Origin of the sequence: Pseudomonas sp. BF-R-24 (assembly GCF_019947335.1) — a bacterium.
Classification (GTDB): domain Bacteria; phylum Pseudomonadota; class Gammaproteobacteria; order Pseudomonadales; family Pseudomonadaceae; genus Aquipseudomonas; species Aquipseudomonas jessenii.
This window is the reverse complement of the sequence record NZ_JAGYGG010000010.1, coordinates 1-115343: the sequence shown is the minus strand read 5'-3', so window position 1 is coordinate 115343 and position 115343 is coordinate 1. Positions and strand designations below refer to the sequence as shown.

The following is a 115343-nucleotide window of genomic DNA, read 5'->3' as shown; positions in this document are numbered from 1 at the left end:
AAATATTTCGCGGGTGAGAATGCCTGCGTTCTCTCCGAAAGTTTCTCTCTCTGGGCGGTCAGCTCTACCTTCTGCACGCAATCTTGTAAGTTTCCATACGCACGAGCTTGGCACTTCTTGGACTACCACAGGAGAATGAGTCGCGATAATTGCAACTCCGTTTCGATCTTGCAGTAAATCAGAGACGGATCTTGTAAAAGCAGATAGCAGCGGAGGATGCAAATGACTTTCTGGCTCGTCCATTAGTACAAGGGTTTTTTCCTCTACGGTATCAACTAGCTTGGTAAGTGTAAGCAGCACAATGGAGTGGCCTGAACTCATCCTACTGAAAAGTAGGCGCGCTTTTACAATTGCTTCCTCGGGAGAAATTTCAATTAGACGTCCTAGGTCCATATCTTCAAAGTTTTTATCTGACTCCAGCCGTTTAATTGCAACCAGCCATCTCTGCCGCTTAGTTGGTTGGCTGAGGCAAGAGTCTAGACTGCTGATAAAGTCTGAAGTTAATTCTTCGGTTGTTTTTGGTGGTCGCTTGCCAGAACCTCCTGCTGAGGATTGCATTCCCACATAAAAGTAGGCTACTCCTTTACTTCGGTCAGGTTGATCCGCAGGAAAAAGGAAAGGGTCGAAAGCGCTAAAGGAAACTGAAACAACGCTGCTAAAATAATCCGACGGCATGGGTGCAACCCAAAACGGATGCGTTGTTAAAAACTGACCGCGGTGATCCCTGCCGGTAGTATTACTCAGGATGGTCTCGACCATATCATTGAGTATGGTTGTTTTGCCTACACCATTTCTACCAATGAGTACATGTATATTGGTGGAGGGAAGGGACTGGGGTGTCACTTTAAAAGACAGAGTTACTCCAGCTCTTTTTTCATCTCCATCAGATTTATAGGTAAAATCAAAGCTTGTTAGCTCGGGCATTCCGGCCAAAACGCGTTTGAACTGATCTCGTATGACAGACCAGCTTACATTTCGCATTAGTGAGTCTCGGAATACTTGCTCATCTTCCACTTCGCTTAGCAGTTTTGGGTTGGCGATCACATCCTTGAGCGCGTGCAATACAGTAGAGGCTGAATCTTTGGATAATTCGCTTTGTACCTTTTTATAAAACTCTACGTCTTGCCCTAATGAAAAAAAACCTTCCTCTAAGCTAGGAAGCATTTCAGATAACTTTTCTGACGTCCAACCGTGCTGCTGATTCTTATAGCCAATTTTGATGGTGCCAAGATCAGTTTTCTTCCCATCCGGATCAAAATACATAGCTGTAAAGCTGGTTTTGAAAGAATAGTCATCCCAGTTGCTTTCAGTCAGTATCACTGTATTTCGATACTCGGAAGGCGCTGAACCTGGCTTCTTCACCACTTGAATTGAGAATTCCAAATTTCCTCCTTGACGTATTATCTCTTTGGTCTGGAAAGGTAACGTCCGGCGAGTCTTGCTGCAATCCCGATGATGGCAATTCGCCTCCTTGGCATTCCCTTCAAAACATTTTTACTGAATCGTGCCTAAGTTTGTAGATGATCCTCAGGGGCAACTTTTCGCCCCTAGCTGCCTCGGTGTGAGAGGCTGCTTCTGGCCGATTCTGTTGAAAAAGTCGACCATGGCTTCCGCAGCAGAAAAGTATGCGTCCGAGATTGAAATCTTTACTTTCGGCAGAGGCTTCCGGACTCAGATTTCACGTAGCAGTGTGCAAAAAAGGCGTTTTAACCAGTCAATGACCAGGCTGTTTGGGCGAACCGACTTTTTCAACAGAATCGGCCGTTCTCTGCCCGTCAAAACGTACTCAACGCGATTAGAGGGGGAAGGCACATTCTTGATGCTTTCGACATCAAGAGCAAATCAACGCCCCCTGCCCAAGGTGGCCCTTCGATCCGCCCAAGCGCCCGATAGGCGCGCCTTGGTGCCGGACAACTAAACAGCCACCACCACTCCAGGCCGAGTCGTATGTAGTCCAGCATTAGGCCACGTTTTACCCGCAATGGGGTGGGGTCTTGGGAGTACCTTTTGCATTTCCCCAAGGCCTGCCCGGTGCCAGTCGACTGCGCTAACAGCTCCCCTCACTTTGCGCACAGTTGTGGCGGCAGCTTCGGCCCGAACACTTTATGAACAAATCGGGTAGTAGGTGCCTGGCTTGATGCGATAGCGGCCAGGGTGATTACGATGTTCTGGGTCATGGTCTTGGGTCCATTGGCGTCTGGTTATACTGCTGACGTAGCTCGGCACCCGTTACACAGTAACGACCTGTCGGTGCATAGCAGACGCGGCAGGCGAACAGGTGACGGTGGTATTGGTCACGGGCCTCACACCATTCAGGCGATACCGTGGCGGCGCTGTGGTAGATGTGCTTCGGCTCCCCGGCGTCGTGCTGCTCGATTATTGGGTCAGCCATTGGCGCTGGTGGTGACCATGCCGGATGACTGCGGATCAGGCGGGCGGCAAAGCGTGGGTGTGTGCTGCACTGCTCGCTCACGTCATCAACAGTCAGAAAACCCCGCCCCAGCAGATATGCTGGCGAGCATTCCAGCAGGCAAGCAACATGAACAAGCCATCGACTTGCCTCTACTTTGGATGGCCCCTGCGCTGGGTGGTCGTTCGCGCCGAGTTGCGCTGGCTTCTCGACTTTGTGTTTTTCTGGGGGGGGCGAGGGAACCGGGGGAACCTCCAGTACTGGCGCGGGTTGTAGCCGTTCCCTTTGAAATTTCAGTGAGAGAACCGGGGGAACTGCTGCCCCGGCCAAGCGGTTGGCTAAATCCAAGAGCCGACCCATGTCACACCTCCAGTGGTGCGAGGTGATACAGCGATGGATTGCGCCCATCTACCTTTACCCGTTTGGCACGCTTGCCGGCGTTGTGTTCGGTGATCCACCCGGCAGCGTCCACGGCGTCCAGGATGCGCGTCACGTCGAAGCCAGGCACCGCTCGGCGCAGCCCTTCGGGGGTAAATAGCCAGACGCGGCGCTCCCCCTCATTTTTCCACCAGCCGGCGCGATCTCTGACTATGGCGTCCCCGCCCAGCTCGGAGAACAGCGCATCGCCGTGGCGAGAGATGAAGTCGCACAGGCTGGCTCGGATAGTCGCGTCCTCGCCCTGCCCTTGCCCCCGGCTGCTTCGCCAAGCATCAAACAGCATCAGCATGGCGTCGCGGGCAGCGCCAGCCGGGACCGGCAGCAAACCCCACTCAATGGCCAGCTCTCCCGCCATAGCGACAATGGCAAACCGCTCAGCCGCGCGGCTTTCCTGACCACTGCCGCTGGGGTATGACTCGCACAACTTGGCGAGCACTGCGGGCAGGTCGTCGGCCTCGCCGCACTCCAGCAGTTTGTGGATAAAGGCCGGGCCGATGTGCCCGTAATGGGTCACGCTGGCGCGCTGAATGGCGTCGGAAAACTCCCGGCCACCCGGCAGCCCGTGCAACTCATCCCAGGCACCAAAAGTGCGGCGAGCCGGTATGTCCAGCAGGCGGATTTCCTGTCCGGCCCGACTGCGCTTTCCGCCCTCGGCCATGTGCGCGGACAGTCCCAACTCGCCGGACGACAACAGCATTACCTTCCAACGCCGGGTCGCCCGTGCGGCTCCGGTACGCCCGGCTCTGGCCTTGCCGGTGCCGTTGGCCAGGGAGTAAACCACGGCGCCAATTTCACGCGGGTCGGCCTCGCCTATCTCGTCCAGGGCCAGCAATGTGTCATTGCGCTGGGCAGCAATCCCCTCCAGGCCGTTGCCGGTGGCGCGCCAGGTACGCTTGAACTGTTCGCCATGACCCCAGACCGAGGCGGCGGCCTGAATGGCGCTGCTCTTGCCGGTGGAGCTATCCCCGACGATATGGAAGCCGCCACCCTGGCGCTGCAAGTGATACAGCAACGTCCCGGCCAAGGCCACGCAGACAGCCAACATCAGCAGCGGATTACCGGCGCAGCGTGTGCCGATCTCGGTTTGCCAGCCCCCTAGGGTGCCGGCCTGGCGGAAGTCGTCGAAGTTCGCCGCCTCGCTCTGATAGATGGCCTCGCCCTTGCCGATGTTCTGCCGGGGCATTATGAACAGGGCAGGCGAATGCCAGCCGGTGGCGGTGGCTGCAATGACATGGCGTTTGGGGTGCTGGCCCTGAATGTAATGGTTCAGCAGCTTGAAAGCGTCGGGGCCGATTTCCACCCCCATGTTCAGCAACTCGCCGCGCATATCCTCGCCACTGCCCTTGAGCAATTGCATGGGCATGGCCCATTCGCGCCAGTCGCCCAGGGTGTTGCGAAAACGCAGCAGGCGCCCGAAGTCGCCCCCGTCGCTGGAGGTGACCGCCTCGACATGCAGCGGCGAACAGACGCGCTTGTCATAGTTTACCGGCTTGCCCTTTTCCTCCTTGACGCCATGCCACCACACGCCTGCCGAGTAGGTGCCGCCCAGGGTCTTGGCTGGACGGTCATAGACGCGAAAGGTGGGGCGCTCGATCTCCGGGTGCTTGGCCTCGGGCACCAGTGCGGTTCCCTTGGCTCCCTCTGCCTTTTCGTTGAGGGAACCGCTGGAAGCCCCGTCATTTCTGGCGGTTCCTTCGGTTCCCCCGGCTCCCTCGGAAAAATCGAAAGCCAGATCACTTTCATCCGTCAGGGTCATTGGTCGGCCTCCTGCCATTGGCGCAGGTCGTTGAAGTCAGAAAGGGTCAGCGGCTCACTGCCGCACCAGGGCGGAAAGATCAATCCGCAGCCCAAGGTAGTGGCCGCCTTGTTGGCAGCAGTGCGCCCGGGGTTGCCTTCGGTCATGCGGTCGTCGTCGCCGGCTAAGATCAACACGGCGTCTGGGTGCTGGTGCTGGAGGTGCTGGCCGACTTCCAGCAGGTTGCCGGCATTCATGGCGCAGGCCACGGTGGCGCCGGTTTCGGCGTGGAGCGTGGCGCCAGTTGCCCAGCCTTCGCAGATGTAGAGCGGCTGGCCAGGCTGAATCGTGCCGATAAGTGAGCAGCAACCCTTGACCATGCCTCCACGCAAGAAGCGCTTGGCGCCGTTCGGGTAGATGCGTTGCAGGTTCACCAGCCGGTCGTCACGATTCAGCGGCACCAGCAACACGTCACCGGCCTGACGCAGGGCATAAGAACGCACCCCTTTTGCCACTAGATAGGGGTGCTCGGGATCGGCGCTGCGGGCGTTGCGCCACAGTCGGTTGGCATATTCGGCGGCAACCTGCTGGCGCTGGTGCTGATCAGCTTCCCGCTGACGTCGGGCCTGCTCGATGCGCTGGGCGACTAACTGAGCCTCCAAATGATCGGCTGGCTTGCGGCTACTCCAGGTCTGCGAGCCTCCCGCTTTCCAACTCCCGAACACGCCGCAGGCGATGTCATCCAGAAACAGCACATACCAGCCGTTCCGGGTACCTGGATTGTCGCCTGGCACGTGAAAACGGTGGATGGCGCCGTCTGGTATCGGTAGCCAATCAAGTGGCCCATAGACGGTTTGCAAGGCGTCACGAAACAGGATCACGCTGTCCATAGCAGTACCCCCAAGGCGATCTGTAGCACAAACTCCGCTCCAATCGGCGCAATGTTGAACAGGTAGTGGTAGGCCATTTTCGGGCAAGCCTTCGGCGTCCCCGCGGCTTTGCAGGGTTGGCAGTTCTTCATGGCTTATGCCTCCGCTTGAGTCAGGAAGACATCGACGGCTTCGGCATCCCAGCGAACCAAGCGGCCAAAACGCATGGGCGCAGGAAAGCCCGGTTCCTTCGACCAGCGCCAGAAGGTGGTACGGCTGATTTGGTATTTGGTGCAGAATTGCGCAGCAGTGCCACGCGCACCAGGGATAGGCAGGTTCGGTGTGTAGGTGTTGCGGTTGGCGATTTGAGTCATGTGATGGTTCTCCAACTGAAGTTGAAAAACCGAGGGGACACCATCAAGCCTAAAATACCGGCGAACGAGTCGCTGATCAGTTTATGCAAATCTGCAATTGACGCAGATTGAAGCTGGCTTAATACTGTGTTCCGTCAATAACGTTTGTTATTGACATTGAAGCCCGTCTAAACGCTTCATCCCCCTCGGGGTTGTGTACTGGCTTGACTGTATGCAGAGGTGTTAACGCACCTTCCCGATTGAAACCCCAGTGTTGGCGCACTGGGGTTTTCAATATAGGCACCCTGCCTACTTCAGGCTGAGTCGTTGCACCGCAGTGTGACTGAACCCCACCAAGGTGCTTACAGCAGCCATGTAAGCCTAGCCAGTGGCACCCATTGTTAAAGGGCGTTGCACTAACGCGCAAGTGCGTTTTTCAGCATTCAGGGGGTCTTTTGAAAAGGTACTGGATAAAATCGCCTCCGTTCCAATGCCGAAATTTCGGGCCAACCCTTTCCACTATGTTCCATTGAATACCAACAGGTTTTAGACATTACCCCCGACCAAGAAACATTCACTTACAATTTTCGTTTCACCAGCAACACGATATTTTCGGTTTCAGCTCCCTCTCCATTCTTCAGCTTGTCCAGATAGCGCCCCCAATGTTCTAAGGCTGTTCGTTTTTCCGGCAAATAGGAATAACGGTCATAGTGTTTGTCCTGAACACCACTGCGCCCATGCGACAGCAGCCATGCCCTAATCTCCTTGGTGATCCCTGTCGCCGCCAGCAGGGTTTCAGTAGTCACTCGAACATGCTTCCAGGAAAACGCCTGGCTTGCTTTGCCGTCAGCGGCTAACGTCCGGCCAGCTGTAGAAAACCAATCTGACAAGGTGTCAGGATGCACCAGTTTGCCGTCAGTCAGGGCAAACGGCCCTGGTCCGATACGATCCGCCAGCAGCGGCGCAATGATCTCCTTGATGCGCGGAGTGATCGGTAGCAGGTGGGCCCATGCCTTGGACTTCTGCCCCTTAGCATCCAGCAGGCCAATAGTTTCGTCGGTAACACAATCCCAAGGGACGGCGCACAGTTGGCGCAGTCGCTGTCCACCGAAGTAAATAAGCGCATTAGCGATGGCGGCGTTTCGCTCTGGCAAGGTATCCAGATAGCGCAATAGCTCGCCGAGCGTAGCGGGACTCAGAGACTCAGTATCTCCGCCTCCGGCGCCCTCGATAACAGGAATATCTCGAACAGGGTTGGCGCGGATAGAGAAGTCTTTCCCGTCGTTCGCCAGACGCTCCGCTGATAAATGGGCCTTGGCCGCGTGACTGAATGCCGCACGCAGGTATCGACGTAGCTTGTCGGCAGTAGTACGCATTCCATTGGATGCACTGGCAGCGGCCTTGTTTCCTCTACCCCGCCCCTTGGGCTTGCGATTCAACACACAGGCCAAAACAAACTGCATATCCTCCGGCTCAATCTCAGCAGCTATTCGGGTGGACAACTCGGGGTGTGAGCCTTTGACATGCAACTGAAAAGCCTGCTTTACCTCCTTCGCGCTCACCTTAGCCGCGCGCTCCAGACTTTCGACATAGGCATCCATAAGCTCCCCGAACGTACCACGCCTGGCCTCGACTTCGGCCTGCAGCTTACGAGCGATCCTTTCAGCCTCAGCGATCGCGCCCCTCTCCGCCAGCAACTCTTGGTATTTAACCAGTCCACCAGCAGCACCGACTTGAGTAGAAGCCCGCAAAGCTTCAGCGCGAATATCATTTAGGGTGCGCTCATCCGTACCTGGGTTAGGTTTCCTGGCAAGGATGCCAAGGGGCAGGCGCTTATCGCTATCCAACGTGCGCTCTCGATAAAAAGCCAGGATGGCGCCGGACGCTTTTCTCTCCAGCAACAAAGTGCCTTTTCCACGCGATCCAACCGGCTCAGATAGCCGGGTTTTTACTGCGTAGGCTTCCATCTCAGTCAGACGTGCGCGCTTAGCCATCCCTCCTCCTTTCCCCGTTCATTCCCCGTATTTCATGCAAAGTCAGCATATTTGATGAAACGTAGAAAAACAAACAAGCCGCACAAACAGCTCTAAAATGGTTAATACAGAGATAAATTAGAAAATCCACGGAACACCGAGAAACACAAAACCTAGTTACTCATAATCCTTTGGTCCACGGTTCAAGTCCGTGTGGGCCCACCAAACAAGAAAGCCGCGCAATGCGCGGCTTTTTCGTGTCTGGTCGGCGGGAGCGACTGAAACCCTTCAGTTGGAATAACTTCAGCCCCATTTCAAGCCCTTCGACCCACTTCATACGCAGCTGGCGCGCCTTCAATGAAAAAACCGGCCAGCTCGCAATGTTTACAGCCTCACATCAATCCAAGTCACATCATCGTCTACATCGGTGATTTCAATGGCAGGAGCTGCAAGCGCGTCATGCTGTCGAGCATCGGTCAGCTCCGCCCAAAAGCCATCCGTAGCGAACACAAAGCGCTCGCCCGCAGCCACTGAACGGAAAACAAAATCTGGATCCGGGGAACGGTTGGCCCTATAGCAACGGGTGATCAGATTGCGGGCCGGATCAAGCGCAAGCTCCCGATGTGATCGGTCACGCCTCCAGTTCGCCTTGCAATGCGGTGGTGTGAACCACTCGATTCCACCTTCCGTGCCAGCAAAGCCACATGAGCAGTCACCTTCATATGCAAGGGTGAGCTGCCCATGAGAAGCAACACCGACCAAGTAGCTTGTAGTACCGGTCTGCTTAGCAAAAAGGGGGGAATGCACGTCTGTAAGCACAGACCTTAGCAACTGCTCGACGACACCATGAGTAGAATCTTCAACACCTTGATTGATAAGGGCCTGGTAGGCATCCATCACTGCTTGCACAAATCCATGGGCCAACTGGCCACTACCTGGCTGCGAAGTGCCATCCACGACAACAAACAGCCCCCTGACGCCATCGAATACCGCGCCAGCGCAATCATGGTTGGCTTCTCGGGCTCGCCCTTTTACCGATCTGATTTCGTATCTCATGCGAGCAGGCTCAGATCCTTCATACGCTGATGAATGAGCATGCCACGAGAGGGGTTTGCCCGAACCGAGCCTGAGCTTTGAATTGCATAGTCGATACCGCTGAGCCGAATAAGCTGACCAACGCCCTTGGCGATGAATTGCAGCAATTCAGTTTCCGCCCCTCGAACCTCCTCCAACAGTTCCGGTCGCCCATCAATCAGAATAACGATGTCCTCGACATCCTTGTGATAAGGATCGCCTTCTCCGCGCCCGCTGAAGGCTTCCAACTTCGTAGCAAGAAAGTAAGTCGACTTGAAGATCTGTATCTCTAGACCACTGGGTAGCGCGAACCTCACAGCTTGAGCGAGCCCTTCCACGAACCAACGGTTCGCATAACCAAGAACAGCCGGATCCGAAGGCATCACATCTACGATGACATCGTTGAAACGAAATCGACAGTTAACCTCGTCTTCCCCTGTGATTTTGAATTTTTTGGCCGCCAAGCGTTCTGTTAGTCGTTGCCAGGCACTAACACCAGCCAACTCGATTACCAAGTCGACGTCATCAGTAAACCGGATGTCATCCATCACAGCGGTGTCGGTCACCAGCATTGCCGTCGTGCATCCACCAACAAAGGCAACTTCAGTCAATAATTCCTTGCCCAGACCTTCAGCCACGTACTCGATCAGCTCGTAATTGTGGTCAGCATTTGATGACATCTTATTTCAGCCCCATCCCTGCCTTGAGTATGCTGACCGCTACTGCGCACTCTCTCGGTCCGCCAACGCGGATCGCATCAACGAGCGCCAAGTAGTGATAAAGCATTCTGTCCTTCTTCACCGCGTCTGGAACGGTTTTGTAGAGCGGCTCAATCGCCTGACCGCGCTCACTCCCGAACGCATCAGGCCAAACTGGTATGAGCCCACCCGCACTTTTGAGGTTCTTGGACAGCGCTGGCGCTGCAAAGCCGGTGGGGATGCCGCGAACAATTGCACCTAGCTTTACCGGGTAAAAGTATTTGAGGGCATGCTCCGTGATTTTCACGAGCTCTCGGCGGTTCACCTTCGGGAGAGAGGTGTCGTAGTCGTTGGCGAGCAATCCCGCCTCACGACACCGTGCCATTGAATTCGAAACCTCACTTTTACTCAGGCCAAGAGATGCCGAGAGTGCGCGCAAGGAGTAACTTTCATTCCAGCTTGACACTGGGAGGGACGGAACCGCGTCCGACCACCCCTCCCACCTGTCTGCATCACCCATGGGGGTATCAAGCTCTTGCACGCGATAAACCGTGTCTTCAGGATCAGGATTGTGAGCAGCCAATGCGCGCCCCACCGGATCGCCAGTCACCATTGACGGGCTTACACCGGGCTCCAGTAGCGTTTCAAATAAATCCGCCATTGACTCCGATTCCATTCTTCCAAATAGCTTCTCCTCCTGCGCGTGGAGGCTAGCCATTTTAAAAAGAAGCAAAATATCTTGACTCTTCATGAACTCAAAAAGCCCCACTGTCCACATTCCATAAAACGTGGACACTTGTCGCACAAGAAAAGTTTTACAGTCAAGCCATTTTACGAACGCCCTGATTATCGTGCTGGTTCTGAAGGGAGGGCGTGCGACCGACCTAGGCACGTCAAACTAAAACGCCGCGTTCATATGCAGCTTTTTTCCCTGAGTGTTTAGTTTTGTTTACTTAAGGTTTCGCTTTATCGGATGACGCCCTAGGACCTTGTAGGCAAACTCCGAATCTTGCTTTTTGGCACTTTGCCGCCTTGTTGCGCTTTTCTTTGACGGGATAGTCTCCGGACGTCGCTGACCATTCAGCGATCGGGCTTGGAAACCCGTCGGATCAAAACGCAACAGCACCCCTACAACGATTCCAGTCGTTTTTTACGACTGCGAAAAAGAGTTATGGCAGCTGTGCGTGGGACGCTCTCGGGCGTGCCGGTTTCCTTGATCCCCGGTTTTCCAACCTGCGTACAGCTGCCACCCATTCGCTTGGAAACGAACGTGGCAGCTCCTTGGATTAAGGAGTTACATCATGACAAAACCAATCTCGTCTGATCCTTCAGAACTCAAAACCGCCGGCTTCACACCCTTCCTGTATCTCTCGAATCAACCCCTGTTCCATGTCTGCCGCGACGTCCCCATCGCAGTCGCCCTGGCCCAAGCCTCCGACCTGCTGTTCCTCGCCAAGTCCCTGACCGTAGATGCCGCCTACACCCAAGACTCCGACCGCCACGCCTGGGCCGCGCACTACCTGACAACGATGAGCAAAGCGGTGATTGATGATGTGGTGAAGGTGCTGACGCGGCGGCCTGTTCAAACGAGAGCGGAAGCAGATCAATAGAACAACGAATAATCACAGAGTCTGAAAACTCCCAAAAAGGGACCGAGCGTTCCCTTTTGGGGACTGACAGAGCCAGCCTCTTTGACCCTTCGTTATTTTCAGTGCTGAACTGCATCACTGCTGCTGTCAGTCCAGCCACTTAACAAAGGGATGGCCTGCACTGCCCGCAACCGTTCCAGTACCTGCCCCGTCATCACAACCTCATAGGTATCCGCCGGCCTGCCCCACTGCTCCACGATGACCATGTTGTCCACCAGCCCCCCAGCCAGTTCGGCAATCGTCTCGGCCTGATCCTCTATGATTTTTTGAGTCCGGCCCCACAGCCGATCAGTCATCGCTTTAAGCTGCGCCGCTATGCGCTCACCCGACGCTGGATCGGTATCGGGGTAGGCGAGGTTGCGCAGCAGATGCTGTAGCTCCCTGATTTTTGCGTAATCCTGTTCCGCGCCCTGCTCGCCTTTGAGGATGCCTGTGGCTTTGGGTTTATCTACGCGTTTCCCGATTGAGTGTTTTGAAGGAAGTGTCTGCGCCATTGCGCCAGCCATTAGCACCATCATCCGGGCTTCCAGGTATTCCTTCATGGTTTCCATCGACGAAATTGACCGCGCCAAGTTGATGGATGCCCCTCCTTGATGCCTCAAGTCCATGGTCACTGTCAGGGTTACCCCGCCCGTGGCAAAGCCCAAGGCTCGGGCCACTACGTAGTGCCCCATTTCGTGATGTGCAATCTGCCATGCATGATCCCGTACAGCGGGCGGCATTCTGTTCGTCATCTCCATCACCTCGCGACGCTTCTGCTGTACTTTTCTTGCGAAAACTCGTTCATCTCAAAAATAAAGGAGCATCAAATGAGCAGCATGGAAAAGGATTTTCTGAAGAGCTATCTCGAAGAGACTTTCAAGGTTCTTGAATACTTAAGTCAATGCGAACCTAGAAAGGCAGCATCTCGGCGTACAAAAATAGAAATGCAGGCGGCACGCTTCGCCAATCGAGCGCTATTGGTTGGTGCAATCGGGCTCGGGCTTGCCGCGTTGCTAGCCTACTGGCACACGTCCCAATCACCCTTACCCAATATGATGAAAAACGTCGCGCTCGTTCTGATAGCGATATCCACTGTATTTACATTCGCGTCCCTGCTGGCTCCAATCTTTGCGTCGGCACGGACTCTAGCCCGATGGAAGACCATCAGCTTGAGAAACATGCTGGCCGACATCGCGCATGAAAACGCCTTTGTCGAAACACTAAAAACCCACCATGAAAATGCCTTGGCAAATGCAAGATACTGGCTCGAACTCAAAGTGAATCGCGCAGAAGCCCGAGTCTCCTATTTCTTTGGAGAAAAAGCCGCAGGGCTGGCTCTACTAGGTACAGCCTACGTTTGCTACAAGGAATTTGGTGGCTTTCCATGGTTAAGTCAGACCTTGATGGCTGGGCCTGTGACTGAAAACCTAGGCGACTCCATTTTGCTAATGGTGATAGCACTTGTCCTCGGAATCTCAATCGGTGCCGTGCTTCTCAAACATGTGAATGCACGGTATCGCTTTCAGATCGAACTCATCGACAACGCTTTGCGGAAGTAACAATTCACAGGCAAGAAAAAGCCGCGCAATGGCGCGGCTTTTCTTACCTGAACATCACGCCTTATTTGGGCAAAGCATAGGCAATCACATAATCCCCACGATCGGTCGACTGCCGCGCACCACCCACCGTCAGCAGGATGTACTGCTTGCCGGTTTTCGGCGATACGTAAGTCATCGGCCCGGACTGGCTGCCCACTGGCAATCGCGATTTCCAGATTTCGTTGCCGTTGCCGGTGTCGAAGGCGCGCAAGTAGAAGTCCTGAGTGCCAGCGAAGAACAGCAGGCCCGACTGGGTGGCCAGCGATGCGCCGAGGGTCGGCATGCCGATCGGGATCGGCAGGTGCATGCGGATGCCCAGCGGGCCGGTGTCTTGCACGGTGCCGACCGGGACTTGCCACACCAGCTTGTGGGTCTTGAGGTCGATGGCCGACATGGTGCCGAACGGTGGTTTCTGGCACGGAATGCCGACCGCCGAGAGGAAGCGCTCGCGCATGGCGCCGAACGGCGTGCCCTCCTGCGGTACCACGCCCATTTCGATACCGCTGGCCCCGGCTTTGATCTTGTCGCGCGGGATCATGTAGTTGGCCAGGCCCAGGCGCATGTCGTTGACGAACATGTAGTGGGTGTTCGGATCAACCGAGACACTGCCCCAGTTCATGCCGCCCAGCGAGCCGGGGAATTGCAGGGCGCGGTCCATGCCCGGCGGGGTGTAGACGCCTTCGTGACGCATGCCTTTGAACTGGATGCGGCACATCAACTGGTCGAACGGCGTGGCGCCCCACATGTCGGATTCGGTCAGGGTCTTGTTGCCTATTGATGGCATGTCCACCGAGAACGGCTGGGTTGGCGAGTAGCGTTCGCCGGGAACCTTGCCTTGCGGCACCGGGCGCTCTTCGACGCGGGCGATAGGCACGCCGGTTTCGCGGTTTATCAGGAAGATTTCGCCCTGCTTGGTGACTTGCGCCAGGGCTGGCTGGGTGCCGCCCTTGTCGTCCGGCACGTCGTACAGCAGTGGCTGTGCCGGCAGGTCGAAGTCCCACAGGTCGTGGTGAGTGGTCTGGAAGTGCCAGCGTACCTGGCCGGTCTTCACATCGATAGCGACGATGGACGAGCTCCACTTGTCGTCGAACTCGGTACGTTGGCCGCCGAAGAAGTCTGGCGTCGCGTTGCCAGTCGGCAGGTACACCAGACCGAGCTTGGCGTCGTAGGACATGGCCGACCACACGTTCGGCGTGCCACGGGTGTAAGTCTCGCCGGCCGGTGGGCGTTTGGTGGTGTTCGGGTTGCCCGGGTCCCATGCCCATACCAGTTCACCACTGCGTACGTCGTAGGCGCGGACTACACCCGGTGGTTCGCCGGTGGAGTAGTTATCGGCCACGCGACCGCCGACGATCACTACGTCCCCAGCGACCAATGGGGTCGAGGTTTGCTGGTAGTAACCGGGCTTTACTTCGCCCATGTCAGTGGTCAGGTCAACGGTGCCTTTGTTGCCGAACTCTTCGCAGGGCTTGCCGGTGTCGGCGTTAATGGCGATCAGACGCGCGTCGCCGGTCGGCAGAAACAGACGTTTCGTACAGGCGGTTGGCTGATTGTCCGAAGACACCGGGGTTTCGGAGTAGCCCAGGCCACGGCAACGCTGCCAGTTGGGCGCGGTGCCTTGCGGGTCGAACTTCCAGCGCTGGGCGCCGGTGTCGGCATCCAGAGCGAAGACTTTGCCGTAGGCGGTGCAGGTGTAGACGGTGTCACCGATTTGCAGTGGAGTGTTCTGGTCTTCGGCGCCGGCACCGGTGCTTTGCGGAATATCGCCGGTGCGGAAGGTCCAGGCGACCTGCAATTTGTCGATGTTGCCCTTGTTGATCTGGTCCAGGGCGGCAAAGCGATTACCGGCGGTAGTGTTGCCCCAGTGCGCCCAGTCTTTCTGTTCGGTGCCCGGAGTGACCGGCGTTACCGCAGGTTCGGTGGTGGCCTTGACCACGTGGGTCGGCACGAACATGTAGGCCATCGTCGCAACGACTGCGACACCCAAAATGCCAGCTAGACCGTAGGCGCTACGCCCGCCGGTCGCGCCCGAAGCACGGACCAGGGTCGGATAGATCAGCGCCACAACCAGACCGATCACGGCAAAGGTCAGTATCCGTGAGACCAGCGGCCAGTATTCGAGGCCCGCATCCCAAACGGCCCAAATCGCAGTGATGACCAACGCCACACCATACAGCCAGGCGCCGAGCGGCTTGCGCCGGGCAATCATCAACCCGGACGCCAGCATCGCCAGCCCCATCAGCAGGAAATACCAACTGCCACCCAGCGCGATCAGATAGCCACCGCCACCGGCCAGGCCGAGCCCGATCAGTGCAATCAGTACACCCAGCCCCGCCAGCAACCATTTACTGCCGGCGGCAGCCCCAGAATTGTTCATGTCGGAATTTTTCCCCAGTTGTGACAAGGGCGGAATAATGTACTACCTAGTTACTTATGGCAATTTGTCGCAGGCAAAAATGTCATGAACGGTATTGAGGCTAGATCACATCTCCATCGCGAGCGTCCTGCAGAAACTGCCTGTAACATGCTTACGCACTGATCCATGCCGCTGGAGACAACCCTTTGTCTGACACTCGCACGCCTGTTCTCGATGAAATCGACCGCCAATTGATTGCCGCCCTGCAGATCAACGCCCGCGAAAGCGTGGCCATGCTCGCCCGGCAATTGGGCATTGCCCGCACCACAGTGACTTCGCGCCTGGCGCGGCTGGAAAAGGCCAAGGTGATCACCGGTTACGGTGTTCGCCTCGGGCAGCGGGTGGTGGATGGCGGGTTGCAGGCGTATGTGGGGATCACCGTGCAACCACGCTCCGGCAAGGAGGTGCTGCGACGCCTGAGCGCAATGGCGCAGGTGCAGCAGTTGTGTGCGGTGAGTGGCGAATTTGATTATGTGGCGTGGTTGCGCACCGATTCGCCGGAGCAGCTGGATCAGTTGCTGGACCAGATTGGCAGTGTGGATGGGGTGGAGAAGACCACGACTTCGATCATCTTGAGCAGCAAGATTGATCGGGGGCAGCCGGTTTGAGTTTCTGCCTGTAGTTTTTTGGGTGCCAGAGCTGGCCTCTTCGCGGGCAAGCCCACTCCCACAGTGGTCAGTGTGTATTGATAGATCGTCATACTGATCAAACAAATAGCAAAATGACGACACTTTGCGTCTTATTAACGTGTTCCGTGCTCTCTAGAATGGCTGGCATCTTTTCCTATACTCAGATGCGCATTGCGCGTCGGGTCGCCAGCAAGGTCAGCCATGAACAAGAACAATCGCCATCCTGCAGACGGTAAGAAACCAGTCACCATTTTCGGCCCGGACTTTCCTTTCGCTTTCGACGACTGGATCGAACACCCGGCCGGGCTGGGCAGTATTCCCGAGCACAATCACGGTGCCGAAGTGGCGATTGTCGGCGGCGGGATCGCCGGCCTGGTGGCGGCGTATGAGTTGATGAAGCTGGGCCTGAAACCGGTCGTCTACGAAGCTTCGAAAATGGGTGGCCGTCTGCGCTCCCAGGCATTCAATGGCGCCGAAGGCATCGTTGCCGAACTGGGCGGGATGCGCTTCCCGGTGTCGTCAACCGCGTTCTATCACTACGTCGACAAACTGGGCCTGGAAACCAAACCTTTCCCCAACCCGCTAACGCCCGCGTCGGGCAGCACGGTGATCGACCTCGAAGGTCAGACCCATTACGCACAGAAGCTGTCGGACCTTCCTGCACTGTTCCAGGAAGTGGCTGACGCCTGGGCCGATGCCCTGGAAGCCGGCTCGCAGTTCTCCGATATCCAGCAAGCCATTCGCGACCGCGACGTACCGCGCCTCAAGGAACTGTGGAACACCCTGGTGCCGCTGTGGGACGACCGCACCTTCTACGACTTCGTCGCCACGTCCAAGGCGTTCGCCAAGCTCTCGTTCCATCACCGTGAAGTGTTCGGCCAAGTCGGTTTCGGCACCGGCGGCTGGGATTCGGATTTCCCGAACTCGATGCTGGAAATCTTCCGCGTGGTGATGACCAACTGCGACGATCACCAGCACCTGGTGGTCGGCGGCGTGGAACAGGTGCCACAAGGCATCTGGCGCCATGTGCCGGAGCGTTGCGCGCATTGGCCAGTGGGCACCAGCCTCAGCTCGCTGCACAACGGCGCACCGCGTACCGGCGTGAAGAAGATTGCCCACGCGCCGGGTGGCCGTTTCGCCGTCACCGACAACTGGGGTGACACCCGCGAATACGCGGCCGTGCTGACCACCTGCCAGAGCTGGCTGCTGACCACCCAGATCGAATGCGACGAAACCCTGTTCTCGCAAAAAATGTGGATGGCTTTGGACCGCACCCGCTACATGCAGTCGTCGAAGACTTTCGTGATGGTCGACCGCCCGTTCTGGAAGGACAAGGATCCGGAAACCGGCCGCGACCTGATGAGCATGACCCTCACCGACCGTTTGACCCGTGGCACTTATCTGTTCGACAACGGCGACGACAAGCCGGGGGTGATCTGCCTGTCGTACTCGTGGATGAGCGACGCGCTGAAAATGCTGCCCCAACCGGTGGAAAAACGCGTGAAACTGGCGCTGGATGCACTGAAAAAGATCTACCCGAAAGTCGACATCGCCGCGCGGATCATCGGCGACCCGATCACCGTTTCGTGGGAAGCCGACCCGCATTTCCTCGGCGCGTTCAAAGGCGCCCTGCCCGGCCACTACCGCTACAACCAGCGCATGTACGCCCACTTCATGCAGGACGACATGCCAGCCGAACAGCGCGGCATCTTCATCGCCGGCGACGACGTTTCGTGGACCCCGGCCTGGGTTGAGGGCGCGGTACAGACCTCGCTCAACGCGGTGTGGGGCATCATGAAACACTTCGGCGGTGCAACTCACGCCGAGAATCCAGGTCCAGGAGATGTGTTCAACGAGATCGGACCGATCGCCCTGCCCGAGTAAGAGGAATCCGAAATGCGCGTAGCCCTTTACCAATGTCCGCCGCTGCCCCTGGATGTCGCCGGCAACCTGCAACGCTTGCAGCAGCTTGCGCTGGAGGCAAAAGGCGCCGATCTGCTGGTGCTGCCGGAGATGTTCCTGACTGGCTATAACATCGGCGTCGATGCCGTCAGCGTGCTGGCGGAGGTGTACAACGGTGAGTCGGCGCAGCAGGTTGCGCGCATTGCCAAGGCTGCCGGGATCGCCATTTTGTATGGCTATCCCGAGCGCACCGAGGACGGGCAGATCTACAACGCCGTGCAGTTGATCGACTCTGATGGCGAGCGCGTCTGCAACTACCGCAAAACCCATCTGTTCGGCGATCTGGATCACTCGATGTTCAGCGCAGGTTCCGACGAGTTTCCCATCGTTGAACTCAACGGCTGGAAACTCGGTTTCCTGATCTGCTACGACCTGGAGTTTCCGGAGAACGCCCGACGCCTGGCCCTGGCCGGTGCCGAGCTGATCCTGGTGCCGACTGCGAACATGATTCCGTTCGATTTCGTCGCCGATGTCACCGTGCGCGCCCGCGCCTTCGAAAACCAGTGCTACGTGGCTTATGCCAATTACTGTGGGCACGAAGGCGACATCCACTACTGCGGCCAGAGCAGCATCGCTGCGCCGGATGGCAGCCGCATCGCTCAGGCGGGACTGGATGAATCGCTGATTGTCGGTGAGCTGGATCGACAGTTGATGCTCGATTCCCGTGCCGCCAATCGCTACCTCCTCGATCGCCGCCCCGAGCTTTACGGCGAGCTGAACAAGTCCTAATCCGCTAGCATTGGCACTTCACTGTTCTGGAAGTGCCCATGCCCGCGCTGAATCACCCTCGCCCCCACACTGAAACCTTGGCCAATGGCCTGCAGGTGACGCTGCGTCATGCCCCGGATTTGAAGCGTTGCGCAGCAGCGTTGCGGGTCGCCGCAGGCAGCCATGATGTGCCGCTGGCGTGGCCCGGTCTGGCGCATTTTCTTGAGCATCTGCTGTTTCTGGGGACTGAGCGTTTTCCTGTCGGGCAAGGGTTGATGGCCTACGTCCAGAGTCATGGCGGCCAGGTAAACGCGCGGACCGGCGAACGCACCACGGACTACTTTTTCGAACTGCCACCCCAGGCGTTTGCCGGTGGGCTGGAGCGTCTGTCAGACATGCTCGCCCATCCGCGTATGAACCCGGACGACCAGCAGCGGGAACGGGAAGTGCTGCAGGCAGAGTTTGTCGCCTGGTCGCAGGATGCCAAGGCGCAGCAGCAATTTGCACTGTTCAATGGCTTGGCCGAGGCTCATCCACTACGGGGTTTTCATGCCGGCAATCGCGACAGTCTGCCGCTGCAACAACCCGAGTTTCAGCAGGCGCTGCAGGATTTTTATCAGCGGTTTTACCAGACCGGGCAAATGACCTTGAGCCTGGCCGGGCCACAGAGCCTCGTTGAGTTGAAGGCAATGGCCGAAGCCTTTGGCAGTGTCATTGCCAAAGGCCAGACAGCCACTCAACTGCCCCCAGTACCGCTGATGGACGCCTCAACCAACAGTTATCAACAGACTGGCGAGCGACGCCTGGATCTGCTGTTTGCCCTTGAAGTGCTACCCGATTTCTCTGCCGATGCGTTGGCGTTCCTGTGCCACTGGCTGAACCTGGCAAAACCCGGTGGCTTAATGGCGGACCTGCGCGAGCGCGGGCTGGCCGATCACCTCAAAGCCCAGCCGCTGTACCAGTTCGCCGGGCAAGCCTTGCTGCATATCGAATTCACCCTGCCCACCGCAGACCCGGCTTCAGGCATCCGCGAACGCTTGATGGACTGGCTCGGTTTCTTTGCCGCGCAAGACTGGAACCAATTGCGCGAAGAGTACGCCACCCTGCTCCAGCGCCAGCAGCAAGTCAGCGGCGCCTTGCAACTGGCCCGACTGGACAGCAAACAACGCGAAGTCGGGTTATCCGAGCCGGGTGTTACCGCCCTCAAGCAAATCCTTCAACAAATCGGCGCTGTGGATAACTTCAGCGGCCCATGGCAATTGCCGGCACCCAACCCGTTCTTGTGCTCCGAAGCACCGGCAGCCAACGCCGGATTGATTCGCGGCCAGACCAGCGCCCACCGAGGCCTGCGCACTTTTGCCCAGGACCGTTCGCGCAGCCGTCGTGAACGTTCGCCGATGCAATTCAGCCAGGCATGGCCGGACAACGGTGCTGAAGGCGCGATTTATCTGCGCTGGCGTCTGGACTCGGCTCCCGGTAGCCACCTTCAATCACGGCTGGAAAACTACCTGCAACCGTTGCGCGAAGACGCGCACCAGGCCGGTGTGGAATTTTCCTTCAGTGCATCGGGCAACGAATGGCTGCTCAAACTGAACGGGCTGCAGGAACCGATGCCCAGCGTCCTGGAGCATGTGCTGAAAGAACTGACAAAACCTGACGCCGCTGTCTCACAAGCCGAATCGACGAGCGTTGCGCCAATACCGATTCGACAACTGCTCAAGGCCTTACCCGAACACTGCCTCGGGCAGTCCGCGAACTCGGATGACGTGCAGCCACTCTGGTCGAGTGCGCGATGGGATGGGCTGGCCATCGGGTTATCGGCTCAGACACAAGCGGCCATGGGCCTGGCCTTGAGCCGCATACCCGGCACGCCGGACAATCAACTGACGCCGCCCTCTTCGATCCTTGCACGGCATCTGTGGAGCACTGTCGATACCGCCTCCAGCGAGCACGCGTTGCTGCTGTTCTGTCCTGCAGCCACCCAGGAAATGGCCGACGAAGCCGCGTGGCGTTTGCTCGCGCATGTCTGCCAGACACCGTTCTACCAACGCCTGCGGGTGGAGTTGCAACTCGGCTATGCGGTGTTCAGCGCCCTGCGGCAGATTCACGGGCAAACCGGGGTGCTGTTCGGCGTGCAATCGCCAAGCGTTGCGCCTGTGGAGCTGCTGCAACACATCGAGCAATTCCTGAATCGATTGCCGGACCTGATCAACGCACTCGACGACACCACCTTCAACGCTCAACGCCAGGCCCTGGCGGATCAGTTTTGCAGCGCTGTGCTCACCACGGCTCAAGCGGCCGAACTGCTCTGGCAAGGCAAACTGGCCGGCCGCTCGTCGGATTATCTGACGCACTTGCCCGAGGCCATTGTGCGCATTGACCGGAGCGTTCTACTGGCTGCGGCCCAACGCCTGAATCAGGCCGAAGGCGGCTGGCTGTGCCTTGCCAACAGCGTTACCCCGGGTGCGCCATGGCAAGCGGCAAAATGATCATTACCGGGGCTGCAAGGAGCTTTCTCAAAGTTTCACGGGCAATTTCTTTGAAATTTTGAGTAACATAGCAACCTAACTATCTGGAACCTCTCTGATTTGAGGTGGACTATACCTATAGATAGCGCTGTCCTACCCTACCTGAAGGAGTTCAATTTATGGCCTGGACCAAACCGGCTTACACCGACCTGCGTATTGGCTTTGAAGTCACCATGTACTTCGCAAGCCGCTAATCTCAGCTTTGGCAGAGATGCAGCACAACGCCTCGGTTATCCGAGGCGTTTTATTTTCAGCGTTGAAATGATGGAGCGTCCATGTTTGTCCAGATTCTAGGTTCCGCTGCCGGCGGCGGCTTCCCCCAGTGGAACTGCAACTGCGTGAACTGCGCGGGCTTTCGCGACGGCAGCCTGCGGGCCAAGGCGCGGACGCAATCGTCCATCGCGATTTCCGATGACGGCGTGAACTGGGTGCTGTGCAACACCTCCCCGGACATCCGCGCCCAACTCCAGGGCTTCGCCCCGATGCAGCCGGGCCGCGCCCTGCGCGATACCGGGATCGGCGCAATCATCCTGATGGACAGCCAGATCGACCACACCACCGGCCTGCTCATGTTGCGCGAAGGGTGCCCGCATCAGGTCTGGTGCACCGACATGGTCCATGAAGACCTGAGCACCGGATTTCCGCTGTTCACCATGCTCAACCACTGGAATGGCGGGCTGACCTGGAATCGCATCGAACTCGACCAGAGCTTCAGCGTACCGGCATGCCCGAACCTGCGCTTCACCCCGCTGCCGTTGCGCAGTGCCGCGCCGCCGTACTCACCACACCGCTTCGACCCCCATCCGGGCGACAACATCGGCCTGATCGTCGAAGACCTCAACACCGGCGGCAAACTGTTCTACGCACCGGGCCTGGGCAAGGTGGATGCAGGGCTTCTGGAAATCATGGCCGGCAGCGATTGCCTGCTGGTCGATGGAACGTTGTGGGATGACGATGAAATGCAGCGTCGCGGCGTCGGCACCCGCACCGGTCGCGAGATGGGACACCTGGCGCAGAGCGGCCCCGGTGGCATGCTCGAAGTGCTTGAGCAATTGCCCAACCAGCGCAAAGTACTTATCCACATCAACAACACCAACCCGATTCTCGATGAAGACTCGCCAGAACGCGCGGAACTGGATCGGCGCCAGGTTGAAGTGGCGTATGACGGCATGAGTATTGTGCTGTAGCGGATGACCCTATCGCGAGCAAGCTCGCTCCCACAGTTGACCGCATTCCCCTGTGGGAGCGAGCTTGCTCGCGATGAGGCCGGCAGCAGCAACACATATCCTGGTTGTTCCCCGGAGAACCGCAATGACTGACACCCCGATGTCCCACGCCGAATTCGAAGCGGCCCTGCGCGCCAAGGGCGCCTACTACCACATCCATCACCCCTATCACGTGGCGATGTACGAAGGCCGGGCCACCCGCGAACAGATACAGGGCTGGGTCGCCAACCGTTTCTACTATCAGGTGAACATCCCCCTGAAGGACGCGGCCATTCTGGCTAACTGCCCGGACCGCGAGATCCGCCGCGAGTGGATTCAACGCCTGCTGGACCACGACGGTGCGCCCGGTGAAGACGGCGGCATCGAAGCCTGGCTGCGCCTGGGCCAGGCCGTGGGCCTCGACCCGGACCAACTGCGTTCCCAGGAGCTGGTACTGCCCGGCGTGCGCTTCGCCGTGGACGCCTATGTCAATTTCGCCCGCCGTGCCAGTTGGCAGGAAGCCGCGAGCAGTTCGCTGACCGAACTGTTCGCCCCGCAGATCCACCAATCGCGCCTGGACAGTTGGCCCCAGCACTACCCATGGATCGACCCGGCCGGCTACGAGTATTTCCGCACGCGCCTGGGCCAGGCACGGCGTGATGTCGAGCATGGTCTGGCGATCACGTTGCAGCACTACACCACCCGTGAAGGCCAGGAGCGCATGCTGGAAATTCTCCAGTTCAAACTGGACATTCTTTGGAGCATGCTTGATGCCATGAGCATGGCCTACGAACTGAAACGCCCGCCGTATCACAGCGTGACCGGGGAGCGGGTCTGGCACAAAGGAATCACCTTATGAGTTTCGATCGCAGCAAGACCCCGACCTGGCGCCCCGGCTACCGCTTCCAGTACGAACCGGCGCAAAAAGGCCACGTGCTGCTGTACCCGGAAGGCATGATCAAGCTCAACGAAAGTGCCGCGCTGATCGGCGGTTTGATTGATGGTGAACGGGATGTCGCGGCCATCATCAATGAGCTCGACCAACAGTTTCCCGGCGTGCCCGAACTCGGAGACGACATCGAGCAATTCATGGAGGTTGCCCGTGCGCAGCACTGGATCGAACTTGCCTGATTCATCAAGGCAAGTACCGACCAAACCCGAGGTCGGCTTGCCGCTGTGGCTGCTCGCCGAGCTGACCTATCGCTGCCCGCTGCAATGCCCGTACTGCTCCAATCCGCTGGATTTCGCCGAGCAAGGCAAAGAGCTGAGCACCGAGCAGTGGATCAAGGTGTTTCGTGAAGCGCGGGAAATGGGCGCCGCGCAGCTTGGCTTTTCCGGTGGCGAACCGCTGGTGCGTCAGGACCTCGCCGAGCTGATCGTTGAAGCGCGCAAGCTGGGTTTCTATACCAACCTGATCACCTCCGGCATCGGCCTGACCGAACAGAAAATCAGCGACTTCAAGAAGGCCGGTCTCGATCACATCCAGATCAGCTTCCAGGCCAGTGACGAGCAGGTGAACAATCTGCTGGCCGGCTCGAAAAAGGCCTTCGCGCAGAAACTGGAAATGGCCCGGGCGGTGAAGGCCCACGGTTATCCGATGGTGCTGAACTTCGTCACCCATCGGCACAATATCGACCAGATCGACCGCATCATCGAGTTGTGCATCGCACTGGAAGCGGACTTCGTCGAGCTCGCCACCTGCCAGTTCTACGGCTGGGCGCAACTCAATCGCGTTGGGCTTTTGCCGACCAGGGAGCAACTGGTGCGCGCCGAACGCATCACCAACGAATACCGCGCAAAACTGGAAGCCGAAGGGCATCCGTGCAAGCTGATTTTCGTCACGCCGGACTATTACGAAGAACGCCCGAAAGCCTGCATGAACGGCTGGGGCAGTATTTTCCTGACGGTCACGCCAGACGGAACCGCCCTGCCCTGTCACGGTGCCCGACAGATGCCGGTGCAGTTTCCCAACGTGCGCGACCACAGCATGCAGCACATCTGGTACGACTCGTTCGGTTTCAACCGCTTTCGCGGGTACGACTGGATGCCCGAGCCGTGCCGCTCCTGTGACGAGAAAGAAAAAGACTTCGGCGGCTGCCGCTGCCAGGCGTTCATGCTCACCGGCGATGCAAGCAATGCCGACCCGGTATGCAGCAAGTCGCCACAACACGGCGTGATCCTCAAGGCTCGCGAAGAAGCCGGGCACGCGACCCAGACCATCGACCAACTGGCCTTTCGCAATGAACGAAACTCACGCCTCATCGCCAAAAGCTGAACCTTTCAGCGCTGCCAAAGCCGTGGCCGCCGGTATCGATTTTGCCGAACTGCAGGTCGGTCGACAGGGCCTGTTCTGGAACGAATACCGCCCCGAAGACGCTGCGTGCCGGATCTGGCATTGGCGTGACGGCGCAGCGAAATGCCTGACGCCACCAGGGTTCAGCGTGCGCAGTCGGGTGTACGAATATGGCGGTGGAGCGTTTTGTCTGACGGACGATGGAATCGTTTTCGTCAATGAGGCCGACCAGCAGTTGTATCGGCAATCACTGCAAGACGAAGCGCCCGAAAGGCTGACGTCCGGAGCGTGCCGTTATGGCGATCTGCAGTTCGCCAACGGGCAAGTGCTGGCGGTCGAGGAGCACCGCGATCAACACCGATTGGTGGCGATCGATCTGTTGGATGGCGCACGTCACTTGCTGGCCGAGGGTGCTGATTTCTACGCGGCACCGACACTGAGCCCGGATGCCCGGCGCCTGGCCTGGATCGAGTGGAGTCGCCCGGATCAGCCATGGACAGCGACCCGCTTGATGGTTGCCGAGCGCCTCGCCAACGGCGGCTTTACCGAGGCTCGTTGTGTGGCGGGCGACGGCACTCAAGAGTCTGTGCAGCAACCGCGGTTTGATGCCGGCGGTCGCCTGTATTGCCTGACGGATCGCGCGGGTTACTGGCAGCCATGGAAAGAATCTGAAAAAGGCCTGAGCCCATTGCCAAGTGCCAGCGCCGACCATGGCCCCGCGCCCTGGCAACTCGGCGGCAGCACCTGGTTGCCGCTTAGCGACAACAGTTATCTGGCCAGTTGGACCGAGGGCGGGTTTGGCCGACTGGGCATAGGCGGCGACTCCAGCGCCGACTTTACCGGCGACTACAGCCGCTTCCGCCATCTCGCCGTGGATGAGCAGTTCATCTATTGCATCGCGGCGTCGCCCGTCAGTTCAAACGCCGTCATCGCCATAGACCGTCAGAGCCGGCAAGTGCAAGTGCTGGCCGGCGGCATCGCACCGCTTGCTCCCGAACAGATCAGCCGCCCGCAAACCTTGCGCTACCCAAGTGGCTCAGGCGAAGCACACGGCTTCTTCTACCCGGCGATGGCCGGCGAGGCGAAACCGCCATTGGTAGTGTTCGTCCATGGCGGACCGACTTCGGCGTGTTACCCGATGCTCGATCCGCGTATCCAGTACTGGGCACAGCGGGGCTTCGCCGTGGCCGATCTCAACTATCGCGGCAGCAGCGGTTATGGCCGGGCCTATCGCCAGGCACTGCACCTGAGCTGGGGTGATGTTGATGTGCAAGACGCCTGCGCCGTGGTCAGTTTCCTCAAGCAGCGAGGCTTGATCGACGGCGACCAGGCGTTCATTCGCGGCGGTAGCGCCGGCGGCTACACCAGCCTTTGCGCCTTGGCCTTTCACAACGTATTCCGCGCCGGCGCCAGCCTGTATGGGGTCAGCGACCCGGTGGCGCTGGGGCGCGCGACCCACAAATTCGAAAGCGACTATCTGGATTGGCTGATCGGCGATCCGCAACTGGATGCCGAACGCTACGCCGCCCGCACGCCGCTGCTGCATGCCGGCAACATCCGCGTGCCGATGATCTTCTTTCAAGGAGAACTGGACGCCGTGGTCGTCCCGCAACAGACCCGTGACATGGTCACGGCACTGCAGGACAACGGCATCCTGGTCGAAGCGCATTACTACGCCGATGAACGCCATGGCTTTCGCAAGGCCGGTAACCAGGCCCATGCGCTGGAGCAGGAGTGGTTGTTTTATCGGCGGGTGATGGATTCAGTGGACTGAAGCCTGCGTTCATTGCCGAAACGGTGGCGTCCCCTTCGCGGGCAAGCCCGCTCCCACAGGTTCTGCTGCGTGCACAAATCCTGTGGGAGCGGGCTTGCCCGCGAAAGCGATCGATCTAACGCCGCAAAAATTCAGCGCTTGGCGATGATGTACACCGCATGCACGATCCCCGGAATGTAACCGCACAACGTCAGCAGAATATTCAGCCAGAACGCCCCGCCGAATCCTACTTGCAGAAACACACCCAGTGGCGGCAACAGGATGGCGATGATGATGCGAATAAAGTCCATGGGACAGCTCCTGATTGGGGGTGGACTCGTTCGAGCCCTACAGCTAATCGACCTGTGCCGTTTGTCAGGGTTCAGTCACTCTACTCCCAAGTTCCGCCCCTTCGTTGAATTTCGCAGACAAAAAAACGCCCCACGCCAAAAGTATCGGGCGTGGGGCGTGCGTATTACCGCGAGACGGTTCTGGAATGTGTACAGGGCGCGCCTGATCAGACGGCAATCCCTTTGCGGCACTGCAATTGCGCGGTTCGCACTCGGGAGAAGGCGCGCGCCAGGCGCAGGAGCATTTCATCGATGTTGGCGTTGCTGACATTTAGCGCAGGGGTAAAGCGCAGGCAGTCGGGTTGCGGGGAATTGAGCAGCAAGCCTTCGTACAGCGCGGCCTTGACCACCGCGTCAGCGGAGTCGTCCGACAGCGTCAGCCCCCACAGCAGCCCTTGTCCGCGCAACTCGCCGTGACCGTAACGATGGGCCAAACGCCCTAACCCTTCACGCAGGTGTTGACCGGCCTCTGCGACGTGCTTGAGGAAAGCCTTGTCCTGCACGGTATCGAGCACCGAAAGCCCCGCCGCGGTCATCAACGCATTACCGTGATGAGTACCCGCCAACTCGCCAATGTCGAAACAGCAAGCCTTGCCCCGCGCCAGCAGCGCGGCCAATGGCACGCCGCCTCCCAAGCCTTTGCCGAGCACGACGATATCCGCCGTGATGCCGCAGGACTGTTCCGCGAGCAAGGTGCCACAACGGCCGATGCCGGTTTGCACTTCGTCGAAGATCAGCAAAATGCCGAGTTCACGGCACAGGCGTTCAACGCCCTTGAGATAGTGCGCGGTGGCCGGGACCACGCCGGCTTCGCTCTGGATCGGCTCGAGCATGATCGCTACGGTCCGTTCATCCACGGCCGCATGCAACGCTGGCAGGTCATTGAACGGAACACGACTGAAGCCTGGCAATTGCGGCTCGAACCGGTTGGCCAATGTCGAACTGTCCGACGCCGAAATCGTCGCCAGGCTCCGGCCGTGGCAACCGTTGTTGGCCACAATGATTCGCGACGCACCGCCGCGATGCCGTTGACCCCATTTACGCGCCAGTTTGATCGCCGCCTCGCAGGCTTCGCTGCCGGTATTGAGCAGGTAGGCCTGATCACTGCCGGTGCTGGCACACAAATGTTCGGCGAGGCTGAGCATGCCGCGGTTATGCAGTCCAAAACCCGGGTTGATCAGCGACTGAGCCTGGGCTGTGATTGCATTGACCAGTACCGAAGGGCTATGACCGAGGCTGTTGGCCCCGCCGCCCTGGGAAAAATCCAGATACGCGCGGTCATCGCTGTCCCACAACCATGAGCCCTGGCCACGCACAAACACCTGTTTTGGCCGCTCGACACTGGGCATCAAATACTCACTGGAAAGGTTAACGCCTTGGGATGGCGGGGAGGCGTCCATGACCAGATCATCAAGACTGGGAGGACTGCGGCGCAGACTGAACAGGTTCATCTGAAAAAAACCCTTTTGAGGTTTTTTGCCTTACCTATGTAAATACCATCGAAGCAAAGGGTATTCATCGCGCTCTGTGGCCCTGTAAGCCCTGTGAATGCGGTTAGACTAGGCTCAGGCGAGGCGTTCAGCCATTTCGATTTCCCAGCATTTTCGATAAGTAATACTTATGGATTTCAAGCAACTGCGTTATTTCGTCGCGGTCTATGAAGAAGGCCACGTGGGCCGGGCCGCCGAGCGCCTGTCCATCTCTCAGCCGGCGCTGTCCCAGCAAATCCGCCACCTCGAGCAAAACCTCGATGTGAGCCTGTTCGAGCGCAGCAGCAAACGCCTGTTGCCGACCCTCGCAGCCCATACGCTGTACAACCACGCCCTGCCTTTGCTCGATGGCCTGCAACGGGCACGGGAAGCGCTCGGCAACTTCAAGGGTCAGGCACTGCGCACCCTGGCCATTGGTGTATTGCAGACCGTGCACACCAGCCTCGTTCCGCAGATGCTCGAGCGGGTGCGCAAGGCGCAGCCGCATCTGGTGGTGCAGATCTACGAACTGACCGGCCTGGAAATCGAGCGGCGACTGCTCAACGGTTCTCTGGATATCGGCATCAGCTACCTGCCACCCCGCCAGCCTGGCTTGCATGGCGTGATGCTGTACGAAGACGAACTGACCCTGGTCATCCCGGCAGAGCATCCGCTGCGTGAATTCAAGAAAGTGTCCATGAGTCAGGCAGCCGAACTGCCGATGTTGCTGCTGGGCGAAGAGTTTCAGATCAGGCAGATCTGGCAGGCACAGCTGACAAGCCTCGGACGTCGCCCACAGGTGCAAGCCGAACTGAACAACATGGCCGGCATCCTCGACAGCCTGCCTCACACACGCCTGGCGACGGTGTTGCCTGGACGCTCGCAAAAGACCCATGGCAACCACGAATTGCTGTGGAAACCCCTGAGCGAACCGCGAGTGCCTTTGAAAGTCGGCTTGGTGTGTCGGGATGTGCAACGGCAGCAGGCCTCGCTGGCATTGCTGCAGACATTGCTGGAAGAAGTGATAAATGGCCCGGACGGGCGCTTGAACAGCGCGCAGGCTCTGGATGGGTCAAGCTGAAAACTTTTCTTCAGGCAAAAGAAAACCCCGCCGAAGCGGGGCTTTGCAGACTGTTTCCCTGACATCCATTTCACTCCGCCGTCCTGGCAGAATCCTACGTGTCCCTGTTGTTGCTTTGCGCTTCCTGCGCTACGTCCATGAGAAGTAGATTAGCCGTGGATCCAATTTGCATCTATGGGAGAACAGCAGCACGTTATGTAAGAGAATGCTTACATAACGTTACTTCATCAGAATTGTCCCGCATCCAGCAGGAACAACGATTCGCTACCGGCCTTCACCGACGCGCTCAACGAGTGAATGCGCGGCAGCAGGCGGGCAAAGTAGAAGCGCGCCGTGCCCAGTTTGCTGGCGTAGAAATCGTCTTGCGCTTCCTTGCCGAAAGCCGCCTTGGCCATCAGCGCCCACATGTAGGCGTAGGCCACGTAGCCGAACACCTGCAGATACTCGACCGACGCCGCGCCGATTTCGTTCGGATTGGTTTTGACCCGGTCCAGCAACCACGCGGTCAGTTCATCGAGGGTGGTCACGGCGTCGTTCAGCGGCTTGGTGAACTCGGCGAGGTCCGCGCTGGCAGTCGCCGTGAAGTGACGAATCTCGTCGGCGAACAGGTTGTAGAACGCCCCGCCGCTGCCGACGATCTTGCGCCCGACCAGGTCCAGCGCCTGAATACCGTTGGTGCCTTCGTAGATCTGGGTGATGCGCACGTCACGCACCAGTTGCTCCTGGCCCCACTCACGGATATAGCCGTGGCCGCCGAAGATCTGCTGGCCGTGTACGGTGGTTTCCAGGCCGAGGTCGGTCAGGAACGCTTTGGCCACCGGGGTCAGCAACGCCACCAGGTCTTCCGCACGCTTGCGGGTGGCGGCGTCTTCGCTGAACTTGGCGGTGTCCAGTTGCATCGCCACGTAGGTGGAGAACGCACGCCCCCCTTCGTTCGAGGCTTTCATGGTCAGCAGCATGCGCCGCACGTCCGGGTGGACGATGATCGGGTCAGCCACTTTGTCCTTGTTCTGCGCGCCGGTCGGCGAACGGCTTTGCAGACGGTCGCGGGCGTATTCCACGGCGTTCTGGTACGAGCGCTCGCCCGTGGCCAGGCCCTGGATACCAACGCCCAGGCGTTCGTAGTTCATCATGGTGAACATCGCCGCCAGGCCTTTGTTCGGCTCGCCGACCAGGTAACCCACGGCTTCATCGAAGTTCATCACGCAGGTGGCGGACGCCTGGATGCCCATCTTGTGTTCGATCGAACCGCAGTTGGCCGGGTTGCGCACGCCCAGGCTGCCATCGGCATTGACCATGAACTTCGGCACCAGGAACAGCGAAATGCCTTTCGGCCCCGCTGGTGCATCCGGCAGCTTGGCCAGCACCAGGTGGATGATGTTTTCGGTCAGGTCGTGTTCGCCACCGGTGATGAAGATCTTGGTGCCGCTGACCTTGTAGGAACCGTCGGCCTGAGGCTCGGCCTTGGTGCGGATGATCCCCAGGTCGGTACCGGCGTGCGGCTCGGTCAGGCACATGGAACCGGCCCAGATGCCGGCGTACATGTTCGGCAGGTACGCGGCTTTCAGTTCTTCGCTGGCGTGGGCGTTGATCGACAGGCAAGCACCGGCGGTCAGCATCGGGTACAGGCCGAACGACAGGCTGGCGGAGTTGACCATTTCCTCGACCTGGGCCGAAACGGCTTTGGGCATGCCCATGCCGCCATAGGACGGATCACCACCGACACCGACCCAGCCGCCTTCAGCGTAGGTCTGATAGGCCTGTGGGAAACCTGCCGGCGTGGTGACGGCACCGTCCGCCCAATGGCAACCTTCTTCGTCAGCGGCACGGCTCAGCGGTGCGATGCTTTTGCTGGTGACTTTGCCGGCTTCTTCCAGGATGGCTTCGACGGTTTCTGCATCGACGGTTTCGGCCAGTGCAGGCAGTTCGGCCCAGAGTTTGGCGACCTCGAACACTTCATTGAGGACGAAGCGCATATCGCGCAGGGGCGCTTTGTAGTCAGCCATGGCAAACCTCGCAAGATCTATACAGGTGATTCACAGGAAGAGTGTTTTCGTTGGGTCGGAGTGTACCTCAACAACTTTTGCGACACATAGGGTCAACTCATGACCGTTTTGTTATTTTTAGTCATTGCCGTAGGCGGGAGTGAACGGATGAAACTGTAGGAGCGAGCTCGCTCGCGAAAAACCCCAAGGCGCCACTGGGCATCTGGTTTTACGCGTTATCGTTCACGACCATCGCGAGCAAGCTCGCTCCTACAGGGTAGGTGTCAGAGCGCAAATAGCTCCGCCGGCAGTTGCATCAGGCAATCGCTACCTGCTTCGACGGCTGCCCGATGAGCAGCAGTGCGTGGCAACAGACGCTTGAAGTAAAACTCGTTGGTCGCCAGTTTGCCCCGGCAGAAGTCACTATCACCGCTGCCCGCATCGAGCTGCGCCTGAGCCACCAGCGCCATGCGCAACCACAGGTAGCCGAGGATGATGTAACCGCTGTACATCAGGTAATCCACCGACGCAGCACCGACTTCGTCCGGGTTTTTCATCGCCGCCATACCGACCCTGGTGGTCAATTCACCCCACTGCTGGTTCAGTTGATTGAGCTGCGCCACATACCCGGCCAGTTGTGGATGCTCGGCGTTCGCCGCGCAGAACTTGTGGACGATTTTGGTGAAGCCACGCAGCAGTTTGCCCTGGCTGCCGAGTACCTTGCGCCCGAGCAGGTCCAGCGCCTGAATGCCGTTGGTGCCCTCATAGATCGGCGCGATCCGGCAGTCGCGTACCAGTTGCTCCATTCCCCACTCACGAATGAACCCGTGACCGCCAAACACCTGCATGCCATGGTTGGTCACCTCCAGCCCGGTGTCGGTCATGAAGGCTTTGCAGATTGGCGTGAGGAACGCCAGCAAGTCTTCGGCATCCCGGCGCGCCGTTTCGTCCGGGCTCAGGTGTGCAACGTCGAGCAACTGTGCGGTGAAGTAGGTCAGCGCGCGGTTGCCCTCGTTGAAGGCTTTCATGGTCAGCAACATCCGCCGCACATCAGGGTGCACGATGATCGGGTCGGCGGCCTTTTCCGGCGCTTTCGGGCCGGTCAGCGAGCGCATCTGCAAACGGTCGTTGGCGTATTTGATCGCGCCCTGAAAGCTCGCCTCCCCCAGACACAGCCCTTGCATGCCGGTGCCCAGTCGCGCGTGGTTCATCATGGTGAACATGCAGTTGAGGCCCTTGTTCGGCTCGCCGATCAGGAAGCCCTTGGCCTCGTCGAAGTTCAGCACGCAGGTGGCCGAGGCCTTGATGCCCATTTTGTGTTCGATCGAGCCGCAGGACACGCCGTTGCGCTCGCCTGCTTCCCCCGTCGCATCGGGCAGGTACTTGGGCACGATGAACAGTGAAATGCCCTTGGTTCCGGCCGGTGCGTCCGGCAATTTGGCCAGCACCAGGTGAATGATGTTGGCGCTCATGTCGTGCTCGCCGGCGGAGATGAAGATCTTGCTACCGGAGATCGCGTAACTGCCATCGGCCTGAGGCACGGCGCGGGTCTTGATGATGCCCAGGTCGGTGCCGCAATGGGCTTCGGTCAGGCACATGGTGCCGGTCCATTGGCCAGCGGTGAGTTTCTTCAAATAGGTCTGCTTTTGCGCCTCGGTACCATGGGCGTGGATCGCCGACATCGCACCGTGGGTCAGACCGGGGTACATGCCCCATGAGGTGTTGCTGGAAGCCACCATTTCGCTGATCACCAGGCCCAGAGAGATCGGCAACCCTTGACCGCCGTAAACCGGATCCGCCGCCAGGCCATGCCAGCCGCCCTCGACATATTGGGCGAATGCCTGCTTGAAGCCTGCGGGCGTCGTGACCACGCCATTGTCGAAATGGCAGCCTTCTTCATCGCCACTGCGGTTCAGCGGCGACAGTACGTTTTCGCAGAACTTCGCCCCTTCTTCGAGGATCGCATTGACCATGTCCGGGCTGGCATCGGTGGCCCCCAGCGCGGCGTAGTTGCTGTGAAAGTCGAAGACGTGGTCGATCAGAAAGCGCATGTCGCGCAAGGGAGCTTTGTACTCGGGCATGGTCATTCTCCGTCGGCAGATTTCTCCAACCTACTGCTGCCGACCACGCCTCACAATCACTTTGCGCTCGCTGAATGCGCCATCATCACTCAACCGTAGCGGCGTCCATGCGCACGGCGCCACGGCGGTTCTGCCCGAACGCCATCACGCAGTTGCGCCCGGCGCCCTTGGCGCTGTAGAGCGCCTGGTCAGCGGACTTGAGCACCTCTTCGGGGGTGCGTTGTTCGATCCGTTCGGCAACGCCGATACTGACCGTCACCGACACACTCGACGCACCGGAACCGGCACGCCGCTGGCGCCCCTGACTATCGTCCTGCGGGCGGTTTTCCTGATTGCGCAGCTGAATGTTGTAAGTGGCGATGGACTCGCGGATGACTTCCAGGTGCGGCATGCACTCTTCGAGGGTCTTGCCTGCAAACACCAGGGCAAATTCCTCGCCGCCATAGCGATACGCCTTACCGCCACCGCCGATTTTCGACAGCTTGCTGGCCACCAGTCGCAGCACCTGGTCGCCGACGTCGTGGCCGTGGGTGTCGTTGAATTTCTTGAAGTGGTCGACGTCGCTCATGGCCAACACGTAGTTGCGCCCCAAGCGTTGCATGCGCTCATTCAACGCGCGACGACCCGGCAGCCCGGTCAGTTCGTCGCGGAACGCCATTTGATAGGCCTCATGAGCAACGGCAGCGGCAATCATCAGCATCACCTGGCTGCACATGATGTTCAGCGTGAACGGCAGGATGAAGGTTTTCGGTAACATCCAGAACAACCCGAGCAGCCCCACCCATTGCGCGGCATGCAGCGGTCGCGGGTTGCGCCAGTATTGCCAGGCCAGCAGCAGGAACGCCGCAATGAACACCGGATAGGACAACTGGATCAGGCTCATCCAGGCGCCATGCAAGGCGGGCCAGCGAATCTCCGACAACCAGATCAGCAGCGCGTGCGGATAGCTTTGCTCAAGCCCCAGCGCCACGCTGCCGACCGCCAGCAATACGGCGAAACGCGCCACCATGTCCTGAAACAGATGGGTGCGCTCCTGCCATGCCGCGAAGATGCCAAACAGCAGCGGCAGCAGCAGGCAACACAAATGAAAGACCACGGCGGCGTCGTCGCGCACCTTGCCGTTGTCGCGGTAATAGTCAGTCTGGGTGTCGAGCAGGAAGTAGGCGATGTACACCGTGACCATCAGAAACAGTTCACGCTGGCGTCGGTATACCGCGCAATAGGCGCCACCGAGCAACAACACCAGGGTGGGCAGCACGTTGAACAGCGACGTGAAGAAGACGTTCAGATCCTTGATGTATGCAGCCGCTAGCCCCGCCAGTAACAGCAGCAATGACGGTAGGAAGTGACTGAAACGCACAACGGAAGAACGCGGCAAGGGTAAAGCTCCGACCGGTCAAATCAATTGATGGCAATGTGCCAACCACTGTAACGGCAGAAAGCCTGAGTTGCTGAGTGAATTACTGAGGTATTTTTTAAAGGGCTTCCACGGGCAACCTTTAAAGCCAAAAAAGCCGCTGCTCCCGAAGGAACAGCGGCTTTTTCAAGTGCTTCGCTAAGGCTTAGTAGCCCAGATCGAAGTTCTCTTCTTTCATGTCCATCAGGTTGTTGGCGCCCGACAGCATGGTTACGACGTGAGTGCGGGTACGCGGCAGGATGCGCTGGAAGTAGAAGCGCGCAGTCTGCAGCTTGGCGGTGTAGAACGCCTCTTCGGAAGTACCGGCAGCCAGTTTCTCGGCAGCCAGGCGCGCCATGTCAGCCCAGAAGTAGGCCAGGCAGGCGTAACCGGAGTACATCAGGTAATCCACGGAGGCCGCGCCGACTTCTTCGCGATCTTTCATGGCGGCCATACCGACCTTCATGGTCAGCTCGCCCCATTCCTTGTTCAGTGCAGCCAGCGGAGCGACGAACTCTTGAACCGCTTCGTTGCCTTCGTTGGTCTGGCAGAACTTGTGGACGATCTTGGTGAAGCCTTTCAGAGCCTCGCCTTGGGTCATCAGCACTTTACGGCCCAGCAGGTCGAGTGCCTGGATACCGGTGGTGCCTTCGTACAGCATCGAGATGCGGCTGTCGCGGACGTTCTGCTCCATGCCCCACTCGGCGATGAAGCCGTGGCCGCCGTAGATCTGCACGCCGTGGTTGGCCGATTCGAAACCGACTTCGGTCATGAAGGCTTTGGCGATTGGAGTCATGAACGCCAACAGTGCGTCGGCTTTCTTCTTCTCTTCTTCGTCCACGCCGTACTTGACGATGTCGACCTGCTTGGCGGTGAAGTAAACCATCGCGCGGTTGCCTTCGGCGAATGCCTTCATGGTCAACAGCATGCGGCGTACGTCAGGGTGCACGATGATCGGGTCAGCGGCTTTGTCCGGTGCTTTCGGACCCGTCAGCGAGCGCATCTGCAGACGGTCGCGAGCGTATTTCAGGCCACCCTGGAAACCGACTTCAGCGTGGGCCAGGCCTTGCAGCGCGGTACCCAGACGTGCGGTGTTCATGAAGGTGAACATGCAGTTCAGGCCTTTGTTCGCCGGGCCGATCAGGAAGCCGGTAGCGCCGTCGAAGTTCATCACGCAAGTAGCGTTGCCGTGGATGCCCATCTTGTGTTCCAGGGAACCGCAGGACACAGCGTTACGCGCGCCAACCGAACCATCGGCGTTGGGCATGAACTTCGGCACGATGAACAGGGAGATGCCTTTGGTGCCGGCCGGGGCATCCGGCAGGCGGGCCAGTACGATGTGGACGATGTTGTCGGCCATGTCGTGTTCACCGGCCGAGATGAAGATCTTGGTGCCGGAAACCTTGTAGGAACCGTCGGCCTGAGGCTCGGCCTTGGTGCGCAGCATGCCAAGGTCGGTGCCGCAGTGCGGCTCGGTCAGGCACATGGTGCCGGTCCACTCACCGGAAACCAGCTTGGTCAGGTAAGCCTCTTGCTGCTCAGGGGTGCCGTGCTCGGAGATGGTGTTCATCGCACCGTGCGACAGACCCGGGTACATGCCCCACGACCAGTTGGACTCGCCAACCATTTCGCTGATGGCCAGACCCAGGGACTCCGGCAGGCCTTGGCCGCCGTGCTCTACGTCGTGAGCCAGGCTTGGCCAGCCACCTTCGACGAATTGCTTGTAGGCTTCCTTGAAGCCAGTCGGGGTCTTAACGCCGGACTCGCTCCAGGTGCAGCCTTCGAGATCGCCCACGCGGTTCAGCGGAGCCAGTACCTGCTCACAAAACTTGGCGCCTTCCTCAAGAATGGCGTCAACCATGTCCGGAGTTGCGTCGGCACAAGCCGGAAGGCTCTGATAGTGCGCTTCGTAGCCGAGCAGCTCGTCACGAACGAAGCGAATATCACGCAAGGGGGCCTTGTAGTCAGGCATAGCGATAAACCTCTGCTGATGTAACCGGGAATGAACGACCGCATTGATTTGTTGTTGCGATCAAACAGTTGTTTGAAACATACGTTTACGCCCAAATCTTGTCAAGCGCCGATCTTTTTCCGTTCGTCACCGCCGATCAGGCACATCTGCGCGCAACCGCACGACGGACATTGACCGAGCGAGCCACCATGCAGAAAAGATTAGTTGAGTGAGAAGGACTTACGCAGAAAAACGCCGCGAACAGGCGCGGCGTTGGAGAGACGGATTCAATGAGGATCAGGCGAAAGTATCGATCAGCGTTCCGAGCACTTCGTCGGATGCCTTGGCGACTTTGGCGCCCAGTTCGACCTGAAATTTGCCTTGGGCCATTTCGACCACATTGCTGGCCAGGTCCGATTGCCGACTGCGATCAACCGATCGCAGACGATCGACCTGCGCCTCGGAGGACTGGCTGGTGACCGAGCGCTCGATCGTCGTGTTGGCGATCTGCCCGGCGGCTTGATCGACACGGTTCTGCCCTGTCTGAAGAGTGCTCAGACCGGCATAAAAAGCGGTGTTTCCTGAGATTTCCAAGGGAGAACTCGTCCTTTCAAAGGATCAACAGTGACCATTGAAGCAGAGTGGCCGGCAAAACACTCGACAAAAACACTAATGGCACAGTGCCTTCCCATAGGCAAAGCCCGAAGCCACTCGCCTCAGTCCAACAGGTCCAGTTGCAAGTGCTCGGCCACCGCCTCGGCCGTAACGGCCTTGAGTTTCGGCACACGCCCCAGGCACGGTGCCGGGAGGCGCTCGGCCAGGGTAGCCAGGTTTTCTTCCAGCCGCGAGGTCTTCGGGTCGATGATGTTGGCCACCCATCCCGCCAGTTGCAAACCGTCCCGGGCAATCGCTTCGGCGGTCAACAAGGCATGGCTGATACACCCCAGGCGTACACCGACCACCAGGATCACCGGCAGCTTCAATGCGATGGCCAGGTCCGACAGGTTGTCCTGATCCGCCAGGGGTACGCGCCAGCCGCCGGCGCCTTCGATCAGGGTGAAGTCCGCCTGCATGCCCAGAATCTGCCGCATCGGCGCCAGCAACGACTGCACCGTCAGCGCCACGCCCGCCTCTCGCGCCGCCAGATGCGGGGCAATGGCCGGTTCGAAGGCCATCGGATTGACCTGTGCATAGGTCAGCGGCAGCGAACACTGCGCCAGCAAGGCCAGCGCATCGGCGTTGCGCAGGCCTTTAGGTGTCACATCGCAACCGGAAGCGACCGGCTTGCCCGCCGCCGTGCTCAAACCCGCCGAACGCGCCGCATGCAGCAACCCCGCAGCGATCGTGGTTTTACCGACATCGGTATCCGTGCCGGCGATGAAATAGGCTGCGCTCATAAGGGTTTCTCCAAAACGGCGTACACCACTTGATAAGTCGCCGGCAGACCCTGGGCCTGACGAAACTGTTCGTAAGCCTCGATCAAACCCAAAATCCGCACCCGGCCGGTCAAGCCACCCGGCCGCCCGGGATTGAGATTGTGCGCACCCAACGCCTTGAGTTCATGGGTCAGGCTGCGCACATCCGGGTAATACAGCACGTGCGCAAGGTTTTGCAGACTGACCGCCCTCAAGCCGCTGGCCGCACACAGTTGTTGATAAACACCAAACTCGCGGAAGCGGTTGACGTGCACCATGCCGTCGACTTCGCGCCAGCTGTCGCGCAATTCAAACAACGTCCCTACACACAGACTAGCAAACGCGAAAATGCCGCCCGGTTTCAGTACTCGAAAGGCTTCACTGAGCACCGAGTCGAAGTCCGCGCACCACTGCACCGCCAGGCTGGAGAAGATCAGGTCGCAAGACGAATCCTGCAGTGGCAGTCGCTCGGCATCGCCGGCCACGAAGTGTGTGGCACCGCCCAATGGCCGGGCGTGGTTGAGCATGCCCTCGGCAATGTCCAGCGCCACCCCGTGGCTGCCCGGAAATCGCTCACCCAGGGCACGACTGAAATGCCCGGTGCCACAGCCCAGGTCCAGCCAGCGCTGCGGTACGAAGTCCTGCGGCAAGCGCCCGAGCAATTGGCTGCCCACATCACGCTGCAGCTCGGCCACGCTGTCGTAGCTTGCTGCCGCGCGGGAGAATGAGGCTGCTACCTGGCGCTTGTCGGGCAAGGCGCCGGGCAGATTGGGAAGGGATAAATCAGTCATCGCCGGACTCATGCAAAAAGGCCTGGATCGCCCCCGCCACACCGTGGGGATCCTCCAGGAGAAACACGTGGCTGGCCTGTTCAATCAGACCGATTTCGACATCCGGCAGCAATGCCAACAACTCGCCCGCCGCTTCCACCGGCACCAGCCCGTCGAGGCCGGCGAACAGATGCAGTTGCGGACCACGGAACGATTGCAGCGCCTGTCGTGTATCCAGTTGCGCGAGCACTTGCAGACCACTCAGCAACACCGGCGCAGCGGTGTTCGGGGCGCCGCCGAGCAACAATCGCGACAATCCGCGTGGGTCTTCGGCGCCTTGGGCGCAAAGCAGTGAAAAGCGTTTCAAGGTCGCGCGCGGATCGGCTTCACATCCCGCCAGAAACGCATCGAAGGTTTCCCCGGACATGGCGCTTGTCCATTGATCATGAGCGACAAAAGAAACGTTGCTGGCCAGGGTGAAAACACCACAGCAGCGATCGCCACGCCGGGCCGCCAATTCGCAGGCGAGCATGCCACCCAATGACCAACCGCCCAGCCACACGTCTTGCGGCAAGGTCGAATCAAGCTCATCGAGCCACTCTTCAAGATCGCTCGACTCCAGCTCCGGCAACGGCTCGATCTCGACGCGCAGGTGCTCATCCAAACCGCGCAGGGCCGCCGCCAGAGGCTCCAGCGGTGAAACGCCAAGGCCCCAGCCGGGCAGCAGGATCAGACGATCACGCATGGCTTGGCTCCAGCTTCAGTTGTTGAAAACAATCGGCCAGTCCGTTTAACAATAGCTGTACCTGAGCCTCACTGTGGGCAGCCGTCAACGTGACCCGCAGCCGGGCACTGCCGGCGGGTACGGTCGGCGGGCGAATCGCGGTCACCATCAACCCGCGTTCACGCAGCATTTGCGAAAGTCGCACCGCTCGCCCCGCGTCACCGATCATGATCGGCTGGATCGGCGTGAAGCTGTCCATGAGTTCCAGGCCAATCTGCTCGGCACCTTTGCGGAACTGGCGGATCAGCGTCTGCAAATGCTCGCGGCGCCAGTGTTCGCTGCGCAGCAGTTCCAGGCTTTTCAACGTGGCGCAGGCCAGCGCGGGGGGCTGGCTGGTGGTGTAGATGTAAGGGCGGGCGAACTGGATCAGGCTTTCGATCAACTCTTCGCTGCCAGCCACAAAGGCGCCCGCCGTTCCGAACGCCTTGCCAAGGGTGCCGACCAGCACCGGAACGTCATCCTGGCTCAAGCCAAAGTGTTCGACGATGCCGCCACCGTTGGCACCCAGCGGTCCAAAACCATGGGCATCGTCGACCATCAACCAGGCGCCTTTGGCCTTGGCTTCTCGGGCCAGCGCCGGCAAGTCGGCAATATCACCGTCCATGCTGAACACGCCGTCGGTGACCACCAGCGTATTGCCGGTGGCTTTTTCCAGGCGCTTGGCCAGGCTCGCCGGGTCGTTGTGCAAGTAGCGATTGAACCGCGCGCCGGACAACAGCCCCGCGTCGAGCAGCGACGCATGATTGAGCCGGTCTTCGAGCACCGTATCACCCTGCCCCACCAACGCCGTGACCGCGCCGAGGTTGGCCATGTAGCCGGTGGTGAACAGCAACGCCCGCGGGCGACCGGTCAGGTCGGCCAACGCTTCTTCCAGGGCATGGTGCGGGGAACTATGGCCGATGACCAGATGCGATGCCCCTCCGCCCACACCCCACTTCGAAGCGCCGGCACGCCAGGCTTCGATCACTTGCGGATGATTGGCCAGGCCCAGGTAGTCGTTGTTACAGAACGCCAGCAACGGCTGGCCATCGACCACCACTTGCGGCCCCTGCGGGCTTTCTAGCAGCGGGCGCTGTCGGTAGAGGTTTTCGGCACGACGGGCAGCAAGGCGTGCGGCGAGATCGAAAGACATGCAGGCCTCGACTATCAAATGACATAGAGCTTTTTGTGGGAGCGGGCTTGCTCGCGAATACGGCCTGACATTCAACAAAGATGTTGACTGATACACCGCCTTCGCGAGCAAGCCCGCTCCCACAGGGTTTTGCATTCATTCAGTGGAAGCAGTGATTGCTCAAACAGCCGCGTTGTAAAACTGCTCGCTGCTCTTCTGTTCCACCAGCGCCTGCTCGATAGCTGCCTGATGCACCTCGTCGGCGTGCTCTTCGCGGGCTTCCGGCAGGATGCCCAGACGCGAGAACAGTTGCATGTCCTTGTCGGCCTGCGGGTTGGCGGTGGTCAGCAGTTTGTCGCCGTAGAAAATCGAGTTGGCACCGGCGAAGAACGCCAGGGCCTGCATCTGCTCGTTCATGGCTTCGCGGCCGGCGGACAGGCGCACGTGGGATTGCGGCATCAGGATGCGCGCGACGGCGAGCATGCGGATGAAGTCGAACGGATCGACGTCGTCGGCATTTTCCAGCGGCGTACCGGCGACTTTCACCAGCATGTTGATCGGCACCGACTCCGGATGCTCAGGCAGGTTGGCCAACTGGATCAGCAGGTTGGCGCGGTCGTCCAGCGACTCGCCCATGCCCAGAATGCCGCCGGAGCAGATCTTCATCCCGGAATCACGCACGTACGCCAGGGTTTGCAGGCGTTCGCTGTAGGTGCGGGTGGTGATGATGCTGCCGTAGAACTCCGGCGAGGTATCGAGGTTGTGGTTGTAGTAGTCGAGGCCGGCCTTGGCCAGCGCTTCGGTCTGCTCCTGATCCAGGCGACCGAGGGTCATGCAGGTTTCCAGGCCCATGGCTTTCACGCCTTCGACCATCTTCAACACGTACGGCATGTCCTTGGCCGACGGATGCTTCCACGCCGCGCCCATGCAGAAGCGGGTCGAACCGATGGCCTTGGCGCGAGCGGCCTCTTCGAGGACCTTCTGCACCTCCATCAGTTTCTCTTTTTCCAGGCCGGTGTTGTAGTGACCGGACTGCGGACAATATTTGCAATCTTCCGGGCAGGCGCCGGTCTTGATCGACAGCAGGGTCGACACCTGGACGCGGTTGGCGTCGAAATGCGCACGGTGCACCGTCTGCGCCTGGAACAACAGGTCATTGAATGGCTGAACGAAGAGTGCTTTGACTTCGGCCAAAGTCCAGTCATGACGCAGGGTGGCAGTGGTGCTGGCGCTCATGGGCGTTTCCTTTGAATTATGCTTTGGCAGTCGGCTGGGTAATGGAGTTTCACAGCCGCTTCACAGATGTTTCGGCATATTTAAGGAAGAGCGATGCGCTGTCAACCACGATACGAAGGACCGGTTTACATCTGGTTAAAAAACAAACAATCATGCCTTTTGTGCGATGAAACGGCCGACGGCATCCCTCCTGTCTGCACGGCCTGCGAAATCGAGTTGCCCTGGCTCGGTGATCACTGTCTGACCTGCGCCCTGCCGCTCCCGGCCGCGGGACTGACCTGCGGCCATTGCCTGAAGCAGCCACCGGCCTTCGAACAAGTGATTGCGCCCTGGACCTACAGCTTTCCGGTAGACAGCCTGATCACCCGCTTCAAACACAACGCCAAGTGGCCGTTTGGCCGCCTGATCGCCGAACTTCTCGCTCAATACCTGCAACATCGCTTCGAAGACGACCTGCTGCGACCCCAGGCGCTGATCCCGGTGCCGCTGGCCAATCGGCGCCTGCGCCAGCGCGGGTTCAATCAGGCGGCGATGCTGGCTCACTGGTTGAGTGCGAGTCTCGATATCCCTTGCGACGAACGGTTGCTGCTGCGTACTCAAGACACCGACGCCCAACAGGCATTGAACGCCGAAGCCCGCCTAAGGAACCTGCGCAATGCTTTCGCCCTGGCACCCTGCGCGGTCGTCAAAGGCCGGCACCTGGCTCTGGTCGACGACGTACTGACCACCGGAGCCACGGCCCAGGCCCTGGCTCGCCTGTTGATGGACGCCGGGGCGGCGAGGGTCGACGTCTATTGCCTGGCCCGCACGCCCAAACCCGGCGAGACACCCTGACTTGACTCGCGCGGCCCAAGCGACCAACGTCCTCACCATCGTCACCACCCAAAGCGACTTGTCATGTCTTTGCCAACCTTGCTGTCCCAGCACATTGTCCGCCGTCCGCAGCGCATCGCCCTGCTGCAGCACATCGCCGAACAAGGCTCGATCACCCGCGCGGCCAAAAGCGCGGGCTTGAGCTACAAGGCTGCCTGGGATGCGATCGATGAGCTGAACAACCTGGCGCAGAAGCCGCTGGTGGAGCGGATTGTCGGCGGCAAGGGCGGCGGCGGTGCGCGCCTGTCCAACGAAGGTGAGCGGGTGTTGCGCCTGTATCAGAAGCTGCAAGCCTTGCAGGCCCAAGTGCTGGAAGCAACTGAAGACGCGAGCGATCTGGATCTGCTCGGGCGCCTGATGCTGCGCACCAGCGCGCGCAATCAGTTGCACGGCAAGGTGATTGCGATCGAACCTCAGGGACGCAACGACCTGATTCGCCTCGAAGTCGCCGAAGGCGTGATCGTCGCCGCGCAAATCACCCACGACAGCACCGAGCGCCTGGAACTGCAAATCGGCACTGAAGTCGTGGCATTGATCAAGGCCGGCTGGCTCGACGTGCTGCAAATCGACTCTGTCGAAACGCCTGAAAACAATTGCCTCAGCGGCATCATCGAAAAAATTCTCGACGCCGACGACGGTCCCAGCGAAGTGCGCATCACCCTGCCCAACGGCCTGACTCTATGCGCCTTGGCCGAACCGAGTCATCTGCAAGCATCGGGGCTGACGTGCGGTAAACCGGTGCGCGTGGAGTTTTCGCCGTCCAGGGTTCTGCTGGGCACACCACTGTAAACAGAACTGCAACAAAAGGTTCATGACTCATCATTAAGGTGTCTGCAAAATCCGCAGGGAGCCTGAAATGAGCCTATTAGAAGAAAACCAGTCCACCGACCTCGAAACCATGGTCGGCCTCAGCCGTCGCGGCTTCATCAGCGCAGGTGCCCTGTGCGGCGCGGCGATGTTCCTTGGCGGCAACCTGCTGAGCCGCAGCGTGATGGCCGCCAGTGTCAGCGCCGGCAACAGCCAGTTGCTGGGTTTCGACAGCATTGCCGCCGCCACCAGCGACACAATCACCCTGCCGCCGGGCTACAAGTCCTCGGTGCTGATCAGCTGGGGCCAGCCCCTGCACAAGGACGGTCCGGCGTTCGACCCGAGCGGCAACGGCAGCGCCGAACATCAAGAAGTCCAGTTCGGCGACAACAACGACGGCATGAGCCTGTTCGAGTTTCCGGGCGAAAAAGACCGGGCGCTGATGGCGATCAACAACGAATACACCAACTACCGCTACCTCTACGCCCATGGCGGCATGCCGCAATCGGCGCAAGAAGTGCGCAAGGCGCTGGCCTGCGAAGGTGTGTCGGTGATTGAAGTGCAGCGCAAGAACGGCCAATGGCAATTCGTCCAGGGCTCACGCTACAACCGCCGCATTCACGGCAACGCACCGATCACCCTGAGCGGCCCGGCCGCCGGACATGCCTTGCTCAAAACCAGTGCCGATCCGCACGGCAAGAACGTCCTGGGCACCTTCCAGAACTGCGCCAACGGTAAGACGCCGTGGGGCACCTATCTGACCTGTGAAGAGAACTTCACCGACTGCTTCGGCAGCAGCAACGCCGAGCAGAAGTTCGACCCGGCGCAAAAACGCTACGGCGTGGTGGCCACCAGCAAAGAAATCAACTGGCACCAGCACGACGAGCGCTTCGACATGGCGAAGAACCCCAACGAGCTCAACCGTCACGGCTGGGTGGTGGAGATCGATCCGTTCGATCCGAAATCGACGCCGGTCAAACGCACGGCCCTGGGCCGTTTCAAGCACGAAAACGCCGCACTGGCCGAAACCGGCGACGGTCATGCCGTGGTGTACATGGGCGACGATGAACGCGGTGAGTTCATCTACAAATTCGTCAGCCGCGACAAGATCGACCACAAGAACCCCAAGGCCAACCGTGACATTCTCGACCACGGCACCCTGTACGTGGCGCGGTTCGATGCCGGCGACGGCAACGTCGATCACCCGAAAGGCCAGGGTGAATGGATCGAACTGACCCACGGCAAAAACGGCATCGACGCCAGCAGCGGCTTTGCCGATCAGGCCGAAGTTTTGATTCACGCGCGTCTCGCCGCCAGTGTGGTGAAAGCCACGCGCATGGACCGCCCGGAATGGATCGTGGTCAGCCCCAAGGATGGCCAGGTCTACTGCACGCTGACCAACAACGCCAAACGCGGCGAAGACGGGCAACCGGCGGGCGGGCCGAACCCGCGCGAGAAGAACGTCTACGGCCAGATCCTGCGCTGGCGCACCGAGCGTGACGATCACGGCTCGAAAACCTTTGCCTGGGACCTGTTCGTCGTCGCCGGTAATCCGGGGGTTCACGCCGGCACACCAAAAGGCGGATCGTCGAACATCACGCCGCAGAACATGTTCAACAGCCCGGACGGTCTGGGCTTCGACAAGGCCGGACGCTTGTGGATTCTCACCGACGGCGATTCGAGCAACGCCGGAGACTTTGCCGGCATGGGCAACAACCAGATGCTCTGTGCCGACCCGGTAACCGGCGAGATTCGTCGCTTCATGGTTGGCCCGGTAGGTTGTGAAGTGACGGGGATCAGCTTCTCGCCGGATCAGAAAACCCTGTTTGTCGGGATTCAGCATCCGGGTGAAAACGGCGGTTCTACCTTCCCCGAGCACCTGCCCAACGGCAAGCCGCGGTCTTCGGTGATGGCGATTACCCGCGAGGATGGCGGGATCGTCGGCGCCTGATCCGGCCTCTTCGCGGGCAAGCCCGCTCCCACAGGAGATCTATGGCGTGCCACCGATCGCATGCACACCGACAATCCAATGTGGGAGCGGGCTTGCCCGCGAAGGCGTCAGCCCAAACACCGCACACCTCAAGCCCACCCCCTAAAGCCCCGCCGTCTGCGCTACCATGCCTGGCCGGACGCAGCAGCCTGCTGCGCGCAGGAGTCAGCATGGCCCACCCGTTTGAAACCCTCACACCAGACCTCGTGCTCGATGCCGTCGAAAGCATCGGCTTTCTCAGCGACGCGCGCATCCTGGCGCTCAACAGCTACGAGAACCGCGTCTATCAGGTCGGTATCGAAGACGCCGAGCCGCTGATCGCCAAGTTCTACCGGCCGCAACGCTGGAGCAACGAAGCGATTCTGGAAGAGCACCAGTTCACCGCCGAACTCGCCGACTGCGAGGTGCCGGTCGTGGCGCCGTTGATCCACAACGGTGAAACCCTGCACGAACACAACGGTTTCCGTTTCACCCTGTTCCCCCGCCGTGGCGGTCGAGCACCGGAGCCGGGCAACCTCGACCAACTCTATCGCCTGGGCCAGTTGCTCGGGCGCCTGCATGCGGTCGGCTCGACCCGGCCGTTCGAGCACCGTGAAGCGCTGGCGGTAAAAAACTTCGGCCATGACTCGCTGGCCACATTGCTCGACGGCAACTTCATCCCCCGCAGCCTGCTGCCGGCCTACGAGTCAGTGGCCCGCGATCTGCTCAAGCGTGTGGAAGATGCCTACAGCAACACGCCGCACCAGAACATCCGCATGCACGGTGACTGCCACCCCGGCAACATGATGTGCCGTGACGAGATGTTCCATATCGTCGATCTCGACGACTGCCGCATGGGGCCGGCGGTACAGGACATCTGGATGATGCTCGCCGGCGATCGTCAGGATTGCCTGAGCCAGTTGTCGGAACTGATGGACGGCTACAACGAATTCCACGACTTCGATCCCCGTGAACTGGCCTTGATCGAACCGTTGCGCGCCCTGCGCCTGCTGCATTACAGCGCCTGGCTCGCCCGCCGCTGGGACGATCCGGCCTTCCCCCGCAGTTTTCCGTGGTTCGGCACCGAGCGTTATTGGGGGGATCAGGTGCTGGCGTTGCGCGAGCAGTTGGCGGCGCTCAATGAAGAACCCCTAAAGCTATTCTGACTACACGAATCCCCCTGTAGGAGCGAGCTTGCTCGCGAAAAACACAAGGGCAACGCGTTTATCCAGACAGCACGCGTTATCGTTGACGTCCATCGCGAGCAGGCTCGCTCCTACAGATACCGATGTTCACAAATGTCCTACCTATTCAGTCAGGACATTCGCAGACAAATCTCCTTACAATCCCCTCTTTGTTAGCTGCCTAAGCAAGGATTCTGCATGCAAGCCGCCAACCCGCGTCGCGGGTACATTCTGGGCCTGAGTGCCTATATCATCTGGGGGCTTTTCCCCCTCTACTTCAAAGCCATCGCCAGCGTGCCCGCAGTGGAAATCATCATCCACCGGGTGCTGTGGTCGGCGCTGTTCGGCGCCTTGTTGCTGATGGTCTGGAAGCATCCCGGCTGGTGGCGCGAGCTGCGGGAGAACCCCAAGCGACTGGCGATCCTGGCCCTGAGCGGCTCGCTGATCGCAGCCAACTGGCTGACCTACGTCTGGTCGGTGAACAACGGCCGCATGCTGGAGGCAAGTCTCGGTTACTACATCAACCCCTTGGTGAACGTGTTGCTGGGCATGCTGATCCTCGGCGAACGGCTGCGGCGCATGCAATGGATTGCCGTTGGCCTCGCGGCGGTGGGTGTGGCGCAGCAGGTCTGGCAAGTCGGCAGCCTGCCGTGGGTGTCGCTGGTGCTGGCACTGACCTTCGGTTTCTATGGCCTGATTCGCAAGCAGGCACCGGTCAAGGCACTGCCGGGGCTAGTGGTGGAAACCTGGATGCTGGTGCCGATTGCCCTTGGCTGGTTGCTGCTCAATCCGACGGCCAGCAGCGCCCAGGCCGAATTCTGGACCACCTCCCAAGCCTGGTGGCTGATCGCCGCCGGCCCGATCACGCTGGTGCCGCTGGTCTGCTTCAACGCTGCTGCACGGCATTTGCCCTACACGACACTGGGGTTTCTTCAGTACTTGGCGCCAACCCTGGTTCTGCTGCAAGCCGTTCTGCTGTTTGGCGAGCACCTGTCGTCCAGCACCTTGGTAGCGTTCATGTTTATCTGGGCCGGTCTGGCGGTTTACAGCGTCGATGCGTGGATAAGTTTGCGCCGCCGCAGCTGATCAAAAAACGCACAAAAGCCTACAGGCCACGTCTCCCGTGGCCTGCATCATTCCTTCCCAAGGTTATCCACAGCGTGATCCCCGCCGATTGTGCGCAAGTGGCTGAAACTGCTGGTTTTTTGATCAGATCATGAAGAACCCCGGTCGGCGTGGCCTGGCGGGGTGTCTCTACAGGTTATCCACAGGCCGGTGCACGTTTAACTTGGATAACCTGATCAGGGATCACTGCGCAGCACCAACTCGACCATCAGATCGTCCGCCAGGGTTTCCAGGCGCGATTGCAGCACGTCCAGCGACAGCGTCAGCGGGACCGCGAGAATCGCCTCGGCATGGAACAACGGCTCGCTGCTCATCGGTGCCGGGCGCACTTCGGTGACCAGCCGTTCCAGACTCACCCCCTGCTCGCTCAACAGGCGTGTGATGTCACGCACGATCCCCGGACGATCATTTCCCACCAGTTCCATGGCGATCGGCTTCCAGGTGCAGGATTGTTCGATGCTGCTTTCGGCGACCAACACGCGAATGCCCTGGGCGGACAAGCCCTGCAGGGCCGCGACCAATTCATCGTAGGCCTCGGCCGGCACGCCCACCCGCAGAATCCCGGCGAATTGTCCCGCCATGCGCGACATGCGGCTTTCCAGCCAGTTGCCGCCGTGCTCGGCAATGCATTGGGCAATGCGCTCGACTTGTCCGGGCTTGTCCGGAGCGAAAACTGTGAGTACGAGATGGTCCATGGCGCAGCCCTCCAATCATGACTTTTGTTATAGAGAACCAAGTATAGGCAAGGGGAACATTGTGGCGAGGGGGCTTGCCCCCGTTCGGCTGCGCAGCAGTCGCAAAATGAGCGGATGTAATTTTTCGTGGTACATGCACGGGAGCGGCTTCGCCACTCAACGGGGGCAAGCCCCCTCGCCACAAAAACAGGCACCCCATAGCAGAGCACCAAAGATAATGTGTACAACTTTTGATATTTAACTGGAACAATCCAATAGTTTTTTGAGAACATCACGCTCCCCGACGTGACCGCAATGCGTCATGGGGTCGCAGAACGACGTAATTAGTCTAATTTTCACAACCGCAACTCATCATGTAGTATGCCGCAGCGCGCACTACATAACGTTGGATCGATGTCTGCCGCAGGCACGTTCGCAACCCTGAAAGCCCTGTCAGCAAGGCCCCAAGCCGTTGATTGGTCCCAACCCAGCCGCCCGTCGTGGGCATGTACTGGTAGAGGGGTTTGTGGTTTAAATGGCCAAAGGCTTCATTGTTAAATTGAAGAGCTGAAAAGCGAAATAGCTGAGCAGAGTGAGGCAAGCAATGACTGAACACGTTCAAGTCGGTGGCCTGCAGGTCGCCAAAGTCCTGTTCGACTTCGTGAACAACGAAGCCATTCCCGGTACCGGCCTCACCGCCGATAAGTTCTGGGCCGGTGCCGACAAGGTCATCCATGACCTGGCACCGAAGAACAAAGCCCTACTCGCCAAACGCGATGATTTCCAGGCTCGTATCGATGCCTGGCACCAGGAACGTGCAGGTCAGGCGCACGACGCCGTGGCCTACAAAGCTTTCCTGCAAGACATCGGTTATCTGCTGCCAGAAGCGGCCGATTTCCAGGCAACGACGCAAAACGTCGATGAAGAAATCGCCCGCATGGCCGGTCCACAACTCGTGGTACCGGTGATGAACGCCCGCTTCGCTCTCAATGCTTCGAACGCCCGCTGGGGTTCGCTGTACGACGCGCTCTACGGCACCGACGCCATCAGCGAAGCCGACGGCGCGGAAAAAGGCAAAGGCTACAACAAGGTGCGCGGTGACAAGGTCATCGCTTTCGCCCGTGCCTTCCTCGACGAAGCGGCGCCTTTGGCGGCCGGCTCCCACGTCGACTCCACTGGCTACAAGATCGTCGACGGCAAACTGGTGGTCGCCCTCAAAGGCGGCAGCAACACCGGCCTGCGCAACGATGCGCAACTGATCGGCTTCCAGGGCGATGCCGCTGCACCGACCGCGATCCTGCTGAAAAACAACGGCCTGCATTTCGAAATCCAGGTCGACGCCAGCACCCCGGTCGGCCAGACCGACGCGGCCGGCGTCAAAGACATCCTGATGGAAGCCGCGCTGACCACCATCATGGACTGCGAAGACTCGGTTGCCGCAGTCGATGCCGATGACAAAGTGGTGATCTACCGCAACTGGCTCGGCCTGATGAAGGGCGATCTGTCGGAAGAAGTCGCCAAGGGCGGTCAGACCTTTACCCGCACCATGAACGCCGACCGCACCTACACCGCCATCGATGGCAGTGAACTGAGCCTGCACGGTCGTTCGTTGCTGTTCGTGCGCAACGTCGGTCACCTGATGACCATCGATGCGATCCTCGACAAAGACGGTAACGAAGTGCCTGAAGGCATTCTCGATGGCCTGGTGACTTGCCTGGCATCGATGCACAACCTGAACGGCAACACCTCGCGCAAAAACACCCGCACCGGCTCGATCTACATCGTGAAGCCGAAGATGCACGGCCCTGAAGAAGCGGCGTTCACCAACGAGCTGTTCGGTCGCATCGAAGACGTGCTGGGCCTGCCGCGCAACACCCTCAAAGTCGGGATCATGGACGAGGAGCGTCGTACCACGATCAACCTCAAGGCCTGCATCAAGGCGGCGAGCGAGCGCGTGGTGTTCATCAACACCGGTTTCCTCGACCGCACGGGCGATGAAATCCACACCTCCATGGAAGCCGGCCCGATGGTGCGCAAGGCGGACATGAAGGCGGAAAAATGGATCGGCGCCTACGAGAACTCCAACGTCGATATCGGTCTGAGCACCGGCCTGCAAGGTCGCGCACAGATCGGTAAAGGCATGTGGGCCATGCCGGACCTGATGGCGGCGATGCTCGAACAGAAAATCGCTCACCCGATGGCCGGTGCCAACACCGCCTGGGTACCCTCGCCGACCGCTGCTGCCCTGCACGCGCTGCACTACCACAAGGTTGACGTGTTCGCCCGTCAGGCCGAACTGGCCAAACGTGCCCATGCTTCGGTAGACGACATCCTGACCATCCCGCTGGCGGTCAACCCGCAGTGGACCGCCGAACAGATCAAGAACGAACTGGACAACAACAGCCAGGGCATTCTCGGTTACGTGGTGCGCTGGATCGACCAGGGTGTCGGTTGTTCGAAAGTGCCGGATATCAACGACGTCGGCCTGATGGAAGACCGTGCAACGCTGCGTATTTCCAGCCAGCACATCGCCAACTGGCTGCGTCACGGTATCGTCACCGAAGAGCAAGTGATGGAAAGCCTCAAGCGCATGGCGCCGGTGGTTGACCGTCAGAACGCCGGCGACGCGCTGTACCGTCCGCTGGCCCCGAACTTCGACAGCAACATCGCCTTCCAGGCGGCGGTCGAACTGGTGGTCGAAGGCACGAAGCAGCCGAACGGCTACACCGAGCCGGTCCTGCACCGTCGTCGTCGCGAGTTCAAGGCTGCCAATGGCCTGTAACTGAGCGTCTGTGCCGGATATGAAAAAGCCCTGATCGAAAGATCAGGGCTTTTTCTTTTTGGGCTGTCCGCGATCTCCCACAGAGGTAGTTCAGGGCTGACAGGCTTTGACTAAGGCTCCACCCCAAGTTCATGCTTGACCAGTTCCAGCAGCTTGCCGGCGTCAATCGGCTTGAGCAGAAAGTCCACCACATTCAAATGCATCGCAGCGATCGCATCTTTCACGTCGGCATCACCCGAGACGATGATGATCGGCAACGCCGCCCGTACCGACTCGCGCACCTGTCGGATCAGGTCCAGGCCGTCGATGAGGCCCATGCGCAGGTCGGTAATCACCAGTCCGATCGAAGGTTTCTCCTCCAGCATCTTGAGTGCCGCTTCGCCACTGGCCGCCGTCATGCAGTGAATACCGTCAAGCGCCAGGATCTCTGACAGCAGTTCCCTGGCGTCTTTATCGTCATCGACGATCAGCACCCTTTGTGGCGGCAGGTCAGGTTCCAGCATGACGGCGCTCAAGGCTTCGCGCTCGGCGTCGCTCAAAATATCGTGGTCGGACATGGCTTTCTCTACATGTTCAATTCATTTCCCTAGCACAGTGACGAGACATCGCTAAGCAGGCCTTAAATGTGCGCTTCGTCGGATATTTTTCCAATAGGGGGACAGAGAGGTTTTTCGCACAGTTGCGTAGGATTCTTCCGACATTTCAGCATACCAATCGCCTACCTAGACTTACGTCCAATGGGCACTCCGGCCACAGGGGTCGACCATGTCTGGGTCATCCAACAACAACAATTCAAAAAAGACTGCGGTAATGGTTATGAGTAAAGCGGACGCCTTCACACAGGCAGGGAAAACCGCGGTGTTGCAGAACATCCAGGGCACGTTGCAATTCCTCCAGCGCTTCCCGCCCTTCAATCAGATGGAACACGCTCACCTGGCGTATCTGGTCGAGCAATGTCAGATGCGTTTTTACGCCCCCGGCGAGAGCATCATCAAACCCGCTGACGGCCCGGTCGAGCACTTCTATATCGTCAAGCAAGGCCGGGTCGTGGGCGAGCGTCCGCATACGGTAAACGGTAGCACCGAAACGGTCTTCGAGATCACCACTGGCGAATGTTTCCCTCTCGCGGCGTTGCTGGGTGAACGGGCGACCCGCACCGAGCACCTGGCGGGCGAAGACACCTTCTGCCTGCAACTGAACAAGCCGGCATTCATCCGCCTGTTTTCGCTATCGGACACCTTCCGCAACTTCGCCCTGCGCTGCGTCAGCAGCCTGCTGGATCAAGTCAACCAGCAAGTGCAGCAAAAAGCCGTGGAAACCCTGGGCACCCAATATTCGCTCAATACCCGACTGGGCGAGTTGGCCATGCGCCACCCGGTGACATGCGCCCCGCAGACGCCATTGCGCGAAGCCGTGACGTTGATGCATGAACAACAGGTCGGCAGCATCGTGGTGGTCGATGAACTCAAGGCGCCACTGGGGATTTTCACCCTGCGCGACCTGCGCCAGACCGTGGCCAACGGCAGCAGTGATTTCAACGAAGCCATCGAAGGGTACATGACCCGGGCGCCGTTCTTCCTGTCGCCGGATCAGAGTGCATTCGACGCGGCGATTGCCATGACCGAGCGGCACATCGCCCATGTCTGCCTGGTCAAGGACCAGCGTTTGTGCGGCGTGGTTTCCGAGCGCGATCTGTTTTCCCTGCAACGGGTCGACCTGGTGCATCTGGCGCGCACTATCCGCAATGCCCAGAAAGTGGAAAACCTGATGGCGCTGCGGGGCGAAATCGGTCAACTGGTCGAGCGCATGCTGGCCCACGGCGCGTCTTCGACGCAGATCACCCACATCATCACCTTGCTCAATGACCACACCGTGTGCCGAGTGATCGAACTGACCCTCGCCGAAAAAGGTGACCCCGGCGTGCCGTTCAGCTGGCTGTGTTTCGGCAGCGAAGGCCGTCGCGAGCAGACCCTGCACACCGATCAGGACAACGGCATTCTGTTCGAAGCCAGGGATGCGGCCCATGCCGCCGAGATTCGCGGCAAGTTGTTGCCCATTGCCCAGCAGATCAACCAGAGCCTGGCGCTGTGCGGCTTCACCTTGTGCAAGGGCAATATCATGGCTGGCAATCCTGAGCTGTGCCTGTCCCGGGCCGAATGGGCGCGGCGCTTTGCGGCGTTTATCCGCGAGGCAACCCCGGAGAACCTGCTGGGTTCGAGCATCTATTTCGATTTGCGCGTGGTCTGGGGCAGCGAGCAAGGCTGTGAGCAATTGCGCCGGAGCATTCTCGACCAGGTCGGCGACAACCGCTTGTTCCAGCGCATGATGGCTGAGAATGCGTTGCGCAATCGCCCGCCCGTAGGGCGTTTCCGCGAGTTCGTACTGGCGCGAAAAAATGGCGAGAAAGCCACCCTGGACCTGAAGACTCAGGGTCTGACACCCTTTGTCGACGGCGCCCGGTTGCTGGCCCTGGCCCACGGTATCGAAACAAACAACACGCTGGAGCGTTTTCGCCAGTTGGTCGACAAGGAGGTCATCGATCCCCTGGACGGCGCCGCGTACGAAGAGGCCTATCACTTCATCCAGCAAACACGCATGCAGCAACATCAACTACAGACCCGAGAGAATTTTCCTTACTCAAATCGGGTCGATCCCGACAGCCTCAATCATCTGGACCGGCGCATCCTGCGTGAGTCCCTGCGCCAGGCACAGCGCCTGCAAAGCAGCCTGACCTTGCGGTATCAGATATGAGCCTGTTTTCATGGCTGCGCCCGGCCGGCCCGAGCTTGTCCGCAGACCTGCAACAACGTCTTCAACGCCTGCCGACGGTCACCGGATTGAGTGAATGCAGCCTGCGCGAGCAGCGCTGGGTAGTGCTCGACCTGGAAACTACCGGGCTGAATATGAACAAGGACCGGGTACTGTCCATCGGCGCCGTGGTGATCGAGGATGGCGCGATCGATTTCAGTCGACAGTTCGAGCGAACCTTGCAATGCGGCGAACTCAAACTCGGCCCCAGTGTGCTGATTCACGGCTTGGGCCCCAGTGCAATTGCTGCCGGCAGCGATCCGGCCGAGGCGCTGCTCGAACTCATGGAGTTTGTCGCCGACAGCCCGGTGCTGGCCTTCCATGCGCCGTTCGACCAGCACATGTTGGGGCGCGCCCTGAAGGATCATCTGGGTTACAAGTTGCAGCATGCCTTTCTGGATGTGGCAGATATTGCGCCACTGCTATGCCCCCAGGCGCACATTCGCGAGGCCGGGCTGGACGATTGGATCGACTGGTTCAAGCTCGAAGTCTTCGAGCGCCACCACGCCAGCGCCGACGCCCTGGCCACCGCCGAACTGGCACTGATCCTGTTCAGCCGTGCGCGGCAGCAGCAGATTCATAGCCCGTTGAATTTGCAACAGCGCTTGAGTCAGTGGAAGCGCCGGCAGCAGGCGCCTTCCTTCTGACCTTCAGGCCCCTCCTGTAGGAGCGAGCTTGCTCGCGATGGTCGTGAACGGTGACGCGTGCTGTCTGGAAAAATGCGTCGCCTTCAAGTTCATCGCGAGCAAGCTCGCTCCTACAGGGGCCTTCGCCAAATCCCCACCCGACCAACGCCAATTGCTTACCTCCCTCGCCTCTGCCACAATCGCGAACAATTCTCGTTAGTTAATATTTCCCAATCGGTGATGCGGCGTGTCGTCAGTCCCAAGCCCTCAAAGTGAGCTCGTCGGTGCGTTATATCGCGACCATCGCGGTTGGCTATTGGCCTGGCTTCGACGCAACGTCGCCTGCCCGCAGCGGGCCGAAGACCTGAGCCAGGACACTTTCGTGCGTTTGCTGGGCCGTGAGGAACTGAAGGCACCGCGCGAGCCGCGGGCATTCCTGGTGGCGATCGCCAAGGGCCTGCTGTTCGATTATTTCCGTCGCGCCGCGCTGGAACAGGCCTACCTCACCGAGTTGATGCTGATTCCCGAAGCCGAACAACCATCGGCGGAAGAACAGCAAATGATCCTCGAAGACCTGAAAAACATCGACCGCTTGCTCGGCACGCTTTCCAGCAAGGCCCGGGCGGCATTCCTCTATAACCGCCTCGACGGCCTCGGTCACGCGGAAATCGCCGAGCGCCTCGGTGTGTCGGTGCCGCGGGTGCGCCAGTACCTGGCCCAAGGCATTCGCCAGTGCTATATCGCGCTGTATGGTGAGCCGACATGAACCCGGTCAGTTCCAAACCGGTATCGGCCAGCGTGCTGGACGCGGCGATTGCCTGGCAGCTGTCCATGGACTCCGCCAACCCGGTAGAGCGCGAAGAGTTCGCCAAGTGGCACGCGGCCCATGAAGAACACGCCCGCGCCTGGCGCCAGCTGGGCATGCTCGACCAACGCTTCAGCGTGGCCAGCGGCCCGGCCCGCACCGCCCTGCTGCAATCGCGCGAAGGCATTCGTCGACGGGTGCGCAAGCTCGGCAGCGGTGTCGCCAGTATCGTTGCCGTGATCGGCCTGGCCCTGTTCGCCGGGGATCGTTACCTGCCGATCGACTATTGGCTGGCCGACCAGCGCACCGCCGTTGGCGAGCAACGCACCCTGCGTCTGGCTGACGGCACGCTGATCAATCTCAATACCCACAGTGCGCTGGATGTGCGTTTCGATGAAAAGCAGCGGCGCATCGTGCTTCAGGAAGGCGAAATACTGGTTGAAACCGGCCATGGCGATCCCCGGCCGTTCATCGTCGAAACCCGCGAAGGCAGCATGCGTGCGCTGGGTACGCGGTTTCTGGTCAAGCGCGAGGAAGATGGAACGCGCTTGAGCGTATTGCAGTCGGCGGTGGCGGTTCACCCTGAGTCCAACCCTGACGAAAAGATTCTGCGCGAAGGCCAGCAGATACTGATCCGCAACAACGCCCTGGGCCCGGTTCTGGCCGTCAACCTCGGTGCGGATGCCTGGACCCGCGGCATGCTGGTGGTGGACAACACGCGCCTGGAAGACCTGGTGCATGAAATCGGCCGCTATCGAAACGGTTACGTCGGGGTCGCGCCGGAAGTGGCCGACCTGCGCATCACCGGCAGTTTCCCGCTGCGCGACACCGACCTGGCACTCAACGCCCTGCTGCCGACCCTGCCGGTGCAGATCGAACAGCACACGCAGTGGTGGGTGAAGGTCGTGGCCAAGGCCGATACCAAACCCTGAAATGCTTTGTGTCTGATCGGCCGTCATCGCGAGCAAGCTCGCTCCCACATTGGAATGCATTTCAAAATGTGGGAGCGAGCTTGCTCGCGATGACGGCGTTCGACGCCCCACAAAAACCGATTTGACCCAATACCAGCCGCAACCGACTTCTGAATCGAAATTATTTTCATCCAGCCCTATCACTTTTTGATTTTCGTACGGCAGACAGGCAATTGAGAAATGTTTCCATTCAGGAGCCGCTGTATGCCTCGTCCGCTAGACTCCCTGTTACGCCGCAGTTTGCTGGCGGTTGCCATTGCCCTTTGCACCCCTTTGGCCAGCAGCCAACTGGTCGCCGCTGAACAGGCGTCCGGCGTCCGCGCCTACAACCTGCCGACCGCTCCACTGGTCAACACCCTGAACCAGATTGCCAGCCAGGCCGGTCTGGCCCTGTCGTTGAATCCATCCCTGGCGGCGGGCAAGACCTCGGCGCCGGTCAAAGGCCAGTTCGACGCAGCCGGCGCCCTGCGCGAAGCCCTGCGTGGCACCGGGCTGCAACTGGAACAGAGCAGTGCGGGCACCTACAGCCTGGTGGCCGTGCCCGAGGGTGTGATGGACCTGCCGGTAACCAGCGTGATTGGTGTGCAAGACACTGAAAGCGCCTGGGGCCCGGCACAGGGCTACCTGGCCAAGCGCACCGCCGCCGGCACCAAGACCGACACCGCGCTGGTCGAGGCACCGCGTTCGATTTCGGTCGTCACTCGCGAGCAGATGGACGACCGCAACGCACACACCCTCGACGATGCCGTGCGCTACTTGCCGGGCATCACCTCCAGCAGCTTCGGCAGCGACACCCGCGCCGACTGGTTGCGCGTGCGGGGTTTCGAGCCGACTCAATTCCTCGACGGCCTGCCACTGCCAAAAGGTGTGTACTCCAACCCGAAACAGGAAACCTGGAACCTCGACCGCCTGGCGCTACTGCGCGGCCCGGCCTCCTCCGTGTACGGCCAGACCCCGCCGGGCGGCCTGCTGGACATGGTCAGCCGTCGCCCAAGCGCTGAAGCCAGCAGCGAGATCCAGCTGCAATACGGCAGCGACAATCATCGCCAGATCAACTTCGCCAGCACCGGCAAGATCGATGACGAAGGCCAGTTCCTTTACAGCCTCAGCGGCGTCCTGCGCGACGGCGGCACCCCCATCGACCACATCGATGACAAGCGCTACAACATTGCACCCAGCCTGACCTGGAACATCGACGAAGACACCAAATTCACTCTGCTCACGCAGTTCACCCGTGACGATACCGGTATCACCAGTCAGTTCTATCCGATCCAGGGCACCAAGATCGACATGCCGTTCGGCGATATCTCCCACCACAAGAACCTGGGTGACCCGAACTACGACTTCTACGACCGCACCTACTACGCACTGGGTTATGCCTTCGAACACCGCTTGAACGATGTCTGGCAGTTCCGCCAGAACCTGCGCTACACCAAGTCGGAGCTGTCGTTCCAGGCCGTGACCGTCAATAGCTACGGCCCCTCTTACGGGTCTGTCGTCGACGATCAAGGCAATACCGGCCGTGGCACCACCAATGTCGACGAAGACATCGCCCAATTCGCCGTGGACAACAACTTCCAGGGCGACTTCGTCACCGGCGACGTCAGTCACACCTTGCTGATCGGCCTGGACCACCAGCGCAACACCACCAACTACCTCTCGATCTTCGGCACCGCGCCGGGCATCAACGTCAACGACCCGGTCTATGGCTTGCCGATCGAGCGTCCGGCACGCTCCACAGCCTTCTATGACTACGAACAGAAGACCCAGCAGACCGGCCTGTACATCCAGGACCAGATGGCCCTCGGCCAATGGCGCCTGACCCTCGGCGGTCGTGAAGACTGGGTCCACACCGGTACCACGTTCTTCAACAAGGGCGATGCCACCAACACCGAGCGCGACAAGAACTTCAGCGGCAACGCGGCGATCAGCTACGTGTTCGACTCGGGCTTCGTGCCTTACCTGTCCTACGCCGAATCGTTCCAGCCGACCAGCAATGCCGTCGCCTCGCCGACCGAGTCGTTCAAGCCGACCGAAGGCAAGCAATGGGAACTGGGGATCAAGTACCAGCCACCGGGCAGCAACACCCTGCTGACCGCGGCTGTGTATGACCTGACCCAGAAAAACGTTTCCGTCACCAACAACGTGGGCAACGTGACAGTCACCAGCCAGACCGGCGAAGTGAAAGTCAAAGGCCTGGAGCTTGAAGCCGTTTCCGACGTGACCGAAAACCTCAAGGTCACCGCTGCCTACACCCTGGCCAAATCCGAAGTGCAAGAGGGCATCTACAAGGGCAATCGCCTGCAACTGATGCCTAACCAGCAAGCGTCGGTGTGGGGCGACTACACCTGGCACAACGGCGTGCTGGATGGCTTCGGCATCGGCGCCGGCGCGCGCTATACCGGCAATACCTATGGCGACCAGGCCAACACCTGGCTGGGCAAGGCCGACGCCTACACGGTGTTCGACGCAGTGGTTCACTACGACCTCGGTCGCCTGGACAACAGCCTCAAAGGCGCTTCGCTGGCCGTCAACGCAACCAACCTGCTCGACAAGGACTACATCTCGACTTGCGACAGCTACTACTGCTACTACGGCGACCAGCGCAGTGTCGTCGCAAGTGCAACCTACAAGTGGTAACGCTTTGAGCTGACACGCCCAATGACCAGGCCGTCCTTCGTGGGCGGCTTTGGTTTTTCTGAAGGCTATGAAATGAAAAGTAAAACAATTCGCCGCTGGTCCTTCGTCCACACCTGGTCCAGCCTGATCTGCACAGCGTTTCTGCTGATGCTGGCACTGACCGGCCTGCCGTTGATCTTTCACCACGAGATCGACCACTTGCTGGGCGATGCGCCTGAAGTGAAGGTAATGTCGGCGGACACCCCACACCTGAATTTGCAGCAGTTGGTGGACGCGGCCGAGAAACATCGTCCCGGTGAAGTCATGCAGTACTTCGGCTTCGAGGACGATGAGCCCAATGCAGTGCTGACCATCATGGCCGCGACCGCAGGCACCGAGCCGAACTCGTCCCACACCTTCATGCTCGACGCCCGTACTGGCGAAGCGCTGGAAACGCCATCGGCCAACGGCGGCTTCATTATGGTCATGTTGCGCCTGCACGTGGACATGTTCGCCGGCTTGCCGGGCAAGTTGCTGCTGGCATTCATGGGAATTGTCTTCGTGGCAGCGATCGTTTCCGGCACGGTGCTGTACTTGCCGTTCATGCGCCGCTTGAAATTCGCCACCGTGCGCCAGGACAAATCCACTCGCCTGCGCTGGCTCGACCTGCATAACCTGATCGGCGTCGTGACGTTGACCTGGGCGCTGGTGGTCGGCGTAACCGGCGTCGTCAGTGCCTGCGCAGACCTACTGATTGCCGCATGGCGCAACGACACACTGGCCGCGATGATCGCGCCGTATCGCGATGCACCCCCGCTGACTCAACTGGCGCCGGCCAACCGTTTGCTCGACATCGCCAAGGAAGTCGCACCGGGCATGCAGCCGGACTTCATCGCCTTCCCCGGCACACGCTTTTCCAGTGAGCATCATTACGCAGTGTTCATGAAGGGCAGCACGCACCTGACCTCGCACCTGCTGACGCCGGTGCTGATCGATGCCAGCACCCTGCAAGTCACCGCAGTGGTCGAACGCCCGTGGTACATGGACGTCATGGGCATGTCACAACCGCTGCACTTCGGTGACTACGGCGGCATGCCGATGCAGATACTCTGGGCGACCCTCGATGTGCTGACCATCATCGTGCTCGGCAGCGGGGTCTACCTGTGGGTGGTGCGGCGCAAGGCTGCCAGGCCTGTGCTGGAAAAATCGGAGAGCGTGGCATGAAGCCCCGGCAGTCGAACTTCTGGAAAGTGTTTAGCACTCCAATCGTCATCGCCTTGTTCAGCGCGGCAGGGTTGTTTGCCGCGTTGCTCGGGGATGGTGTGTGGGATTCTCTGAGCTGGCTAGGCTTGGGCATCCCCGCCGCTGTTGCCCTGCGGGGCCTCCTGCAACGCCGCTGAAGCGACATCCCCCCTGTAGGAGCGAGCTTGCTCGCGATGCACCCGAGAACTCCCCGGGGTGTCAGTCTTCCAACGTCATCGTTGACGACCATCGCGAGCAAGCTCGCTCCCACAAGGGGTCAAGCCATGATGCTTGAGCAATCAGACCAACGCGCTATGCTGCCCGACACTGCCACCGACCGAGACGCTGCCATGTCCGCCCCGAGCATGACCCTGTACCACAACCCGCTTTCCCCCTTCGTTCGCAAAGTCATGGTGCTGCTGCACGAAACCGGACAACAGAACCGCGTGGCGTTACAGACCAGCGTGCTCACCCCGGTCAACCCGGACCTGACCCTGATCGACGACAACCCCCTGAGCAAAATCCCGGCCCTGCGCCTGGCCGATGGCAATGTCATCCATGACAGCCGGGTCATCCTCGACTACCTCGACCACCAGCACGTCGGTAACCCGCTGATCCCCCGCGAAGGCTCGGCCCGCTGGCGGCGCCTGACCCTCGCTTCACTGGCCGACGGGATCATGGACGCGGCCGTGCTGGTTCGCTACGAAGTCGCCCTGCGTACCCCGGAGAAACACTGGGACGAATGGCTCGACGGCCAGCGCGAAAAGATTCGTCGCGCCCTGGCCTTGCTGGAAAAGGACGCGATTGCCGAATTGACCTGCCACTTCGACGTAGCGGCGATCAGTGTGGCCTGTGCATTGGGTTACCTGGACCTGCGCCATCCGGATCTGGACTGGCGCACAGCGAATCCGCAACTTGCGGCGTGGTATTTCGAGGTGAGCCAGCGGCCTTCGATGATTGCGACGATGCCGAAGGTTTAGCCTGCAGATGCCAACGCCCTATCAGTTCTGATAGTGGGCAAAAACTGAAAAAGCGCCGATGCTGAGAGTCCGACTTTAAGGACCGGACTCGGAGCTCAGCCAATGCCTATGCATTTACGAAAAACAGTCTTGCTGGCGACCGACCAAAAGAACTCGGTATTGAACGCCCTCGACGCCGCTCGCTCTTGTTCCCTTGCCTACACACCTTATGGCCATCGCCCGGCAGAAAATGGCTTGCTCAGCCTGCTCGGGTTTAACGGCGAGCGGCCAGACCCGGTGACCGGGCATTATCATTTGGGCAATGGGTATCGGCAGTTCAATCCGGTGTTGATGCGGTTTAACAGTCCGGACAGCTGGAGTCCGTTTGGGGACGGGGGGTTGAACGCGTATGGTTATTGTGAAGGAGAGCCAATTTCAAGAGTTGATCAAAATGGACATGCATGGGGGGTTTTTAAGGCACTAGGGCGTCAGTTAGGGCTCAGATCCTCAGCAAAACTTAAATTAGCCAACTCTTTTAACGCTAATTCAATATGGGAAACTCCATCAGTGTTTTATGCGGATAAAAAAGCGTTGGGAAGCAGGGTAGCTCTCGGGCGACCAAAACAAACTGCCAGCTTGATTTACCAAGAAAAATCAAACGTCTTAACTCTATTCAGAAAAGTGGAATACGATAATTTTTCTTTCATCACCCAGACCAGTATTAATTCAAAACGCCGCGCCATATCAGGAGAGGGCTTAACCTCAATCACACCAAATAAAACTTTAGGCACAGATGACCCTGATACTTTTAACTACATCAAAAGGATACGCGAGCACCTCAATGGTTCAAAATCTCCACTGAGCGAAAGGGACCTACGAGAAATCCACCATCCAATAGTGGCCCGAAAAATTCGTCAACTTAACGAATTTCGTCTTGAAATAGAAAATAGTAGAGGTTCCGGAGACCCCAGACGCTTTTATTACAAGTCAGGATTATGATGGCCATACTGCTCCAGAACCCTATGAGTTCGTAGGGCTCGAGCAGATCAGTAGACAATGAGTCAGAGGTCCTGTCTGGTATGCGATTACTAGCAGTTCTGATAGTGGGCAAAACCTGAAAAAGCTCCGTGCAAGGTCCGGCTACCCGGACCTTGCACGGAGCTCAACCTATGCCCGTCTCACGCCATCAAACCTGCTGTGCCGCTATCAATACGATCCGCTGGACCGCCAGAGCGGCTGTACAGAAAAATGTGGACGGATTTATTTAAGTAAATCCGTCCCTATGCCTCGCACTATGCCCTAACTTTTTTTGACTAGCTGCCAAGCGGAAAACAACTTCGCGATCCGCATCGCCAACAACCTCCCCTCTCGCTGATCCTCGCGCAACCCCACCGACCGGCTCACTCCACTTCTCCCATGTCAAACGCCACCGGCTTCACTGCTTTCTGCCCAACCCCATACCAATCCAGCTTGCGCGTCAGCACCATAAACACGCCCAGCAAGCCGAACAGCAGCAGCGAGCCCATCAACAGCGCGTAATCCTCTGCACTCAACAGCCCGTAGAGCAGCCCATACAACGCCGCCAATCCCACAGAAAAACTCAACCCGTGGCGCACGCTGCGCAACACGTGGCAAACGTAGAACCCGATCAACAACACACAACCGCTGGCGGACAACAGGTACGCCAGAGCAAAGCCGATGTGCTCGGACAACGACAGCAACAACAGGTAGAAGAACGCCAACGCCACGCCCACCAGTGCGTATTGCACAGGGTGCACCGCTAGGCTTTTCAGCACTTCGAACAGGAAGAAACCGGCAAAGGTCAGGACGATGAACAGCAGCGCATATTTGATCGCCCGGTCGCTTTTCAGGTACTGGTCCACGGGTTCGATGAAGCTCACGCCGAAGCTGCGACCGAACAACGCCTCACAGCCACCGCGGGACACGCAACTGTTCAAGGCTTCTTGCAGGTTGGTGGAGAAAAACGAGGTCTGCCAATGGGCGGTAAAGCCCTGATCGGTGATCTCGCGCTGGGCAGGCAGGTAGTTGCCGATGAAGCTTGGATGCGGCCAGTTGGCACTCAGCGAAACTTTGCTGGTCTTGCCCACCGGCAGGATTTGTAACTGGCCGGTGCCTTGCAGCTTCAGGTCAAAACCGAAGGCCAACTCCGTGGCCTGCTTTGTCTCCAACGCCGGCAGGGTCACGTGGACGCCTTCACCCAGCCAGCTCACTTGGCTGCCCGGAATGAAGTCCAGGTTTTGGCCGTTGAGTTCAAGCTTCAAAGCGTTTTCGATACCACGAATGTCGCTGATGCCAACAGCGAGGAACGGCTGGTCGAACTGGTAATCGGCAAAATCTTCCTTGATGCCCAGTTGAACCGGCAGGGAAAAGTGGCCGCTGATGCGGTTCTCTGCATGAAACAACCGCGCCTGGTAAATACCTCGGGAACGCAGTTCGGTCTGAACGTCTGCGTCGAGTTCGAAGCGCTCCGGCAGAAAATACAAACGACCGCGCTCTTCACCGATCTCCTGATAACGCTCGTTGGTTTTTTCGTGGGTCTTCCAGGTGCGCACGACTTTACGATACGGCACCACCATCAGCGGGCCGCTCAATTGCTGGCTGTAACTGGAGCTGCGGGCAATGTCCTCGAGCACACCGTCGCGCAGTTGCTGGCGCTCCTGGATCACGCCGTTGATCATCAGCAGTGGAATCAGCAACAACAGAATCAACAGGGCAATTGCCCCGAGTTTTAGGGTCAGGCTACGGTTCATGGGACTCTCCCTGTATTGGATGGGGAGAGTCTGGATTCGGTATGTGGTGGGGCCATGGGGGGAATGTGGAGATTGTGTGGAGATTCAGCCTGCTCGCGATTGGCCGTAACTCGGTCTTAAGGCAGGTGTAACTTCACCTCCACACCGCCGTCGACATTACCAATACTCATCGTACCGCCATGCAGTTTGACCACTTCCTCGACAAAATTGAGCCCGAGCCCGGTGCTTTTGCGCCCACTGTCGGGACGCGGCAACGAGTAAAAACGCTCGCTCAAACGCGGCAGCGCGTAGTCGGGAATCGGCTCTGCCTGATTGAAAAGCTTGAACCCGACTTGCTCGCCTGTCCGTTCGGCGCTGAATCGCAGCACACCTTCAACAGGGGTGAAATCCAGCGCATTGTCCAGCAGATTACCCAACGCCTGACGCAGCAGAAATGGCTCGCCGATCAGCGCCAGGTCCGATGGAACCGTTTGCTCTACGCGCAACTGTTTACCTTCGATTCGCGCAGATTGCGCGTTCAGCAGGCCATCCACCAAAGCCGCCAATGGCACCGCCACCCGCTGCTCCAGCCCTTGGCGTTGCTCGACCTGCGCCAGGTTCAAAAGCCGCTCGATCAGCTGCTGCATGCGCGCACTTTCACTGTCGATATTGCCGACGAAACGTTGCCGCTGTGCCAGAGGCATATCGCCCTGCAACAGTTCCGCCGCGCCACGAATCGCCGCCAATGGACTCTTCAGCTCATGGGTCAAGGTGTGCACGTAACGTTCGACGTAGGCCTTGCCTTCAAGCTGCGTGCGCATCTGCTCCACTGCCGTGGCCAATTGCTCCAGCTCACCGCCGCGATAATGCGGCACTTCAACCCGCCGGCCTTCACTGACGCCTTGGGCGTACGCCGTCAATCTTCGCAGGGCGCGGCTCAGCCACCAGGACAACAACGCGCCGAACAGCAGACCGAGGCCGATCAGCCCGGCGCCGTAAGCCAGCAACCGGCGTTCCGTGCGATCCACATAGGGCTGCAACGAGCTGTTGGGCTTGGCCACAGTGACCACGCCGATGATCTGGCCGTTGTCGCGAATCGGCGCGCCGACGTGCATCACCGAAGACGCCGGATCGTTCGGGTCATTGCGCGTGGAGCGTGCGCCGTATTCGCCACGCAGGGTCAGGTAGACGTCGTTCCAGCGCGAGTAATCCTGCCCCACCGCCGTCCCGCTGGAGTCCAGCACGACGAAGCCCTTGGCGTCGGTGACGTAGATGCGGTGGTTGACCTGATTCTTTGGCAAGCCCCAGATTTTCGCTCCGGGCTTTCGCTCACCATAGGCCTTGAGCAGTTCCGGCCAGCGGTTCTGGTTGAGGCTGCCGGCCTTGAAGTCGTCGCGCAGGATCTCGGCCATCAGGTTGGCGGTATCGACCAGGGTTTCTTCGGTGGACTGGCGCACGCCGGGGCGGATCTCCTGCATGACCGTGTTGAGCACAAAGTAGCCGGTCAGGCCGATGAACAGTGCGTAGACCAGGAAAATCCGGATTCCCAGCGGCATCAGCTTTGTCCCGGGTTGTAGCTGTAGCCGAGGCCGCGGTGGGTCTGGATCGGTTCGGCGTCAGCCTTCACCAATCGCAACTTGGCGCGCACGCTCTTGATGTGGCTGTCGATGCTGCGCTCGTAACCGGCGTCGGCGGCCACGCCCAGGGCATCGAGCAACTGTTCGCGGCTGAAGACTCGCTCGGGCTGCTCCAGCAGGCATTGCAGCAGACGGAATTCATGGCGGGTCAGGGTCAGCAGTTGACCGCGATAACTGATTTGCACACGTTCACTATCGATGCGAAACAGCGTCGCCGACGGTTCGCTGACCGTGCGGGGCGCCATGCGCTTGAGAATCGCCCGGACCCGCGCCGCCACTTCTCGAGGGCTGAAAGGTTTGACCACGTAATCGTCGGCGCCGATTTCCAGGCCCACGACGCGATCGATTTCGCCATCCCGGGCGCTGAGGAACATCACCGGCACTTCGCTGAAGCGCCGCAGTCGCTTGCAGGTTTCGAAGCCGCTGATGTCCGGCAGGCCGATATCGAGAATGATCAGATCCGCCGGGGTCTGGCGCTGATGCTCCAGCGCCGCCGCGCCCAGGCTCAGCCATGTGGTGGTGAAGCCCTCGCCTTGCAGGGCGAAAACCAGGGTGTCGGCAATGGCCGCTTCGTCTTCGACAATCAGGATATGAGGCATGGCGTCCGAGCCTGGTGGTTGAGTGGGCGAACGGTGACTCAAGGGGGAATCGGCGTCAATCCGGCTGTGTTAATTGGCGGCGAGGCCTGTGGTACCTAGCAGTTCTGTTAGTAGGCAATGGATGAAAACAAGCTGATTCTGATAGCCCGTCTTTTTGGTACTGACACGGAGACCAGTCAATGCCTTCGCACTCTCGCAAAACGATTCTGCTGGCAACCGATCATCAGCGCTCGGTAATAAACGCCCTGGACGAGAATCGACCACAACCCATCGCCTACACACCCTATGGTCATCGCCCAGCCGAAAACGGCTTGCTCAGCCTGCTGGGTTTCAACGGCGAACGGCCGGACCCGCTGACCGGGCATTATCATTTGGGTAACGGATATCGGCAGTTCAATCCGGTGTTGATGCGGTTTAATAGCCCGGATAGCTGGAGTCCGTTTGGGGAGGGTGGGTTGAATGCGTATGGGTATTGCGACGGAGACCCCGTGAATCGGGCAGATCCAACGGGGCACGCCTGGGGACTTTTGAAAGCGCTGAGACGGATTAATATCCTCAAGAAGAAAACCAGAATCCCCAAAAAAATGGAAAATTACGCCTTCATCGAAAAACCAAAGACGTCGTTTGATAAAAAAGTAGCTAAACAAATCGATAAAGACTTCAGAAAAGGTAAACCGTCAGCCGAGAAAGTACAAAAACGAGAAGACCGTTATTGGAAAACGGAAATACAAAAAACCGGTAAAAGACCAGATGAGCTAATTGCTCAAGCTAAGGAGAGGTTTGAAAAAAGTCGCCCACCTGATACCTCTCCCCCCTCCTTGACGCATGTAGTGCTCCCACCCAACTCGAGGGTAAAATCGATCGGTAAAATAGACGATCCAAATAATAAAACCGAACTCATTCGGACGGGCTCAAGTGGCGCTACCAACTAGGCAAGACATCACTTGCGGTTGATTAGTTGTAGTGATTCGTGAGAAGTGAATCAACAGTCCGGCTTATCCGCCGTAAAACGCCGAGCCGGATTCACCGCCGCGCCAAACTCACGCAACGCCTTGGCCCCAATCAGCAACGGATAGTTGAAGCTGCTGCGATCAGTCAGGTTGACCTCGACCGTGCGCTTGACGTTGCCCAGGCACAGTTCCAGGTCGACCACCGGGCGCTTGGTAGGCGCCGCGGTTTCCTCATCCTCTTCCTCTTCAGAACGGGTCTTGATTTTGCTGATCCGCGCGACTTTATGCTCGTAGACCTTGTTGCTCGCATCCTTGGTCGCGAGACGGAAACGCACCCAGTCTTCACCGTCGCGGGTAAAGGTCTCGATGTCCTTGGCCGACAGCGACGCAGTCAGCGCGCCGGTATCCATCTTGGCCTTTAGCACTTCGCCGCCGATTTCCGGCAGGGCGATGTATTCGTAACGACCATAGAGGGTCGGCTCGGCGGCCACGACCGGCAGGGCGATGAGGGAGAGCACTGCAAGGAGGGATTTCACGTAATGGGTTTCCATGAGAGTGAGCAGTCGGATTTTAGACCGTCGTGCGCTTGATCGTTCCCACAAGGTTACCGACCCAAAAGTGAAACATTCGTCAGCACCGATTTGGCCTGTCGCCCGAAGCTGCTTATCATGGCGCGCCCAACCGCTTCCACGAGTGACTTATGCGCCGCCTGCTCACCGGCTGTTTCGTGACCCTGCTGCTCCTGCTCAACACCCTGATCCTGATCGGACCGTTGATGGTGTTTGCCCTGCTCAAACTGATCCTGCCCGGCCGTTTTCGCGATTACGCCTCATGGTCGGTGATGTGGATCGCCGAGACCTGGTCCGAGATCGACAAGCTGATCTTCCGTGTCTGCATCCCTACCCAATGGGACATCCGTGGCGGTGACGATCTGCGTCGCGACACTTCATATCTGGTGATCAGCAACCATCAATCCTGGGTCGACATCCCGGCGCTGATCCAGACGCTGAACCGGCGCACGCCGTTCTTCAAATTCTTCCTCAAGAAAGAGCTGATCTGGGTGCCCTTCCTGGGCCTGGCGTGGTGGGCGCTGGATTACCCGTTCATGAAGCGCTACAGCAAGGCGTTCCTGGCCAAATACCCGGAACTGGCCGGCAAGGATCTGGAAATCACCAGACAGGCCTGTGAATTGTTCAAGCGCCAACCGGTGACGGTGGTCAACTACCTCGAAGGCACCCGCTTCACGGCGGCTAAATGTGCCGGGCAACAGTCACCGTTCAATCACCTGCTCAAGCCCAAGGCCGGCGGGGTGGCCTTTGTGCTGGCGGCGATGGGTGAGCAGCTGGACGCGATTCTCGATGTGACAGTGGTTTACCCGCAGCAGACGATTCCGGGGTTCTGGGACTTGATCAGCGGCAACGTTCCGCGGGTCATCATCGACATCAAGACTCGCGAACTCGACCCGGCGCTGTGGCAGGGCGATTACGAAAACGACCCTGCGTTTCGCGAGAAGGTCCAGAACTGGGTCAACCAGCTCTGGATCGAGAAGGACCAGCGCATCGACGCGTTACGCGCCGGGCGCCGCTGAATCAGCTACCGGTGCCAGCGCCCCAGATGCTGCCCAGGCTGCTCAGCAGCGAACCGCCGACGCCCTGCTGACCGAGGTATTGCAGGAGCACCGGGGCAAACTGGCCGATCATGCCGCTGTCCATGCCCAGGGCGCTGAAGGCGTTGTTCAGGTCGTTGGTGTCCTTGACGTTGCCCAAGGCGTTGTCCAGCCCTGCAGCTTTGCCGCTGGAGCCGAGCAGGCCGGCCAGTGCACCCAACTCCCCGCCGCCCGAGAGCATGTCGATGCCCGGCACGCTTTTGGCCAGTTCCGAGTAGTCGGTCGAGCTCAACTGGTTCTTCGCCAGCCCCAGCATCGCCCCGGCGCCGCCAACGGCTTGCTCTGGGGTGATGTCCAATTCACTGAGGGTGCTCAACAGGTTGGCGGTTTGCGGTGTCGGTGCGGCAGTCGCGGCCTCGTCACCACCCTTCATGCCGGCAATGGCATTGACCGCATCGCCCAGATTGAACTGTGCGAAGACCGGGCTGGCTGTCAGGGTCAGGAGTGATGCCAGTGCAAAACCGCGTGAAATCTTCATTCAGACATCCTCTTGTTTCATGAAAAACGCCCGGCTTACAGGCGCAAAGCTGCCGATTTGACCGGGCATCCTCAATCATGTTCCGTGCCGCGCATCCATTTTCACCCCGCTCACGTATAAGAAACGTGAATTCCTGGATGCCACGCGATGAATGGCACGACCGAGCAGCTGGCGGGGCCGGTATTGAATCAGGAACCTTGGCAGACGTTTGAAAAAGATATCCAAGCAAAAACGGCGACCCGAAGGTCGCCGTTTTGTATTTCGCAAAGACTTACGCCGCACTAAACATCTTATGCGGATCAATCACAAACTTCTTCGGCACGCCCGCATCGAACTCGCCATAACCCTGCGGAGCCTGATCCAGGCTGATCACCTGAACGCCCACCACTTCGGCGATGTTGATGCGGTCCCACATGATTGCCTGCATCAGCGCGCGGTTGTACTTCATCACCGGGGTCTGGCCGGTGTGGAAGCTGTGGGATTTGGCCCAGCCCAGGCCGAAGCGGATGCTCAGGCTGCCCATTTTCGCGGCAGCGTCGACAGCGCCCGGGTCTTCGGTCACGTAGAGGCCGGGGATGCCGATCTTGCCTGCCACACGCACCACGCCCATCAGCGAGTTGAGCACGGTGGCCGGGGCTTCGTGTTTCACGCCGTCATGGCCATGGCCACGCGCTTCGAAACCAACGGCGTCGATGGCGCAATCCACTTCCGGCTCGCCCAGCAGTGCAGCGATCTGTTCGTGCAGCGGCGTGTCCAGGGACAAGTCGGCGATCTCGAAGCCCTGAGCCTTGGCGTGGGCCAGGCGCACGGTGTTGACGTCACCGATGATCACCACCGCCGCGCCCAACAGACGGGCCGAAGCAGCCGCCGCGAGGCCGACCGGACCGGCACCGGCGATGTATACGGTGCTGCCCGGGCCGACACCAGCGGTCACGGCGCCGTGATAGCCGGTCGGCAGGATGTCGGAGAGGCAGGTCAGGTCGCGGATTTTTTCCATCGCCCGGTCGCGATCCGGCAGTTTCAGCAGGTTGAAGTCGGCGTACGGCACCATGGCGTATTCGGCCTGGCCACCGGTCCAGTCGCCCATGTCGACGTAACCATAAGCACCGCCCGGACGCGCCGGGTTGACGCTCAGGCAGACGCCTGTGTGCATTTCTTTGCAGGAACGGCAGCGCCCGCAAGCCACGTTGAACGGTACGGACACCAGGTCGCCGATATTCAGGTTCTCGACGTCGCTGCCCTTCTCGATCACTTCACCGGTGATCTCGTGACCCAGGACCAGACCGGTTTGAGCGGTGGTACGGCCGCGCACCATGTGCTGGTCGGAACCACAGATATTGGTGGAAACCACGCGCAGGATGACGGCGTGGTTAATTTTCCTGCCACGCGGGTCCTGCATTTTCGGATAATCAATACTCTGCACTTCGACCTTGCCAGCGCCGAGATACACCACACCACGATTGCCAGACATGCTTTCACCTCGCTGTTGTTTTTATGGAACCACGCTGCCAAGGCAGGCAGCGCGTTAAATGCTCGGGTACAGATGCTGTTTCTTGTGTTGCTTGTGAGGGCCTCTTCGCGGGCAAGCCCGCTCCCACATATGACCGCAGTCCACTGTGGGAGCGAGCTTGCTCGCGATGGCGATTTAAAGAACGACCGTACGATTGGCGTTCAAAAACACCCTTCTCTCAATGTGATACCCGACGGCCCGCGCCAGTGTCAGCCCCTCGATATCCCGCCCCTTGGCGATCAGGTCTTCCGGATAATGGCTGTGGTCCACCGCCTCGACGCCCTGGGCAATGATCGGGCCTTCATCCAGGTCGTTGTTGATGTAATGCGCTGTGGCGCCCACCAGCTTCACACCCTTGTTGTAGGCCTGGTGGTAGGGCTTGGCGCCCTTGAAACCGGGCAGCAGGGAGTGGTGGATGTTGATCGCCTTGCCATCGAGCTTGCGGCACAGCTCCGGCGACAGCACTTGCATGTAGCGCGCAAGGATCACTAGTTCCGCACCGGACTCTTCAATGACCTGCCAGACCTGACGTTCCTGGGACGGCTTGTCGTTCGGATCCAGCGGGAAGTGGTAGTACGGAATCTGGTGCCAGTCAGCCAGTGGCTTGAGGTCCGGGTGGTTGGAGACCACGGCGGCCACATCCATCGACAACTGGCCGATGCGCTGGCGATAGAGCAAATCGTTGAGGCAGTGATCGGCCTTGGAAACCATGATCACCACTTTCGGCCTGTAGTTCGGCGCGGTCAGTTCGAAGATCATGCCGAAGGCTTCACCGCGCTCGGCGAGGCCCGCGCGGAAGGACTGCTCGTCGAAACCGTCAGGCTGGCGGAATTCCACACGAATGAAGAAACGGCCCGAGAGTCGGTCATCGAAGGAATGGTGCTCGGTGACGTAGCAGCCCTGCTCGAACAGAAAGCGGGTCACCGCGTCCACGGTGCCGAGAACGCTGGGGCAGTCGGCGGTCAGAATCCATGTGTCTGGGGCGCGGCTCATGGTGCGGTGACTCCTGAGAATTCGGTGGATGCCTACTGTAGGAGCGAGCCCTGCTCGCGATGGAGGCCAACGATGACGCGTACTTTCTGATTCAACGCGTTGCCTTGAAGTCCATCGCGAGCGAGCTCGCTCCTACAGTGACGGTGGTGATCAAGCCTGAACGCTGAGGCCGAATTCGGCAGAAGCATCCTGCAACCACAGCCACCAGTAATCCGAGAAGCTGCGACGAATCAGCAGTTCCCAGGTGTCTTCGGCGGTGTGACGGATCATCAGTTGCGACTTGGCGAACACCGTGCCGACGGCTTTGCCCACCGGGAAGTTGTTCGGGTGCACGTCGTAGCTGGTGGACTTCATCAGTACCTGGCGCACGTTCGGGCCGCTCAGTTCGAGGAGTTGCTGGCCGCCGCTGACGTTGACGATAGCAATGTGCAAATCGCCCAGTGCTGCGCGCAGTTTTTGCTCGGCGGCAAGTTCTTCACCGGTCGGCACGATCAGCAGCCACTCATCCGGCCCCATCCATTGCAGACTGGTTTCGCCTTTGACGATCACGCTCAGCGCGCCCGGCAGCTCGATGCCCAGGGCCTTGTGCACGCCTGCGGCAAATGCGGCGTCGTGGCCATCACCACGGATGGTCAGGTGACCGAGGAGTTTCTTTTCACGCACGGTCACACCGGCATTCTTGCGGCCCTTGCCCACCAGGCTGGCGAGGTCGGCGTGATGCAGCGACGACTCGGCCTTGGCCCCGGAGGTTGGGCGTTGTTGGTAAACATTGGCTGCGGTCATAAAGCACCTTTCCTGAATTCTGTTAGCCCTGTGGAGACTGTTCTGCCGCTTTCGCGAGCAGGCTCGCTCCCACAAGGGGTACGCGATCTCCTGTGGGAGCGAGCCTGCTCGCGAAGGCGGCAGCCGGCACCCCACAGGACCCGAGCCTTAAACGTTCTGGCGTTCGCCCTTCGGATCAAAGAACACCGAAGAAACGATTTCCGCCTCGATCACGCTGCCGTCGGCCAGCGGTGCGAACACTCGCTCGCCCATCCGCTGCAACCCGCCCTTGACCACGCCCATGGCGAACGAATAGCCCAGGGAGTTGTGCAGGTAACTGGAAGTCACGTGACCCACCATGGTCATCGGGATGGCTTGCTTGGTGTTGAACACCAGTTGCGCACCTTCCGGCAGCCATTTGGTCGGATCGATCGGTTTCAGGCCAACCAGTTGCTTGCGCTGATCACGCACGCAGTCTTCACGGTTCATGCCACGCCAGCCGATCCACGAGAACGGTTTGGTGCGACCGACACACCAGCCCATGTTCAGGTCGTCCGGGGTCATCGAGCTGTCAGTGTCCTGACCGACGATGATGAAGCCCTTCTCGGCCCGCAGCACGTGCATGGTTTCGGTGCCGTACGGCGTCAGGTTGTACTTCTTGCCGGCGTCGACGATTTTTTCCAGCACGCCCATGGCGTAGTCGGCTTGCACGTTGACTTCGTACGACAGTTCGCCGGTAAACGAAATCCGGAACACCCGCGCCGGCACACCACCGACCAGACCTTCTTTCCAGGTCATGAACGGGAAGGCTTCGCTGCTCAGGTCGATGTCGGTGACTTCAGCAAGCAGCTTGCGGCTGTTCGGCCCGGACAGGGTCATGGTCGCCCAGTGGTCGGTGACGGAGGTGAAGTACACCTTCATGTCCGGCCATTCGGTCTGGTGGTACAGCTCCAGCCACTGCAGCACACGAGCCGCGCCGCCGGTGGTGGTGGTCATGACGAAATGGTTGTCGGCCAGGCAAGCCGTCACGCCGTCGTCGAAGACCATGCCGTCTTCTTTGCACATCAGGCCGTAACGAGCCTTGCCCACATCGAGCTTGGTCCAGGCGTTGGTGTAGACGCGGTTGAGGAACTCACGCGCATCCGGGCCCTGGATGTCGATCTTGCCCAGGGTCGAAGCATCGAGCAGGCCGACGCTGTCGCGCACGGCTTTGCATTCGCGCTTCACCGCGGCATGCAGATCTTCACCGGATTTCGGGAAGTACCAAGGACGCTTCCACTGGCCGACGTCTTCGAACTCGGCGCCGTTTTTCAGGTGCCATTGATGCAGTGCGGTGTAACGCACCGGCTCGAAGATGTGCCCACAGTGACGACCGGCCACGGCACCGAAAGTCACCGGCGTGTAGTTCGGACGGAACATGGTGGTGCCCATCTGCGGGATGGTCACGTTCAGCGAGCGGGCAGCGATGGCCAGGCCGTTGACGTTGCCGAGCTTGCCCTGATCGGTGCCGAAGCCCAGTGCGGTGTAGCGCTTGACGTGCTCGACCGACTCGAAGCCCTCGCGGGTCGCCAGTTCGATGGCGGCGGCGGTGACGTCGTTTTGCAGGTCGACGAATTGCTTCGGCGCCCGTGCGGTGTTCTTTTCATGGGGCACCTGGAACAGCGCCAGGGTCGGCTCTTCGAGACGGCTCAAGGCTTTTGGCAACACACCTTCAACCGACTGGAAGCCAGCTTCGGCAGCAGCGCGAACGCCACCTTCAAAACCGTCGGCCAGGGAATCGCCGAGACCGTAGACGCCGTTGATGCCACCGACGCACACGCGTTTCTGCGGTGCTTCGCCCGGTACGAAACCGAGGATGTCTTCACGCCAGATCGGCTTGCCACCCAGGTGCGAAGCCAGGTGAACCACCGGGCTGTAGCCACCGGAGCTGGCGACCACGTCGCAGTCGAGCCATTCGCCTGGGCTGGTCACGGTGTGGGCCTTGACGTCGATGGCGGCCACACGGGCAGCGGTCACGTGCTTGCTGCCACGAGCCTCGATCACGGCACTGCCGGTGAGGATGCGGATGCCTTTGGCGCGGGCTTCTTCCACCAGCGCACCACGCGGATTGCTGCGGGCGTCGGCGATGGCCACCACTTGCAGGCTGGCATCGAGCCAATCCAGGGCAACGCGGTAGGCGTGGTCGTTGTTGGTCGACAGCACCAGCTTCTTGCCCGGTGCCACGCCGTAACGACGCACGTAGGTCGAGATGGCGCCGGCGAGCATGTTGCCCGGCACGTCGTTGTTGCCGTAGACCAATGGACGCTCGTGAGCGCCGGTTGCCAGTACCACGCGATTGGCGCGGACCCGGTGAATGCGCTGACGCACCTGGCCAATCGGTGCGCGGTCGCCGAGGTGATCGGTCAGGCGCTCGTGAATGGTCAGGAAGTTGTGGTCGTGGTAGCCGTTGACGGTGGCGCGCGGCAACAGCAGCACGTCCGGGGTGTTCTTCAGCTCGTCGATGACGCTGGCCACCCACTCCATCGCAGGCTTGCCGTCGAGGCTTTCGCGGGAATCGAGCAGGCTGCCGCCGAACTCTTCCTGTTCATCGGCGAGGATTACCCGGGCACCGCTGCGCGCAGCCGCCAGTGCAGCCGCCAGGCCAGCAGGGCCGGCACCGACGATCAGCACGTCGCAGTGCTGGTTCATGTAGTCGTAGGTGTCCGGATCGTTTTCGGTCGGCGAGCGACCAAGACCGGCGGCCTTACGAATGTACTTCTCGTAGGTCATCCAGAACGATTGCGGGTACATGAAGGTTTTGTAGTAGAAGCCCGGTGGCATCAGCTTGCCGCCGACCTTGCCGAGAATCCCCATCATGTCGTTGTTCACGCTCGGCCAGCCGTTGGTGCTGGTGGCGACCAGGCCCTGATACAGCGCCTGTTGCGTGGCACGCACGTTCGGGATCTGCGTGGCTTCGGTGGCACCGATCTGCAGTACCGCGTTCGGCTCTTCGGCACCGGCGGCGAAGATGCCGCGCGGACGGGAATACTTGAAGCTGCGACCGATGATATCGACGCCGTTGGCCAGCAATGCAGCGGCCAGGGAATCGCCTTCAAAGCCTTTGTAGTTCTGGCCGTTGAAGGTGAAGGTCAAGACTTTGTTGCGGTCGATCCGTCCGCCATTGGACAGGCGATTGATCTGGCTCATACCTTCTCTCCCAGAGCCGTGCTGGCCGCTTTCGGGCTATCGGTCTTGTCGGTGAATTGTGGCTTGGTGCCGATCTTGTAGGTTTCGAGAATCTCGTAGGTCACGGTGTCGCGGGTGACGTTGAAGTACTGACGGCAACCGGCGACGTGATCCCACAGCTCGTGGTGCAGACCGCGCGGGTTATCGCGGAAGAACATGTAGTCGCCCCACTCCTCGTCGGTGCAGCTGTTCGGATCCAGTGGGCGCGGGATGTGCGCCTGGCCGGATGCATGGAATTCCTCTTCGGAGCGCAGTTCGCCGCAGTGAGGACAGAAGATATGCAACATGGGGATTTCTCCTGTTAGTGGGCAACCGCAGCAGCGCCGTGTTCGTCGATCAACGCACCGTTGTGGAAACGGTCGATGGAGAAAGGTGCGGCCAGTGGGTGCATTTCACCCTTGGCCAGGCTTGCGGCAAATACGTTGCCCGAGCCAGGTGTTGCCTTGAAGCCGCCGGTGCCCCAACCGCAGTTGAAGAACATGTTCGGTACCGGGGTTTTCGAAATGATCGGGCAGGCATCCGGCGTGGTGTCGACGATGCCGCCCCACTGACGGTTCATGCGTACCCGCGACAGCACCGGGAACATCTCGACGATGGCCTGGATGGTGTGTTCGATCACCGGGTACGAACCACGCTGGCCGTAGCCGTTGTAGCCGTCGATACCGGCGCCGATCACCAGGTCGCCCTTGTCGGACTGGCTGATGTAACCGTGTACGGCGTTGGACATGATCACGCTGTCGATAATCGGCTTGATCGGCTCGGACACCAGCGCTTGCAGCGGGTGGGATTCGATCGGCAGGCGGAAACCGGCGAGCTTGGCCATGTGCCCGGAGTTACCGGCGGTCACTACGCCGACGCGCTTGGCGCCGATGAAGCCCTTGTTGGTTTCAACGCCGATGCACACGCCGTTTTCCTTGCGGAAACCGATCACTTCGGTCTGCTGGATCAGGTCCACGCCCAATGCATCGGCGGCCCGGGCAAAGCCCCAGGCCACGGCATCGTGACGGGCCACGCCGCCGCGACGCTGGACGGTGGCGCCCATCACCGGGTAGCGGGTGTTCTTGGAGCAGTCGAGGTACGGAATCTCGTCGGCAACCTGCTTGGCATCGAGCAGCTCACCGTCCACGCCGTTGAGGCGGTTGGCACTGACCCGACGCTCGGAATCACGAATGTCCTGCAGGGTGTGGCACAGGTTGTAGACGCCGCGCTGGGAGAACATCACGTTGTAGTTGAGGTCCTGGGACAGGCCTTCCCACAGTTTCATCGCGTGCTCGTACAGGTGCGCCGACTCGTCCCACAGGTAGTTGGAGCGAACGATGGTGGTGTTGCGCGCGGTGTTACCGCCGCCCAGCCAGCCTTTCTCGACCACGGCCACGTTGGTGATGCCGTGTTCCTTGGCCAGGTAGTAGGCCGTGGCCAGACCATGCCCGCCACCACCGACGATGACCACGTCGTAGACCTTTTTAGGGGTCGGCGTGCGCCACATTTTCTGCCAGTTTTCATGATGGCTGAGAGAGTGTTTGAAGAGGCCGAAGCCCGAGTAGCGTTGCATAGTCATTTACTCCAAAACCGCACTCAGCGATAAACCGGGAAGTCCGCGCACAGGGCTGCCACTTGCTCGGCGACATTGGCCTCGACATCGGCGTCGCCGAGGTTGTCGAGGATGTCGCAGATCCAGCCGGCCAGCGTGACGCACTGGGTCACCTTGAAGCCGCGAGTGGTGACCGCCGGGGTGCCGATGCGCAGGCCGGAGGTCACGAACGGCGACTGCGGATCGTTCGGGACAGCGTTCTTGTTCACAGTGATGTGGGCGCGACCGAGTGCTGCATCCGCCTCTTTGCCGGTCAGGCCCTGACGGATCAGGCTGACCAGGAACAGATGGTTGTCGGTACCGCCGGACACTACATCGTAGCCGCGTTTGATAAACACGCCGGCCATGGCCTGGGCGTTGTCGATCACTTGCTGCTGATAAGCCTTGAAGCCTGGCTCCAGCGCTTCCTTGAAGCACACCGCCTTACCGGCGATCACGTGCATCAGCGGGCCGCCTTGGGCACCGGGGAAAACTGCTGCGTTGAGCTTCTTCTCGATTTCTTCGTTGGACTTGGCCAGGATCAGGCCGCCACGTGGACCGCGCAGGGTCTTGTGGGTAGTGGTGGTGACCACATCGGCGTAAGGCAGCGGGTTCGGGTACAGACCAGCGGCAACCAGACCGGCCACGTGGGCCATGTCGACGAACAGCAGTGCACCGACCTTGTCGGCGATCTGACGGAAGCGCGGGAAGTCGAGGGTCTTGGAGTAGGCCGAGAAGCCGGCGACGATCATCTTCGGCTTGTGCTCGACGGCCAGACGCTCGACTTCGTCGTAGTCGATCAGGCCGGTGTTGGTGTCGATGCCGTACTGCACGGCGTTGTACAACTTGCCCGAGGACGACACTTTGGCGCCGTGGGTCAGGTGACCGCCGTGGGCCAGGCTCATGCCGAGAATGGTGTCGCCGGCTTGCAGCAGGGCCAGATACACGGCGCTGTTGGCCGAGGAGCCGGAGTGCGGCTGCACGTTGGCGTAGTCGGCGCCGAACAGTTGCTTGGCGCGTTCGATGGCCAGGGCTTCAACCTTGTCGACGTGCTCGCAGCCACCGTAGTAGCGCTTGCCCGGATAACCTTCGGCGTACTTGTTGGTCAGGCCACTGCCTTGCGCTTCCATCACGCGCTTGCTGGTGTAGTTCTCCGACGCGATCAGCTCGATGTGATCTTCCTGACGTTGCTCCTCGGCATTCATCGCCGCCAGCAGTGCATCGTCGTAACCCTGGATCTTGTCTTGCTTGCTGAACATCGCGTCTCTCCCAGCGGCGGCGGTGCGCCATTCGTCTCGGTGAGGCACTGGCTTTTCGGCAGTGCCCTTTGGTAGCGATGGTATGACTGGCTTGGAGTCGTCAAATGCCTACGGGCGCCACGCAAAGGTGCGTTTACGACATGGCGGGAAATGGCAAGCCGCAAGCAAACCTCAAATCAGCCTGGATCCCTTGTGGGAGCGGGCTTGCTCGCGAATGCGGCATATCAGTAAGTATTGAAGTGACTGACACCCCGCTTTCGCGAGCAAGCCCGCTCCCACAGGGTTATGCGAGCACCTGACGCAAAGTCAGCAAAGCGACGAAATGCGCGGGATACAGGGCATACGCCCAGCGCCGCATCGGTGGTGGATTTACGCCCTTTGCATGTCGCAACAAGAACAGCCCGAGCCATGGCGCAATCAGGCACGTGACGATGGCCGGAATCGCCGCGACATTGCCCAAGCGAGTAGCGTAATACAGCACCTGCCACTGATTGGCCGCCAGGCATACCAACCCCGCCAACAGCGCGAAATACCAAGGCCGTTGCAATACCAGCAGCATCGCCAGCGGCAACAGAACGCCAAAGAAACCGAACATCAATCGCTGGGAGAAAAACCCTGCCAGCAGCAACGCGCCGACGGCCAGCAGGCGCGACGCAAGCACCGGCTGCTGCCAGCCACGAATCACCAGCAAGCCCAGGGCAAGGGTGGGCAGCACGTTCAAGGTGTCGGGATTGTGAATATACATCCGGTAAGGAATTTCACTCACCGCGCTAAACAGCAGCAACCAGCCCAGATAGCGCCATTGCCCACCGTCCAGCACAACAGGCTTTCGTGACAGATTGGCCGCCATCGCCAGGCAGAACCACGGGAATGCCAGCCGCCCCGGCACATACAACAGATCGGCGGAATAACCGACATATCGCAGGTGATCGAGCACCATGCTTAAAAGCGCCAGCCACTTGAGCAGATCCAGTGCCCCGTCGCGCTGCTTTAAGTGCATGGCCTTGTGCATCGTCACGTGCATAATTGCCCTTCGACTGTGTATGTTCCCGACAGCGACATCCTGTGCGCTCCACCTGACGATCTTGGGTACAGTGCGCACCCTCATTGACCACGGGACGCTTCACCATAGGCATCTCGACCACGGAAGCAGGCCATGACCGACAAGAGCCAACAATTCGCCAGCGACAACTATTCCGGCATCTGCCCTGAAGCCTGGGCCGCCATGGAGCAGGCCAACCACGGCCACCAGCGCGCATACGGCGACGACGAGTGGACCGCCCGCGCCTCCGACGGATTCCGCAAACTGTTCGAAACCGACTGCGAAGTGTTTTTTGCCTTCAACGGCACCGCCGCCAACTCGTTGGCGCTGTCGTCGTTGTGCCAGAGTTACCACAGCGTGATCTGCTCGGAAACAGCTCACGTCGAAACCGATGAATGCGGCGCACCGGAATTCTTCTCCAACGGCTCCAAACTGCTGATCGCCCGTACTGAAAACGGCAAGTTGACCCCGGAATCGATCCGCGAGGTCGCGCTCAAGCGCCAGGACATCCACTACCCGAAACCCCGTGTGGTGACCCTGACCCAGGCCACCGAAGTCGGCAGCGTCTACACCCCGGACGAAATCCGCGCCATCAGCGCCACCTGCAAGGAACTGGGCCTGAACCTGCACATGGACGGCGCACGATTCTCCAACGCCTGCGCCTTCCTCGGCTGCACCCCGGCTGACCTGACCTGGAAGGCCGGCGTCGACGTGCTGTGCTTCGGCGGCACGAAGAACGGCATGGCCGTGGGCGAGGCGATTCTGTTCTTCAACCACAAACTGGCCGAAGACTTCGATTACCGCTGCAAACAGGCCGGGCAGCTTGCTTCAAAAATGCGCTTCCTGTCGGCACCGTGGGTCGGGATCCTGGAAAACGACGCCTGGCTCAAATACGCCAACCACGCCAACCACTGCGCGCAATTGCTGGCCGAACTGGTCAGCGACATCCCCGGCGTGGAGCTGATGTTCCCCGTACAGGCCAACGGCGTGTTCCTGCAACTGTCGGAACCGGCCATCGCCGCACTGACCGCCAAGGGCTGGCGTTTCTACACCTTCATCGGCAACGGCGGCGCACGCTTCATGTGCTCGTGGGACACCGAGCAAGAGCGCGTGCGTGAATTGGCGAAGGACATTCGCGAAGTGATGTCTCACTAACCTCCCCCTGTAGGAGCGAGCCTGCTCGCGATGGGCGCTAACGAAAACGCGTGCTTTCTGGATAAACGCAGCGCCTTCAAGTCCATCGCGAGCAAGCTCGCTCCTACAAAAAGCCCCACAGCTTGACCGTTCGCACCTGAAGTCTTGGTCTACATTGTCTGTCGATCCGTACAGATAACAACAATCAGGAGCGTACGCATGTCATTGCAAGGCAAAACCCTGTTCATCACCGGCGCCAGCCGCGGCATTGGCCGTGAGATTGCGCTGCGCGCCGCACGCGACGGGGCCAACATTGTGATCGCCGCCAAAAGCGCTGCCCCCCACCCCAAGCTGCCGGGCACGATTTTCAGCGTGGCCCAGGAAGTCGAAGCCGCAGGCGGCAAGGCACTGGCCCTGCAAGTGGATGTGCGCGATGAAGATACCGTGCATCAGGCCCTGGCCCAGGCCAACGAACATTTCGGTGGCATCGATGCACTGATCAACAATGCCGGGGCGATCAAGCTCACCGGGGTTCAACACCTCGAACTCAAGCGCTTTGACCTGATGCACCAGATCAACACCCGCGCCGTATTGCTGTGCAGCCAGGCTGCGTTGCCGTACCTGAAGAAGTCCAGCGGCCATATCCTCAACCTCTCGCCGCCGCTGAACCTGGCCGCCAAGTGGTTCGCGCAATACAGCCCCTATACCGTGACCAAGTACGGCATGAGCATGCTGACCCTGGGCATGAGCGAGGAATTCAGGAATTACGGGATCAGCGTCAACTCGCTATGGCCACAGACGATGATCGCCACCGCTGCCATCGAGTTTCAGTTGGGGTCGAGGGAATCGTTCAAGCATGCGCGCCTGCCTGCGATCATGGCGGATGCGGCGCATGTGATTCTGAGCAGCGCAAACCGCAGCCTGACCGGGCGTTTGCTGATTGATGAGGAGATTCTGCGGGAAAGCGGTGTGACGGAGTTCGAACACTATCGGTTCGCGCCGGACAGCAACGAAAAACTCATGACGGACCTGTTTATCGACTGATCACCCCCCTGTAGGAGCGAGCTCGCTCGCGAAAAACGTCTGGACAACGCGATCATTCAGACAGCACGCGTCATCGTTAGCGTCCATCGCGAGCAAGCTCGCTCCTACAGGTTGTGCAGTGCGTATCAGAACTCGATGCGCACGTCGCCTTTAGGCACACTGCAGCACGAAAGAATGAACCCTTCTGCTTCGTCTTCCTCGGTGATCCCGCCGTTGTGGTCCATTTCCACTTCACCACCCAGCTTCAACACCTTGCAGGTGCCGCAGATACCCATGCCGCACGCTTTCGGAATCATCAGGCCGACCTTGGCCGCCGCCGCATGCACGGTCTCGCCCGGGGCCACACGAATGCTCTTGCCGGACGCCGTGAACTCCACCTGGTGCAGATCCGCCACGTCGACTTCCGGTGCCTCGGCCGCTTGCTCGGCGTGTTCCACGGCGTCGGCGCGCGCCTCTGGCGGGGTCGCACCGAAGGATTCTTCGTGATAACGCGACATGTCGAAGCCAGCGGCTTCCAGCAAGCGCTTGACCGCATTCATATACGGTGTCGGGCCGCAGCAGAACACTTCGCGCTCAAGGAAGTCCGGCGCCATCAATTCAAGCATTCTGTGGTTCAGGTAACCGCGATAACCGGCCCAGGGCTCACCCATACCGTGCTTCTCGCAGATCAGGTGCAGGCTGAAGTTGTCGATCCGCGACGCCATGTGTTCCAGCTCACGGTGGTAAATGATGTCCTTGGGCGAACGGGCGCTGTGGATAAACACCATGTCGACATTGCCGTTGGTGTCGTAGAACCAGCGCGCCATGGACATGACCGGCGTGATACCGACGCCGCCGCTGAGGTAAAGCACCTTTGGCGCGGTGAAGTCCATGGCATTGAACAGCCCGACCGGTCCGTGCACCGCCAGCTCCTGGCCTTCGTGCAGGGTGTCGTGCAGCCAGTTGGAGACCTTGCCACCCGGTACGCGCTTGATGGTCACCGAAAAGCTGTACGGCACCGATGGCGAGCTGGAAATGGTGTACGAACGCATGATCGGCTGGCCTTCAATCTCCAGCTCCAGGGTGACAAACTGCCCCGGTTTGAAGAAGAACATGATCGGCTGATCGGCCATGAAGCAGAAGGTGCGCACATCCCAGGTTTCCTGGATGACTTTGACGCAACGGACGATGTGCCGACCATTGGCCCAGGTCTGGGTGGTTACCGGATTCAGGAAACTATTGGACATGCTGATCTCCACGGCCGACTGCCGGCCTTCATGTTGGCGATTCTGCGTATAGCGCAGATCACCCATTTACCTATCTGCGACATTGACATGCTTATCGCGACCAGCCCCCAACGACTGGGGCTTGCGCGTCGGGAACAGATTGCACCATGTCGCCCATGGATAAGGTTCTGGCCTGCGCCGGCCCCACACTCGCCCCATACCAAGACACATTCTTTACACCTTGCGTAGCAACCCTGATCAGCCACTTTCGCGGCCACGCAGATGGCCTTGAGGAAATACACGATGGACGTCACTACTACCCTGAGCCTGGGCGATCCGCTGGAACCCGCACGCAAGGCCACCGCGCAGATGCTGCAAGAGCGCGAGCGCACGTTCTCGCTGCCGCAGCCGTTTTACTCCGACGAGCGCCTGTTTGATATCGACATGCAGGAAATCTTTCAGAAAGAGTGGTTGATCGCCGGCATGACCTGCGAGATCCCTACCAAGGGCAACTACCTGACCCTGCAGATCGGCAAGAACCCGATCATTGTGATCCGTGGCGCCGAAGGCGTGGTGCACGCGTTCCACAACGTCTGCCGCCACCGTGGCTCGCGTCTGTGCACCAGCGACAAGGGCAAGGTCGCCAAGCTGGTTTGCCACTATCACCAGTGGACCTACGAACTCGACGGCCGCCTACTGTTTGCCGGCACCGAAATGGGCGCCGACTTCGACATGAACCAGTACGGCCTCAAGCCGGTGAACGTGAAGACCGCCGGCGGCTACATCTTCATCAGCCTGGCGGAGAACCCGCCGGCCATCGATGACTTCCTGTCGACGCTCAACCACTACATGGAACCGTACGACATGGAGAACACCAAGGTGGCGGTGCAAACCACCTTGATGGAAAAGGCCAACTGGAAACTGGTGCTGGAAAACAACCGCGAGTGCTACCACTGCAACGCGTCGCACCCGGAACTGTTGAAAACCCTGCTGGAGTGGGACGACGTCACCGACCCGCGCGCCGACCAGGCCTTCAAGGACCACGTAGCCGCCTCCGCCGCTGCCTGGGAAGCCGAGAAGATCCCTTACGCCCACGCCAGCTTCGGCCTGCGCAACCGCATCGTGCGCATGCCGCTGCTCAAGGGCACCGTGTCGATGACCATGGACGGCAAGCAGGGCTGCGCCAAGCTGATGGGTCGCATCAAGAACCCTGACCTGGGCTCGATGCGCATCCTGCACCTGCCGCACTCCTGGAACCACTGCATGGGCGACCACATCATCGTGTTCACCGTGTGGCCGATCAGCGCCCAGGAAACCATGGTCACCACCAAGTGGATCGTGCACAAGGACGCGGTCGAAGGCGTGGACTACGACGTGGAGCGCATGCGCCAGGTCTGGGACGCCACCAACGACCAGGACCGTCGCCTGGCCGAAGAAAACCAGCGCGGCATCAACTCCACCGCGTACCAGCCTGGTCCGTACTCCAAGACCTATGAGTTCGGTGTGGTGAACTTTGTGGACTGGTACAGCGAGCGCCTGCTGAGCAACTTGGGTGCCGAGCCTGCGCCATACCTCAAAGGGGTTCCGGTTCAAGGCTAAGGCATGCCCCTGTAGGAGCGAGCTTGCTCGCGAAAAATCCAGGGGCACCGCTGGTCATCTGTCTTTTCGTGTCATCGTTCACGACCATCGCGAGCAAGCTCGCTCCTACAAGGGGCTTGCTCGCAACAGGTTTTCTCCCCGCTACACATTCCTCTATCTTTAGAACTGTACGAAATATGATCTATTTCGTTCAGAGCTATGCTGCGCACGCCTCCCAGCCTTCCGCAAACAAGTTATCCACATCTCCACCCACAGCTATTGGGGACAACTGTGGAAAGACTGCAAAATATCTTCACAAAAACCAAAGAAAAAACGTGACTTATCCAGAAGCATGCTTCCACTGGCGCGCTGGTCGTTTTTTAACCAGAAGCCTGAAAGTCACGGACTGTAAGGCTTTCAGAGGATGGCAAACACCTTATCCACAGAAGCGCCAACAGACTTTGGGGTTAACTTCGCAGGGGCAGTGGAAAACCGCTAAAACCCGCAGGAACTCGGCGTTTGCGCGGAGGTTCACGGCGCCAAACGGGCTTTTGATCATTTTATGATCAAAAGCCTACACGCCGCTGTTTATAAGGCCTGCAGCCGATAGCAAACATCTTATCCACAGAAGCGCCAACAGAGATTGGGGGCAAGTCTGCATCAACAGCAGCACATATCCCCTTGAAAATGCGTGGAAAAACCACGAACCAGACTGGGTGTTTTTTGATCGACACCATGCAAGGCTTGATTTGTATGGGGTGTAGCGAGGGGCGAACATGTTATCCACAGAACCACCAACAGGGATTGTGGGTAACCGTCCAAGCTGTTCAGACTCTATTGAGGCATGAGCGACCTGAATCGAGATCCAGGTTCAATTCAAAGTCTTTGAAGGCGCGCCATCCGAGTAATATCGACGGCACGTATTGTCCGTCCACCAACGACGGCGGGATGGTAAAGCCCGGGTAGTATTTGTAGCTGACCACCAAGGTGTCGCCTTGTAGGGCCAATACGCCGGTGAAGCGTTGAAAGTGCTTATTGTCGCCGGTGTAAACGTTCGAGCCTCCCGGTGTCAGCGCCTGCGCCACGCTGACTTGCCTGCCGGGCGACGCGGCCGTCAGGTAGTCGACATTTCCCGTATCGATGATGGCTTGCGTTGTCCGACGATCCAGCTGTGCGGCAACTACCAGCCGTTGGTTGAGATCCAGGCGGCTCAAGACAATTGGCGCATCACAGCGCCGGGCAGGTGGCGGATTAAGCTCCAGTGTTCTCCTGGTTATCTTCAAGCGCCCCAGCTTGCTGATCAGATCCAGCCCCAACAAATTATCCCGGTCGCTGACAAAGACCAGGACGTTCCTGAACTCACGGGTGCCGACTCTCAGTGACCCGAGAATTCCCAACCTCGCAGCCAGGCCCCTTTCGCCATAAAACGTGCTGTAACGATAATGAGCATCGGGCAACATCCTGATGCCCATCTGTTTCGCAGTCTCGATATTGACCCGGGTTTGCGGTGCCCCCGTGTCCAGTACAAAACGCGCCGAGACTCCGTTCGCCGCGCCGGCCTCGATAAATGGCAGCGCCTGTTCAGCGATGTGGAAGTCATTGGCATACGGATGGAGCTGCAGCACCTCATGTCGGGCAGATCCCTTGACCGAGAAATTGCCAGCCCTCGTCAGAATAGCCAGTGATTCGCTGCCAAACATGGAGAACAGGGCATTCAGGTCGGCATCGACCGCAATCGCCCGGGCATGCTTGCCCTTGATGGCCAGATAGTATTCGGGGATTTGGTTGGCGGCCTTGGCTTCGAGCATTCTGGCCAGGACCGTCACTGAACAGCTGAGGTGCTTATCGGCATCCAGTACCTTGTCGCACTGCTGCCGTAGCTGCGCCAGGGACGCGTCGCGCCCCTGCCCGGTCTCCAGCCATTGATAAAAGTCCTGATCAGCCACGGGCACGTTTGCCGGGACAGCAGACAGCAAGCCGGTGGATATCCACAGGGTCGATGCAAAAAGCGCCGGAAGAGCGAAAGTCTTCATGTTCAAGCCAGTCATAAAAACCGGATTTCATGAGTCAGCGCTGAACGTCTGAAAACTCCCTAAAGCGTGTCGCACCCTTGATCAGCGCATAGAAAACTGTAGCTCATCGCCCTCGTCAACGTGGGACGAGGGCGCGTGGCGTTGTGGATAACCTTCGCTGGTTAGAACCCCCGCAGACTCAGGGCCTGTGCATAAGATAGGCGTCACCGGTGACGCGGATCATGGGATGAGGGGTGACCTGGCAGGTCTTGATGATCTCGAAACCGTGCCGCTCGTAAAAGCGCCGGGCGCCAGTGTTGGCGGCATAGTCGATCAGGCTCAGGCCATTGAGCCCCAGTTGGTCGGCACGTTCTTGAGCATGGGCGAGAAACTGCACGCCCAGGCCCCGGTTGCGCCAGCCCTCGTGCAGGGCAAGGCTGGAGATATAGAGCGTGTCGGGCACTTCCATGTCGGCGTAAGGCGCCAGTACCGGATCGGTCGTCGGCACCGCCAGTGGATCGTGGCGCATCACGTAGCTGTGCATCATGCCAATGACCTGGCCACCGGCCTCGGCAATCAGGCAATTCTGGTAGGAGAAATCCACGTCGTCCCGGGCATACCGAATGGTGCCGACGTCCAGCAGATCCTGGCCGGGCTCTGCGATCTGGCTCCAGATGTAGTCTGAAGCGCCTTCGGATGAAATCTGGAACAACCGCGCAATCTCACGCGCATCCGCGCGGACCGCCGAACGAAATTCAACAGCCATCGTTTCCTCACAATCTGGGGGGTTAACACAACCCAATGTGGGAGCGGGCTTGCTCGCGAAAGCGGTGTGTCAGGTAATCAGAATCTCGACTGACACGACGCCTTCGCGAGCAAGCCCGCTCCCACAGTGGACTTGCGGTGACTATGTGATTAGCGGACCACACCCTCTTCAATCAGCAGCTTGAGGATCGCTTCTGCCCCCGCTTGCGCCGTAACGCCCTTGAGCACTTGCCCACCGCCACCGCTGGCCTTGGCCGTCGCGGCTTTCATGCGATCGGCGCCGCTCTTGGCCTTGATTACCTTAAGGCGCTTGGGCCGTGGCTTGGCCGGCTGCAGGGTGGCGACCGCGAGCAGTTCATCGTCGATGACCTCGACGTCCTGTGCTTGCAGCACGCCGCGTCGGGCCGGGCCGTAGGCACTCTGCCGTGGCTTGGGCGCGGCGTTATCCACAGTTGCCAGGAACGGCAAGCGAACCTTCAAGCGACGACGCTGACCACGCGGCAACGCTTGCAGCACCAGCGCCGAACCGCCATCGATGGACTCGACTTGCGCCAACCCCACCACCAGCGGCCAGCCCAGGCTTTCAGCGAGGAGGAATGGCAACATGCCCGATCCTTCGCCGGTTTCCGCCTGGCTGCCGGTCAACACCACCTGGGCCCCGGCATCGCGCAGATAATCGGTCAGCGCCGGCAGCGCGTCGGCGCCTTGTGGTTGTTCCAGCACGTGCAGCTGTTCCAGGCCCATGCCCAGATACGCGCGCAATGCAGGCTCGGTGATGTCGCCGGCATGCAGCACCTGCAAGTTATCCCCAGCCAATTGCAGGCCCAGTTCCACCGCCCGCGCATCCTGTTCCGCGCGACGCGGCCGACCGGACGTCGGGTGGGCGCCGATGGACACCAGGCTGATGATTTTCGTGCTCATAACCCTTTCCTTCCCTTAAGCCGCATCGCGCTTGGCGTCGTTGCGGTAAGCCGCTACCGCATCGATCAAGGCTTGAAGAATCTCGGCACTTTCGCCAATCACCGACAGGTCGGCACGTTTGATCATGTCGCAGCCAGGGTCGAGGTTGATCGCCACCACCTTGTCGCAGGCACCAATACCTTGCAGGTGCTGGATCGCCCCGGAAATCCCCACCGCCACATAGACCCGTGCGGTAACCCAGGTGCCGGATGCCCCGACCTGACGGTCGCGGGCCATGAAGCCGTCGTCCACCGCCACCCGCGATGCGCCTTCGGTCGCGCCGAGGGCTTCGGCGGTCCTGTGAAAAAGCCCCCAGTCCTTGACCCCGTTGCCGCCAGAGAAAATGAACTCGGCTTCGGCCATGGGGATTGCCGCCGGATCGACGGCCACTGCGCCCAGATCTTCGATTCGCGACAGGCTGCGCACCACGGTTGTGGATAACTCCACGGGCAGCGCTTCGTGACGGGTTTCGCTGACCGGCTCGGCGCACTCGGCAGCCGCCAGAATCAGTCGCGCCAGCGGACGGGCAAGGTCTTGCAGGCCAGCACCGGCGCGGCCGATGCACTCCTGATCCTTGACTTGCCAGACCCGCGTGGCCGGGCGCTCGCCCAGTGCTGCGGCAAAACGTCGGCCGAGTTCGCCACCGCCACTGCGGCTGTCCGGCAGCAACCAGTGATGCGGGCTGAACTGGTTATCCACAGCCCGCAGGCCCTGGACCCGTTGTTCCGGTGCATAACCGCTGAATTCTTCGCCTTCCAGCACCAGCAGGCGGTCGACGCCCGCCGTGGCGAAAGCGGTTTCCTTGTGTTCGCCGAACACCACGGCCAGCACTGCACCGTCCTTGCCGGCCAGTTGATGAGCCAGGCCCAGCAGGTCGCGGTCGTGGCTGCTCAAGCGGCCGCCGACCATGTCCGGCACCACGCTGATGTAAAACGCTGGCGCGGCCACCTGATGCAGCGGCAATTGCACTTCGACGGCAGCCGAGCGCTTGGTCGCCCCGCCCTGCTGTGCGCCACTGCGGTCAATGCGCTTGATGCCGTTGGGGCCGATGAAACCGACACCATGGGGATTCTTGCGGATGACGCCGTTAGGCCCCATCCAGCTGTGTTGCGCTGGCTGCATGGCCGCGTGCAGCGGGTGCAGACGGTTGCGGGCGATCCATTCGGCGCGAGGGTCGCGGCGGATAATGTCACTCATCAATGCACCTCCGCAGGTTCACGTTTGGCCGGTGCCGAAGGCTTTCCCGGCGCGGCGTCTTCGAGCAACGCATCAGCCACCAGTTCGGCGATGTCCTTGATCAGCGGACGTGGTTCGACCACGCCTTCAAGCATCGCGGTGCACTGTGGACAACCCACGGCCACCAGTTCGGCGCCGGTTTCGCGGATGTCTTCCATGCGCATGTCGGGAATGCGCTGCTTGCCGGGAATGTCGGTGATCGGCGCGCCGCCACCACCGCCGCAGCAGCGGGAGCGGAAGCCGGAACGCTGCATTTCTTTCACTTCAATCCCGAGCGCGCGCAGAACCTGGCGCGGTGCCTCGTATTCGCCGTTGTAACGGCCGAGGTAGCACGGATCGTGATAGGTCACGCTGTCGCCTTTGTGCTGGCCAAGATTGAGCGCGCCAGCATCGATGATTTCCGCCATGTAGGTGCTGTGGTGCTGCACCAGGTAGTTACCATCGAAGGCGCCGTACTCGTTTTTCAGCACGTGGAAACTGTGCGGATCGCAGGTGACGATACGGTTGAAACTGTATTTGGCCAGAGTCTGGATGTTGCGCTTGGCCAACAGCTGGAAGGTTGCTTCGTCGCCCAGGCGCCGGGCCACGTCACCGCTGTCGCGCTCTTCGAGGCCGAGCACGGCGAAGTCGATTTTCGCCGCCTTGAGCACTTTGACGAAGGCGCGCAGGGTGCGCTGGTTACGCATGTCGAAGGCACCGTCGCCGACCCAGAACAGCACGTCGGTGGATTTCTTTTCGCTGAGCAGGTTGAGGTTCAGGTCCGCTGCCCAGTTCATCCGCCCGCCCGGCGCGAAACCGCCAGGGTTGTCGGTGGCGATCAGGTTTTCCAGGACTTCGGCACCCTTGTTCGGGGTCGCGCCTTTTTCCAGGGTCAGATGACGGCGCATGTCGACGATGGCATCGACATGCTCGATCATCATCGGGCATTCCTCGACGCAAGCGCGGCAGGTGGTGCACGACCACAGCGTCTCGGCATCTACCAGACCGTTGACGATCGGCTGATGCGGATTGCCCGCGTGTTCGCCAATGGCTTTGCCTGGATACGGGCTGCCGGCGAACTTGGCATCGGTGCCACCGGCCAGGCCGACGACCATGTCCTGAATCAGTTTTTTCGGGTTCAGCGGCTGACCGGCGGCGAAGGCCGGGCACGCTGCTTCGCATTTACCGCACTGCACGCAGGCGTCGAAGCCGAGCAACTGGTTCCAGGTGAAATCCTTGGGTTTTTCCACACCCAGTGGCGCGGTCAGGTCGCTAAGATCCAGCGGTTTCAACCCCGTGGAACGACCACCGCCAAAGCGTTCGGCGCGGCGGTGCCAGGCCAGGTGCAGGGCACCGGCAAAGGCGTGTTTCATCGGCCCGCCCCAGGTCATGCCGAAGAACAGTTCCGACACGCCCCACAGCACGCCAACCCCGAGAATCGCCGCCAACAGCCAGCCACCGAAATTTTCCGGCAGGATGCCCGCCACCGGCAGGGTCAACAGGAAGAACGAGGCCGAGAACGCCAGCAGGCTTTTCGGCAGGCGCATCCACGGGCCTTTCGACAGGCGCGACGGCGGGTTGCGCCGACGCAAGTAAACGAAGATCGCACCAACGAACATCACTGCCGACATCAGCAGCAACGCATAGCCGAGGAAGCGGTTATGCAGGCCGAAACCATGCACCAGAATCGCCAGCACGATGGACGCCACCGCACCGCCAGCCGTGGCGACGTGGGTGTTGGCAATGTATTTGTCCCGCGCTACCACATGGTGCAAGTCGACCATGTAGCGCTTGGGCATGGCGAACAGGCCGCCGATCAGGTCGACCTTGGAGGCTCGGCCCCGGCGCCACATGGCCACCCGCCGCAACGCGCCCAGGACACCAAGGCCCAGGGCGGCGAACAACAGGATTGGAAGAAGGGTGTTCAACATGGTGAAGCTCCCAAAGACCTCGGGGTCTCATGTGGGAGCGGGCTTGCTCGCGAATCAGGCGACGCGGTGTATCAGGTGTACCGCGTTATCGTTCTTCGCGAGCAAGCCCGCTCCCACATTGGTTCGGTGTGGTTTTAGAAATCCTTGCACAGCCGCAGCGCGTCGTAGATCGCCGCGTGCACGTTACGCTGGGCCACGCAGTCGCCGATGCGGAACAGCAGGTAGCCGTCGCCGCTCTGTTCCAGGCAAGGTTGCGGCTTGATCGCGAACAAGGCTTCGACGTCGATCTGGCCTTTGTTGCGCGAGCCTTCCTTCAGCGCGTAGTAGATTTCTTCGTCCGGACGCACGCCGTTTTCCACGACCACCTGGTCAACCACCCGCTCCTCTTTGGCGCCGGTGTATTCGTTTTCCAGTACCGCTACGAGCTTGTCGCCTTCGCGGTAGACCTTCTCCAGCATCATGTCGCCGGTCATGATCACTTCTTTCGGATACATGCTGCGGTAGTAAGTCGGGAACGACGTACCGCCAATCGCCACACCAGGCTTGATGTCGTCGGTGACGATCTCGACCTGACTGCCCTTGTCGGCGAGGAAGTCGGCGGTCGACATGCCGGTGAACTCGCAAATGGTGTCGTAGACCAGCACGTTCTTGCCCGGTGCCACCTTGCCGTCGAGGATATCCCAGCTGCTGACCACCAGGCCTTCTGCCGCGCCCCAGTGCTCGTTCTGCTCGATGAACGGATGACCGCCGACGGCCAGCACCACCACGTCCGGACGCAGGTCCATGATGGTTGCCGCGTCAGCCGCGGTGCCCAGGCGCAGGTCGACTTTCAACCGCGCCAGTTCCAGTTGATACCAGCGGGTGATACCGGCGATCTGGTCCCGTTGCGGGGCTTTCGATGCGGTGGTGATCTGCCCGCCGATGAATTCCTTTTTCTCGAACAGGGTCACGTCGTGACCACGCTCGGCGGCCACGCGGGCGGCTTCCATCCCGGCAGGACCGGCGCCGACCACCACCACCTTGCGTTTCACGCCAGTGGTTTTTTCGATGATGTGCGGCAAGCCCATGTATTCACGAGAAGTCGCGGCGTTCTGAATGCACAGTACATCCAGACCCTGATACTGACGGTCGATGCAGTAGTTGGCACCGACGCATTGTTTGATCTGGTCGATCTGGCCCATTTTGATCTTGGCGATCAGGTGCGGGTCGGCGATGTGCGCGCGGGTCATGCCAACCATGTCGACGTAACCGCCTTCCAGGATACGTGTGGCCTGGTTAGGGTCCTTGATGTTCTGCGCGTGCAGCACTGGAACCTTGACCACTTCCTTGATACCGGCAGCCAGATGCAGGAACGGCTCCGGCGGATAACTCATGTTCGGAATCACGTTGGCCAGGGTGTTGTGGGTGTCGCAACCCGAACCCACGACGCCGATGAAGTCGAGCATGCCGGTATCGTCGTAATACTTGGCGATCTGCTTCATGTCTTCGTGGGAAAGACCATCCGGGTGGAACTCGTCACCGCAGATGCGCATGCCCACGCAGAAATCGTCACCGACCTCGGCGCGTACGGCTTTCAAGACTTCCAGACCGAACTTCATCCGGCCTTCGAAGGTGCCGCCCCATTCGTCGGTACGCTTGTTGACCCGTGGGCTCCAGAACTGGTCGATCATGTGCTGATGCACCGCCGACAGTTCGACACCGTCCAGGCCACCGGCCTTGGCGCGGCGAGCCGCTTGAGCGTAGTTACCGATCACCCGCCAGATTTCTTCCGGCTCGATGGTTTTGCAAGTGGCACGGTGCACCGGCTCGCGCACGCCCGACGGCGACATCAGCGTCGGCCAGTTGAAACCGTCCCAACGCGAGCGACGGCCCATGTGGGTAATCTGGATCATGATCTTGGCGCCGTGCTTGTGCATGGCGTCGGCAAGATTCTGGAAGTGCGGAATGATGCGGTCGGTGGACAGGTTCACCGAACTCCACCATTCCTGCGGGCTGTCGATGGCCACCACGGACGAACCGCCGCAAATCGCCAGGCCGATACCGCCCTTGGCTTTCTCTTCGTAATACTTGACGTACCGGTCGGTGGTCATGCCGCCGTCGGTGGCATAGACCTCGGCGTGCGCGGTGCTGAGCACGCGGTTGCGGATGGTCAGTTTGCCGATCTGGATCGGCTGGAACATTGCTTCGAAAGCCATGGCGGATTCCTCGACTTACAACGGCTTGACGGTGAACAAGCCGTCTTCATGGCCCTCTTCGGAGCCACCGTAGACTTGCTCGGCCACGGTGCGGATCTTGCTGCCGCGAGCGGCGAGGATCTGATCCATTGCACCGGCAAACCAACCGGTGAACATGTAGTCGACCTTGCGCCCGACCTTGCCGTACACGTAGACGAATGCCGAGTGTTCGAGCTTGACGCTGGCGGTGCCTTTGTCGAGGTCGATGTCCTGGATCTTGAACAGGCCCCAGCCGCGCTGCGACAGGCGCTTCATGTAGTGTTCGAACACCGCGACACCTTCCAGGCCGTGGCATTCGGCTTCTTTTTCACACCAGTGCCAGGCGGACTTGTAGCCGGCCTTGTAGAGGATTTCGGCATAGGCTTCAGCGCCCAGCACTTCCTCGATGCCCATGTGGTTGTTGACGAAGAAATGGCGCGGCACGTACAGCATCGGCAGGGCGTCGGAGGTCCAGACACCGGTTTCGCTGTCGACTTCGATTGGCAATTGCGGGGCGATCTTGGCCATGGAAACTTAACTCCAGAAAAATTTTGGTGTTGCCCCCGGCGCGGGCGGCCGGGGGAAAGGATTCAGAGGTGCAGCGGCTTATTCGCCCCAGACATCTTTCAAGACGTTGACCCAGTTCTCGCCCATGATCTTGCGTACCACGCGCTCGGAGTGGCCGCGTTTGAGCAGGGTCTCGGTCAGGTTCGGGAACTCGCCCACGGTGCGGATGCCCAGCGGGTTGATGATCTTGCCGAAACTGGTCAGGCGGCGGGCGTAGCCCTTGTCGTGGGTCAGGTATTCGAAGAAGTCCTGGCCATGGCCCTGGGTGAAGTCGGTGCCGATGCCGATGGCGTCTTCGCCGACGATGTTCATCACGTACTCGATGGCTTCGGCGTAGTCGTCGATGGTCGAATCGATGCCCTTGGCCAGGAACGGCGCGAACATGGTCACGCCGACAAAGCCGCCGTGGTCGGCGATGAACTTCAGTTCTTCATCGGACTTGTTGCGCGGGTGCTCTTTGAGCCCCGATGGCAGGCAGTGGGAGTAGCAGACCGGTTTCTTCGACTCGAGGATGACTTCTTCGGAAGTCTTGGAACCGACGTGGGACAGGTCGCACATCACGCCAACGCGGTTCATCTCGGCGACGATTTCGCGACCGAAGCCCGACAGGCCGCCGTCACGCTCGTAACAGCCGGTGCCCACCAGGTTCTGGGTGTTGTAGCACATCTGCACAATGCCGACGCCCAGCTGCTTGAAGACCTCGACATAGCCGATCTGGTCTTCGAAAGCGTGAGCGTTCTGGAAGCCGAACAGGATGCCGGTCTTACCCTGCTCCTTGGCTTTACGGATATCGGCGGTGGTGCGCACCGGGATCACCAGGTCGCTGTTCTCGCGAATCAGCTTCTGGCTCGCGGCGATGTTGTTGACGGTGGCCTGAAAGCCCTCCCACACCGACACGGTGCAGTTAGCCGCCGTCAGACCGCCCTTGCGCATGTCTTCGAACAGTTCACGGTTCCACTTGGCGATAATCAGCCCGTCGATAACGATGCTGTCGGCGTGCAATTCGGCTGGGCTCATCAGGCTGTCCCCTTGTTAGCGATTCATGCGCCGAATCGTGTGCCGGCGCTTTGGGGCCAGCATATGCCTCGGTGCAGGGGCAGCCGGGTGCAAAAACGACAGGGGGTTTGCCGAAAGCGTCAATCCGCGACAAAGGGTCGTTACCAGGCACAATCATCGACCTGTTCAAGGCCCTTGGCTTGGGCCAGAATTCGCCGCATCACTGGATGCTTCACTGGACAAGAGCGGCGACGATAATGAAATCGATCATTCTGGCAATGGCACTGATTGCGACCGGCGTACACGCAGCGGAGGTGGCCGACGACAACCCGTGCGACAAAGTCGAAAACGACATCCAGACCCTCGAGTGCTCGGCCTTCAGCAAAACCTCCGCCGAAGACCTGCTCAAGGAAAACCTCCAGGGCCTGACCGAGCGCATGCAGTCGCAGTATGGCAAAAACCCGTCGCAACTGGCCGACATCACCGCCAAGATCAAAGCCGCCCAACAGCAATGGCTGAAGACCCGCGACGCAGACTGCGCCGTCGAAGCCTTCCCGGCCACCAGTGGCAGCAAGGCGCTCACCATTGCCCAGAACGATTGCATTGCACGGATGAGCGACGAGCGGTCGGAGTTTTTGGAGTCGATTGGGCAGGAATAATCCCGAATCTCCCGCTGAAAGCTGGCACTACCACCAGCTTTCAATCGCCAAAAAAGTTTTTCCCACAAAGCACTCTGATCTGACCTACAGCCTCTGTCCAAAGCCGCTGCTCTGCGGACTTTTCACGCAACATGCCGACAAATGTTGTTGATGGCCAACCATAAAAATATAAGTAAAGATTCGCAAATCTTATAAAAGACTTATATTCTTCCATGAACAGCATTCACTGGACTCGAAAGGCCGTTAAGCAACTCTTGAGATTGCATTCCGTTCACCAGATTCAGGTTCGTGATGCCGTCGCGACGCTCGCTGGCATGCCTGAGGCAGGCAATGTCAAAGCACTGGTCGGTCATGACTACGCTTATCGGCTGCGTGTCGGTAATTACCGGGTCATGTTTGATTGGGATGGCGCGATCAAAGTGGTCAGTATTCAAGAGGTCAAAAAACGCGATGAACGCACCTACTGACATTCAAATCATCAACGACGCCGAAGGTAATCCAGCCTTCGTGGTCATTCCCTATGCACAATACGTGGCGCAGAAAATCGAACCCGACTTGATCCCCCATGAGGTGGTGAGTCGTATCGTCGATGGCGCTACCCCTATCCGAGCCTGGCGCGAACACTTGAACCTTACCCAGGATGAAGTGGCCCAACGCATGGGCATAACCCAGCCTGCCTTTGCCCAACAGGAGACAGTCGCCAAGCCCCGTAAAGCCACTCGTGAAAAAATCGCTTTGGCGTTTGGCATCACTGCCAGCCAGCTTGAGCTGTAAGCTGCACACCCTCTGTCACTAACGGGATTGAACATGAAAGTCTGCGGCATCGAAATCAAAGGCAGCGAAGCGATCATCGCCGTGGCCACGCTGGACGGTCAGGCGCTGAGCCATGTCGCGCTCGCCACCAAGAAAATTGCCCTGGACGATGACGACGAGGCCGCCAACGTCAAAGTATTCGCCGCTCAGGTCGCTTCGTTTGTCCGTGAGAATTCCATCGACCGCATTGCGATCAAGAAACGCAGCAAGAAAGGCGAGTTCGCTGGCGGGCCAACGACGTTCAAGATCGAGGGGGTTTTCCAGTTGCTGGAGAATTGCGAGGTGACCTTGCTGTCGCCGCAGACCATCAATGCCCAGGCCAAGAAGCATGATTTCGAGCTGCCGGGGACGCTGAACAAGTATCAGCATGAGGCGTACAAGGCGGCGTGTTCGGCGTTACTGAAGAAGTAACCGCCCCTCCAGACACTGGTGATCAAATGTGGGAGCGGGCTTGCTCGCGAATGCAGTCTGTCAGCTGACATCTGTGCCGATTGACACACCGCTTTCGCGAGCAAGCCCGCTCCCACAGGTTTCTCGGGTGTTTATGCCTGCGCCGTACGCCGATCCTCCCGCGGGCACCGCTCATACTTCGCCCGATAACTGCGGGTGAAATACGACGGCGATTCAAACCCGCAGGCAATACTCACTTCCAGCACGCTCATGTCGGTCTGGCGTAGCAACTGCCGGGCCTTTTCCAGCCTTAATCGCAGATAGAAATTGCTCGGCGTGTCGTTCAGATGCAGGCGAAACAGGCGCTCCAGCTGCCGCCGCGTCACCTTGATCGATTCCGCCAGTTCCAGCGTGCTCAGCGGCGGTTCGCTGTGCTGCTCCATCTCGCCGATCACGTGAACCAGCTTCTTGTTGCTGATGCCATAACGCGTGGCGACTTCCATGCGCTGATGGTCTTTGCGCGGGCGGATGCGGCCAAGCACGAATTGCTCGCTGACCTGGATCGCAAGCTCCGGGCCATGGGCCTGGGCGATCAGATCCAGCATTAAATCAATAGAGGCGGTGCCGCCAGCAGAGGTGATGCGACGGCGGTCGATCTCGAACAGTTCCTGGGTGACGCTGAGCTGTGGATAAGATTCCTTGAACGCGTCGATGGCTTCCCAGTGCAGGGTCAGGCGATGGCCGTCGAGCAAACCCGCCTCGGCGAGGATGAAGCTGCCGGTGTCGATGCCGCCGAGAGTCACGCCTTCGTGGTCCAGGCGGCGCAGCCAGTGTTCCAGCGCCGGGGTGGTGAACTTCAGGGGCTCGAACCCGGCGACCACCAGCAGGGTCACGCCTTTTTTCAACGGTTCCAGCGCCGCATCGGCGTTGACCGACATGCCGTTGCTCGCCAGCACCGCCCCGCCATCGGCGCTCAGCACATGCCAGCGATACAGCTCGCCACGAAAGCGATTGGCCACCCGCAACGGCTCGATGGCCGAGATAAATCCGATGGCCGAGAAACCCGGCATCAACAAGAAGTAGAAATCCTGGGACATGGAGCGCACTCGCTTAGCAGGTAACAAGAGGCCAGGTAACGAGAGGGCGGGCAGCGTAGGGATGTTGATACGCCACTTGCGAGCGGCATTCAAGGGGGCAGGTCGCTGCAGTGCAAGAGCTGGTCGCCGCAGTGCGCTTTCATCGGTGCTTTGCTGCGTAACTTGGCATCACCGGCGCATCAGACACCGGAACTCACAATAACGAACTGCCGAGGAACCTGAGATGAAACGACTGATCAGCAGCTGTGTTCTTGCACTCAGTGGTACCGCGTTACTGAGCGCCAGTGTCATGGCCGCCGAACCCGCCGCGTGCCAGAACGTGCGCATGGGTGTAGTGAACTGGACCGACGTGATCGCCACCAGTGCCATGACCCAGGTATTGCTCGACGGCCTCGGCTACAGCACCAAACAAACCAGCGCCTCCCAGCAAATCATCTTCGCCGGGATCCGCGACCAGCGTCTGGACCTGTTCCTCGGCTACTGGAACCCGCTGATGACCCAGACCATCACCCCGTTCGTCGACGCCAAGCAGGTCAAGGTGCTTGATGCGCCAAGCCTGCAGGACGCCCGCGCGACCCTCGCCGTGCCGACCTACCTCGCCGACAAGGGCCTGAAAACCTTCGCTGACATCGCCAAATTCGAAAAAGAACTGGGCAGCAAAATCTACGGCATCGAGCCTGGCTCGGGCGCCAACACCCAGATCAAGGCCATGATTTCCAAGAACCAGTTCGGCCTTGGCAAGTTCCAGCTGGTCGAGTCCAGCGAAGCCGGCATGCTCGCCGCCGTGGACCGCGCCGTGCGTCGCAACGAAGCCGTGGTGTTCTTCGGCTGGGCACCGCACCCGATGAACGTCAACGTGAAAATGACCTACCTCACCGGCAGCGACGACGCCCTTGGCCCGAACGAAGGCAAGGCCACCGTATGGACCGTCACCGCACCGACCTACGCCGAACAATGCCCGAACATCGGTCGCCTGCTGAGCAACCTGACGTTCACCGCCGAAGACGAGAGCCGGATGATGCAGCCGCTGCTGGATCACAAGGACGCTTTCGAGTCGGCCAAACAATGGCTCAAGGATCACCCGCAGGACAAAAAACGCTGGCTTGAAGGCGTCACCACCTTCGATGGCAAACCGGCCGCTGAAAACCTGCAACTGACCAGTAAATAAACCGAATGAACCACCGACTCGCAGCCCCAACGGGCTGCGAACGGAACTACCACGCCTGGCCAAAACCAAAAACTCGCCTGTAAGGAACCGCCAAATGAACCACGACGTCATCATCACCTGCGCACTCACCGGTGCTGGCGACACGACCGCCAAGAGCCCACACGTGCCGGTCACCCCGAAACAGATCGCCGCCGCCGCCGTGGAAGCTGCCAAGGCCGGCGCCACCGTGGTTCACTGCCATGTGCGCGACCCGCAAACCGGCAAGTTCAGCCGTGATGTGGCGCTGTATCGCGAAGTGATGGAGCGCATCCGCGAGGCGGACGTGGACATCATCGTCAACCTCACCGCCGGCATGGGCGGCGACCTGGAAATCGGCGCTGGCGAGAACCCGATGGAATTCGGCCCGAATACCGACCTGGTCGGCCCGCTGACCCGCTTGGCCCACGTCGAAGAACTGCTGCCGGAAATCTGCACCCTCGACTGCGGCACCCTGAACTTCGGCGACGGCGACACCATTTACGTCTCCACCCCGGCCCAACTGCGCGCTGGCGCCAAACGCATCCAGGAACTGGGCGTTAAAGCCGAGCTAGAGATCTTCGACACCGGCCACCTATGGTTCGCCAAGCAGATGATCAAGGAAGGCCTGCTCGACAACCCGTTGTTCCAGCTGTGCCTGGGCATCCCTTGGGGCGCACCGGCGGACACCACCACCATGAAAGCCATGGTCGACAACCTGCCGACCGACGCGGTCTGGGCCGGTTTCGGTATCGGTCGCATGCAGATGCCGATGGCGGCACAAGCAGTGTTGCTCGGCGGCAACGTGCGGGTCGGGCTGGAAGACAACCTGTGGCTGGACAAGGGCGTACTGGCGACCAACGGCCAACTGGTCGAGCGCGCCTCGGAAATCCTCAGCCGCCTCGGTGCCCGCGTCCTGACCCCGGCTGAAGGCCGCAAGAAAATGGGCCTGACCAAGCGCGGTTAATCCCACACATCCCCCCCCTGTAGGAGCGAGCTTGCTCGCGAAAAAGGTACAGCCGACGCCAATCAGCGCCTGGAATACCATCGCGAGCAAGCTCGCTCCTACAGAGGATCACCGAATTCTCCAGGAAATCGCCATGAGCTTTATCACCGAAATCAAAACCTTCGCAGCGTTAGGCAGCGGTGTCATCGGCAGCGGTTGGGTATCCCGCGCCCTCGCCCATGGCCTGGATGTAGTGGCCTGGGACCCGGCCCCCGGTGCCGAAGCGGCCCTGCGCAAGCGTGTCGCCAACGCTTGGGGCGCACTGGAAAAACAAGGTTTGGCACCGGGTGCATCGCAGGATCGCCTGCGTTTTGTCGCAACCATCGAAGAGTGCGTGCGCGATGCCGATTTCATCCAGGAGAGCGCCCCGGAACGGCTGGAGCTGAAACTGGACCTGCACAGCAAAATCAGCGCGGCAGCCAAGCCCAATGCGCTGATCGGTTCCAGCACCTCTGGCCTGTTGCCGAGCGAGTTCTACGAGAGCGCCACGCACCCGGAACGCTGTGTGGTCGGTCACCCGTTCAACCCGGTTTACCTGCTGCCACTGGTGGAAGTGGTCGGCGGTAAAAACACCGCCCCTGAAGCGGTGCAAGCGGCCATGAAGGTCTATGAATCCCTGGGGATGCGCCCGTTGCACGTGCGCAAGGAAGTACCGGGTTTCATCGCCGACCGCCTGCTCGAAGCGCTGTGGCGCGAGGCGCTGCACCTGGTCAACGACGGCGTGGCGACCACCGGTGAAATCGACGATGCAATCCGCTTCGGCGCCGGCCTGCGCTGGTCGTTCATGGGCACGTTCCTGACTTACACCCTGGCCGGTGGCGATGCCGGCATGCGTCACTTCATGGCGCAGTTCGGCCCGGCGTTGCAGTTGCCGTGGACCTACCTGCCGGCGCCGGAGCTGACCGACAAACTGATCGATGATGTGGTCGATGGCACCAGCGATCAACTGGGCAAACACAGCATTTCGGCGCTGGAGCGCTATCGTGATGACTGCCTGCTGGCGGTGCTGGAGGCGGTGAAGACCACCAAAGAGAAGCATGGGATGGCCTTCAGCGAGTAAACCTCAAGCTAATGGGCCAGCAGGTCTGCCCCCTTCGCGAGCAAGCCCGCTCCCACATTTGATCGCAGGTGTCTGATACAACTCGGTCACCTGTGGGAGCGGGCTTGCTCGCGAAAGCGACGGTACCGTCACCACACATATTGGAAGTTAAACCATGCCCACCCTCACCACCTACCAAACCACCATCATCCCCGACTGGGTCGACTACAACGGCCACCTGCGCGACGCCTTCTACCTGCTGATTTTCAGCTACGCCACCGATGCCCTGATGGATCGCCTGGGCCTGGACAGCAACAGCCGCGAGGCCAGCGGCAACTCGCTGTTCACCCTCGAACTGCACCTCAATTACCTGCACGAGGTGAAGCTCGACGCCCAGGTCGAAGTGCACACCCAAATCATCGCCCACGACAACAAGCGCGTGCACCTCTATCACAGCCTGCATCTGGCGGGTGATGCCCGGGAACTGGCTGGCAATGAACAGATGCTGCTGCACGTGGACCTCGCCGGGCCGCGTTCGGCGCCGTTCAGCGAGCAGTCCTTGAGCCAGCTGCAAGCCATCGTCGCCGAACAGGCAGATCTGCCAGCGCCCGAGTACATTGGCCGAGTGATCGCATTACCCCAAAAAAAATAACAAGGAGATCGCCATGAACACCGCCGCTGCCTTTGCCGACTTTCGTACCTATCCGTTGATCAGCGCGCTGACTGCCGTGCAGACCCTGGCGGACCGTGTTCTGGTGAAGTGGGCCGACAATCGCGTCAGCCCCTTCCACCATCAATGGCTGCGAGACAATTGCCCGTGCCCGCAGTGCGTCTACACCGTGACCCGCGAGCAAGTGCTGGAAATCGTCGATGTAGCTCAAGACTTGATCCCTGAGCAAGTGCACATCGACACCGAAGGTTGCCTGTCGGTTGATTGGCAGGACGGTCACAGCAGCCGCTTCGATCCCGGCTGGCTGCGCGCCCACGCCTATGACGACGAGTCCCGCGCCGAGCGCCAGGCACGCAAGCCAAAAGCCAGGCTTTGGCACAGTAATGTTCAGTTGCCGGTATTCGAGTATCAGGCGCTGATGAACGACTCCGACGCCTTGTTGCAATGGTTGTTGGCGGTACGGGATGTCGGATTGACCCAAGTCCGTGGCGTGCCCACCGAACCCGGCTCTCTGAAGCTGATCGCCCAACGGATTTCCTTCATCCGCGAGAGCAATTTCGGCGTGCTGTTCAACGTGCAATCCAAGGCCGACGCCGACAGCAACGCCTACACCGCGTTCAACCTGCCACTGCACAGCGATTTGCCAACCCGGGAGTTGCAACCGGGGCTGCAATTCCTGCATTGCCTGGTCAATGACGCCGAGGGTGGCGAGAGCATTTTTGTCGACGGGTTTGCCATTGCCGACGCCTTGCGCCGGGAAGACCCCGAATCTTTCAAAAGCCTCTGCGAAATCCCCGTGGAGTTTCGCAACAAGGACCGTCACAGCGACTACCGCTGCCTGGCACCGATCATTGCCCTGGATACGTTGGGGCAGGTGTCGGAAATCCGCATGGCCAACTTTCTGCGCGGCCCCTTCGATGCATCGGTGGAGCAGATGCCCAAGTTGTATCAGGCCTACCGGCGCTTTATCGCGATGACCCGCGAGCCTCGATTCAGGTTGATGCAGCGGCTCAATCCCGGTGAGCTGTGGTGCTTCGACAACCGCCGCACCCTGCACGCCCGCAACGCCTTCGACCCCGCCACCGGCGCCCGGCATTTCCAGGGCTGCTATGTCGACCGGGATGAGTTGTTGTCGCGCATCCTCGTGTTACAGCGCTAGACCGCGTCATCGATCATCGCGAGCAAGCCCGCTCCCACATTTAACCGCGTTTCTCTGAAAGGACTCGGTCGAATGTGGGAGCGGGCTTGCTCGCGAAGACGGTATATCAATCAACACAAAATCCACTGATTCACAGGCAAAAAAAACCCCGATCAAGCCGTGACAGGATCGAGGCAGAGGGTACTGTTGAGGAGCTGCCGTGCGAGGGTGACCAAACCTTCGTGAAGCGAGCTGAGTCCAGTGTGCCCCCTCCTTTGGCCGGCAAGTTGCCCGAAAACGACCTGTTCATAGCCAATGCTGCCATTGCGACAATTCGCCCTTGCCGACACCCGGCACCCCTACCAGAATCGAACCAAGACACCGTTCCCTGAAGAAGGATTGCGTCATGATGCACGCCGATTTGATAGACCAGGAAGACCTGTTGGGCCAGCTCAAGTCGTTGGGATTCGAGGTGCCCACCGGCGCCACCGCCGAGCAAGCCTGCGAGTGTGCGGTACGGGGTTTGAACGATGTACGGGCGATGACCCTGCGGACCATGGTCAAACAGATGTACACCAGCAGCGCGACCATCCTGCCGGCGGTGCGCCAGGCGATCGACAAGCAGTTGTTGCCGGCGCTGGCGGAGTATCAGCAGAGCCATACAGGCCGATAAATCCATTCGCGAGCAGGCTCGCTCCCACAGGAGATCGGGGTTGAACACAAAATGTGTGAACAATCCGAAAACCTGTGGGAGCGAGCCTGCTCGCGATAAAGGCGCCTCGGTCTAGAGCCTTACACTGGCAAACGTAGACTCATTACGCGCCTGGCTCAGCGCCGACAACGGCCCGGACAACGGCGACAGCACCAGCGCTTGAGGCAACGGCATCATCGCCACTTGCTGGGTGGTGTTGGACCCTACGCGCTCGTCACGTGGCGGAATGCCGAAGTATTCGCGGTAGCACTTGGAGAAGTGCGGCGTGGACACAAACCCGCACACCGAAGCCACTTCGATGATCGACATCGGCGTTTGCTTGAGCAGCTGGCGCGCGCGGATCAGGCGCAGCTTGAGGTAGTAACGCGACGGCGAGCAGTGCAGGTACTTCTGGAACAGGCGTTCGAGCTGACGACGGGACACCGCGACATACACCGCCAGTTCGTCCAGGTCGATCGGCTCTTCAAGATTGGCCTCCATCAACGCGACGATTTCCTGCAACTTCGGCTGGTTGGTGCCGAGCATGTGCTTGAGCGGCACGCGCTGATGATCCTGCTCGTTGCGGATGCGCTCGTAGACGAACATTTCCGAAATGGCCGCCGACAGTTCACGTCCGTGATCACGGCTGATCAGGTGCAGCATCATGTCCAGCGGCGCAGTGCCGCCGGAGCTGGTGAAGCGGTTACGGTCGAGGGTGAACAAGCGGGTGCTCATCGCTACACGCGGGAAAGCTTCCTGCATCGCCGCCAGGCATTCCCAGTGCACGCTGCAATCAAAACCATCGAGCAGGCCGGCGCAGGCCAGAGCCCAGCTGCCGGTGCACACCGCGCCGAGGCGGCGGGACTGGCGAGCCTGGCTTTGCAGCCATGACACGTGTTCCCGGGTGACAGTGCGCTGGATGCCGATGCCGCCGCACACGATGACGGTGTCCATCGGCGGGGCTTTGTGCATGGAAGCGTCGGGGGTGATTTGCAGGCCGTCACTGGCCCAGACCTGGCCGCCATCGACGGTGAGGGTGGTCCAGCGATAAAGCTCGCGACCGGACAACTGGTTGGCCATGCGCAGCGGTTCCACTGCGGAGGCCAGAGAAATCAGCGTGAAATTGTCCAGCAGCAGAAAGCCGATGGATTGAGGCGCACGGTTCTGGGGTTGGGCCCCGGAGTTGAACGTCGTCATCGCGGTATCTCCTCACACAAAGCGGGTGATGGCCTCAGGCGGAGGCTCTTTTTATTGCCATCGTTCTCGCGTGGGAGACGGGCTTTGTAATGACAGAGCAATTGCCATGCCTAAATTTGAATGCGCGTTCAATAACTCCTAAAAACGACGTCGGAATGTGTCTATGTATGTCTTGCAAGGCGTGGGGATTTAAATGGCCATCAGGACTGGCAAGCGCCCCGGCCCACAAGCTGTGAGCAATTCGGTAGCACTTGTGGGAACGGCGTTTCGCCGCATCGCAGAGGAGTGTCACCGCAAGCACGGGTGACGGGCGGTCGAAGGCTGGCTGGCCCTCGATCAGTGGCAAGACGATTTATCTGTAAGCGACGCACTAAAAGATGGCGCGACTTCGAGCGGGTGTTCACTTGGTGCGCAGTTTTGACTGGTCTGCCGCCTTCGCGAGCAAGCCCGCTCCCACATTGGATTTGTGAACGACGGAGATCAAATGTGGGAGCGGGCTTGCTCGCGAAGCAGGCGACTCGGTTTTATTGTCTCAACACTCCACCGCACTCACCGCCAACCCACCCCGCGATGTCTCCTTATATTTGTCATGCATGTCGGCACCGGTATCGCGCATGGTGCGGATCACCCGATCCAGCGAAATGAAGTGCTGACCATCACCGCGCAATGCCATTTGCGCGGCGTTGATCGCCTTCACCGCAGCAATTGCGTTGCGCTCGATGCACGGCACCTGGACCAGCCCACCCACCGGGTCGCAGGTCAGGCCGAGGTTGTGCTCCAGACCGATCTCCGCCGCGTTGCACAGCTGCTCTGGCGTGGCGCCAAGGATTTCCGCCAGCCCCGCCGCCGCCATGGCGCAGGCCGAACCGACTTCGCCCTGACAACCGACTTCGGCACCGGAGATCGAGGCGTTCTTCTTGCACAGGATTCCCACCGCCGCCGCGCCGAGGAAGTAGTCGACGACATTGGCGTCGGTCACGGCCTCGCTGAATTTCATGAAGTAGTGCAGCACCGCCGGAATGATCCCCGCCGCGCCGTTGGTCGGTGCCGTGACCATGCGCCCGCCGGCGGCGTTTTCTTCGTTGACCGCCAGGGCGAACAGGTTGACCCATTCCATGGCGCTCAAGGTCGAGCCGATCACGTTGGGTTTGTTCAGTTCCTGCAGGCTGCGATGCAGCTTGGCCGCGCGGCGGCGCACGTTCAACCCGCCGGGCAGGATGCCTTCGTGTTTGAGGCCCTGTTCAACGCAATCCTGCATGGCGCGCCAGAGCTTCATCAGGCCGCTGCGGATTTCATCCTCGCTGCGCCACACCCTCTCGTTGGCCATCATTAACTCAGCCACGCGCAGGTTGTGTTTTTTACACAGTTCCAGCAACTCGGCGGCGCTGGAAAAATCATAAGGCAACACCGTGCTGTCGAGGTCGACGACACCGCTGGAGGCCTGCGCTTCATCGACGACAAAACCGCCGCCGACCGAATAGTAGGTGTCGCGATGCAACTCGCCGGCATCACCCTCGACAATCAGGGTCATGGCGTTGGGATGGAATGGCAGGTTCTCGTCGATCAGGCGCATGTCCCGGCCCCAGATGAAGGGCACCGGCAAGCGACCGTCGAGCAGCAGCGTATCGGTCTCGCGCAGGTTGGCGATACAGATGCCGATTTGCGACGGATCAATCGCATCCGGCCACTCGCCCATCAGCCCCATGATCACTGCATTGTCGCTGCCGTGGCCGATACCGGTGGCCGACAACGAGCCGAACAGCTGGACTTCGACACGCCGCACCTGCTCAAGCAACCCACGCTCGCGCAGGCCCTGCACAAACAACGCCGCCGCCCGCATGGGCCCCACGGTGTGCGAACTGGAAGGGCCGATGCCGATTTTGAACAGGTCGAAAACACTGATAGCCATTACTGCCGAACTCCTGGATGGGCCCACTGCGCACGCAAAAACGCACGGTGACGGAGCTGCTACGCTCAAGCTGCAATCCGCCGAGATGACCGCATCATCAAGCTTTTATCGTGTTGTTCGACGTCTCTAACCGACGCACTCATGCCCACCAGCGCCGCGTGTCTTTTACGCCGTGTTTTCGCCGTTTTTTTGCGGTTCAGAAGAGGAAAAGGGCCTGAAAAAATCTGTAAACGACGTCACCGACACTGGATGCGACCATCCCTGTACTGGATACGACGCACCCTGTAGGCGTCAGATTTTCACTGGTACATGATCATATCGACTCGATTGCAAGGCGCTGCGGTAGAGCTGTCTCCAGAACGCCATCCAACCGCAACCTATAAGTGCGGTGGTCCAGTCGGAACACTGCCAAAAAAAACACCAAGGAGTCCATCCATGAAAGGTTCCCCGTCGTTGTTGTTGGCCGCCATGCTTAGTCTGCCGGTTCTGGCGCAAGCCGCAGAACCGGCGCAGTGCAGTACCGTAAACTTCTCCGATGTCGGCTGGACCGACATCACCGCGACTACCGCGACCACCAGCGTCGTGCTCAACGCCCTCGGCTACAAGACCAAGACCACCATGATTTCCGTGCCCGTGACCTACAAGTCCCTGGCCGACGGCAAGAACATGGACGTGTTTCTGGGCAACTGGATGCCGACCATGGAAAACGACATCAAGGCCTACCGCGATGCCGGCACCGTGGAAACCGTACGCACCAACCTCAAGGGCGCCAAGTACACCCTCGCCGTCCCTCAGGCGCTGTACGACAAGGGCCTGCATGACTTCGCCGACATCGCCAAATTCAAGAAAGAGCTCGACGGTAAGATCTACGGCATCGAGCCTGGCAACGACGGTAACCGTCTGATCCAGAGCATGATCGACAAGGATGCCTTCGGCCTGAAGACCGCCGGTTTCAAAGTCGTCGAATCCTCCGAAGCAGGCATGCTGTCGCAGGTCGACCGCGCACAGAAACGCGACACCGCCGTGGTGTTCCTCGGCTGGGCGCCGCACCCGATGAACAAGCGCTTCAAAATTCAATACCTGACCGGTGGCGATGACTTCTTCGGCCCCGACTTCGGTGCCGCCACCGTGGCGACCAACACCCGCAAGGGTTACGCGCAGGAGTGCAGCAACGTTGGTCAGTTGTTGAAGAACCTGGAGTTCACCGTCGACATGGAAAGCGAACTGATGGGCAACATCCTGGACGACAAGATGAAGCCTGACGCGGCCGCCAAGGCCTGGCTGAAAAACAATCCACAGGTGCTCGATACCTGGCTCGCTGGCGTGACCACCATTGACGGTAAACCAGGCCTGGAGGCCGTGAAAGCCACACTGGCCAAGTAATCGCTTATGCCGGGCGGCCTCGGCCGTCCGGGCTGTTTATTTCCTTGCATGCGGACGTTCACTACCATGCTGATTGATCAGAAAATCCCCTTAGGCCAGTACATCGCGGGCTTCGTTGAATGGTTGACGCAACACGGCGCCAACACCTTCGACGCCATCGCCGTGTCACTGGAAACGATGATCCACGGCGTGACGTTTGCGCTGACCTGGTTCAACCCGCTGGTACTGATCGGCGTAATCGCACTACTGGCACACTTCATTCAACGTAAATGGGGCCTGACAGCGTTTGTCGTTGCCTCCTTTCTGCTGATCCTCAATCTGGGGTACTGGCAGGAGACCATGGAAACCCTCGCCCAGGTGTTGTTCGCCACCCTGGTCTGCGTGATCATCGGCGTGCCGCTGGGCATCGTCGCCGCGCACAAACCGATGTTCTATACTTTAATGCGTCCGGTACTCGATCTGATGCAGACCGTACCGACGTTCGTGTACCTCATTCCTACCCTGACCCTCTTCGGGCTGGGTGTGGTCCCGGGTCTGATCTCCACGGTGGTGTTCGCGATTGCCGCGCCCATCCGCCTGACCTACCTGGGTATCCGCGATGTCCCGGAAGAATTGATGGACGCCGGCAAGGCCTTTGGCTGCTCGCGCCGTCAACTGCTCTCGCGAATTGAACTGCCTCATGCCATGCCAAGCATCGCGGCCGGCATCACCCAGTGCATCATGCTGTCGTTGTCGATGGTGGTGATCGCGGCACTGGTTGGCGCCGACGGTTTGGGCAAACCCGTGGTCAACGCACTGAATACCGCTGATATCGCCCTGGGCTTCGAAGCAGGTCTGGCGATCGTACTGCTGGCGATCATGCTCGACCGTATCTGCAAACAACCCGACGCCAAAGTAGGGGGTGACGCATGAGCATTATTCGCTTCGATAACGTTGACGTTATCTTCTCCAAGGATCCACGCGAGGCACTCAAGCTGCTGGATCAAGGCATGACCCGTAACGAGATCCTGAAAAAGACCGGGCAGATTGTTGGTGTTGAAAAAGCCAGCCTGGACATCGAAAAAGGTGAGATCTGCGTACTGATGGGCCTGTCCGGCTCCGGTAAATCCAGCCTGCTGCGCTGCATCAACGGCCTCAACACCGTCAGCCGCGGCAAGCTGTTCGTCGAGCACGAAGGCAAGCAGATCGACATTGCCTCCTGCACCCCGGCAGAACTGAAAATGATGCGCACCAAGCGCATTGCGATGGTGTTCCAGAAGTTCGCCCTGATGCCCTGGCTGACCGTTCGCGAGAACATCAGCTTCGGTCTGGAGATGCAGGGTCGTCCCGAGAAGGAACGCCGCAAGCTGGTGGACGACAAGCTGGAGCTGGTGGGCCTGACCCAGTGGCGCAACAAGAAACCCAACGAGCTGTCCGGTGGTATGCAACAACGCGTGGGCCTGGCCCGTGCCTTGGCGATGGACGCCGACATTCTGTTGATGGACGAACCGTTCTCGGCGCTCGACCCACTGATCCGCCAGGGTCTGCAAGACGAGCTGTTGGAACTGCAACGCAAGCTGAGCAAGACCATCGTATTCGTAAGCCACGACCTCGATGAAGCCCTGAAACTTGGCAGCCGTATCGCGATCATGAAAGACGGCCGGATCATCCAGTACAGTGTGCCGGAAGAGATCGTGCTGAACCCGGCGGACGACTACGTGCGGACCTTCGTGGCCCACACCAACCCGCTGAACGTACTGTGCGGCCGCAGCCTGATGCGCACCCTGGACAACTGCAAACGCATCAACGGTTCGGTATGCCTCGATCCGGGCGGCGATTCGTGGCTGGACCTGGCGGAAGGCAACACTATCAAAGGGGCGCGTCAAAACGGTTCTGCTCTGGATCTGCAGAACTGGGTACCGGGTCAGGCTGTTGAAGGCCTGGGTCGTCGGCCAACCCTGGTGGACTCGAACATCGGCATGCGCGATGCGCTGCAGATTCGTTATCAGACCGGCAACAAACTGGTGCTGCACGATAACAACCATGTAGTGGGGATTCTTGGCGACAGCGAGCTGTATCACGCACTGCTCGGCAAGAACCTGGGGTAAGGCAACAGACACAAAAACGCCGCGAGAGTATCGCGGCGTTTTTGTTTATAGGGGTAGCGGGTAATGCAGCTTTGTGGCCGATGGCCCCTTCGCGAGCAAGCCCGCTCCCACAGGGGTAAGCATTCCAATGTGGGAGCGGGCTTGCTCGCGAAGAATGCGATGCGGTGCCTCAGACAGAAACACCGCATCACTTCACAACTCAGCTATAGACGCGGCCAAGGAGCTGCCGATGGCTTTCAAACTGATCGAGCACGTCACGGGTGATCTGATCCTGGGTGAAGCCCATCAAGTCGTAGTCCTGGCTACCGTTGTGCAGATACACCTCGGCACGATAGTAACGCTGACGCGCCTCATCGGATTGAGCCGATTCGGTTGGCGTGGCCAGGTAGCCATCCAGGCTGACTTCGTAGACAAACGGGTTGCCCTCTTCCATCTCGACCCGTACGCCCATGCAACGCTTGGACTTGCCCAGCAGCGTCTGCACTTCCAGGCCTTGCGTACGCAGCTGCACAGCCGCATCGTCCAGCGCCGGAGTCACGTGCTTGTCCATGAAGCGCTGGACCACCGACTGGCTCGGTTGCAGGTCCAGCTGGGTCAAGCGCTCAGTGAAACCACGGCGACCACGTGCCGCCAGTTCCGCTTGCTCCTGTTCGATCTGCACGTCCTGGCGCATGGCCTTGTGCAAGCCGAACATGAAGAACACCAGCACCACCGAGAACGGCAGACCGGCCAGCACCACCATGGTCTGCATGGCTTCGAAGTTGCCGGCGAACAGCAGGCCGATGGTCACCAGGGTGATCACCGCCGACCAGAAGATCCGCAGCCAGTGCGGCGCGTCTTCGTCGACATTGCCGCCCTTGCACGAAAGGTTGGCCATCATCACCGCGCCGGAGTCCGCCGGGGTCAGGAACAGCACGAAACCGACAAAGATCGACACGCCGATCACAACCTTCGACGCCGGGTAATGCTCAAGCAACTGGTAGATCGCCATGGACGGCTGTTCCAGCGCCGTCTTCCCGAGCTCCACCGCCCCATGGTTCATCACCAGGTCCAGGGCAGAGTTACCGAAGATCGACAGCCACGCCAGGGTGAAGCCCAGCGGAATCAGCAGCACGCCGGCCACCAGTTCGCGCACGGTGCGACCACGGGAAATACGCGCGATGAACATGCCCACGAATGGCGCCCAGGAAATCCACCAGGCCCAGTAGAACAGGGTCCACAGGCCCAGCCAGCGGTCGGACTTCTCACTGTCGCCTTCGTACACATACAGATCGAAAGTCTTCAGCACCACGCCGTTCAGGTAGTCGCCGACGTTCTGTACGAAGCCGTTGAGCAGGTGCAAGGTCGGGCCGAACAACAGGACGAAAATCAGCAGGCCGCTGAACAGCACGATGTTGAGGTTGGACAGACGGCGGATGCCGTTTTCCACGCCCGACACGGCAGCGATGGTCGCCACGGTGCTCATCACAATGATCACGATCAGCAGGTTGGTGTTGCTGTGCTCCATGCCGAACAGGTTTTCCAGCCCCGACGACACTTGCAGCGAACCGATCCCCAGGTTCGTCACCAGCCCCAGCAGGGTCACGAACATGCCGAAGCCGTCCACCGCGTGCCCGGCCGCGCCCTTGACCCAACGCTCTCCCACCAGCGGATACAAAGCCGAACGCAACGCCAGCGGCTGGTTGTGCCGGTAGGCAAAGTACGCCACGGCCAGGCCGACCAGCGCGTAGATCGCCCAGCCATGCAAGCCCCAGTGCAGGAAGGTCAGCTGCACCGCCTGACGAGCCGCCAGGTTGCTGCCAGCAACGCCTTCCGGCGGGTTGAAGTAGTGGTCCAGCGGCTCGGACGCACCGAAGTACAGCAGCGAAATACCGATACCCGAGGAGAACAGCATCCCCGCCCAGGCACCGTAGCTGAAGTCCGGGGTGTCGTCCTTGCTGCCCAGTTTCAATTTGCCGTAGGACGAAAACGCCAGACCAACGACAAAAATCAGGTAGGCGGCGATCACCACCATGTAGTACCAGCCGAAGCTGCGGGACAACCAGGCTTGCGCCGTACCCAGCATTCTGCCGGCCTCTTGCGGGGCGATGATCAGAATGACGGTCAACAACAGAATCAACGCGGTAGAGGTGTAGAACACCCAACCGTTGACCGTCACCTTCTCGGGTGGGGTCTTTATTAGCGAGGCAGAACTCATGGCACAGATGCTCCGGGCAGTGCGAGAGAAGAACGCAAGACAAACGAGTTACCCGACCAATCGGTTAGTGGGCAGCCGACCGGCGGGTGATATAAAGACAGCCCGAAAAAAGCCCGAAGCCCTTGAGACGCCGTGGCGTATAGGCTTCGAGCTATTTCGGATGTCGGTTTGCCGCCATTTACATGTAGGAAAAATCTGTAAGCAGCGACGATTTGTCGCAGATCTTATTCTTTGTTGATTGAACGTTCAATCAAAACAAAATAGACTGGCCCTCAAGCCGATGGACGTTCTGCGTCTGCGGGAAGGCCTAAGGAGATGTGCAAGATGCCCAAGGTCGGTATGCAACCCATCCGCCGCCAGCAATTGATCGAAGCCACTTTGCAGGCCGTCGATCAGGTCGGAATGGGGGACGCCAGCATTGCGCTGATCGCCCGTTTGGCCGGTGTCTCGAATGGCATCATCAGTCACTACTTTCAGGACAAGAATGGCCTGATCGCCGCCACCATGGGGTACCTGATGACCGTCCTGAGCGAGAACGTCACCCTGCGCCGACAGGCGCTGACAGATGACAGCCCGAGGGCTCATCTGCAGGTGATCATCGAAGGCAACTTCGACGCCAGCCAGGTCAATGGCCCGGCAATGAAAACCTGGCTGGCCTTCTGGGCCACCAGCATGCACCAGCCGTCTTTGCACAGGTTGCAGCGGATCAACGATCACCGTCTGTATTCCAACCTGTGCTGCCAGTTTCGCCGCGTGCTGCCGCTCAATGATGCGCGCAGTGCCGCCCGAGGCCTGGCAGCGTTGATCGACGGCCTGTGGTTGCGCGGCGCGTTGTCGGGAGATGCTTTCGACACCGAGCAGGCGCAACAGATTGCTTACGAATACATGGATACCCAACTGGCCAAGCGGGTGAGTTAGAGCACACATAAACGCTCAACCACCGAACCGCGCCAGCCACTTAATGCTCTTGCGAGGACTTTATGGCCCGTTTCGAACTGCAAAAACTCTACATCGATGGCGCGTACAGCGACGCCAGCAGCGACGCCACTTTCGAAGCCATCAACCCGGCTAACGGTGAAGTCCTCGCAAAAGTGCAACGTGCTACCAAGGAAGACGTCGAACGCGCCGTCGTCAGCGCCGAAAAGGGCCAGAAGATCTGGGCCGCCATGACCGCCATGGAGCGTTCGCGCATCCTGCGTCGTGCCGTGGAAATCCTGCGCGAGCGCAACGACGAACTGGCCGCCCTGGAAACCCTGGACACCGGCAAGGCCTACTCCGAAACCCGCTACGTCGACATCGTCACCGGCGCTGACGTGCTGGAGTACTACGCAGGCCTGGTACCGGCCATCGAAGGCGAGCAGATTCCGCTGCGCACCACTTCGTTCGTCTACACCCGTCGCGAGCCGCTGGGCGTCGTGGCCGGTATCGGCGCGTGGAACTACCCGATCCAGATCGCCCTGTGGAAATCCGCACCAGCCCTGGCGGCCGGTAACGCGATGATCTTCAAGCCAAGCGAAGTCACCTCGCTGACCACCCTGAAACTGGCCGAGATCTACACCGAAGCCGGCGTGCCAAACGGCGTGTTCAACGTCCTGACCGGCAGTGGCCGTGAAGTCGGCACCTGGCTGACCGAACACCCGCGCATCGAGAAAGTCTCGTTCACCGGCGGCACCGATACCGGCAAGAAAGTCATGGCCAGCGCTTCGAGCTCTTCGCTCAAGGACGTGACCATGGAACTGGGTGGCAAGTCGCCGCTGATCATCTGCGACGACGCCGACCTCGATCGCGCCGCCGACACCGCGATGATGGCCAACTTCTACAGCTCCGGCCAGGTTTGCACCAACGGCACTCGCGTGTTCGTACCGGCTCACCTGAAGGCCGCTTTTGAAGCCAAGATCGCTGAGCGCGTTGCGCGCATCCGCATCGGCAACCCGGAAGACGAAAACACCAACTTCGGTCCGCTGGTCAGCTTTGCGCACATGGAAAGCGTGCTGGGCTACATCGCCAAGGGCAAGGAAGAAGGTGCTCGCCTGCTGTGCGGCGGTGAGCGCCTGACCGACGGTGAATTCGCCAAGGGTGCGTTCGTGGCGCCGACCGTGTTCACCGACTGCACCGACGACATGACCATTGTCCGCGAAGAAATCTTTGGCCCGGTGATGGCGATCCTCTCCTACGAAACCGAAGAAGAAGTGATCCGCCGCGCCAACGACACCGACTTCGGCCTGGCCGCCGGCATCGTCACCAAGGACCTGAACCGCGCCCACCGCGTGATTCATCAGCTGGAAGCCGGTATCTGCTGGATCAACGCCTGGGGCGAATCCGACGCGAAGATGCCGGTCGGTGGCTACAAGCAGTCGGGTGTCGGCCGTGAGAACGGCATCAGTTCGCTGAACAATTTCACCCGCATCAAATCGGTACAGGTCGAGCTGGGCGATTACGTCTCGGTGTTCTAAGACCGAGACCTGTATTGCTCGCGA

General features: G+C 59.8%; 99 protein-coding genes and 1 pseudogene (1 of these 100 running past the window's edge). 48 read left to right on the top strand and 52 right to left on the bottom strand.

Translation table 11 applies throughout. From position 1 onward, the window contains the following. The 9 genes from KGA98_RS10805 to KGA98_RS10765 form a co-directional block, all read right to left on the bottom strand. Positions 1 to 1383: the 5' portion of an AAA family ATPase gene (locus tag KGA98_RS10805; RefSeq protein ID WP_223502318.1), read on the bottom strand. It extends 159 nt beyond the left edge of the window; 1383 of the gene's 1542 nt are visible here — the first part of the coding sequence; it begins with the start codon at positions 1381 to 1383; its stop codon lies off the left edge, out of view. Between the two features lie 1388 nt (positions 1384 to 2771). Next, the gene (locus KGA98_RS10800; RefSeq protein ID WP_223502317.1) at positions 2772 to 4604 is read right to left on the bottom strand and encodes a DUF927 domain-containing protein; all 1833 of its coding nucleotides are present in this window, start codon (positions 4602 to 4604) and stop codon (positions 2772 to 2774) included. Further along, a complete protein-coding gene (locus KGA98_RS10795; RefSeq protein WP_223502316.1) occupies positions 4601 to 5473 on the bottom strand; it encodes a toprim domain-containing protein in 873 nt (290 codons plus the stop codon). The genes KGA98_RS10800 and KGA98_RS10795 overlap by 4 nt, the downstream gene beginning before the upstream one ends. Next, entirely contained in the window at positions 5461 to 5604 is a 144-nt protein-coding gene (locus KGA98_RS10790) for a hypothetical protein (protein WP_223502315.1), read from the bottom strand. The genes KGA98_RS10795 and KGA98_RS10790 overlap by 13 nt, the downstream gene beginning before the upstream one ends. Positions 5605 to 5607: 3 nt before the next feature. Next, positions 5608 to 5826: a helix-turn-helix transcriptional regulator gene (locus tag KGA98_RS10785; protein ID WP_223502314.1), complete on the bottom strand. Its 219-nt coding sequence runs from the start codon at positions 5824 to 5826 to the stop codon at positions 5608 to 5610. Positions 5827 to 6383: 557 nt separating this feature from the next. Beyond that, positions 6384 to 7799, bottom strand: a complete 1416-nt coding sequence (locus KGA98_RS10780) for an integrase (RefSeq protein WP_223502313.1) — start codon at positions 7797 to 7799, stop codon at positions 6384 to 6386. A gap of 363 nt (positions 7800 to 8162) precedes the next feature. Beyond that, on the bottom strand, positions 8163 to 8834 hold the full coding sequence (locus KGA98_RS10775; protein WP_223502312.1) for a PP2C family protein-serine/threonine phosphatase: 672 nt from the start codon (positions 8832 to 8834) through the stop codon (positions 8163 to 8165). Next, a complete protein-coding gene (locus KGA98_RS10770) occupies positions 8831 to 9532 on the bottom strand; it encodes a hypothetical protein (protein WP_223502311.1) in 702 nt (233 codons plus the stop codon). Before KGA98_RS10770 ends, KGA98_RS10775 begins: the two co-directional genes overlap by 4 nt. A 1-nt stretch (position 9533) precedes the next feature. Beyond that, on the bottom strand, positions 9534 to 10328 hold the full coding sequence (locus KGA98_RS10765; RefSeq protein WP_411736664.1) for a MarR family transcriptional regulator: 795 nt from the start codon (positions 10326 to 10328) through the stop codon (positions 9534 to 9536). A 523-nt stretch (positions 10329 to 10851) separates the two neighbouring features. On the opposite strand from KGA98_RS10765, the gene KGA98_RS10760 reads away from it, so the two are divergent. After that, complete coding sequence (locus KGA98_RS10760; RefSeq protein ID WP_150814003.1) at positions 10852 to 11160, top strand: DUF3077 domain-containing protein; 309 nt, start codon at positions 10852 to 10854, stop codon at positions 11158 to 11160. Positions 11161 to 11258: 98 nt separating this feature from the next. On the opposite strand, the gene KGA98_RS10755 is transcribed toward KGA98_RS10760, so the two are convergent. Then, the gene (locus tag KGA98_RS10755; protein ID WP_223502310.1) at positions 11259 to 11933 is read right to left on the bottom strand and encodes a peptidase M41; all 675 of its coding nucleotides are present in this window, start codon (positions 11931 to 11933) and stop codon (positions 11259 to 11261) included. 75 nt (positions 11934 to 12008) lie between these two features. Between KGA98_RS10755 and KGA98_RS10750 the strand changes: the two genes are divergently transcribed. Next, positions 12009 to 12740: a hypothetical protein gene (locus KGA98_RS10750; RefSeq protein WP_223502309.1), complete on the top strand. Its 732-nt coding sequence runs from the start codon at positions 12009 to 12011 to the stop codon at positions 12738 to 12740. A gap of 61 nt (positions 12741 to 12801) precedes the next feature. On the opposite strand, the gene KGA98_RS10745 is transcribed toward KGA98_RS10750, so the two are convergent. Continuing rightward, complete coding sequence (locus KGA98_RS10745; protein WP_223502308.1) at positions 12802 to 15156, bottom strand: glucose/quinate/shikimate family membrane-bound PQQ-dependent dehydrogenase; 2355 nt, start codon at positions 15154 to 15156, stop codon at positions 12802 to 12804. A 185-nt stretch (positions 15157 to 15341) separates the two neighbouring features. Between KGA98_RS10745 and KGA98_RS10740 the strand changes: the two genes are divergently transcribed. The 10 genes from KGA98_RS10740 (at position 15342) to KGA98_RS10695 (ending at position 26294) form a co-directional block, all read left to right on the top strand. Beyond that, entirely contained in the window at positions 15342 to 15803 is a 462-nt protein-coding gene (locus KGA98_RS10740) for an Lrp/AsnC family transcriptional regulator (RefSeq protein WP_223502307.1), read from the top strand. A gap of 222 nt (positions 15804 to 16025) precedes the next feature. After that, positions 16026 to 17708, top strand: a complete 1683-nt coding sequence (locus tag KGA98_RS10735; RefSeq protein WP_154861035.1) for a flavin monoamine oxidase family protein — start codon at positions 16026 to 16028, stop codon at positions 17706 to 17708. Between the two features lie 12 nt (positions 17709 to 17720). Further along, positions 17721 to 18515, top strand: coding sequence for a carbon-nitrogen hydrolase family protein (locus tag KGA98_RS10730; protein ID WP_223502306.1), 795 nt, complete (start codon positions 17721 to 17723; stop codon positions 18513 to 18515). A gap of 38 nt (positions 18516 to 18553) precedes the next feature. Next, positions 18554 to 20983: a pyrroloquinoline quinone biosynthesis protein PqqF gene (gene pqqF / locus KGA98_RS10725; protein WP_223502305.1), complete on the top strand. Its 2430-nt coding sequence runs from the start codon at positions 18554 to 18556 to the stop codon at positions 20981 to 20983. A 158-nt stretch (positions 20984 to 21141) separates the two neighbouring features. Then, on the top strand, positions 21142 to 21216 hold the full coding sequence (gene pqqA, locus KGA98_RS10720) for a pyrroloquinoline quinone precursor peptide PqqA (protein ID WP_003444522.1): 75 nt from the start codon (positions 21142 to 21144) through the stop codon (positions 21214 to 21216). Positions 21217 to 21297: 81 nt separating this feature from the next. Continuing rightward, positions 21298 to 22209 (top strand): pyrroloquinoline quinone biosynthesis protein PqqB, encoded by a 912-nt coding sequence (gene pqqB / locus KGA98_RS10715; protein ID WP_154861033.1) that lies wholly within the window; start codon positions 21298 to 21300, stop codon positions 22207 to 22209. A 124-nt stretch (positions 22210 to 22333) separates the two neighbouring features. Then, on the top strand, positions 22334 to 23086 hold the full coding sequence (gene pqqC, locus KGA98_RS10710; RefSeq protein ID WP_223502304.1) for a pyrroloquinoline-quinone synthase PqqC: 753 nt from the start codon (positions 22334 to 22336) through the stop codon (positions 23084 to 23086). Beyond that, positions 23083 to 23358: a pyrroloquinoline quinone biosynthesis peptide chaperone PqqD gene (gene pqqD, locus KGA98_RS10705; RefSeq protein ID WP_015097086.1), complete on the top strand. Its 276-nt coding sequence runs from the start codon at positions 23083 to 23085 to the stop codon at positions 23356 to 23358. The genes pqqC and pqqD overlap by 4 nt, the downstream gene beginning before the upstream one ends. Next, on the top strand, positions 23330 to 24502 hold the full coding sequence (gene pqqE, locus KGA98_RS10700; RefSeq protein WP_223502303.1) for a pyrroloquinoline quinone biosynthesis protein PqqE: 1173 nt from the start codon (positions 23330 to 23332) through the stop codon (positions 24500 to 24502). The genes pqqD and pqqE overlap by 29 nt, the downstream gene beginning before the upstream one ends. Then, entirely contained in the window at positions 24468 to 26294 is a 1827-nt protein-coding gene (locus tag KGA98_RS10695) for a S9 family peptidase (protein ID WP_223502302.1), read from the top strand. Before pqqE ends, KGA98_RS10695 begins: the two co-directional genes overlap by 35 nt. 131 nt (positions 26295 to 26425) lie before the next feature. Here KGA98_RS10695 and KGA98_RS10690 read toward each other — a convergent pair whose 3' ends face one another. Together KGA98_RS10690 and KGA98_RS10685 are read right to left on the bottom strand one after the other, a co-directional pair. Continuing rightward, the gene (locus tag KGA98_RS10690; protein ID WP_003228885.1) at positions 26426 to 26584 is read right to left on the bottom strand and encodes a YqaE/Pmp3 family membrane protein; all 159 of its coding nucleotides are present in this window, start codon (positions 26582 to 26584) and stop codon (positions 26426 to 26428) included. A gap of 206 nt (positions 26585 to 26790) precedes the next feature. Beyond that, positions 26791 to 28074, bottom strand: coding sequence for an aspartate aminotransferase family protein (locus KGA98_RS10685; RefSeq protein WP_223502301.1), 1284 nt, complete (start codon positions 28072 to 28074; stop codon positions 26791 to 26793). A 169-nt stretch (positions 28075 to 28243) separates the two neighbouring features. On the opposite strand from KGA98_RS10685, the gene KGA98_RS10680 reads away from it, so the two are divergent. Continuing rightward, positions 28244 to 29173 carry a LysR family transcriptional regulator gene (locus KGA98_RS10680; RefSeq protein WP_223502300.1) on the top strand — a complete coding sequence of 310 codons (930 nt, stop codon included), beginning with the start codon at positions 28244 to 28246 and terminating at the stop codon, positions 29171 to 29173. Positions 29174 to 29400: 227 nt separating this feature from the next. Here the strand turns inward: KGA98_RS10680 and KGA98_RS10675 are convergent, their stop codons facing one another. From KGA98_RS10675 to bioB, 10 genes are all read right to left on the bottom strand, one after another. Beyond that, entirely contained in the window at positions 29401 to 31179 is a 1779-nt protein-coding gene (locus KGA98_RS10675; protein ID WP_223502299.1) for an acyl-CoA dehydrogenase C-terminal domain-containing protein, read from the bottom strand. A gap of 263 nt (positions 31180 to 31442) precedes the next feature. After that, the gene (locus KGA98_RS10670; RefSeq protein WP_223502298.1) at positions 31443 to 33239 is read right to left on the bottom strand and encodes an acyl-CoA dehydrogenase C-terminal domain-containing protein; all 1797 of its coding nucleotides are present in this window, start codon (positions 33237 to 33239) and stop codon (positions 31443 to 31445) included. An 85-nt stretch (positions 33240 to 33324) separates the two neighbouring features. Then, a complete protein-coding gene (locus KGA98_RS10665; protein ID WP_223502297.1) occupies positions 33325 to 34617 on the bottom strand; it encodes a GGDEF domain-containing protein in 1293 nt (430 codons plus the stop codon). A 184-nt stretch (positions 34618 to 34801) separates the two neighbouring features. Then, positions 34802 to 36607 (bottom strand): phenylacyl-CoA dehydrogenase, encoded by a 1806-nt coding sequence (locus KGA98_RS10660; protein ID WP_095944826.1) that lies wholly within the window; start codon positions 36605 to 36607, stop codon positions 34802 to 34804. 276 nt (positions 36608 to 36883) lie between these two features. Continuing rightward, a complete protein-coding gene (locus tag KGA98_RS10655) occupies positions 36884 to 37180 on the bottom strand; it encodes a pyrroloquinoline quinone biosynthesis protein PqqE (RefSeq protein ID WP_090451779.1) in 297 nt (98 codons plus the stop codon). A gap of 122 nt (positions 37181 to 37302) precedes the next feature. Then, the gene (gene bioD, locus KGA98_RS10650) at positions 37303 to 37983 is read right to left on the bottom strand and encodes a dethiobiotin synthase (RefSeq protein WP_154946850.1); all 681 of its coding nucleotides are present in this window, start codon (positions 37981 to 37983) and stop codon (positions 37303 to 37305) included. Continuing rightward, positions 37980 to 38792 carry a malonyl-ACP O-methyltransferase BioC gene (gene bioC / locus KGA98_RS10645; protein ID WP_223502296.1) on the bottom strand — a complete coding sequence of 271 codons (813 nt, stop codon included), beginning with the start codon at positions 38790 to 38792 and terminating at the stop codon, positions 37980 to 37982. Before bioC ends, bioD begins: the two co-directional genes overlap by 4 nt. Further along, positions 38785 to 39516, bottom strand: a complete 732-nt coding sequence (locus KGA98_RS10640) for an alpha/beta fold hydrolase (protein ID WP_223502295.1) — start codon at positions 39514 to 39516, stop codon at positions 38785 to 38787. The genes bioC and KGA98_RS10640 overlap by 8 nt, the downstream gene beginning before the upstream one ends. After that, positions 39509 to 40687, bottom strand: a complete 1179-nt coding sequence (gene bioF, locus KGA98_RS10635; RefSeq protein ID WP_223502294.1) for an 8-amino-7-oxononanoate synthase — start codon at positions 40685 to 40687, stop codon at positions 39509 to 39511. Before bioF ends, KGA98_RS10640 begins: the two co-directional genes overlap by 8 nt. A 159-nt stretch (positions 40688 to 40846) precedes the next feature. After that, positions 40847 to 41902: a biotin synthase BioB gene (gene bioB, locus KGA98_RS10630; RefSeq protein ID WP_090451787.1), complete on the bottom strand. Its 1056-nt coding sequence runs from the start codon at positions 41900 to 41902 to the stop codon at positions 40847 to 40849. Between the two features lie 93 nt (positions 41903 to 41995). Between bioB and KGA98_RS10625 the strand changes: the two genes are divergently transcribed. The 5 genes from KGA98_RS10625 to rarD all read left to right on the top strand — a co-directional run bounded on the left by KGA98_RS10625 (position 41996) and on the right by rarD (position 47821). After that, on the top strand, positions 41996 to 42736 hold the full coding sequence (locus KGA98_RS10625) for a ComF family protein (protein ID WP_223502293.1): 741 nt from the start codon (positions 41996 to 41998) through the stop codon (positions 42734 to 42736). Between the two features lie 63 nt (positions 42737 to 42799). After that, positions 42800 to 43564: a TOBE domain-containing protein gene (locus KGA98_RS10620; RefSeq protein ID WP_218494744.1), complete on the top strand. Its 765-nt coding sequence runs from the start codon at positions 42800 to 42802 to the stop codon at positions 43562 to 43564. Positions 43565 to 43631: 67 nt separating this feature from the next. Beyond that, positions 43632 to 45533, top strand: a complete 1902-nt coding sequence (locus tag KGA98_RS10615) for a PhoX family protein (protein WP_223502292.1) — start codon at positions 43632 to 43634, stop codon at positions 45531 to 45533. A 209-nt stretch (positions 45534 to 45742) separates the two neighbouring features. Continuing rightward, a complete protein-coding gene (locus KGA98_RS10610) occupies positions 45743 to 46717 on the top strand; it encodes a serine/threonine protein kinase (protein WP_057713022.1) in 975 nt (324 codons plus the stop codon). Between the two features lie 216 nt (positions 46718 to 46933). Next, positions 46934 to 47821 carry an EamA family transporter RarD gene (gene rarD, locus KGA98_RS10605; RefSeq protein WP_223502291.1) on the top strand — a complete coding sequence of 296 codons (888 nt, stop codon included), beginning with the start codon at positions 46934 to 46936 and terminating at the stop codon, positions 47819 to 47821. 215 nt (positions 47822 to 48036) lie between these two features. Here rarD and KGA98_RS10600 read toward each other — a convergent pair whose 3' ends face one another. Then, positions 48037 to 48555: a glycine cleavage system protein R gene (locus KGA98_RS10600; protein ID WP_057713020.1), complete on the bottom strand. Its 519-nt coding sequence runs from the start codon at positions 48553 to 48555 to the stop codon at positions 48037 to 48039. A gap of 583 nt (positions 48556 to 49138) precedes the next feature. Between KGA98_RS10600 and KGA98_RS10595 the strand changes: the two genes are divergently transcribed. Next, positions 49139 to 51316, top strand: a complete 2178-nt coding sequence (locus KGA98_RS10595; protein WP_223502290.1) for a malate synthase G — start codon at positions 49139 to 49141, stop codon at positions 51314 to 51316. A gap of 110 nt (positions 51317 to 51426) precedes the next feature. On the opposite strand, the gene KGA98_RS10590 is transcribed toward KGA98_RS10595, so the two are convergent. After that, positions 51427 to 51873, bottom strand: a complete 447-nt coding sequence (locus tag KGA98_RS10590) for a response regulator (RefSeq protein ID WP_057713018.1) — start codon at positions 51871 to 51873, stop codon at positions 51427 to 51429. Between the two features lie 253 nt (positions 51874 to 52126). On the opposite strand from KGA98_RS10590, the gene KGA98_RS10585 reads away from it, so the two are divergent. From KGA98_RS10585 to KGA98_RS10545, 9 genes are all read left to right on the top strand, one after another. After that, positions 52127 to 54067, top strand: coding sequence for a putative nucleotidyltransferase substrate binding domain-containing protein (locus KGA98_RS10585; protein WP_057713017.1), 1941 nt, complete (start codon positions 52127 to 52129; stop codon positions 54065 to 54067). Beyond that, positions 54064 to 54771, top strand: coding sequence for a PolC-type DNA polymerase III (locus KGA98_RS10580; protein ID WP_223502289.1), 708 nt, complete (start codon positions 54064 to 54066; stop codon positions 54769 to 54771). Before KGA98_RS10585 ends, KGA98_RS10580 begins: the two co-directional genes overlap by 4 nt. 226 nt (positions 54772 to 54997) lie before the next feature. Next, positions 54998 to 55516, top strand: coding sequence for an RNA polymerase sigma factor (locus KGA98_RS10575; RefSeq protein ID WP_057713015.1), 519 nt, complete (start codon positions 54998 to 55000; stop codon positions 55514 to 55516). Further along, positions 55513 to 56487 (top strand): FecR domain-containing protein, encoded by a 975-nt coding sequence (locus KGA98_RS10570; RefSeq protein ID WP_223502288.1) that lies wholly within the window; start codon positions 55513 to 55515, stop codon positions 56485 to 56487. The genes KGA98_RS10575 and KGA98_RS10570 overlap by 4 nt, the downstream gene beginning before the upstream one ends. 243 nt (positions 56488 to 56730) lie before the next feature. After that, positions 56731 to 59166 carry a TonB-dependent siderophore receptor gene (locus KGA98_RS10565; RefSeq protein ID WP_223502287.1) on the top strand — a complete coding sequence of 812 codons (2436 nt, stop codon included), beginning with the start codon at positions 56731 to 56733 and terminating at the stop codon, positions 59164 to 59166. Positions 59167 to 59238: 72 nt separating this feature from the next. Then, the gene (locus tag KGA98_RS10560) at positions 59239 to 60369 is read left to right on the top strand and encodes a PepSY-associated TM helix domain-containing protein (RefSeq protein WP_223502286.1); all 1131 of its coding nucleotides are present in this window, start codon (positions 59239 to 59241) and stop codon (positions 60367 to 60369) included. Continuing rightward, on the top strand, positions 60366 to 60545 hold the full coding sequence (locus tag KGA98_RS10555) for a hypothetical protein (protein ID WP_085716476.1): 180 nt from the start codon (positions 60366 to 60368) through the stop codon (positions 60543 to 60545). The genes KGA98_RS10560 and KGA98_RS10555 overlap by 4 nt, the downstream gene beginning before the upstream one ends. 192 nt (positions 60546 to 60737) lie before the next feature. Then, on the top strand, positions 60738 to 61367 hold the full coding sequence (locus KGA98_RS10550; protein ID WP_223502285.1) for a glutathione S-transferase: 630 nt from the start codon (positions 60738 to 60740) through the stop codon (positions 61365 to 61367). Between the two features lie 102 nt (positions 61368 to 61469). Beyond that, positions 61470 to 62345, top strand: coding sequence for an RHS repeat-associated core domain-containing protein (locus KGA98_RS10545; RefSeq protein WP_223502284.1), 876 nt, complete (start codon positions 61470 to 61472; stop codon positions 62343 to 62345). A 401-nt stretch (positions 62346 to 62746) separates the two neighbouring features. Here KGA98_RS10545 and creD read toward each other — a convergent pair whose 3' ends face one another. The 3 genes from creD to creB all read right to left on the bottom strand — a co-directional run bounded on the left by creD (position 62747) and on the right by creB (position 66332). Further along, positions 62747 to 64117, bottom strand: coding sequence for a cell envelope integrity protein CreD (gene creD / locus KGA98_RS10540; protein WP_223502283.1), 1371 nt, complete (start codon positions 64115 to 64117; stop codon positions 62747 to 62749). A 116-nt stretch (positions 64118 to 64233) separates the two neighbouring features. Beyond that, the gene (gene creC / locus KGA98_RS10535; protein WP_223502282.1) at positions 64234 to 65652 is read right to left on the bottom strand and encodes a two-component system sensor histidine kinase CreC; all 1419 of its coding nucleotides are present in this window, start codon (positions 65650 to 65652) and stop codon (positions 64234 to 64236) included. After that, on the bottom strand, positions 65652 to 66332 hold the full coding sequence (creB, locus tag KGA98_RS10530) for a two-component system response regulator CreB (protein WP_223502281.1): 681 nt from the start codon (positions 66330 to 66332) through the stop codon (positions 65652 to 65654). The genes creC and creB overlap by 1 nt, the downstream gene beginning before the upstream one ends. A gap of 200 nt (positions 66333 to 66532) precedes the next feature. Here creB and KGA98_RS10525 point away from each other — a divergent pair. Continuing rightward, a pseudogene (locus tag KGA98_RS10525) lies at positions 66533 to 66880 on the top strand (RHS repeat-associated core domain-containing protein); the annotation flags it as partial. Positions 66881 to 67314: 434 nt separating this feature from the next. Here KGA98_RS10525 and KGA98_RS10520 read toward each other — a convergent pair. Continuing rightward, the gene (locus KGA98_RS10520) at positions 67315 to 67818 is read right to left on the bottom strand and encodes an ATP-dependent zinc protease (RefSeq protein WP_223502280.1); all 504 of its coding nucleotides are present in this window, start codon (positions 67816 to 67818) and stop codon (positions 67315 to 67317) included. Positions 67819 to 67982: 164 nt separating this feature from the next. On the opposite strand from KGA98_RS10520, the gene KGA98_RS10515 reads away from it, so the two are divergent. Then, the gene (locus KGA98_RS10515; RefSeq protein ID WP_223502279.1) at positions 67983 to 68870 is read left to right on the top strand and encodes an acyltransferase; all 888 of its coding nucleotides are present in this window, start codon (positions 67983 to 67985) and stop codon (positions 68868 to 68870) included. Between the two features lies 1 nt (position 68871). On the opposite strand, the gene KGA98_RS10510 is transcribed toward KGA98_RS10515, so the two are convergent. The 9 genes from KGA98_RS10510 to KGA98_RS10470 form a co-directional block, all read right to left on the bottom strand. Continuing rightward, a complete protein-coding gene (locus KGA98_RS10510; protein WP_223502278.1) occupies positions 68872 to 69426 on the bottom strand; it encodes a DUF2780 domain-containing protein in 555 nt (184 codons plus the stop codon). Positions 69427 to 69697: 271 nt separating this feature from the next. Further along, positions 69698 to 70897, bottom strand: coding sequence for a formaldehyde dehydrogenase, glutathione-independent (gene fdhA / locus KGA98_RS10505; protein WP_223502277.1), 1200 nt, complete (start codon positions 70895 to 70897; stop codon positions 69698 to 69700). Positions 70898 to 71071: 174 nt separating this feature from the next. After that, positions 71072 to 71929: a formyltetrahydrofolate deformylase gene (purU, locus tag KGA98_RS10500; RefSeq protein WP_007981374.1), complete on the bottom strand. Its 858-nt coding sequence runs from the start codon at positions 71927 to 71929 to the stop codon at positions 71072 to 71074. A 150-nt stretch (positions 71930 to 72079) separates the two neighbouring features. After that, entirely contained in the window at positions 72080 to 72712 is a 633-nt protein-coding gene (locus KGA98_RS10495) for a sarcosine oxidase subunit gamma (RefSeq protein ID WP_150813795.1), read from the bottom strand. Positions 72713 to 72859: 147 nt separating this feature from the next. After that, positions 72860 to 75877, bottom strand: coding sequence for a sarcosine oxidase subunit alpha (locus KGA98_RS10490; protein ID WP_223502276.1), 3018 nt, complete (start codon positions 75875 to 75877; stop codon positions 72860 to 72862). Continuing rightward, positions 75874 to 76203 carry a sarcosine oxidase subunit delta gene (locus tag KGA98_RS10485; RefSeq protein ID WP_007980417.1) on the bottom strand — a complete coding sequence of 110 codons (330 nt, stop codon included), beginning with the start codon at positions 76201 to 76203 and terminating at the stop codon, positions 75874 to 75876. The genes KGA98_RS10490 and KGA98_RS10485 overlap by 4 nt, the downstream gene beginning before the upstream one ends. Positions 76204 to 76217: 14 nt before the next feature. Next, positions 76218 to 77468: a sarcosine oxidase subunit beta gene (locus tag KGA98_RS10480; protein ID WP_007947735.1), complete on the bottom strand. Its 1251-nt coding sequence runs from the start codon at positions 77466 to 77468 to the stop codon at positions 76218 to 76220. A gap of 23 nt (positions 77469 to 77491) precedes the next feature. Continuing rightward, positions 77492 to 78745 carry a serine hydroxymethyltransferase gene (gene glyA, locus KGA98_RS10475; protein WP_102672492.1) on the bottom strand — a complete coding sequence of 418 codons (1254 nt, stop codon included), beginning with the start codon at positions 78743 to 78745 and terminating at the stop codon, positions 77492 to 77494. Between the two features lie 283 nt (positions 78746 to 79028). Continuing rightward, positions 79029 to 79745: a TraX family protein gene (locus tag KGA98_RS10470; protein WP_223502275.1), complete on the bottom strand. Its 717-nt coding sequence runs from the start codon at positions 79743 to 79745 to the stop codon at positions 79029 to 79031. Between the two features lie 156 nt (positions 79746 to 79901). Between KGA98_RS10470 and KGA98_RS10465 the strand changes: the two genes are divergently transcribed. After that, positions 79902 to 80942 carry a low specificity L-threonine aldolase gene (locus KGA98_RS10465; RefSeq protein ID WP_090451829.1) on the top strand — a complete coding sequence of 347 codons (1041 nt, stop codon included), beginning with the start codon at positions 79902 to 79904 and terminating at the stop codon, positions 80940 to 80942. A 198-nt stretch (positions 80943 to 81140) separates the two neighbouring features. After that, the gene (locus tag KGA98_RS10460) at positions 81141 to 81965 is read left to right on the top strand and encodes an SDR family oxidoreductase (RefSeq protein ID WP_223502274.1); all 825 of its coding nucleotides are present in this window, start codon (positions 81141 to 81143) and stop codon (positions 81963 to 81965) included. A gap of 125 nt (positions 81966 to 82090) precedes the next feature. Here KGA98_RS10460 and gbcB read toward each other — a convergent pair whose 3' ends face one another. Further along, positions 82091 to 83191, bottom strand: coding sequence for a glycine-betaine demethylase subunit GbcB (gbcB, locus tag KGA98_RS10455; RefSeq protein ID WP_090451831.1), 1101 nt, complete (start codon positions 83189 to 83191; stop codon positions 82091 to 82093). A 282-nt stretch (positions 83192 to 83473) separates the two neighbouring features. On the opposite strand from gbcB, the gene gbcA reads away from it, so the two are divergent. Continuing rightward, a complete protein-coding gene (gbcA, locus tag KGA98_RS10450) occupies positions 83474 to 84769 on the top strand; it encodes a glycine-betaine demethylase subunit GbcA (protein WP_057712996.1) in 1296 nt (431 codons plus the stop codon). A gap of 806 nt (positions 84770 to 85575) precedes the next feature. On the opposite strand, the gene KGA98_RS10445 is transcribed toward gbcA, so the two are convergent. The 8 genes from KGA98_RS10445 to KGA98_RS10410 form a co-directional block, all read right to left on the bottom strand. Continuing rightward, a complete protein-coding gene (locus KGA98_RS10445; protein ID WP_223502273.1) occupies positions 85576 to 86781 on the bottom strand; it encodes a retropepsin-like aspartic protease in 1206 nt (401 codons plus the stop codon). A 178-nt stretch (positions 86782 to 86959) separates the two neighbouring features. Next, positions 86960 to 87526 (bottom strand): GNAT family N-acetyltransferase, encoded by a 567-nt coding sequence (locus tag KGA98_RS10440; protein ID WP_154909895.1) that lies wholly within the window; start codon positions 87524 to 87526, stop codon positions 86960 to 86962. Between the two features lie 149 nt (positions 87527 to 87675). Beyond that, on the bottom strand, positions 87676 to 88446 hold the full coding sequence (locus KGA98_RS10435) for an electron transfer flavoprotein subunit beta (protein ID WP_057712993.1): 771 nt from the start codon (positions 88444 to 88446) through the stop codon (positions 87676 to 87678). 15 nt (positions 88447 to 88461) lie between these two features. After that, a complete protein-coding gene (locus KGA98_RS10430; protein ID WP_223502272.1) occupies positions 88462 to 89682 on the bottom strand; it encodes an electron transfer flavoprotein subunit alpha/FixB family protein in 1221 nt (406 codons plus the stop codon). Next, positions 89682 to 91631 carry a dimethylglycine demethylation protein DgcB gene (dgcB, locus tag KGA98_RS10425; protein ID WP_057712991.1) on the bottom strand — a complete coding sequence of 650 codons (1950 nt, stop codon included), beginning with the start codon at positions 91629 to 91631 and terminating at the stop codon, positions 89682 to 89684. Before dgcB ends, KGA98_RS10430 begins: the two co-directional genes overlap by 1 nt. Positions 91632 to 91765: 134 nt before the next feature. After that, the gene (gene dgcA / locus KGA98_RS10420; RefSeq protein ID WP_102672499.1) at positions 91766 to 93826 is read right to left on the bottom strand and encodes a dimethylglycine demethylation protein DgcA; all 2061 of its coding nucleotides are present in this window, start codon (positions 93824 to 93826) and stop codon (positions 91766 to 91768) included. A gap of 15 nt (positions 93827 to 93841) precedes the next feature. Next, positions 93842 to 94372: a DUF5943 domain-containing protein gene (locus KGA98_RS10415; protein ID WP_008048169.1), complete on the bottom strand. Its 531-nt coding sequence runs from the start codon at positions 94370 to 94372 to the stop codon at positions 93842 to 93844. 78 nt (positions 94373 to 94450) lie between these two features. Beyond that, positions 94451 to 95428 (bottom strand): dipeptidase, encoded by a 978-nt coding sequence (locus tag KGA98_RS10410; protein ID WP_032829497.1) that lies wholly within the window; start codon positions 95426 to 95428, stop codon positions 94451 to 94453. A 236-nt stretch (positions 95429 to 95664) separates the two neighbouring features. Here KGA98_RS10410 and KGA98_RS10405 point away from each other — a divergent pair, with 236 nt between their 5' ends. Next, on the top strand, positions 95665 to 96066 hold the full coding sequence (locus tag KGA98_RS10405) for a lysozyme inhibitor LprI family protein (RefSeq protein ID WP_057712989.1): 402 nt from the start codon (positions 95665 to 95667) through the stop codon (positions 96064 to 96066). Positions 96067 to 96106: 40 nt separating this feature from the next. Here KGA98_RS10405 and KGA98_RS10400 read toward each other — a convergent pair whose 3' ends face one another. Beyond that, positions 96107 to 96280: a hypothetical protein gene (locus KGA98_RS10400; RefSeq protein WP_223502271.1), complete on the bottom strand. Its 174-nt coding sequence runs from the start codon at positions 96278 to 96280 to the stop codon at positions 96107 to 96109. Between KGA98_RS10400 and KGA98_RS10395 the strand changes: the two genes are divergently transcribed. The 3 genes from KGA98_RS10395 to KGA98_RS10385 are packed head-to-tail and all read left to right on the top strand — an operon-like array spanning position 96279 to position 97290. Further along, entirely contained in the window at positions 96279 to 96533 is a 255-nt protein-coding gene (locus KGA98_RS10395) for a type II toxin-antitoxin system RelE family toxin (RefSeq protein WP_102672501.1), read from the top strand. The two genes, KGA98_RS10400 and KGA98_RS10395, sit on opposite strands and share 2 nt — an antisense overlap. Beyond that, positions 96517 to 96840, top strand: a complete 324-nt coding sequence (locus KGA98_RS10390) for a helix-turn-helix domain-containing protein (RefSeq protein WP_223502270.1) — start codon at positions 96517 to 96519, stop codon at positions 96838 to 96840. Before KGA98_RS10395 ends, KGA98_RS10390 begins: the two co-directional genes overlap by 17 nt. A 33-nt stretch (positions 96841 to 96873) precedes the next feature. Then, on the top strand, positions 96874 to 97290 hold the full coding sequence (locus KGA98_RS10385; protein WP_223502269.1) for a DUF3010 family protein: 417 nt from the start codon (positions 96874 to 96876) through the stop codon (positions 97288 to 97290). Between the two features lie 131 nt (positions 97291 to 97421). Here KGA98_RS10385 and KGA98_RS10380 read toward each other — a convergent pair whose 3' ends face one another. Beyond that, positions 97422 to 98366 (bottom strand): GlxA family transcriptional regulator, encoded by a 945-nt coding sequence (locus KGA98_RS10380; RefSeq protein ID WP_223502268.1) that lies wholly within the window; start codon positions 98364 to 98366, stop codon positions 97422 to 97424. A 223-nt stretch (positions 98367 to 98589) separates the two neighbouring features. On the opposite strand from KGA98_RS10380, the gene KGA98_RS10375 reads away from it, so the two are divergent. From KGA98_RS10375 to KGA98_RS10350, 6 genes are all read left to right on the top strand, one after another. Continuing rightward, complete coding sequence (locus KGA98_RS10375) at positions 98590 to 99534, top strand: choline ABC transporter substrate-binding protein (RefSeq protein WP_223502267.1); 945 nt, start codon at positions 98590 to 98592, stop codon at positions 99532 to 99534. Positions 99535 to 99628: 94 nt separating this feature from the next. Beyond that, positions 99629 to 100516, top strand: coding sequence for a 3-keto-5-aminohexanoate cleavage protein (locus KGA98_RS10370; protein WP_223502266.1), 888 nt, complete (start codon positions 99629 to 99631; stop codon positions 100514 to 100516). A gap of 133 nt (positions 100517 to 100649) precedes the next feature. Beyond that, on the top strand, positions 100650 to 101615 hold the full coding sequence (locus tag KGA98_RS10365; protein WP_095964145.1) for an L-carnitine dehydrogenase: 966 nt from the start codon (positions 100650 to 100652) through the stop codon (positions 101613 to 101615). Between the two features lie 154 nt (positions 101616 to 101769). Continuing rightward, the gene (locus KGA98_RS10360) at positions 101770 to 102246 is read left to right on the top strand and encodes a thioesterase family protein (RefSeq protein ID WP_223502265.1); all 477 of its coding nucleotides are present in this window, start codon (positions 101770 to 101772) and stop codon (positions 102244 to 102246) included. A 13-nt stretch (positions 102247 to 102259) separates the two neighbouring features. Then, positions 102260 to 103423: a gamma-butyrobetaine dioxygenase gene (locus KGA98_RS10355; RefSeq protein WP_223502264.1), complete on the top strand. Its 1164-nt coding sequence runs from the start codon at positions 102260 to 102262 to the stop codon at positions 103421 to 103423. Positions 103424 to 103808: 385 nt separating this feature from the next. Beyond that, positions 103809 to 104075: a hypothetical protein gene (locus KGA98_RS10350; RefSeq protein ID WP_007995656.1), complete on the top strand. Its 267-nt coding sequence runs from the start codon at positions 103809 to 103811 to the stop codon at positions 104073 to 104075. 111 nt (positions 104076 to 104186) lie between these two features. On the opposite strand, the gene KGA98_RS10345 is transcribed toward KGA98_RS10350, so the two are convergent. Together KGA98_RS10345 and KGA98_RS10340 are read right to left on the bottom strand one after the other, a co-directional pair. Next, positions 104187 to 105290: a GlxA family transcriptional regulator gene (locus KGA98_RS10345; protein ID WP_007975492.1), complete on the bottom strand. Its 1104-nt coding sequence runs from the start codon at positions 105288 to 105290 to the stop codon at positions 104187 to 104189. A 532-nt stretch (positions 105291 to 105822) separates the two neighbouring features. Next, positions 105823 to 107199 (bottom strand): L-serine ammonia-lyase, encoded by a 1377-nt coding sequence (locus KGA98_RS10340; protein ID WP_223502263.1) that lies wholly within the window; start codon positions 107197 to 107199, stop codon positions 105823 to 105825. A 435-nt stretch (positions 107200 to 107634) separates the two neighbouring features. Between KGA98_RS10340 and KGA98_RS10335 the strand changes: the two genes are divergently transcribed. The 3 genes from KGA98_RS10335 (at position 107635) to choV (ending at position 110669) form a co-directional block, all read left to right on the top strand. Then, complete coding sequence (locus KGA98_RS10335; protein WP_223502262.1) at positions 107635 to 108582, top strand: choline ABC transporter substrate-binding protein; 948 nt, start codon at positions 107635 to 107637, stop codon at positions 108580 to 108582. Between the two features lie 66 nt (positions 108583 to 108648). Further along, the gene (gene choW / locus KGA98_RS10330) at positions 108649 to 109494 is read left to right on the top strand and encodes a choline ABC transporter permease subunit (RefSeq protein WP_057716544.1); all 846 of its coding nucleotides are present in this window, start codon (positions 108649 to 108651) and stop codon (positions 109492 to 109494) included. Further along, complete coding sequence (choV, locus tag KGA98_RS10325) at positions 109491 to 110669, top strand: choline ABC transporter ATP-binding protein (RefSeq protein ID WP_047534342.1); 1179 nt, start codon at positions 109491 to 109493, stop codon at positions 110667 to 110669. Before choW ends, choV begins: the two co-directional genes overlap by 4 nt. Before the next feature lie 199 nt (positions 110670 to 110868). Here the strand turns inward: choV and betT are convergent, their stop codons facing one another. Beyond that, entirely contained in the window at positions 110869 to 112866 is a 1998-nt protein-coding gene (gene betT / locus KGA98_RS10320) for a choline BCCT transporter BetT (protein ID WP_223502261.1), read from the bottom strand. Positions 112867 to 113190: 324 nt separating this feature from the next. Between betT and betI the strand changes: the two genes are divergently transcribed. Then, positions 113191 to 113784 (top strand): transcriptional regulator BetI, encoded by a 594-nt coding sequence (gene betI / locus KGA98_RS10315; protein WP_007985937.1) that lies wholly within the window; start codon positions 113191 to 113193, stop codon positions 113782 to 113784. A 62-nt stretch (positions 113785 to 113846) separates the two neighbouring features. Next, positions 113847 to 115319, top strand: a complete 1473-nt coding sequence (betB, locus tag KGA98_RS10310) for a betaine-aldehyde dehydrogenase (RefSeq protein WP_057712979.1) — start codon at positions 113847 to 113849, stop codon at positions 115317 to 115319. Positions 115320 to 115343 lie beyond the last annotated feature (24 nt).

Bases quoted from the DNA above. Each gene is read 5' to 3' on its own strand.
- bioD (WP_154946850.1), bottom strand. From the start codon at position 37,983: ATGAGCGCAGCCTATTTCATCGCCGGCACGGATACCGATGTCGGTAAA.
- dgcA (WP_102672499.1), bottom strand. From the start codon at position 93,826: ATGGCTTTCGAAGCAATGTTCCAGCCGATCCAGATCGGCAAACTGACC.
- KGA98_RS10620 (WP_218494744.1), top strand. From the start codon at position 42,800: ATGTCTTTGCCAACCTTGCTGTCCCAGCACATTGTCCGCCGTCCGCAG.
- KGA98_RS10485 (WP_007980417.1), bottom strand. From the start codon at position 76,203: ATGTTGCATATCTTCTGTCCTCACTGCGGCGAACTGCGCTCCGAAGAG.
- KGA98_RS10400 (WP_223502271.1), bottom strand. From the start codon at position 96,280: ATGGAAGAATATAAGTCTTTTATAAGATTTGCGAATCTTTACTTATAT.
- pqqC (WP_223502304.1), top strand. From the start codon at position 22,334: ATGACTGACACCCCGATGTCCCACGCCGAATTCGAAGCGGCCCTGCGC.
- betB (WP_057712979.1), top strand. From the start codon at position 113,847: ATGGCCCGTTTCGAACTGCAAAAACTCTACATCGATGGCGCGTACAGC.
- KGA98_RS10510 (WP_223502278.1), bottom strand. From the start codon at position 69,426: ATGAAGATTTCACGCGGTTTTGCACTGGCATCACTCCTGACCCTGACA.
- KGA98_RS10760 (WP_150814003.1), top strand. From the start codon at position 10,852: ATGACAAAACCAATCTCGTCTGATCCTTCAGAACTCAAAACCGCCGGC.
- creD (WP_223502283.1), bottom strand. From the start codon at position 64,117: ATGAACCGTAGCCTGACCCTAAAACTCGGGGCAATTGCCCTGTTGATT.
- KGA98_RS10685 (WP_223502301.1), bottom strand. From the start codon at position 28,074: ATGAACCTGTTCAGTCTGCGCCGCAGTCCTCCCAGTCTTGATGATCTG.
- KGA98_RS10600 (WP_057713020.1), bottom strand. From the start codon at position 48,555: ATGGACCATCTCGTACTCACAGTTTTCGCTCCGGACAAGCCCGGACAA.
- KGA98_RS10480 (WP_007947735.1), bottom strand. From the start codon at position 77,468: ATGCAACGCTACTCGGGCTTCGGCCTCTTCAAACACTCTCTCAGCCAT.
- KGA98_RS10690 (WP_003228885.1), bottom strand. From the start codon at position 26,584: ATGGACTTTATTCGCATCATCATCGCCATCCTGTTGCCGCCACTGGGT.
- KGA98_RS10765 (WP_411736664.1), bottom strand. From the start codon at position 10,328: ATGTGGACAGTGGGGCTTTTTGAGTTCATGAAGAGTCAAGATATTTTG.
- pqqB (WP_154861033.1), top strand. From the start codon at position 21,298: ATGTTTGTCCAGATTCTAGGTTCCGCTGCCGGCGGCGGCTTCCCCCAG.
- KGA98_RS10640 (WP_223502295.1), bottom strand. From the start codon at position 39,516: ATGCGTGATCGTCTGATCCTGCTGCCCGGCTGGGGCCTTGGCGTTTCA.
- KGA98_RS10415 (WP_008048169.1), bottom strand. From the start codon at position 94,372: ATGGCCAAGATCGCCCCGCAATTGCCAATCGAAGTCGACAGCGAAACC.
- KGA98_RS10595 (WP_223502290.1), top strand. From the start codon at position 49,139: ATGACTGAACACGTTCAAGTCGGTGGCCTGCAGGTCGCCAAAGTCCTG.
- KGA98_RS10350 (WP_007995656.1), top strand. From the start codon at position 103,809: ATGATGCACGCCGATTTGATAGACCAGGAAGACCTGTTGGGCCAGCTC.
- KGA98_RS10370 (WP_223502266.1), top strand. From the start codon at position 99,629: ATGAACCACGACGTCATCATCACCTGCGCACTCACCGGTGCTGGCGAC.
- KGA98_RS10360 (WP_223502265.1), top strand. From the start codon at position 101,770: ATGCCCACCCTCACCACCTACCAAACCACCATCATCCCCGACTGGGTC.
- KGA98_RS10695 (WP_223502302.1), top strand. From the start codon at position 24,468: ATGAACGAAACTCACGCCTCATCGCCAAAAGCTGAACCTTTCAGCGCT.
- purU (WP_007981374.1), bottom strand. From the start codon at position 71,929: ATGAGCCGCGCCCCAGACACATGGATTCTGACCGCCGACTGCCCCAGC.
- KGA98_RS10430 (WP_223502272.1), bottom strand. From the start codon at position 89,682: ATGAGTGACATTATCCGCCGCGACCCTCGCGCCGAATGGATCGCCCGC.
- KGA98_RS10355 (WP_223502264.1), top strand. From the start codon at position 102,260: ATGAACACCGCCGCTGCCTTTGCCGACTTTCGTACCTATCCGTTGATC.
- KGA98_RS10410 (WP_032829497.1), bottom strand. From the start codon at position 95,428: ATGAGCCCAGCCGAATTGCACGCCGACAGCATCGTTATCGACGGGCTG.
- KGA98_RS10780 (WP_223502313.1), bottom strand. From the start codon at position 7,799: ATGGCTAAGCGCGCACGTCTGACTGAGATGGAAGCCTACGCAGTAAAA.
- KGA98_RS10465 (WP_090451829.1), top strand. From the start codon at position 79,902: ATGACCGACAAGAGCCAACAATTCGCCAGCGACAACTATTCCGGCATC.
- KGA98_RS10440 (WP_154909895.1), bottom strand. From the start codon at position 87,526: ATGGCTGTTGAATTTCGTTCGGCGGTCCGCGCGGATGCGCGTGAGATT.
- rarD (WP_223502291.1), top strand. From the start codon at position 46,934: ATGCAAGCCGCCAACCCGCGTCGCGGGTACATTCTGGGCCTGAGTGCC.
- betT (WP_223502261.1), bottom strand. From the start codon at position 112,866: ATGAGTTCTGCCTCGCTAATAAAGACCCCACCCGAGAAGGTGACGGTC.
- KGA98_RS10795 (WP_223502316.1), bottom strand. From the start codon at position 5,473: ATGGACAGCGTGATCCTGTTTCGTGACGCCTTGCAAACCGTCTATGGG.
- bioF (WP_223502294.1), bottom strand. From the start codon at position 40,687: ATGTCTTTCGATCTCGCCGCACGCCTTGCTGCCCGTCGTGCCGAAAAC.
- creB (WP_223502281.1), bottom strand. From the start codon at position 66,332: ATGCCTCATATCCTGATTGTCGAAGACGAAGCGGCCATTGCCGACACC.
- KGA98_RS10670 (WP_223502298.1), bottom strand. From the start codon at position 33,239: ATGCCCGAGTACAAAGCTCCCTTGCGCGACATGCGCTTTCTGATCGAC.
- choW (WP_057716544.1), top strand. From the start codon at position 108,649: ATGCTGATTGATCAGAAAATCCCCTTAGGCCAGTACATCGCGGGCTTC.
- KGA98_RS10570 (WP_223502288.1), top strand. From the start codon at position 55,513: ATGAACCCGGTCAGTTCCAAACCGGTATCGGCCAGCGTGCTGGACGCG.
- KGA98_RS10550 (WP_223502285.1), top strand. From the start codon at position 60,738: ATGTCCGCCCCGAGCATGACCCTGTACCACAACCCGCTTTCCCCCTTC.
- dgcB (WP_057712991.1), bottom strand. From the start codon at position 91,631: ATGTTGAACACCCTTCTTCCAATCCTGTTGTTCGCCGCCCTGGGCCTT.
- KGA98_RS10385 (WP_223502269.1), top strand. From the start codon at position 96,874: ATGAAAGTCTGCGGCATCGAAATCAAAGGCAGCGAAGCGATCATCGCC.
- KGA98_RS10680 (WP_223502300.1), top strand. From the start codon at position 28,244: ATGGATTTCAAGCAACTGCGTTATTTCGTCGCGGTCTATGAAGAAGGC.
- KGA98_RS10565 (WP_223502287.1), top strand. From the start codon at position 56,731: ATGCCTCGTCCGCTAGACTCCCTGTTACGCCGCAGTTTGCTGGCGGTT.
- KGA98_RS10745 (WP_223502308.1), bottom strand. From the start codon at position 15,156: ATGAACAATTCTGGGGCTGCCGCCGGCAGTAAATGGTTGCTGGCGGGG.
- KGA98_RS10390 (WP_223502270.1), top strand. From the start codon at position 96,517: ATGAACGCACCTACTGACATTCAAATCATCAACGACGCCGAAGGTAAT.
- KGA98_RS10585 (WP_057713017.1), top strand. From the start codon at position 52,127: ATGGTTATGAGTAAAGCGGACGCCTTCACACAGGCAGGGAAAACCGCG.
- fdhA (WP_223502277.1), bottom strand. From the start codon at position 70,897: ATGTCTGGCAATCGTGGTGTGGTGTATCTCGGCGCTGGCAAGGTCGAA.
- KGA98_RS10785 (WP_223502314.1), bottom strand. From the start codon at position 5,826: ATGACTCAAATCGCCAACCGCAACACCTACACACCGAACCTGCCTATC.
- KGA98_RS10405 (WP_057712989.1), top strand. From the start codon at position 95,665: ATGAAATCGATCATTCTGGCAATGGCACTGATTGCGACCGGCGTACAC.
- bioB (WP_090451787.1), bottom strand. From the start codon at position 41,902: ATGAGCGCCAGCACCACTGCCACCCTGCGTCATGACTGGACTTTGGCC.
- gbcA (WP_057712996.1), top strand. From the start codon at position 83,474: ATGGACGTCACTACTACCCTGAGCCTGGGCGATCCGCTGGAACCCGCA.
- KGA98_RS10515 (WP_223502279.1), top strand. From the start codon at position 67,983: ATGCGCCGCCTGCTCACCGGCTGTTTCGTGACCCTGCTGCTCCTGCTC.
- KGA98_RS10580 (WP_223502289.1), top strand. From the start codon at position 54,064: ATGAGCCTGTTTTCATGGCTGCGCCCGGCCGGCCCGAGCTTGTCCGCA.
- KGA98_RS10610 (WP_057713022.1), top strand. From the start codon at position 45,743: ATGGCCCACCCGTTTGAAACCCTCACACCAGACCTCGTGCTCGATGCC.
- KGA98_RS10395 (WP_102672501.1), top strand. From the start codon at position 96,279: ATGAACAGCATTCACTGGACTCGAAAGGCCGTTAAGCAACTCTTGAGA.
- KGA98_RS10675 (WP_223502299.1), bottom strand. From the start codon at position 31,179: ATGGCTGACTACAAAGCGCCCCTGCGCGATATGCGCTTCGTCCTCAAT.
- KGA98_RS10445 (WP_223502273.1), bottom strand. From the start codon at position 86,781: ATGAAGACTTTCGCTCTTCCGGCGCTTTTTGCATCGACCCTGTGGATA.
- KGA98_RS10375 (WP_223502267.1), top strand. From the start codon at position 98,590: ATGAAACGACTGATCAGCAGCTGTGTTCTTGCACTCAGTGGTACCGCG.
- KGA98_RS10775 (WP_223502312.1), bottom strand. From the start codon at position 8,834: ATGAGATACGAAATCAGATCGGTAAAAGGGCGAGCCCGAGAAGCCAAC.
- KGA98_RS10770 (WP_223502311.1), bottom strand. From the start codon at position 9,532: ATGTCATCAAATGCTGACCACAATTACGAGCTGATCGAGTACGTGGCT.
- KGA98_RS10560 (WP_223502286.1), top strand. From the start codon at position 59,239: ATGAAAAGTAAAACAATTCGCCGCTGGTCCTTCGTCCACACCTGGTCC.
- KGA98_RS10800 (WP_223502317.1), bottom strand. From the start codon at position 4,604: ATGACCCTGACGGATGAAAGTGATCTGGCTTTCGATTTTTCCGAGGGA.
- gbcB (WP_090451831.1), bottom strand. From the start codon at position 83,191: ATGTCCAATAGTTTCCTGAATCCGGTAACCACCCAGACCTGGGCCAAT.
- KGA98_RS10340 (WP_223502263.1), bottom strand. From the start codon at position 107,199: ATGGCTATCAGTGTTTTCGACCTGTTCAAAATCGGCATCGGCCCTTCC.
- KGA98_RS10435 (WP_057712993.1), bottom strand. From the start codon at position 88,446: ATGAGCACGAAAATCATCAGCCTGGTGTCCATCGGCGCCCACCCGACG.
- KGA98_RS10730 (WP_223502306.1), top strand. From the start codon at position 17,721: ATGCGCGTAGCCCTTTACCAATGTCCGCCGCTGCCCCTGGATGTCGCC.
- KGA98_RS10555 (WP_085716476.1), top strand. From the start codon at position 60,366: ATGAAGCCCCGGCAGTCGAACTTCTGGAAAGTGTTTAGCACTCCAATC.
- KGA98_RS10790 (WP_223502315.1), bottom strand. From the start codon at position 5,604: ATGAAGAACTGCCAACCCTGCAAAGCCGCGGGGACGCCGAAGGCTTGC.
- pqqF (WP_223502305.1), top strand. From the start codon at position 18,554: ATGCCCGCGCTGAATCACCCTCGCCCCCACACTGAAACCTTGGCCAAT.
- KGA98_RS10380 (WP_223502268.1), bottom strand. From the start codon at position 98,366: ATGTCCCAGGATTTCTACTTCTTGTTGATGCCGGGTTTCTCGGCCATC.
- betI (WP_007985937.1), top strand. From the start codon at position 113,191: ATGCCCAAGGTCGGTATGCAACCCATCCGCCGCCAGCAATTGATCGAA.
- bioC (WP_223502296.1), bottom strand. From the start codon at position 38,792: ATGACTGATTTATCCCTTCCCAATCTGCCCGGCGCCTTGCCCGACAAG.
- KGA98_RS10490 (WP_223502276.1), bottom strand. From the start codon at position 75,877: ATGAGCCAGATCAATCGCCTGTCCAATGGCGGACGGATCGACCGCAAC.
- pqqD (WP_015097086.1), top strand. From the start codon at position 23,083: ATGAGTTTCGATCGCAGCAAGACCCCGACCTGGCGCCCCGGCTACCGC.
- KGA98_RS10470 (WP_223502275.1), bottom strand. From the start codon at position 79,745: ATGCACTTAAAGCAGCGCGACGGGGCACTGGATCTGCTCAAGTGGCTG.
- glyA (WP_102672492.1), bottom strand. From the start codon at position 78,745: ATGTTCAGCAAGCAAGACAAGATCCAGGGTTACGACGATGCACTGCTG.
- choV (WP_047534342.1), top strand. From the start codon at position 109,491: ATGAGCATTATTCGCTTCGATAACGTTGACGTTATCTTCTCCAAGGAT.
- KGA98_RS10495 (WP_150813795.1), bottom strand. From the start codon at position 72,712: ATGACCGCAGCCAATGTTTACCAACAACGCCCAACCTCCGGGGCCAAG.
- KGA98_RS10345 (WP_007975492.1), bottom strand. From the start codon at position 105,290: ATGACGACGTTCAACTCCGGGGCCCAACCCCAGAACCGTGCGCCTCAA.
- KGA98_RS10365 (WP_095964145.1), top strand. From the start codon at position 100,650: ATGAGCTTTATCACCGAAATCAAAACCTTCGCAGCGTTAGGCAGCGGT.
- KGA98_RS10335 (WP_223502262.1), top strand. From the start codon at position 107,635: ATGAAAGGTTCCCCGTCGTTGTTGTTGGCCGCCATGCTTAGTCTGCCG.
- KGA98_RS10735 (WP_154861035.1), top strand. From the start codon at position 16,026: ATGAACAAGAACAATCGCCATCCTGCAGACGGTAAGAAACCAGTCACC.
- KGA98_RS10615 (WP_223502292.1), top strand. From the start codon at position 43,632: ATGAGCCTATTAGAAGAAAACCAGTCCACCGACCTCGAAACCATGGTC.
- KGA98_RS10755 (WP_223502310.1), bottom strand. From the start codon at position 11,933: ATGACGAACAGAATGCCGCCCGCTGTACGGGATCATGCATGGCAGATT.
- KGA98_RS10750 (WP_223502309.1), top strand. From the start codon at position 12,009: ATGAGCAGCATGGAAAAGGATTTTCTGAAGAGCTATCTCGAAGAGACT.
- KGA98_RS10625 (WP_223502293.1), top strand. From the start codon at position 41,996: ATGCGCTGTCAACCACGATACGAAGGACCGGTTTACATCTGGTTAAAA.
- KGA98_RS10545 (WP_223502284.1), top strand. From the start codon at position 61,470: ATGCCTATGCATTTACGAAAAACAGTCTTGCTGGCGACCGACCAAAAG.
- KGA98_RS10660 (WP_095944826.1), bottom strand. From the start codon at position 36,607: ATGCCTGACTACAAGGCCCCCTTGCGTGATATTCGCTTCGTTCGTGAC.
- KGA98_RS10590 (WP_057713018.1), bottom strand. From the start codon at position 51,873: ATGTCCGACCACGATATTTTGAGCGACGCCGAGCGCGAAGCCTTGAGC.
- creC (WP_223502282.1), bottom strand. From the start codon at position 65,652: ATGCCGCTGGGAATCCGGATTTTCCTGGTCTACGCACTGTTCATCGGC.
- KGA98_RS10460 (WP_223502274.1), top strand. From the start codon at position 81,141: ATGTCATTGCAAGGCAAAACCCTGTTCATCACCGGCGCCAGCCGCGGC.